The 115,343-nt window shown below is 49.1% G+C and carries 100 protein-coding genes and 1 tRNA gene (1 of these 101 only partly in view); 52 read left to right on the top strand and 49 right to left on the bottom strand.

Annotated features, from left to right (window positions below; genetic code table 11):
• Together P6574_RS17695 and pip are read right to left on the bottom strand one after the other, a co-directional pair.
• A protein-coding gene (locus tag P6574_RS17695; protein WP_310621565.1) for a hypothetical protein crosses the window boundary here: on the bottom strand, positions 1-591 show its 5' portion. The gene continues 201 nt to the left of window position 1, outside the view; only the first 591 of its 792 coding nucleotides appear in the window; the start codon lies at positions 589-591; its stop codon lies off the left edge, out of view.
• 249 nt (positions 592-840) lie between these two features.
• The gene (gene pip, locus P6574_RS17690; protein ID WP_310621564.1) at positions 841-1,809 is read right to left on the bottom strand and encodes a prolyl aminopeptidase; all 969 of its coding nucleotides are present in this window, start codon (positions 1,807-1,809) and stop codon (positions 841-843) included.
• A gap of 165 nt (positions 1,810-1,974) precedes the next feature.
• On the opposite strand from pip, the gene P6574_RS17685 reads away from it, so the two are divergent.
• Complete coding sequence (locus tag P6574_RS17685; protein WP_310621563.1) at positions 1,975-2,385, top strand: MAPEG family protein; 411 nt, start codon at positions 1,975-1,977, stop codon at positions 2,383-2,385.
• A 21-nt stretch (positions 2,386-2,406) separates the two neighbouring features.
• Here P6574_RS17685 and ubiV read toward each other — a convergent pair whose 3' ends face one another.
• From ubiV to ubiT, 3 genes are read right to left on the bottom strand one after another with little or no spacing between them, the layout of a single operon-like run.
• Positions 2,407-3,303, bottom strand: a complete 897-nt coding sequence (gene ubiV, locus P6574_RS17680) for a ubiquinone anaerobic biosynthesis protein UbiV (RefSeq protein ID WP_310621562.1) — start codon at positions 3,301-3,303, stop codon at positions 2,407-2,409.
• Positions 3,304-3,312: 9 nt separating this feature from the next.
• Positions 3,313-4,329: a ubiquinone anaerobic biosynthesis protein UbiU gene (ubiU, locus tag P6574_RS17675; protein ID WP_310621561.1), complete on the bottom strand. Its 1,017-nt coding sequence runs from the start codon at positions 4,327-4,329 to the stop codon at positions 3,313-3,315.
• Between the two features lie 36 nt (positions 4,330-4,365).
• Entirely contained in the window at positions 4,366-4,899 is a 534-nt protein-coding gene (gene ubiT / locus P6574_RS17670) for a ubiquinone anaerobic biosynthesis accessory factor UbiT (protein ID WP_310621560.1), read from the bottom strand.
• A gap of 164 nt (positions 4,900-5,063) precedes the next feature.
• Here ubiT and P6574_RS17665 point away from each other — a divergent pair, with 164 nt between their 5' ends.
• The 4 genes from P6574_RS17665 (at position 5,064) to ggt (ending at position 10,167) form a co-directional block, all read left to right on the top strand.
• A complete protein-coding gene (locus P6574_RS17665; protein ID WP_310621559.1) occupies positions 5,064-6,593 on the top strand; it encodes a UbiD family decarboxylase in 1,530 nt (509 codons plus the stop codon).
• A gap of 180 nt (positions 6,594-6,773) precedes the next feature.
• A complete protein-coding gene (locus tag P6574_RS17660; RefSeq protein ID WP_310621558.1) occupies positions 6,774-7,346 on the top strand; it encodes a UbiX family flavin prenyltransferase in 573 nt (190 codons plus the stop codon).
• Positions 7,347-7,481: 135 nt separating this feature from the next.
• The gene (locus tag P6574_RS17655; protein ID WP_310621557.1) at positions 7,482-7,820 is read left to right on the top strand and encodes a hypothetical protein; all 339 of its coding nucleotides are present in this window, start codon (positions 7,482-7,484) and stop codon (positions 7,818-7,820) included.
• A 598-nt stretch (positions 7,821-8,418) separates the two neighbouring features.
• On the top strand, positions 8,419-10,167 hold the full coding sequence (ggt, locus tag P6574_RS17650) for a gamma-glutamyltransferase (protein WP_310621556.1): 1,749 nt from the start codon (positions 8,419-8,421) through the stop codon (positions 10,165-10,167).
• A 67-nt stretch (positions 10,168-10,234) separates the two neighbouring features.
• Here the strand turns inward: ggt and paaI are convergent, their stop codons facing one another.
• Both paaI and P6574_RS17640 read right to left on the bottom strand, forming a co-directional pair.
• On the bottom strand, positions 10,235-10,687 hold the full coding sequence (paaI, locus tag P6574_RS17645; protein WP_310621555.1) for a hydroxyphenylacetyl-CoA thioesterase PaaI: 453 nt from the start codon (positions 10,685-10,687) through the stop codon (positions 10,235-10,237).
• Between the two features lie 58 nt (positions 10,688-10,745).
• On the bottom strand, positions 10,746-11,264 hold the full coding sequence (locus tag P6574_RS17640; RefSeq protein ID WP_310621554.1) for a glycine cleavage system protein R: 519 nt from the start codon (positions 11,262-11,264) through the stop codon (positions 10,746-10,748).
• A 410-nt stretch (positions 11,265-11,674) separates the two neighbouring features.
• Between P6574_RS17640 and P6574_RS17635 the strand changes: the two genes are divergently transcribed.
• From P6574_RS17635 to cobM, 7 genes are read left to right on the top strand one after another with little or no spacing between them, the layout of a single operon-like run.
• The gene (locus P6574_RS17635) at positions 11,675-11,929 is read left to right on the top strand and encodes a DUF6732 family protein (RefSeq protein ID WP_310621553.1); all 255 of its coding nucleotides are present in this window, start codon (positions 11,675-11,677) and stop codon (positions 11,927-11,929) included.
• Entirely contained in the window at positions 11,929-13,035 is a 1,107-nt protein-coding gene (locus P6574_RS17630) for a sirohydrochlorin chelatase (RefSeq protein WP_310621552.1), read from the top strand. Before P6574_RS17635 ends, P6574_RS17630 begins: the two co-directional genes overlap by 1 nt.
• Positions 13,036-13,044: 9 nt before the next feature.
• Positions 13,045-13,713 carry a precorrin-8X methylmutase gene (locus P6574_RS17625; RefSeq protein WP_310621551.1) on the top strand — a complete coding sequence of 223 codons (669 nt, stop codon included), beginning with the start codon at positions 13,045-13,047 and terminating at the stop codon, positions 13,711-13,713.
• On the top strand, positions 13,710-14,921 hold the full coding sequence (gene cbiE / locus P6574_RS17620; protein ID WP_310621550.1) for a precorrin-6y C5,15-methyltransferase (decarboxylating) subunit CbiE: 1,212 nt from the start codon (positions 13,710-13,712) through the stop codon (positions 14,919-14,921). The genes P6574_RS17625 and cbiE overlap by 4 nt, the downstream gene beginning before the upstream one ends.
• The gene (gene cobI / locus P6574_RS17615) at positions 14,918-15,643 is read left to right on the top strand and encodes a precorrin-2 C(20)-methyltransferase (RefSeq protein WP_310621549.1); all 726 of its coding nucleotides are present in this window, start codon (positions 14,918-14,920) and stop codon (positions 15,641-15,643) included. Before cbiE ends, cobI begins: the two co-directional genes overlap by 4 nt.
• Positions 15,613-17,466 (top strand): precorrin-3B C(17)-methyltransferase, encoded by a 1,854-nt coding sequence (gene cobJ, locus P6574_RS17610; RefSeq protein WP_310621548.1) that lies wholly within the window; start codon positions 15,613-15,615, stop codon positions 17,464-17,466. Before cobI ends, cobJ begins: the two co-directional genes overlap by 31 nt.
• Entirely contained in the window at positions 17,466-18,242 is a 777-nt protein-coding gene (cobM, locus tag P6574_RS17605) for a precorrin-4 C(11)-methyltransferase (RefSeq protein ID WP_310621547.1), read from the top strand. The genes cobJ and cobM overlap by 1 nt, the downstream gene beginning before the upstream one ends.
• Here cobM and P6574_RS17600 read toward each other — a convergent pair.
• Together P6574_RS17600 and cobA are read right to left on the bottom strand one after the other, a co-directional pair.
• The gene (locus P6574_RS17600; protein WP_310621546.1) at positions 18,239-19,588 is read right to left on the bottom strand and encodes a cobyrinate a,c-diamide synthase; all 1,350 of its coding nucleotides are present in this window, start codon (positions 19,586-19,588) and stop codon (positions 18,239-18,241) included. The genes cobM and P6574_RS17600 overlap by 4 nt on opposite strands.
• Positions 19,585-20,424 (bottom strand): uroporphyrinogen-III C-methyltransferase, encoded by an 840-nt coding sequence (gene cobA / locus P6574_RS17595; RefSeq protein ID WP_310622187.1) that lies wholly within the window; start codon positions 20,422-20,424, stop codon positions 19,585-19,587. The genes P6574_RS17600 and cobA overlap by 4 nt, the downstream gene beginning before the upstream one ends.
• Positions 20,425-20,576: 152 nt before the next feature.
• Here cobA and P6574_RS17590 point away from each other — a divergent pair, with 152 nt between their 5' ends.
• Together P6574_RS17590 and P6574_RS17585 are read left to right on the top strand one after the other, a co-directional pair.
• Positions 20,577-21,674, top strand: a complete 1,098-nt coding sequence (locus P6574_RS17590) for a cobalt-precorrin-5B (C(1))-methyltransferase (RefSeq protein WP_310621545.1) — start codon at positions 20,577-20,579, stop codon at positions 21,672-21,674.
• Positions 21,675-21,705: 31 nt separating this feature from the next.
• Positions 21,706-22,449 (top strand): cobalt-precorrin-6A reductase, encoded by a 744-nt coding sequence (locus tag P6574_RS17585; RefSeq protein WP_310621544.1) that lies wholly within the window; start codon positions 21,706-21,708, stop codon positions 22,447-22,449.
• Here P6574_RS17585 and P6574_RS17580 read toward each other — a convergent pair whose 3' ends face one another.
• Positions 22,450-23,034: a cytochrome b gene (locus tag P6574_RS17580; RefSeq protein ID WP_310621543.1), complete on the bottom strand. Its 585-nt coding sequence runs from the start codon at positions 23,032-23,034 to the stop codon at positions 22,450-22,452.
• 111 nt (positions 23,035-23,145) lie between these two features.
• On the opposite strand from P6574_RS17580, the gene P6574_RS17575 reads away from it, so the two are divergent.
• Positions 23,146-23,916 carry a RibD family protein gene (locus tag P6574_RS17575; RefSeq protein WP_310621542.1) on the top strand — a complete coding sequence of 257 codons (771 nt, stop codon included), beginning with the start codon at positions 23,146-23,148 and terminating at the stop codon, positions 23,914-23,916.
• 287 nt (positions 23,917-24,203) lie between these two features.
• Positions 24,204-25,772 (top strand): M10 family metallopeptidase, encoded by a 1,569-nt coding sequence (locus P6574_RS17570; protein WP_310621541.1) that lies wholly within the window; start codon positions 24,204-24,206, stop codon positions 25,770-25,772.
• Between the two features lie 63 nt (positions 25,773-25,835).
• On the opposite strand, the gene P6574_RS17565 is transcribed toward P6574_RS17570, so the two are convergent.
• Genes P6574_RS17565 through P6574_RS17550 form a run of 4 tightly spaced genes read right to left on the bottom strand, consistent with a single transcriptional unit; the run spans position 25,836 to position 29,157 of the window.
• Positions 25,836-26,669 carry a class I SAM-dependent methyltransferase gene (locus P6574_RS17565; RefSeq protein WP_310621540.1) on the bottom strand — a complete coding sequence of 278 codons (834 nt, stop codon included), beginning with the start codon at positions 26,667-26,669 and terminating at the stop codon, positions 25,836-25,838.
• A complete protein-coding gene (locus tag P6574_RS17560) occupies positions 26,662-27,729 on the bottom strand; it encodes a glycosyltransferase family 4 protein (protein WP_310621539.1) in 1,068 nt (355 codons plus the stop codon). The genes P6574_RS17565 and P6574_RS17560 overlap by 8 nt, the downstream gene beginning before the upstream one ends.
• Entirely contained in the window at positions 27,719-28,141 is a 423-nt protein-coding gene (locus tag P6574_RS17555; protein ID WP_310621538.1) for a 6-pyruvoyl trahydropterin synthase family protein, read from the bottom strand. Before P6574_RS17555 ends, P6574_RS17560 begins: the two co-directional genes overlap by 11 nt.
• On the bottom strand, positions 28,129-29,157 hold the full coding sequence (locus tag P6574_RS17550) for a zinc-dependent alcohol dehydrogenase (protein WP_310621537.1): 1,029 nt from the start codon (positions 29,155-29,157) through the stop codon (positions 28,129-28,131). The genes P6574_RS17555 and P6574_RS17550 overlap by 13 nt, the downstream gene beginning before the upstream one ends.
• Positions 29,158-29,253: 96 nt before the next feature.
• Between P6574_RS17550 and mdoH the strand changes: the two genes are divergently transcribed.
• Complete coding sequence (gene mdoH / locus P6574_RS17545) at positions 29,254-31,107, top strand: glucans biosynthesis glucosyltransferase MdoH (protein WP_310621536.1); 1,854 nt, start codon at positions 29,254-29,256, stop codon at positions 31,105-31,107.
• A 141-nt stretch (positions 31,108-31,248) separates the two neighbouring features.
• Positions 31,249-32,207 (top strand): IS630 family transposase gene (locus P6574_RS17540; protein WP_310619020.1). Its coding sequence is split into 2 segments (ribosomal slippage): positions 31,249-31,590 and positions 31,593-32,207, totalling 957 coding nucleotides; the frame shifts between segments, so codons are not numbered across the junction.
• A 56-nt stretch (positions 32,208-32,263) separates the two neighbouring features.
• Here P6574_RS17540 and P6574_RS17535 read toward each other — a convergent pair.
• Both P6574_RS17535 and P6574_RS17530 read right to left on the bottom strand, forming a co-directional pair.
• A complete protein-coding gene (locus P6574_RS17535) occupies positions 32,264-33,451 on the bottom strand; it encodes an OpgC family protein (RefSeq protein ID WP_310621535.1) in 1,188 nt (395 codons plus the stop codon).
• Positions 33,452-33,520: 69 nt separating this feature from the next.
• The gene (locus tag P6574_RS17530; protein ID WP_310621534.1) at positions 33,521-34,906 is read right to left on the bottom strand and encodes a tetratricopeptide repeat protein; all 1,386 of its coding nucleotides are present in this window, start codon (positions 34,904-34,906) and stop codon (positions 33,521-33,523) included.
• 357 nt (positions 34,907-35,263) lie between these two features.
• On the opposite strand from P6574_RS17530, the gene P6574_RS17525 reads away from it, so the two are divergent.
• On the top strand, positions 35,264-35,740 hold the full coding sequence (locus tag P6574_RS17525; protein WP_310621533.1) for a DUF302 domain-containing protein: 477 nt from the start codon (positions 35,264-35,266) through the stop codon (positions 35,738-35,740).
• 35 nt (positions 35,741-35,775) lie between these two features.
• On the opposite strand, the gene P6574_RS17520 is transcribed toward P6574_RS17525, so the two are convergent.
• The 4 genes from P6574_RS17520 to P6574_RS17505 all read right to left on the bottom strand — a co-directional run bounded on the left by P6574_RS17520 (position 35,776) and on the right by P6574_RS17505 (position 40,637).
• Positions 35,776-37,401: a thiamine pyrophosphate-binding protein gene (locus tag P6574_RS17520; RefSeq protein WP_310621532.1), complete on the bottom strand. Its 1,626-nt coding sequence runs from the start codon at positions 37,399-37,401 to the stop codon at positions 35,776-35,778.
• On the bottom strand, positions 37,401-38,681 hold the full coding sequence (locus P6574_RS17515; RefSeq protein WP_310621531.1) for a CaiB/BaiF CoA transferase family protein: 1,281 nt from the start codon (positions 38,679-38,681) through the stop codon (positions 37,401-37,403). The genes P6574_RS17520 and P6574_RS17515 overlap by 1 nt, the downstream gene beginning before the upstream one ends.
• A 150-nt stretch (positions 38,682-38,831) precedes the next feature.
• Positions 38,832-39,665, bottom strand: a complete 834-nt coding sequence (locus tag P6574_RS17510; RefSeq protein ID WP_310621530.1) for an alpha/beta hydrolase family esterase — start codon at positions 39,663-39,665, stop codon at positions 38,832-38,834.
• Between the two features lie 186 nt (positions 39,666-39,851).
• Positions 39,852-40,637, bottom strand: coding sequence for an ion transporter (locus P6574_RS17505; RefSeq protein WP_310621529.1), 786 nt, complete (start codon positions 40,635-40,637; stop codon positions 39,852-39,854).
• A 201-nt stretch (positions 40,638-40,838) separates the two neighbouring features.
• On the opposite strand from P6574_RS17505, the gene P6574_RS17500 reads away from it, so the two are divergent.
• The 3 genes from P6574_RS17500 (at position 40,839) to P6574_RS17490 (ending at position 46,400) form a co-directional block, all read left to right on the top strand.
• Entirely contained in the window at positions 40,839-41,972 is a 1,134-nt protein-coding gene (locus tag P6574_RS17500) for an efflux RND transporter periplasmic adaptor subunit (protein WP_310621528.1), read from the top strand.
• 3 nt (positions 41,973-41,975) lie between these two features.
• A complete protein-coding gene (locus P6574_RS17495) occupies positions 41,976-45,158 on the top strand; it encodes an efflux RND transporter permease subunit (RefSeq protein WP_310621527.1) in 3,183 nt (1,060 codons plus the stop codon).
• Between the two features lie 189 nt (positions 45,159-45,347).
• A complete protein-coding gene (locus P6574_RS17490) occupies positions 45,348-46,400 on the top strand; it encodes a hypothetical protein (protein WP_310621526.1) in 1,053 nt (350 codons plus the stop codon).
• Here P6574_RS17490 and P6574_RS17485 read toward each other — a convergent pair.
• The 5 genes from P6574_RS17485 to P6574_RS17465 all read right to left on the bottom strand — a co-directional run bounded on the left by P6574_RS17485 (position 46,397) and on the right by P6574_RS17465 (position 51,603).
• Complete coding sequence (locus P6574_RS17485; protein ID WP_310621525.1) at positions 46,397-47,176, bottom strand: ABC transporter ATP-binding protein; 780 nt, start codon at positions 47,174-47,176, stop codon at positions 46,397-46,399. The two genes, P6574_RS17490 and P6574_RS17485, sit on opposite strands and share 4 nt — an antisense overlap.
• The gene (locus tag P6574_RS17480; RefSeq protein WP_310621524.1) at positions 47,173-47,928 is read right to left on the bottom strand and encodes an ABC transporter ATP-binding protein; all 756 of its coding nucleotides are present in this window, start codon (positions 47,926-47,928) and stop codon (positions 47,173-47,175) included. The genes P6574_RS17485 and P6574_RS17480 overlap by 4 nt, the downstream gene beginning before the upstream one ends.
• Before the next feature lie 9 nt (positions 47,929-47,937).
• Positions 47,938-49,095, bottom strand: a complete 1,158-nt coding sequence (locus tag P6574_RS17475; RefSeq protein ID WP_310621523.1) for a branched-chain amino acid ABC transporter permease — start codon at positions 49,093-49,095, stop codon at positions 47,938-47,940.
• A gap of 3 nt (positions 49,096-49,098) precedes the next feature.
• Positions 49,099-50,127 carry a branched-chain amino acid ABC transporter permease gene (locus P6574_RS17470; protein ID WP_310621522.1) on the bottom strand — a complete coding sequence of 343 codons (1,029 nt, stop codon included), beginning with the start codon at positions 50,125-50,127 and terminating at the stop codon, positions 49,099-49,101.
• A 129-nt stretch (positions 50,128-50,256) separates the two neighbouring features.
• The gene (locus P6574_RS17465; RefSeq protein ID WP_310621521.1) at positions 50,257-51,603 is read right to left on the bottom strand and encodes a substrate-binding protein; all 1,347 of its coding nucleotides are present in this window, start codon (positions 51,601-51,603) and stop codon (positions 50,257-50,259) included.
• A gap of 452 nt (positions 51,604-52,055) precedes the next feature.
• On the opposite strand from P6574_RS17465, the gene P6574_RS17460 reads away from it, so the two are divergent.
• On the top strand, positions 52,056-54,944 hold the full coding sequence (locus P6574_RS17460) for a bifunctional diguanylate cyclase/phosphodiesterase (protein ID WP_310621520.1): 2,889 nt from the start codon (positions 52,056-52,058) through the stop codon (positions 54,942-54,944).
• A 29-nt stretch (positions 54,945-54,973) separates the two neighbouring features.
• Here the strand turns inward: P6574_RS17460 and P6574_RS17455 are convergent, their stop codons facing one another.
• Positions 54,974-55,786, bottom strand: coding sequence for a methyltransferase domain-containing protein (locus P6574_RS17455; protein ID WP_310621519.1), 813 nt, complete (start codon positions 55,784-55,786; stop codon positions 54,974-54,976).
• 155 nt (positions 55,787-55,941) lie between these two features.
• The gene (locus P6574_RS17450) at positions 55,942-56,727 is read right to left on the bottom strand and encodes an SH3 domain-containing protein (RefSeq protein ID WP_310621518.1); all 786 of its coding nucleotides are present in this window, start codon (positions 56,725-56,727) and stop codon (positions 55,942-55,944) included.
• 323 nt (positions 56,728-57,050) lie between these two features.
• Between P6574_RS17450 and gltS the strand changes: the two genes are divergently transcribed.
• The gene (gltS, locus tag P6574_RS17445) at positions 57,051-58,250 is read left to right on the top strand and encodes a sodium/glutamate symporter (RefSeq protein WP_310621517.1); all 1,200 of its coding nucleotides are present in this window, start codon (positions 57,051-57,053) and stop codon (positions 58,248-58,250) included.
• 148 nt (positions 58,251-58,398) lie between these two features.
• Here the strand turns inward: gltS and P6574_RS17440 are convergent, their stop codons facing one another.
• The 3 genes from P6574_RS17440 to P6574_RS17430 all read right to left on the bottom strand — a co-directional run bounded on the left by P6574_RS17440 (position 58,399) and on the right by P6574_RS17430 (position 61,024).
• The gene (locus tag P6574_RS17440; RefSeq protein WP_310621516.1) at positions 58,399-59,094 is read right to left on the bottom strand and encodes an orotate phosphoribosyltransferase; all 696 of its coding nucleotides are present in this window, start codon (positions 59,092-59,094) and stop codon (positions 58,399-58,401) included.
• 41 nt (positions 59,095-59,135) lie between these two features.
• Positions 59,136-60,116, bottom strand: a complete 981-nt coding sequence (gene pyrC / locus P6574_RS17435) for a dihydroorotase (protein WP_405048158.1) — start codon at positions 60,114-60,116, stop codon at positions 59,136-59,138.
• A 194-nt stretch (positions 60,117-60,310) separates the two neighbouring features.
• Entirely contained in the window at positions 60,311-61,024 is a 714-nt protein-coding gene (locus P6574_RS17430; RefSeq protein WP_310621514.1) for a 2-phosphosulfolactate phosphatase, read from the bottom strand.
• A gap of 120 nt (positions 61,025-61,144) precedes the next feature.
• Here P6574_RS17430 and P6574_RS17425 point away from each other — a divergent pair, with 120 nt between their 5' ends.
• Positions 61,145-61,810 carry a nucleotidyltransferase family protein gene (locus P6574_RS17425; RefSeq protein WP_310621513.1) on the top strand — a complete coding sequence of 222 codons (666 nt, stop codon included), beginning with the start codon at positions 61,145-61,147 and terminating at the stop codon, positions 61,808-61,810.
• On the opposite strand, the gene pabB is transcribed toward P6574_RS17425, so the two are convergent.
• The 3 genes from pabB to msrA all read right to left on the bottom strand — a co-directional run bounded on the left by pabB (position 61,788) and on the right by msrA (position 65,504).
• Positions 61,788-63,635 carry an aminodeoxychorismate synthase component I gene (gene pabB, locus P6574_RS17420; protein WP_310621512.1) on the bottom strand — a complete coding sequence of 616 codons (1,848 nt, stop codon included), beginning with the start codon at positions 63,633-63,635 and terminating at the stop codon, positions 61,788-61,790. The two genes, P6574_RS17425 and pabB, sit on opposite strands and share 23 nt — an antisense overlap.
• A gap of 176 nt (positions 63,636-63,811) precedes the next feature.
• Positions 63,812-64,282 carry a MarR family winged helix-turn-helix transcriptional regulator gene (locus P6574_RS17415; RefSeq protein WP_310621511.1) on the bottom strand — a complete coding sequence of 157 codons (471 nt, stop codon included), beginning with the start codon at positions 64,280-64,282 and terminating at the stop codon, positions 63,812-63,814.
• Positions 64,283-64,838: 556 nt separating this feature from the next.
• On the bottom strand, positions 64,839-65,504 hold the full coding sequence (msrA, locus tag P6574_RS17410) for a peptide-methionine (S)-S-oxide reductase MsrA (protein WP_310621510.1): 666 nt from the start codon (positions 65,502-65,504) through the stop codon (positions 64,839-64,841).
• A gap of 649 nt (positions 65,505-66,153) precedes the next feature.
• Here msrA and P6574_RS17405 point away from each other — a divergent pair.
• A tRNA-Ser gene (locus P6574_RS17405) sits at positions 66,154-66,243 on the top strand.
• Positions 66,244-66,351: 108 nt separating this feature from the next.
• Here the strand turns inward: P6574_RS17405 and P6574_RS17400 are convergent.
• Positions 66,352-66,855 carry a lactoylglutathione lyase family protein gene (locus P6574_RS17400; protein WP_310621509.1) on the bottom strand — a complete coding sequence of 168 codons (504 nt, stop codon included), beginning with the start codon at positions 66,853-66,855 and terminating at the stop codon, positions 66,352-66,354.
• 194 nt (positions 66,856-67,049) lie between these two features.
• A complete protein-coding gene (locus tag P6574_RS17395; RefSeq protein ID WP_310621508.1) occupies positions 67,050-69,038 on the bottom strand; it encodes a BCCT family transporter in 1,989 nt (662 codons plus the stop codon).
• A gap of 748 nt (positions 69,039-69,786) precedes the next feature.
• Between P6574_RS17395 and P6574_RS17390 the strand changes: the two genes are divergently transcribed.
• Both P6574_RS17390 and P6574_RS17385 read left to right on the top strand, forming a co-directional pair.
• Complete coding sequence (locus P6574_RS17390; protein ID WP_310621507.1) at positions 69,787-70,233, top strand: phage tail protein; 447 nt, start codon at positions 69,787-69,789, stop codon at positions 70,231-70,233.
• 11 nt (positions 70,234-70,244) lie between these two features.
• A complete protein-coding gene (locus P6574_RS17385; RefSeq protein WP_310621506.1) occupies positions 70,245-72,101 on the top strand; it encodes a hypothetical protein in 1,857 nt (618 codons plus the stop codon).
• Between the two features lie 37 nt (positions 72,102-72,138).
• Here the strand turns inward: P6574_RS17385 and P6574_RS17380 are convergent, their stop codons facing one another.
• From P6574_RS17380 to P6574_RS17360, 5 genes are all read right to left on the bottom strand, one after another.
• Positions 72,139-73,317, bottom strand: coding sequence for a BaiN/RdsA family NAD(P)/FAD-dependent oxidoreductase (locus P6574_RS17380; RefSeq protein ID WP_310621505.1), 1,179 nt, complete (start codon positions 73,315-73,317; stop codon positions 72,139-72,141).
• A 186-nt stretch (positions 73,318-73,503) separates the two neighbouring features.
• Positions 73,504-74,595 carry a TRAP transporter substrate-binding protein gene (locus P6574_RS17375; RefSeq protein ID WP_310621504.1) on the bottom strand — a complete coding sequence of 364 codons (1,092 nt, stop codon included), beginning with the start codon at positions 74,593-74,595 and terminating at the stop codon, positions 73,504-73,506.
• A gap of 182 nt (positions 74,596-74,777) precedes the next feature.
• Complete coding sequence (locus P6574_RS17370; protein ID WP_310621503.1) at positions 74,778-74,990, bottom strand: cold-shock protein; 213 nt, start codon at positions 74,988-74,990, stop codon at positions 74,778-74,780.
• 545 nt (positions 74,991-75,535) lie between these two features.
• Positions 75,536-76,435, bottom strand: coding sequence for a bile acid:sodium symporter family protein (locus P6574_RS17365; RefSeq protein ID WP_310621502.1), 900 nt, complete (start codon positions 76,433-76,435; stop codon positions 75,536-75,538).
• Between the two features lie 761 nt (positions 76,436-77,196).
• Positions 77,197-78,399, bottom strand: coding sequence for a TIGR03862 family flavoprotein (locus P6574_RS17360; protein ID WP_310621501.1), 1,203 nt, complete (start codon positions 78,397-78,399; stop codon positions 77,197-77,199).
• Between the two features lie 149 nt (positions 78,400-78,548).
• Here P6574_RS17360 and P6574_RS17355 point away from each other — a divergent pair, with 149 nt between their 5' ends.
• Positions 78,549-79,640: a glycosyltransferase family 4 protein gene (locus P6574_RS17355; protein WP_310621500.1), complete on the top strand. Its 1,092-nt coding sequence runs from the start codon at positions 78,549-78,551 to the stop codon at positions 79,638-79,640.
• On the opposite strand, the gene P6574_RS17350 is transcribed toward P6574_RS17355, so the two are convergent.
• Both P6574_RS17350 and P6574_RS17345 read right to left on the bottom strand, forming a co-directional pair.
• The gene (locus tag P6574_RS17350; protein WP_310621499.1) at positions 79,635-80,582 is read right to left on the bottom strand and encodes a glycosyltransferase family 2 protein; all 948 of its coding nucleotides are present in this window, start codon (positions 80,580-80,582) and stop codon (positions 79,635-79,637) included. The two genes, P6574_RS17355 and P6574_RS17350, sit on opposite strands and share 6 nt — an antisense overlap.
• Before the next feature lie 8 nt (positions 80,583-80,590).
• Positions 80,591-81,391: a glycosyltransferase family 2 protein gene (locus tag P6574_RS17345; RefSeq protein ID WP_310621498.1), complete on the bottom strand. Its 801-nt coding sequence runs from the start codon at positions 81,389-81,391 to the stop codon at positions 80,591-80,593.
• A gap of 325 nt (positions 81,392-81,716) precedes the next feature.
• Here P6574_RS17345 and P6574_RS17340 point away from each other — a divergent pair, with 325 nt between their 5' ends.
• The 12 genes from P6574_RS17340 to P6574_RS17285 all read left to right on the top strand — a co-directional run bounded on the left by P6574_RS17340 (position 81,717) and on the right by P6574_RS17285 (position 96,075).
• On the top strand, positions 81,717-82,880 hold the full coding sequence (locus tag P6574_RS17340) for an acetyl-CoA acetyltransferase (RefSeq protein ID WP_310621497.1): 1,164 nt from the start codon (positions 81,717-81,719) through the stop codon (positions 82,878-82,880).
• 394 nt (positions 82,881-83,274) lie between these two features.
• On the top strand, positions 83,275-84,741 hold the full coding sequence (gene cysG, locus P6574_RS17335) for a siroheme synthase CysG (RefSeq protein WP_310621496.1): 1,467 nt from the start codon (positions 83,275-83,277) through the stop codon (positions 84,739-84,741).
• Positions 84,742-84,752: 11 nt separating this feature from the next.
• Complete coding sequence (locus P6574_RS17330; protein ID WP_310621495.1) at positions 84,753-85,046, top strand: DUF2849 domain-containing protein; 294 nt, start codon at positions 84,753-84,755, stop codon at positions 85,044-85,046.
• 27 nt (positions 85,047-85,073) lie between these two features.
• Positions 85,074-86,732, top strand: coding sequence for a nitrite/sulfite reductase (locus tag P6574_RS17325; protein WP_310621494.1), 1,659 nt, complete (start codon positions 85,074-85,076; stop codon positions 86,730-86,732).
• Positions 86,719-87,480 (top strand): phosphoadenylyl-sulfate reductase, encoded by a 762-nt coding sequence (locus P6574_RS17320; RefSeq protein ID WP_310621493.1) that lies wholly within the window; start codon positions 86,719-86,721, stop codon positions 87,478-87,480. The genes P6574_RS17325 and P6574_RS17320 overlap by 14 nt, the downstream gene beginning before the upstream one ends.
• Positions 87,481-87,492: 12 nt before the next feature.
• Entirely contained in the window at positions 87,493-88,008 is a 516-nt protein-coding gene (locus P6574_RS17315; protein ID WP_310621492.1) for a DUF934 domain-containing protein, read from the top strand.
• Between the two features lie 113 nt (positions 88,009-88,121).
• Positions 88,122-88,508 carry a VOC family protein gene (locus tag P6574_RS17310; protein ID WP_310621491.1) on the top strand — a complete coding sequence of 129 codons (387 nt, stop codon included), beginning with the start codon at positions 88,122-88,124 and terminating at the stop codon, positions 88,506-88,508.
• A 199-nt stretch (positions 88,509-88,707) separates the two neighbouring features.
• Complete coding sequence (locus tag P6574_RS17305) at positions 88,708-90,243, top strand: YjjI family glycine radical enzyme (RefSeq protein WP_310621490.1); 1,536 nt, start codon at positions 88,708-88,710, stop codon at positions 90,241-90,243.
• On the top strand, positions 90,215-91,081 hold the full coding sequence (locus P6574_RS17300) for a YjjW family glycine radical enzyme activase (RefSeq protein ID WP_310621489.1): 867 nt from the start codon (positions 90,215-90,217) through the stop codon (positions 91,079-91,081). The genes P6574_RS17305 and P6574_RS17300 overlap by 29 nt, the downstream gene beginning before the upstream one ends.
• A gap of 181 nt (positions 91,082-91,262) precedes the next feature.
• Complete coding sequence (locus P6574_RS17295; RefSeq protein ID WP_310621488.1) at positions 91,263-93,722, top strand: tetratricopeptide repeat protein; 2,460 nt, start codon at positions 91,263-91,265, stop codon at positions 93,720-93,722.
• A gap of 118 nt (positions 93,723-93,840) precedes the next feature.
• Complete coding sequence (locus tag P6574_RS17290) at positions 93,841-95,307, top strand: aldehyde dehydrogenase family protein (protein WP_310621487.1); 1,467 nt, start codon at positions 93,841-93,843, stop codon at positions 95,305-95,307.
• Between the two features lie 21 nt (positions 95,308-95,328).
• Positions 95,329-96,075 (top strand): glucose 1-dehydrogenase, encoded by a 747-nt coding sequence (locus tag P6574_RS17285; RefSeq protein ID WP_310621486.1) that lies wholly within the window; start codon positions 95,329-95,331, stop codon positions 96,073-96,075.
• Here the strand turns inward: P6574_RS17285 and P6574_RS17280 are convergent.
• On the bottom strand, positions 96,032-97,348 hold the full coding sequence (locus P6574_RS17280; protein ID WP_310621485.1) for a diguanylate cyclase domain-containing protein: 1,317 nt from the start codon (positions 97,346-97,348) through the stop codon (positions 96,032-96,034). The two genes, P6574_RS17285 and P6574_RS17280, sit on opposite strands and share 44 nt — an antisense overlap.
• Before the next feature lie 261 nt (positions 97,349-97,609).
• Positions 97,610-98,116: an Lrp/AsnC family transcriptional regulator gene (locus P6574_RS17275; protein WP_310621484.1), complete on the bottom strand. Its 507-nt coding sequence runs from the start codon at positions 98,114-98,116 to the stop codon at positions 97,610-97,612.
• 13 nt (positions 98,117-98,129) lie between these two features.
• Here P6574_RS17275 and P6574_RS17270 point away from each other — a divergent pair, with 13 nt between their 5' ends.
• The 6 genes from P6574_RS17270 (at position 98,130) to P6574_RS17245 (ending at position 102,317) form a co-directional block, all read left to right on the top strand.
• A complete protein-coding gene (locus P6574_RS17270; RefSeq protein WP_310621483.1) occupies positions 98,130-98,441 on the top strand; it encodes a cupin domain-containing protein in 312 nt (103 codons plus the stop codon).
• Positions 98,442-98,688: 247 nt separating this feature from the next.
• Entirely contained in the window at positions 98,689-99,384 is a 696-nt protein-coding gene (locus P6574_RS17265; RefSeq protein ID WP_310621482.1) for a CoA transferase subunit A, read from the top strand.
• 15 nt (positions 99,385-99,399) lie between these two features.
• Positions 99,400-100,029 carry a CoA transferase subunit B gene (locus tag P6574_RS17260; protein WP_310621481.1) on the top strand — a complete coding sequence of 210 codons (630 nt, stop codon included), beginning with the start codon at positions 99,400-99,402 and terminating at the stop codon, positions 100,027-100,029.
• A gap of 102 nt (positions 100,030-100,131) precedes the next feature.
• Positions 100,132-100,767 (top strand): YrbL family protein, encoded by a 636-nt coding sequence (locus tag P6574_RS17255; protein WP_310621480.1) that lies wholly within the window; start codon positions 100,132-100,134, stop codon positions 100,765-100,767.
• 84 nt (positions 100,768-100,851) lie between these two features.
• Positions 100,852-101,571 carry a YrbL family protein gene (locus P6574_RS17250; RefSeq protein ID WP_310621479.1) on the top strand — a complete coding sequence of 240 codons (720 nt, stop codon included), beginning with the start codon at positions 100,852-100,854 and terminating at the stop codon, positions 101,569-101,571.
• A gap of 119 nt (positions 101,572-101,690) precedes the next feature.
• Positions 101,691-102,317, top strand: a complete 627-nt coding sequence (locus tag P6574_RS17245; RefSeq protein WP_310621478.1) for a LysE family translocator — start codon at positions 101,691-101,693, stop codon at positions 102,315-102,317.
• Between the two features lie 222 nt (positions 102,318-102,539).
• Here the strand turns inward: P6574_RS17245 and P6574_RS22160 are convergent, their stop codons facing one another.
• The 3 genes from P6574_RS22160 to P6574_RS17230 form a co-directional block, all read right to left on the bottom strand.
• Entirely contained in the window at positions 102,540-103,079 is a 540-nt protein-coding gene (locus P6574_RS22160; RefSeq protein WP_405048112.1) for a calcium-binding protein, read from the bottom strand.
• A gap of 553 nt (positions 103,080-103,632) precedes the next feature.
• On the bottom strand, positions 103,633-105,333 hold the full coding sequence (locus P6574_RS17235; protein ID WP_310621476.1) for an ABC transporter permease: 1,701 nt from the start codon (positions 105,331-105,333) through the stop codon (positions 103,633-103,635).
• The gene (locus P6574_RS17230; protein WP_405048111.1) at positions 105,334-106,386 is read right to left on the bottom strand and encodes a Fe(3+) ABC transporter substrate-binding protein; all 1,053 of its coding nucleotides are present in this window, start codon (positions 106,384-106,386) and stop codon (positions 105,334-105,336) included.
• A gap of 386 nt (positions 106,387-106,772) precedes the next feature.
• On the opposite strand from P6574_RS17230, the gene P6574_RS17225 reads away from it, so the two are divergent.
• A complete protein-coding gene (locus P6574_RS17225) occupies positions 106,773-107,414 on the top strand; it encodes a LysE family translocator (RefSeq protein WP_310621475.1) in 642 nt (213 codons plus the stop codon).
• Between the two features lie 106 nt (positions 107,415-107,520).
• Here P6574_RS17225 and P6574_RS17220 read toward each other — a convergent pair whose 3' ends face one another.
• Together P6574_RS17220 and P6574_RS17215 are read right to left on the bottom strand one after the other, a co-directional pair.
• Positions 107,521-108,114 carry a hypothetical protein gene (locus P6574_RS17220; protein ID WP_310621474.1) on the bottom strand — a complete coding sequence of 198 codons (594 nt, stop codon included), beginning with the start codon at positions 108,112-108,114 and terminating at the stop codon, positions 107,521-107,523.
• A gap of 103 nt (positions 108,115-108,217) precedes the next feature.
• Positions 108,218-108,829, bottom strand: coding sequence for a LysE family translocator (locus P6574_RS17215; RefSeq protein WP_310621473.1), 612 nt, complete (start codon positions 108,827-108,829; stop codon positions 108,218-108,220).
• Between the two features lie 85 nt (positions 108,830-108,914).
• Here P6574_RS17215 and P6574_RS17210 point away from each other — a divergent pair, with 85 nt between their 5' ends.
• The 4 genes from P6574_RS17210 to P6574_RS17195 all read left to right on the top strand — a co-directional run bounded on the left by P6574_RS17210 (position 108,915) and on the right by P6574_RS17195 (position 114,830).
• Entirely contained in the window at positions 108,915-110,327 is a 1,413-nt protein-coding gene (locus P6574_RS17210; RefSeq protein ID WP_310621472.1) for an aminotransferase-like domain-containing protein, read from the top strand.
• A 216-nt stretch (positions 110,328-110,543) separates the two neighbouring features.
• Positions 110,544-111,812: a carbohydrate porin gene (locus P6574_RS17205; RefSeq protein ID WP_310621471.1), complete on the top strand. Its 1,269-nt coding sequence runs from the start codon at positions 110,544-110,546 to the stop codon at positions 111,810-111,812.
• A gap of 123 nt (positions 111,813-111,935) precedes the next feature.
• Positions 111,936-113,240: a carbohydrate porin gene (locus P6574_RS17200; RefSeq protein ID WP_310621470.1), complete on the top strand. Its 1,305-nt coding sequence runs from the start codon at positions 111,936-111,938 to the stop codon at positions 113,238-113,240.
• A gap of 213 nt (positions 113,241-113,453) precedes the next feature.
• Entirely contained in the window at positions 113,454-114,830 is a 1,377-nt protein-coding gene (locus P6574_RS17195) for a sodium:solute symporter family protein (protein ID WP_310621469.1), read from the top strand.
• Positions 114,831-115,343: the final 513 nt, after the last annotated feature.

Raw genomic sequence — 115,343 nt, 5'->3', positions numbered from 1 at the left:
TTCCATAATAGCAAGGCGACCTACGCGTACTGGCTCAACGCTGATCTCACGCTCTTTACCATCGATAGTCAAAAGTTCACGTGACAAACTCATGTAGTTAAAGGAGGACGCAACAGTTCCGGTCCATTTACCCAAAAGACGCTCCCCTTTGTTTTCAACTGAAAGGCATGATTTCTTGAAGTTGGCAATAGAGAGACGCTTTGCAGGCATCTCGATCTGTTCCTTACCTTTTTCCTTGATGGTGTATTGCATTTCATTTGGCCCAGTGCGGTAAACCCGCAGGCTCAAAGGAGAAAACTTCTCTTCTCCCAGTGTACGGGTGAAGAAGTCAAACTGGTTGGCGTCGTTACCACCGGAGTGACGGTAGAGCCAACGCTTTGGCAAACCATTTTCGAAGATAAGCCAGTCACTGGCAACAAGACCCTGAGGTCCACTTTCAGTGTTAACCTGCCATACACCTGTATGGAAAGGAGATTCGGCTTGCGCAATTGCAGGCGCGGTAGCAGCGAGTGTCAGAGCACAGATTGCAGTTTTAACGGTGCGAGAAAAGAGGCCTTTGCCAAAGGCTTTATTCGAAAATGTTAAGCGCATGAATTCGGTATCCATCCTGTTACTTAAACGAGGGTGATGATTATGGTCTTGGCGACTCGGGCGCATGATAAACATGTTCCCTTCTGTCGTGCAACTTAGTGAATTAATTATCGAGAGTTGCGTAGGGCTGGAGCGAAATACTTTGTCTTAGTTTGCTCTAATCCAATACTACTCAGCGGAAGATATTCCGCCTTCCCCTGAGTAGCATTGGAAAAGTTTCTACAGTTCCTAATTCTCGCGAATCGTAAACTATCCGTTTATTGTATTGTCGCTTTGTGCAAACCGGTCAGTTGCCTCCACTAACTTTTCCAGTATTCCGGCTTCTGAGAAAGCATGCCCAGCACCTTCAATCAGATGGAAATGTGCATCAGGCCAAGCTTTGTGCAGCTCATATGCGTAATGGGCAGGGCAGGGCATATCATAACGGCCATGAACGATGGCGCCGGGGATGCCGCGAAGCTTATGAGCATCACGCAGGAGCTGTCCTTCTTCCAGCCATGCGTTGTTATAGAAAAAGTGGTTTTCTATGCGGGCAAAAGCCAGCGCATAGTGATGAGTACTGAACTCACTAATTAAGGTTTCATCCGGTAGCAGGGTGATAGTGGCAGCTTCCCAGCTGGACCATGCTGTTGCAGCGTTGAGTTTTGCTGTTTCATCCTCTCCGGTCAGAATTTTTCTGTATGCCGCAATCATATTGCCCCGCTCAGCCTTGGGTATGGGTGCAACGAACTTTTCCCATCTGTCTGGAAACATCTGTGAAACGCCAAATTGGTAGTACCAGTCAAGTTCTGCTTTTGTCAGAGTATAGACACCGCGCACAATCAGCTCACTTACATGCTCAGGGTATTTTTGCGAATAGGCAAGAGCTAGGGTAGAGCCCCATGACCCACCGAATACTTGCCACTTTTCCGCTCCGATTAGCTTGCGCAGGCGTTCCATATCTTCCACCAGATGCCAAGTGGTGTTGGCCTCCAAACAAGCATGAGGAGTGGACCGACCACAGCCACGTTGGTCAAACAGAACCACTTCGTAATGCTGTGGGTTAAAGAAACGGCGGTAAATTGGTGTTATGCCGCCACCGGGGCCACCGTGCAAGAATACCACTGGTTTCCCGCCTTTCCTACCGCAACGCTCATAGTAAACTTTATGCCCGTCTTCCACTTCAAGCAGGCCAGTCTCGAATGGCTCTATTTCAGGGTAAAGTTTTTCTGTGCTCATCGTGATTGGCCTTTTCGCCTGTGCCTCGTGATAGTTGCTTAGTTCAATAAATAAAGTCCAGTTATCAATGAATGAAAACCTCTACTTAAGAACTAACGTACTTACGTGAAATTACTATAGAATCACAAAACTTAAATCCAGTTTGCGAAAGAGGGGGAGGGAGTTATGGAGATTCAATATCCGTTGATTACGGCGCTCACTGCGGGGGTTCTTGTGACCTACCAGATGCTGTGGGCGCTGATCGTTGCAGGGGCAAGGGGGAGGTTTCGCCAGTCTTTGGGAGAGGCCGATAAAATGGGCTTGGTGAAATATGTCCGCTCTCACGGTAATCTTGCCGAAAACGCTCCAATCATGCTGATTTTGCTTGGTCTTTTAGAAATAGGCGGCACAAGCGCTAGTATTCTGTCCTGGGGGGCTGCGTTGTTCCTGATCGCCCGTGTCATGCACCCCATCGGTGTGTTTTCGCGAAAGCCGGTGAATGTTTACAGGTTTGTAGGTGCTGCCGTGACAATGGTATTGGGCCTGACCGGCGGGGTCATGCTGGTGATGCTGGCTGTAGAGCAGCTGCCCCTCTAGTGAAAAGGGCAGCTACGTGTTTTACTCGGCTGCCAGAAGGTGGCCGGGTTTACCGCCGATGTAACCATCCACCAGTTTGCCGGGGAGCGGCAGCTCTTCCAGTTTGGCGCGGGCGTCCTTACCGCTGATCTTGCCATCCACCAGATCGCGGTAGATGTGGTTGACCGCTAACATGTCGAAGGAATGGGGTGAGATGCGCAGGCGGCCAATACCGTTCTCTTTCAGCTCTTGACTTTCCATTGTGATGGCCTGTACGGAGTGAGACAGGGTCTGGATGCCATTGGCGGCCAGAAACTCCTGATCGTCCAGCGTGTTCACGTCCATTCCATCGGGGTCTTTGTCGCAGACAAACTGGCAGTTGTCTTTATGTAGCTTATGGGCGCGGGCATGATAGCAGCGACCGGAGACAGCTAGGGGAAGACGACCAAAAGAAAACAATTCAATTGTTAGCTCTGGCAGGGCCTCTGCAATAGTTTTTGTGGAAGTAAGTGGCAGTTCAACAGGTGGACACAGGGTTTCCATGCCCCGGTCCATGAGGGCTTTGGCCGCACCTTCATTATAGATATTGAGGAATGGGCCACCCACAAAGGGCGAACCTGCGCGGCGTGCCAGACCGTTGATGTCGTTAACTTCCATCAGCAGGTCCATTTCCGAAAGCGAAGCAATGGATTTGCGGTCACGCACGGTAACAGGTAGAGCCATGGTTGACAGAACGACGGTTTTATCAGCTGCCAGAAGGCGCTCGATTATCTGTGGCCAGACTTTATCGGAAAACGGCATACGCTTGCCACAAATCACTTCACCGATGTAGATACGGTCAAAATCGGTTTCATCGGCCATACGGGCGTAAAAATCCACCAGCTTTTCATTGGGCCAATTGAAAAAATTGGGGCCGAGGGAGAGTTCTATCTTTTTCATTGTCTGCCCTTATCGCCAGATTTTCTTATAGGCACCGGTGGTTTCGCGGCCCCCTTCGGTCATGGTGGCCAGCATAGCGGAAACCTCTTCCTCCGCATTGCCCCCGGCGTCGAGTGCGTCAACGGCAGTTCGGAAGGCCTTAACCACCTGTGATATATAGGCTTTACCACGTTGACGGCCTTCGATTTTGAGAGCTGTCACCCCAGCGGTTCGCAGGCGCGGCAGGAGAGCGGCAGCATTGAGGCTGACTGGGTCCTCAAAGAGGTAGGATGTTTCGCCATTGGCTTTAAACCGGCCCTTGCAAAGGGTTGGATAGCCTGCAGATTCTCCGCTTTCGAACTGGTCAATGGTGAAGCCGCCAAGGCGAGCGCTTAATGTGCCGCCGTTTTCGGCGTAGTCCACATCACCAGGGGGCGAGCACACGCCTGTGAGATTGGGAGACTTTCCAGTGGCATACGAGGAGAGGGCACAGCGCCCTTCTGTCATGACACACAAACCGCCGAAGACGAAAACTTCCGTCTCCACTTTGATTTCCTTATTGAGCTTTTCAATCTCCTCAACGGACATAACACGGGGTAGAACCACGCGGCGCACGTTGAATGTGTCCTGATAGAACTGGATCGCCTCAGGCGTTGCCGCGGCAGCCTGCACTGAAAGATGAAGGCGCAGATCAGGGTGATGCGTGGCGGCATAATCCAGCACGGCAAGGTCGGCAGCGATAATGGCATGGGCACCGGAGGCGGCAACCGCATCAACAGCTTTTGTCCAGATACGGGTATCTCCGGCTCTGGCAAAGGTGTTCACTGCCACTAAGACGTTGGTACCATGTTTTCTCGCAAGCTTTACGCCAGTGTTCAGCTCGCGTTCGGAAAAGTTCAGACCGGGGAAGTTACGGGCGTTGGTTTCATTGCGAAACCCGCAGTAAACGCTGTGTGCGCCGGCTTCCACAGCCGCCTTCAGGGCTGCTGGGGTACCAGCGGGGCAAACCAGCTCCAGTGAGGGTTTACTATTATGAATAGGGGGCATTGGGTTTCCTATGGCTGGAAGACGGGGGAACTCTTTTTAGGTTGCGTCGGGTGCATCCAACCGGCGGCGAAGACTGTCGAGGGTTCTGCTGGTTGCACTGTCCACCTTCTCGCGTAGTGAGCCTTTAAAGCCCAGAAGTTCGGCCGGTGTCAGGTCCGCTTCTTCCATGGTGTTACGTAGGGCAAGAACCGCATCCGTATCGCCTTCAATCACCAGATCTCGGGTAAAAAACACCGCATCGCCATCGTAAGTACCATCCACAAGACCTAGGAGCACAACAAGGGGACCGGAGATGCGGGCGGTGCCCTCCGGCATTTCCTTACGGGTAAACATTTCAACGGTTGCGTGTTCGCCATTGGGAATGAGGCGGAACACATGGGGCACGTCCAACGGATCAATGATGAAGTGGGCGTGACGGTAGGTATCCAGACGCTCAAAAAGGTCAGGCCTTTGGCGGGCGAGCTTGCGCACTGCGCGGGTTAAGATGAATCCCAGAGGAGGTGGGGGAACAAACCGCAGGGCACTTTGAACTAGAGGGGGAAACATGCCCCGATCAGGCTGAAACGACATTTACGCATCTCCTTTAAGAAAACAGGTAGGAGGTGCGGAGGGAGGCATCATTGATAAATATCAAGGCAAGGTAGGGCGAGACCTTCAAAAAGAGGGGATAGCTCCCCATAAGTGACGCTGGGCGAGATCCTTTTAAAACGCCTGTGGAGCGATTGGACGCGTACATGTATAAAAGAAGCCAGCCTGCTTTTGCCGATCTTTCTCAGTTTCTTCAGCATATGCGGGGAAAGGGGCAACTGGTTAATGTGGATGCGCCGGTCTCGCTTAATGTAGAGATGACAGAGGTGCACCGGCGGGTCCTAGCTCAAGGAGGGCCAACTTTACAGTTTAATCGGCCAATCTGGGAAAATGGATTAAGCGGGTCTCTTCCTGTGGTCACTAATATTTTCGGCACTCGAGAGCGTGTAGCCATGGGCCTTGGGTGCAGGGCGGATCAATTGAGCGAACTTGGCGAGTTTATGGCGTACTTGCGCTCCCCCACCCCGCCAAAGGGCCTGAAAGGTTTGTGGGAGGCTATGCCGGTGGCTCAGGCAGCCTATAACGCGCGGCCCAAACGGGTAAAGGCTCCTCGTGATTTTGAAGAGTTGCCGCTCGACCTTTCCCAGCTTCCGGTACAAACCTGCTGGCCGGAGGATGTAGCGCCACTTATCACTTGGGGGATCGTCATCACCCGCCCTCCGGGGGCAGATGATCCTTCCCAATATAATCTTGGCATCTATCGTATTCAGGTAACTGGTAAGACAACCGCCATTTTACGCTGGCTTTCCATGCGCGGCGGTGCGGCGCATCATCGTCTATGGGCGGCAAAAGGCGAGAAAATGCCCGTGGCAGTGGCGATTGGCGCGGATCCAGCAACTATATTATCTGCCGTAATCCCAACACCCTCGCAGGTGACAGAATTAACCCTTGCAGGACTTTTGTCCTCAAAGCGCCCTGAGTTAATGCCGTGCAAGGATATCCCGCTGCATGTACCGGCAAGCAGTGAGATTGTGCTTGAAGGCTACGCTGAACCGTTTGAAACTGCCGAAGAAGGTCCCTATGGGGACCACACCGGTTATTACAACGCGCCGGAGCAGTTTCCCATCTATAATATTTCCCGCATTTCAGCCAGAAAAGACCCTGTTTACATGAGCACCTTTACAGGCCGTGCGCCTGATGAACCTGCTGTACTTTCCGAGGCGATGAATGACGTATTCCTGCCAATTCTCAAGCAACAATTGCCGGAAGTGGAAGACTTGTGGCTGCCGCCGGAGGCTTGTTCCTACCGTATTGCTGTTCTGAAGATCAAAAAGTCTTATGCTGGACAGGCACGGCGGGTGATGATGGGCATGTGGTCGCTGCTTCCCCAGTTCACCATGACCAAGATGATCATCTGTGTGGATGATGATATTAATTGCCGCAGCTGGTCGGATGTTATGTGGGCGGTGGCAACACGTATGGATCCTGCGCGAGATCTCGTTGTGCTGGACCGTACTCCGACGGACAGTCTTGATTTCTCTTCTCCGCTGGAAGGGCTTGGCGGCAAACTTGGGGTTGATGCCACTACCAAGATAGGAAGTGAAACCAGCCGCGAATGGGCGAAGACTATTGTTATGCCGGAAGATATAAAGACCCGTGTGGAAGAACGCTGGGACGAGCTGTTTCCAGCTGGCTTGCAGGGTATGAAATCAGGTGAACGGGACGAAAATAAATAGAAGGTAAGTGGACCCCGTGGTGACGATTGTGATGAATTCCGCACCCTACTGACTTTGCCTAGGCAAAGTACCCAGGCTCTACGGTGTCACTTCGGCCCCCGAGCCGGTTTCCATTTTACAGTATTATAGGCACCCCTTAGGCGAAGAGCATTGCAAACAACCAGATTTGAAGGCAGAGAGATGACAGGAAAACGTATCATTGTTGGTGTTACTGGGGCTTCCGGATCCATTTTGGCCGTTCGTGCGCTGGAAATCCTGCGAGATCTGGGCGTGGAAAGTCATCTGGTGTTATCCTCAGGTGCGGCAGTGACCATTTCCCATGAGCTAGGAGAGAGTGGTGTGGAACAGCTGAACACGCTGGCACATACTGTTTATGATGGTGCAGACATGTCAAGCGCTATCGCCTCTGGTTCCTATCCAATTGACGGAATGCTGATTACACCTTGTTCCATGCGCACGCTTTCAGCGACGGCCTATAGTTTTTCTGATAGCTTGTTGACCCGCGCGGCGGATGTCACCTTAAAAGAACGGCGTAAGCTAGTAGTTGCGCCGCGTGAAGCTCCGCTCCATCAGGGGCATTTGGAAGCCATGCTTAAACTCACGCAAATGGGTGCTGTCATCTGCCCGCCTGTGCCCGCCTTCTATAATGGTGTTACAAAGTTTGAAGCTCAAACTAGGGAGATCGCCGCCCGCTCCATCGCTTGCCTTGGCATCGATCCTAAAGGGGCGTTGAGCCGCTGGAAAGTTGGTTAGCGTGTTCTTTCCAGACGTTTTGTAATTTTCGCTTTAAGAATAACGGGAGCGAAAAAACACTCGTATATGCTGTGGTCACGTCTCACGCTGGTAGTTCTTGGTGAACGCCAATGGCAAGAAAGGCCCAACTAAATGATGACTATTCTTAAAAGCGTTGGTGTAGCTGTTATTCTCATTTTTGGAACCCTATTCGCTGGAGCAACAGTTGCAACAGCGGAAGAGGCTCCGGGTACAATAACCGTGCGGGTCGCCGAATCAGGGAGTTGTGAAATTGAAGTCTCAATCGGCCCCAATGCTCCAAATAATGACATTGTTATGTTAGCTGACATGGACAGGGATGACGCTCGGACCTTTCGAACCTCAAAGCTATGTCATCGTCGTACGGCCACAGCTGATTCTTGTGCTGCCGGATTTACAGAGTGGACTTGTTGTGAAGGCGTTTCAGGTAAAGATACGGTTTGTTTAATACCTTGATGTTGTTGCCTGAGGTGAAACCATGAGTATTTCGAGGCTCTGGTTTGGCGCTGTTGAGGCGAGTGCAATCGTTTGCTTTGTGTTGACCTCTTCAGTATTTGCAAGTGACTATAGTATTGTTGTGCGACATATACAGGAAGGGACTTGCTTAATGGAGGTGAGCCCTGGCGTGGATGCTCCAAACCAAGTTAGAGTTTTTTTGGCCAACTTTTCACAATATTCTGGGAGGTCGTTTGAAGTTAAACGTCTGTGTGTTCGTCGCTCAGAGACCCAAGAGAGTTGTGCAGCAGGAATGACCGAATGGACGTGCTGCGAAACAGATAGTGAACATGAAAGCACCTGTCTTATTCCATGATGGAGGTTGCGGTTTTGAAGGTCATGAATGGGTTCAGTTCTCTACTTTCTGCGGGGAGAGCGTAGAGAACTTTAACACTGAACTTAAAAAAGATTATGATAGGCTTGGGTAATTTGAACGGTCATGATGTGTCCTCACTTGGATACTTCTGCCTTTGCCTGCTCTTTTGTTGTTGGTAATCGTTCAGAGCTGTTGAGCCGAAATCACACGGGAAACGTGGACGTGTGAGTCAAGGGGGTTTAGATGTTACGGGCGCTACTGGTTTATTTATTGTTTTTTTCATTCCTGCCTTATTCTGGTGCTCAACAGGCAAGTGACACATTTGCCCCAGAAGGGGAAAGTGGGACACAAGAAACAAACCTTGTGTCCGCTGAAAACTTCATGGTGGTGACGGCAAATCCATATGCTTCGCAAGCGGGCTTTCAAATGCTTCAGTTGGGCGGGAACTCAATTGATGCAATGGTTGCAGTACAGGCAACATTAGGGTTGGTTGAGCCTCAATCCTCCGGCTTAGGAGGTGGGGGCTTTCTTGTTTATTATGATGCTGTTCACGACAAGCTGACCACTTATGATGGGAGGGAAACAGCACCGCGTACCGCAACGCCAGAGCTATTTTTAAATCCTCAAGGAGAGCCTCTGGAATTCTTTGAGGCTGTTATCGGTGGGCGCTCCGTCGGAGCTCCAGGTCTTGTTCGATTGCTGTATGACACGCATGCCAAGTATGGCAGTCTGCCTTGGGCGAAAGTTTTGGAGCCAGCTATAGGTCTGGCCCGTCAAGGGTTTACAGTATCCCCAAGGCTCCACTCCTTAATAGCCGCAGATGTTGCCAACCTCTCTCGCTATCAGGAGACGCGCGAGTACTTCTTACCTAGTGACTTGCCTTTACAGGTTGGCTCTACACTGAAAAATACCGCTTATGCGAAGACTTTGGAAACTTTGGCAGCTGGTGGGGCAGCTGCATTTTACACGGGGCAGATAGCTGAGGATATTGTCGCTACGGTGCGCGATGCAGAGGTGAACCCCGGCCTTTTGGGCTTGGAGGATCTTGCATCATACCGGGTTATCCAGCGTGCGGCGGTCTGTACACCTTATAAATCCTATGAAATTTGTGGTATGGGGCCCCCCTCCTCAGGTGGTTTGAGTGTTGGCCAAATCATGGGGATTACATCCTCCTTTGATTTGAAAGAGAAGGGAGATAAAGCACCTCAGAGCTGGCGTTTGATTGGAGACGCATCTCGTCTCGCTTTTGCTGACCGGGCGCGCTACATGGCAGATAGTGATTTTGTGCCGATGCCAACAAAGGGATTAACGTCTCCTGGTTATATGGCGGAGCGCGCCAAGTTACTGGCGGGTGAAAAGGCATTGTCTCCGGAACAGGTAGTAGCAGGTACTCCTCCATGGGACCATGCCATGAGGCAGGCTGACGATGAGAGTCTTGAACTTCCATCTACGACCCATTTTGTGATCGTTGATGCTGACGGAAATGTTGTTTCTATGACTTCATCAATCGAAAATGGCTTCGGCTCCCGATTAATGACAAATGGATTTTTGCTCAATAACCAATCGACGGATTTTTCGTTTAGAACTCATCGAAACGGAGTTCCGATTGCCAATAGGGTTGAGCCGGGAAAGCGCGCGCGTTCATCCATGGCACCCACAATTGTCATGCAAGATGATAAGCCTGTGATAGCGATTGGATCTCCCGGAGGAAGCAGGATTATTGGTTATGTTGCCACATCATTGTTAGCAATGTTGGAGTGGGATATGAATATCCAGCAAGCCGTCGAGTTTCCTCATGCAATTAACCGCTTTGGAACCTATGATCTGGAAAAAGGAACCTGGATGGAAGAGCTGAAGGAACCTCTGGAAATGCTTGGCTATGACGTGGATATCAAAGACATGAACTCTGGGCTTCATGGGATTTATATCTCATCGGAAGGGTTGGAAGGAGGTGTTGATCCTCGCCGTGAAGGGGTTGCGCTGGGCCAGTGAGAAAAAGAGCAGCAAGCTGTTTTGAAAATTGGGCTGCGGACGGGTGAAGTACACCTATTGTGTTCTGTTATGATGGAAGCTGTTGGGCAGGTTTTGGTTCAACGAAGTGCTCTCCACCAATCAACCTTGAATGCCCGCGAAATTCCGCAATCTGTTCGCCTAGCTCGTTGGTGATTGACACGTCATAGATGCCTGACCTTTTGCCGAGTGACGTTTCTTTAGCCGATGCTGTCAAGGTGTCTCCAATATGGGCGGGGCTGATGTAGGTAATAGAACAATGTTGGGCTACTGCTTTTTTATTGTAACTATTGCAGGCTAGAGCGAGAGCGCATCCGGCAAAAGTAAAAAGCAGTCCTCCATGACATGTGCCATGGCCGTTTACATGATCTTTTGTAACTTGCATGGTCATTACAGCTTTTCCTGGTCCGATGCTTTGGGTTCGAATGCCCAACATTTTAGTTGCCTGATCATCCGCACCAAAAACCTCAGCTACGCGTTCGGCAATAACTTGTGGGGTCATAATGAAGTCCTAATTCTTGTAAGGCTGGATAAAGTGCTGTGATTATTCGCAATCTGCCTTATTGTAGATAGTCCAGCTCGATCATGATATCGCCTGCGATTTTCTCTAGGTCCGAGATAAGCTGTTCAGCAGAAAGCTTTATAGGCAATATAATAGTTGCAGTTGCTTTAAACATCAATTCCCCGCTCATTGAACCAGGTTCTACACATGAGGTAAGCTCATTGATGCTAACATGGTGGTAGGCTAAAATTCCGGAGATGCGGCTGAGCATGCCCGGTTGATCTTGTCCCAGAATGGAGATTTGAGCCTGAGCGCCCTCAGGGAGAGACTGCTGTTTACCCTCTTCATACAAACTGATTGTGAAACCTTTGTCTTCCAAGCGCAATAAAGCAAGGCGCAGTTGCTTAAGATCCTCCGCATCAATACTGATCCGTAACACGCCTGCAAAGTGACCTCCAAGGCGTACCATTGAACTGTCGATCCAGTTTGCTCCATGCTTTGCTATAATGGCAGAAAGTTCTCCCACTAAACCGGTTCTATCGGGTGCAACGACAGTTAGGATAAGGGACTTCTTCATCATAATACCTCGAAGTATAATCAGTTTCTAATGCATCTTTTCAGAAAGGCGGTGTATATGGAAGAGCGGTACCTCAAATTTCCCGAGTGTTGAAACGTAGCCATTTTTGCTGCATGCGTAAGATAAACAAAAGAATAGTCTTTTGCGAAGAAAACCTCCTTGCGCGGGATCTCTTGCTCGGATAGCTTGCATCTCGTTATTGGACGGCGTCCCGAGACGGACTGAAAGTTATTCTGGTGGTGGCTGACCCAATTCGGGGGCCTAGTCCAGAGCTGTCAGAGGAAATGTGAAAAAGCTACTCAGGATTTTCTGTTTAGTGTGATCATTTTTATCTTCTCTTCCAGACGTCTCCAGCATTGTTGGCTTGCACAAATGTGACTTGTGCGTAGCCTCAAAGTCAAGGAGATGACATGAAACGTATTATATTGACCTCCGCGACCGCAGCTTTGGTTGCGAGCGGCACAGGGGCCAGTGCTCATGGAGGGCATGTGGCTGAAGTTGCCGGCCATGCTCATTGGATTGGTATTGGGTTGGTTGTTGGCGCTGCTGCGCTTGCAGGTGCTGTTGTTTATGCCTCACGCAAGAAACGTAGTTGTGAAGACGAATCTCACCAAGAGATCAAGGGTGAAACTCAACACGGCGACGAGCAGCCAGAGGCAGTGTAATGTTGCAGGGAAACAAGGAAAAACTGGGTATCATGGTCTGCGGTCACGGCAGCCGCAACCGCGGGGCTGTTGGTGAGTTTGCCAGACTGGCGGAGGGGATGCGCGCGCGCTTCCCTCATTTACCGGTGGACTATGGGTATCTGGAGTTTGCCAATCCGGTCATACATTCTGGGCTGGATAACTTGCGCGAGCAGGGCTGTACCCGCATTCTTGCCGTTCCCGGTATGCTGTTTGCGGCTGGTCACGCCAAAAACGATATTCCATCTGTGCTGAACACCTATCAAGCAAAACACTCGGACGTGAAAATCGATTATGGCCGTGAACTGGCAGTGGATATGCGTATGGTACGCGCTGCCGGTGAACGCATTCAGGAAGCCATTGATGCTGCTGAGGGCGATGTAAAGCCTGAAGAAACCTTGCTTATGGTGGTCGGGCGCGGGGCATCTGACCCTGATGCCAACTCTAACGTTTCCAAGGTCACCCGTCTTCTTTGGGAAGGTATGGGCTTTGGCTGGGCGGAGACCTGCTATTCCGGCGTAACGTTCCCCTTGGTAGAACCGGGGCTGGAACATGCGGTCAAGCTTGGCTACAAACGCATTATCGTGTTCCCGTACTTCCTGTTTACGGGCGTTCTGGTCCAGCGCATCTACAACTTTGCAGATGAAGTTGCCGCACGTTATCCGGAAATCCAGTTTATCAAGGCTGGATACCTCAACGATCACCCACAGGTTCTGGACACCATGGAAGAGCGCGTGCGCGAAATTCTTGAAGGTGAAAACACCATGAACTGCCAGTTATGCAAATACCGCGAGCAGGTTCTGGGATTCGAGGCGGAAATCGGGTTGCCGCAGGAAAGTCACCATCACCATGTGGAAGGACTGGGCGATGAGGCCGAGTGCCACTTGTGCGAGACTACCTGTACAGGCGAGTGCGATTCAAAGGGGGCGGTGGATCACCATCACCACCATCACGGGCATAGCCATGATCACGGGCAATCCCACGATCATAGCCATGATCATGACCACCATCATCATCCTTATCCCTATGCGGACCACCCGTTGGGGCCGAAAAGCATGTTGAAGGAAACTGGTAAAAACCAAGGATAGGCACAGGCGATGACCCAATCGGGTTTTAGCTATGAGAAGGACCCGACGGCTATTTACCGCCAGTCCTTCAATACCGTTCGAAGCGAGGCGCGGCTGGATGAACTGCCACTGCCGCTTCACCCGCTGGCAATTCGCCTGATCCACGCATGCGGAATGACAGACATTCCGCAGGATATGGCGTTTTCCGATGATATTCAGCAAGCCGCTTTTTCCGCGCTGGCAAACGGCGCAAAAATTCTCACAGATGTTGAAATGACCGCTCATGGCATCATCCGCCGCTACCTGCCTTGTGAAAATGAGGTCATTTGCACTTTGAATGATCCAGCAGTTCCAGAATTGGCAAAGCGTATCGGCAATACCAGAAGTGCAGCTGCTGTGGAGTTGTGGGAGCCGCACCTTAAAGGGGCGGTGGCCGTCTTCGGCAATGCACCTACGGCTTTGTTTCACCTACTGGACCTGATCGCCCAGGGCTTTCCAAAGCCTGCGGCCATACTTGGTTTCCCAGTCGGTTTTGTGGGGGCGGCTGAATCCAAAGAGGCCTTAGTACAAAGCACGCTCGGTATTCCATTTGTCACGCTGTTGGGGCGGCGCGGGGGCTCAGCAATAGCAGCGGCTGCGGTCAACGCTATGGCCGCGGGCTTGCCGGAAGAAAATACGTATGGGGAGAAAAGTGCATGAGCGCACAAGAGCCGTGGCTGACGATAATTGGCATAGGAGAAGATGGCTGGGAGGGCTTGGCACAGCGCACGAAAGAAACTCTGGACGACGCTTCGGTGGTTTACGGCGGGGCGCGGCACCTCTCGCTTATCCCGGATTTGCGGTGTGAGAAAAAAAACTGGACTTCCCCTTTTGCCAAGGCGGTTGAAGAGTTGATTGCGCAGCGGGGCAAGAAAACCATTGTTCTGGCAACCGGTGATCCTATGTGGTTTGGTGTTGGTTCTACATTGGTGAAGCACTTTGATGCGAGCGAGTTTACCATTTTGCCTCACAGCTCGGCGTTCTCGCTGGCAGCCAGCAAAATGGGTTGGCGCTTACAGGATACGGAATGTATCTCCCTGCATGGCCGTCCGCTGGATAGTCTGCGCCGCTCGCTCTATCCCGGTGCGCGTATTCTGGCACTCACCTCCAATGGCAAAACACCGGAGATTATTGCGGACCTTTTAGTTGATGAGGGCTATGGTGAGAGCCAACTGACGGTTCTTGAGCATCTTGGTGGCCCTTCAGAAAAACTCACCGGCAGTATTGCCGAGACCTATGCCCACAAAGCCACCGATTTGAACACTGTTGCCATTCATGTAAGCGCTGTCTCCAACACGCCTTTGAGACCAAACCTTGCCGGACTGGAGGATGATACTTTCCGCCATGATGGCAAGCTGACCAAGCGCGAGGTGCGAGCGGTTACTCTGGCAAAACTCATGCCGGTTCCCCATCAGCTCCTTTGGGATGTGGGGGCAGGATGCGGTTCCATTGCTATTGAGTGGCTTCGCGCTGCAAAAGGAACTACTGCCATCGGGCTGGAGCCCAACGCCAAGCGGCTGGACATGGCTTGTGTGAACGCACAAAACCTTGGTGTTCCCCATCTTCAACTCGTGGATAAACAGGCCCCTGAAGCGCTGGAGGACCTGCCGGATCCTGATGCCATTTTCATTGGTGGCGGCCTCACAGCACCCAATCAGATTGAGGCTTGCTATGAGCGCTTGAAACCCGGTGGGCGGTTGGTTGCCAATGCGGTGACTTTGGAAGGTGAGCAGGTTCTCATGAGTGCTTGGCAGCGCCTTGGTGGGGAGCTAGGCCGTCTTAACGTCTCGCGCATTTCACCTGTAGGTAGCCTATCTGGATGGCGGCCGTTGATGCAGGTGACACAATGGAATATTAGGAAAAAATGACAGGCACACTTTACGGCATTGGACTTGGCCCCGGAGATCCGGAGTTGTTGACGCTTAAAGCCCACCGGCTCATTACAAATGCGAGCACGATCGCTTATCCATCGGCTATTGATACACCCAGCTTTGCCCGCTCCATTGCAAAGGACTACATTCGCGAGGGCCTGCGGGAAATTCCCATGCCCATGCCTATGAAAACGGACCGTTTTCCGGCCATTGAGGTTTATGAGCGGGCAGCAAAGGAAATTGCTGAAGTTTTACAAACGGGCGAGGACGTGCATGTGCTGTGCGAGGGCGACCCGTTTCTCTATGGCTCCTTTATGTATCTTTATGAACGCCTTGTGGATCGCTTTCCCTGCGAGATTGTACCAGGTGTTTCCTCCATTATGGCCTGCGGTGCCGCACTGGGGCGGCCCACTGCTTCGCGCAATGATGTCCTCACCGTTATTCCCGGCCCGCTTGAGAACGAGCGTATAAAGGATTTGCTTAATGCCAGTGAAGCGACGGTTATTATGAAAGTCGGCCGTCACTTGCCACGGCTCAAAGCGCTGCTGAAAGAGATAGGCCTGAGCGAAAGCGCCGGTTATGTGGAACGCGCTAGCCTGCCGGAAATGAAGGTTCTTCCGCTCTCTGCCGTTGAAGATGCCAAGGCACCATATTTTTCAATGATCTTAATTTATAGGGGGTCCGAAGCATGGTCGCTTCCCCAGCAATTCTTGTCGTAAACCCCGTTGCGCTGCCCGTTGCCCGCAGGATCCAGACAAATCTGGCGGGAAGTCTGGTACACGGGTTCACCAAAGACGGCGGTCAGCCCAACGTGGGCTATGACCAACATTTTTCCAGTGTGAGTGAACGTGTTCAGGAGTTGTTTGAGGCAGGAACTCCGATCATCGGTGTGTGTGCGGCGGGCATATTGATCCGCGCCGTCAGTCCCGTTCTGGATGACAAAATGCGTGAGCCGCCAATGCTGGCTGTTTCTGAAAATGGCGCGAGCGTGGTGCCGCTTCTGGGTGGGCATCACGGGGCCAATGATTTGGCTCGTGAGCTGGCTAATTTTCTGGAAGGACATGCAGCAATAACGACAGCAGGTGATACGGCCTTCGGTCTGGCACTGGATGAGCCACCTCTCGGCTGGAGCCTTGGAAACCCGGAGGATGCCAAAAGCTTCATGGCATCAAGCCTTGCGGGCAAAGCGATAAAGGTGAGTGGGGACATTCCTTGGGTTAAAGAAAGCGGTTTGACACTTTCTGAGCAGGGCGAGCTGGAAATTATTGCCAGTGAAAAAGCTCAAAATGGTAGCGGCTCAAAGCTGGTTTATCATCCGAAAACCCATGTGGTGGGTGTAGGCTGTGCCCGTGGCTGCGCTCTGCAGGAATTGGAAGAGCTGGTGATCGGTGCCCTTGAAAATGCGGGCATTGCTTTAGGCAGCGTTGCCGCCATCACCAGTATTGACCTAAAAGCCGATGAAAGAGCCATCAACCAGCTTGCACAAAAGCTGAGTCTGCCGTTTCGGGTATTTTCAGCAAGTGAACTGGAAGAGCAAACTCCGCGCCTTGCAAACCCGTCTGATGTGGTGTTTGCGGAAGTCAGTTGTCATGGGGTGAGTGAAGGCTCTGCCCTTGCTGCTGTTGGCGGCTCTGGCACGCTTGTTCTGGCAAAGCAAAAGACGAAAAATGCCACCGTTGCCATTGCTAGGGCACCATTACCCTTGAATGCAGAAGAGTTTGGCCGCGCTCGTGGAAGATTGCATGTGATTGGCATTGGACCGGGTAAAGAAAGCTGGCGTGCCCCTGAGGCATCCCGATGGATCAGTGAAGCCGATGAGGTTGTGGGCTATGGTCTTTATCTAGATCTGGTTTCCCACCTAATTGCTGGCAAGGAGCGCCATGCTTTCCCGCTTGGTGCGGAGGAGGATCGGGTCCGTTTTGCACTTGAACAGGCAGCAAAGGGACGCAAAGTGGCGCTGGTTTGCTCTGGCGATTCTGGTATCTATGCCATGGGCGCGCTGGTTTATGAACTGCTGGACCGCTCTGAAGACAACGGCGGTGTGAGTGATGGCGCACGCCGTGTGGAAGTAGCTTCTGCTCCCGGTATATCTGCAATGGTTGCCTTGAGTAATCTGATCGGCGCACCGCTGGGTCATGACTTCTGCGCTATCTCTCTCTCTGACCTTCTCACCCCTTGGGAGACTATTCAGCAACGCCTCAAGGGAGCTGCGGAAGGGGATTTTGTGATCGGGTTTTATAATCCAGTTTCCAAACGCCGCCGCACACAGCTTGCCTATGCGCGGGATCTGCTTCTCCAGCATCGCCCAAAGGATACGCCGGTGGTGCTTGGTTCCAATATTGGGCGGGAAACCCAGTCTATCCGCATCACGACACTTTCAGAACTCAAGGTGGATGATGTGGACATGCTGACAACTGTCATGGTGGGCTGTTCCCAGTCCAGACAGGGCGGCGATGGTGTCTCCTCCAATTTTGTTTATACCCCCCGTGGCTATGCCAAGCGCATTGATGCGCCGCGCGGTGAAAAGAAGGGCAACTGGTAATGACGGTTCATTTTATCGGAGCAGGTCCGGGAGATCCTGAGCTTATAACTGTTCGCGGTCTGAAGCTTATCGAAAAGTGCCCAGTTTGCCTTTATGCGGGCTCGCTTGTTCCCGAAGCAATTGTCAAAGCTGCACCGGATGGGGCGCATGTAGTGGACACTGCCCCGCTGCACCTTGATGAGATTATCGAGGAGATCAAAGCTGCCCACGAAAAGGGGCTGGACGTGGCACGGGTTCATTCGGGCGATCCTTCCATTTACGGGGCAACGGCTGAACAGATGCGCCGCCTTGATGCGTTGGGAATTGATTATGATGTGACCCCCGGTGTGCCTGCATTTGCTGCCGCCGCTGCGGCGCTTAAAACCGAGCTAACGATCCCTGAAATTGCCCAAAGCATCATCATCACTCGCACAGCAATGCAGTCTTCCAGCATGCCAGAGGGGGAGGACCTTGCAACGCTCGGGCAGTCTGGTGCTACACTGGCTATTCACTTGAGCGTGCGTAATCTCGGTGAAATCCACCGCCAGCTTGCCCCGCTCTACGGTGAGGATTGTCCGGTAATTGTGGCTTACCGTGTGGGCTGGCCTGATGAAGCGTTCATACATGGCACTTTGGAGGATATACGCGGCAAGGTCCGCTCGTCAAAGATTACCCGCACGGCCCTGATCTTTGTGGGACCTGCCCTTAAGGCAGGAAAAGAGTTCCGTGACAGCGCCCTTTATGATCCCAACTGCGTACATGTTCTGCGGCCTAAGGCAAAAGAGAAAAGCGTCTAAACCTCAGAAGGTCGTCTGGAAATGATGTGGGCGAAGGAACCCATAATGGTTCCCCGCCGCAGGCCCATGTCTGTGAGAGCGTTGTCTTCCGCATCGCTTGCTGTAAACAGGCGACTTGCTTCGCCCTCGCGGACGATGGAGGCATAATGGAATTCGTGGGCTGAAAGGTCACAGGCCCACGGTAAGGGACTGGCGTTACTAACAGGGTCCGAGATCTGTTTGAGCTTACGGTATCCAATGTGCAACCTGCGTGTTGCAAAGCTTGTTTCCAACGGTAAAAGACCCAGCATCTCGTGGGTTTCCCCGTTTTTATCGATAAGACTTTCACCAAGGGTCATGTAACCGCCGCACTCGCCAAAAATAAAGGTGCCATTATTTGCCGCGCTGTGCACTCCTTGTTTAAAGTTGCCTGCATGGGCCAGTTGCTGGCCGTGAAGCTCGGGGTATCCACCAGGCAGGTAGACGGCATCTACGCCGGTTTCCGGAGCTTCGTTGGCAAGAGGGGAGAAAAAGCTCAAGGTTGCTCCGTGGGCTTGCCAGGTATCTAGTAGGTGCGGGTAGCAAAAGGCGAAAGCAATATCTCTTGCAATTGCGATACGCTGTCCAAAGGGGGGCAGAATATGTGGATCTGGTAGGGATTTGTTCTCCAAAGCAGGAACTGCAACCGGACGGGCCAGTGCCGTTAAAGAACCAAGCTCAATTTGCTTTGCTGCAAGGGTCCCTGCTGTTTCAAGAAACTCTTCCAGATCTTCTCTTTCATTGGCTTGCACCAACCCCAAGTGGCGCTCCGGAACACAAAGCTCCTTTGATTTATAGAGGGCTCCTATAACAGGAATATTGAGTGGAGCCAGAGCACGTCTTAGTAAGTGTTCGTGGCGAGCAGACCCAACTCTGTTGAGGATGATGCCGACAGTTTTCGGTCTCCTGCGGAAACTGCTAAAGCCATGGACCAAGGCTGCTACTGATTGAGCTTGTTTTGAGCAGTCGACAACCAAAACAACAGGAAGACTTAGTTTGTTTGCCAGATCGGCGGCTGAGCCGGTGCCATCGGCAGCGCCGTCGAAAAGTCCCATTGCAGCCTCAATAATAAGCAGTTCTTTGTTGGAACTTTGTTGTGTTGCTAGAGAGGCCAGTAAGAGGTCCGGCATTGCCCAGACATCCAAATTTATGCATGGGCTCCCGCTTGCTTTTGAATGGAAAACCGGATCGATATAATCTGGACCTGACTTAGCGGAGGAGACGGAAACGCCCCGGTTTCGCAGTGCGCGCAACAGCGCGAGGGTCACTGTTGTTTTTCCAGCTCCGGAAGAGGGAGCCGCAATCATAAGGCCTCGCGCGATAGTCATTGTGCCAACTGCTCTATAGTGTCTCCAAGCGGGTTCGGGCTGAGTTCCCGCCCTTTTGAAAGGCCAAGCCAGTCAAGGCCAGCTCGAAGTCGAACAACATCCCCCAAAACCACGAGGGCTGGCGGAACTAATTTCAGTCTTTGAGCATCGAATGCACAGCTGCCAAGGGTTGTTTCACTCACGCTTTGAGTAGGCAAAGATGCATTACAAACGATGGCAACCGGTTCGTGGGCTTTGCGGCCACCAGCAATCAGCTTCTCGCTTATAGAGCCAAGATGTTTCATGGCCATATACATAACGATAACAGGTGAAGACTTCGCTAGGGCATCCCAATCGATTTGATCGGGAGCTACGCCGTTTTGATCATGTCCTGTCAGAAAGGTGACGGTTTGGTTGATACCCCTATGAGTGGCAGGGATTCCAGCATAGGCCAATCCGCCTATTCCTGCGGTTATACCGGGAATAATGCGAAATGGAACATTCGCCTCCACCAGCATGAGAGCTTCTTCTCCTCCCCGTCCGAATACGAACGGGTCTCCACCCTTTAGGCGTAAAACGCGCTTACCTGATTTTGCCAGCTCTATGAGCTTTAAAGAAATGTCTCGTTGTTTGGGGGAGGGCTTGCCGCCCCGCTTTCCTGCGTACTCAATTTGGGCCTCGGGCTTAGCGAATTCCAAAATGCGTTTATCCACGAGAGCGTCGTATACAATGACATCTGCTTGCTGTAATGCGCGTACTGCATGCAACGTGAGGAGTCCGGGGTCTCCAGGGCCAGCGCCCGTAAGCCAGACGCTGCCCTCTAGAAACTGAGGGAAATCATAGAATGAAAGCTGCATTTTTGACTGAACATCGTTTAACTGAGACATGTGGTAATCATACTCTTGCAAATAGACAGCGCCAAGTAAGCTCTTGGGTTAAGGGCTGAAAAAGTGATCATAACTATGTGTATGGGTTCGCACCATGAAATCATGTGGGCTATACTGCGCGGATGACGGGATCAGAGCGAAAAGAACTGCGCAGAGGTTGGACTACGGGCGCTTGCGCGGCGGCGGCGGCTAAATCTTCCTACCAGAAATTGCTATCGGGGGAGTTTGCTGACCCTGTACAAATTACGCTGCCTCGCGGTGAAACTCCTGCCTTTGCTCTGGCTGCCGAAGAGGTGGGGGAAGGATGGGCGAGTTCCTCCATTATCAAGGATGCAGGTGATGATCCTGATGTAACTCACGGGGCGCTGATTACCTCCCGCCTGAAGCTTTTACCCATTGGTTCCGGTTTGCTTTTTAAAGCAGGAAAAGGGGTTGGAACGGTTACAAAGCCGGGGCTGCCCATTCCTGTTGGAGAACCCGCTATAAACCCCAGACCAAGGGAAATCATAGCAAGAGAGTTAGAGGAAATCGCCAAGACCCATAACACGCCACTGGATGTTGAAGTCGAGATCTCCATCGCGGATGGTGAGAAATTGGCACAAAAAACTATGAATCCACGTCTTGGTATTTTGGGGGGACTATCAGTTCTTGGAACTACGGGAATTGTACGGCCTTTTTCTTGTGCTGCGTGGATTGCCTCCATCCACCGGGGTGTGGATGTTGCTCGGGCTACCGGTCAGCAGATGGTGGCAGCTGCCACAGGGGCAACATCGGAAGATGCATTGAAGGGGGTATACCCAGACTTACCTGAAAGCGCCTACTTGGATATGGGGGATTTTGCAGGTGGTTTGCTAAAATACTTGCGTGCTCACCCTGTTCCGAAGTTGGTGCTGGCTGGAGGGCCTGCAAAGCTTGTGAAGCTGGCTCAAGGCGCGATGGATCTGCACTCGGCCCGAAGTGGGGTTGATTTTCAACGGCTAGCCCAGATGCTTGACTGTTCGTCTGTATCTGAGGAATTCCATACTCAGGTGAGCTCCGCAAATACTGTAAAGCAGGTTCTGGAGCTTTGTCAGGACCATGAAGTTACCTTCGGTGAATATATTGCGCTGGCAGCACAGAAAGCTGCACTTGAAATTCTGCGCGGAGCTCCTGTGAATTTGGAGATTTTTGTCATTGATCGGCAAGGAAATCGTATTGGGCACGCCCCCTTTTTTCCTTAAAAGCACAATCATTGGGACTGGATTATAAAATATGAAGAAGAACCTCCTTTTGTTAGCTGGTACACAGGATGCTACTCAAATTGCAATGTCCCTTTCGAAGCATCGAAAGATAAATGTAATTGCATCTCTTGCTGGCATAACGCGTACCCCATCTCAATTAGCCGTGCCAACACGTTCGGGTGGTTTTGGGGGCGTTAATGGGCTTCGTACGTTTATTACACAAAACAAGATTGATGGGATTATCGATGCAACACATCCATTTGCCCGGCAAATGAGTGAGAACGCTGCAGAAGTAGCAGGGTTGGAGAACGTACCTCTGCTTCGATATGAGCGGCCCTCTTGGAAGCCGCAGGCAGGAGATAAGTGGCATGAAGTGGAAAGTCTGGAAGCCGCTCTCGCAATGCTCCCTTCTAATAGAAAGTTTTTTGCAGCTATTGGCCGTAAGGAGGTGGAGGTCCTTAACCAACGTAAAGACTTATGGTTCTTAATGCGAATGATTGAGCAACCGGATCCTGATGTGGTCCTGCCCGACGGTAAACTTTTGATATCCCGCCCAAGCCGCAATGTTGACGCAGAAATTGATATGCTGCGCTATTATCAGGTAGATGCAGTTCTTTGCAAAAATAGTGGAGGTAAAGGAGCTGCAGCTAAGTTAGAGGCAGCCCGTGTACTGAGCCTTCCAGTCTACATGATTCAGCGACCCAATCTGCCTCCAGCTGAGATTGCAATAAATACAAAAAGCGTTGAACGTTGGGTTCATAATCGGGTTCTATGATCACCGTTTGATGAAACTCATGCGTTCGAAAACACCATCTTTGGCAATGACCAAATGATAAATGGAACCCAAAATATGAAGAGCAACCAAGGCGCACAAAATTAAACCCAGTGCTTCATGATAATCGAACAAGGTACTTGCGATTTCCCGATTCTTGCTGGCAATTGAAGGGAGTGTGAATAGTCCGAAAATATTAATTTTCGCGCCATATGCAGACGTTGCATACCAACCCAGTAACGGGTTGGCGATTAATATGAAATACAGTGCGGACTGTGTAAGCTGTGCAAGAGCTTTTTGCCAAAATGGAATGGAAGCAGGAAGTGGTGGAGGCACATCAAACACTCTGTAAATCAGACGTATTGCTGTAAAAAAGAGCAGGAAAACCCCTACCGACCGGTGAAAATCGAATAGTGCATTTTGCGTGGGGCCACTTTCCATGTACGCCATGGCAATGCCGGCGGGTACCATTAAAAAAACAGCAATGACTGTAATCCAGTGAAACCATTTATGAGGGGAAGAATAGGGAGTTAGCTGTGCTGCGCGTTCTTCGGAGCGGTGCTGTACTTTCGACCTGTGATCACTCATTGAGTATCCCCCTTGAAACCTAGCCTCGACAGGCTCCTCTTGCTCGGCTACCACTAGATTAACCCACGGAATGGGTGCTTGGAAAACTATCTGATGTCAGGGGGTCTCCCTATGAACCTAGTAGAGTCTTCTCGTCGTCTCATTAGTGGCTCTATGCCTGTGGAAGTGTGGCGAGAGATTTTGAAGGCCCGAGCAGGTAACCGAAACTATGAAGTTGGCGGGTACCCTTCAATATTCAATAAGCTTTGTGGGTCGAAACAGCAAACGCTAGTGGGTCAACTGGGGCAATCTGTAGATGGTAGAATAGCAACTGAGGCGGGGCACTCCTTTTATATTAATTGCCCCGAGGCACTAGATCATCTGCACTGCTTGAGGGCATTATGTGATGGTGTTGTTATTGGTGTAAGCACCGCGATCTGTGACAATCCGCAGCTTACTGTCCGTCGGGTTGAGGGAAAAAGCCCTGCAAAAATCATCATTGACCCAAAGGGGCGCCTGCCGTTCGAGACAAAGTTACTTCATGATGCAACAGTGCGGCGTATTGTGGTGACGGGTCAGAATGTGGATATAAACCTACCTGATGGTGTTGAACATATTACGGTGGCAACCAATGGGGACGGGGTCATTAGCTGCGGTGATATTTGCCATGCTTTGGGCGAGTTTCGCAATATTCTTATAGAAGGGGGGGCTTGGACACTCTCTCGGTTTCTCAGTGAAGGATTATTGGACCACCTTCACCTGATGGTGGCTCCATTGATTATTGGTGCTGGACCTTCGGGCATTAAATTACCACCTATTGAAAAGCTGGATGATGCCATGCGCCCAAAGGCGAATTGGTTTCATTTGGGGTGTGATGTACTGTTGGACTTGGACCTAGACTAACTGTGATAAGGGATGGTCATTCCTCTTGGGTCCGTATTCCTTATATTGAGTAAAATAATCAAGTTTATTGTGCTAAATTGTAACTTTTCAATCGATACAATAGGCATAATATGCTCTAATAATAAAGAATATTGAAATATTATAATATACATTTAAAATATATAATCTAAAGTATAAGTGCGTTGGCGGATGTAGTTTGGCAAGGATATGAACTTCAAGCTCTACAATTAGTAATGCTTGGAAATTCTAGACGGATAAAAAGAAATTTAATTAAATAAGGGATTAAAATGATAAATCGGCACATTCGCCCCGACGGAACTCATAATGAAGCACAATTAATTCAAGAGGGCAGCGATGCCCCATATAGCACTTCTACCCCCTATAGCATCGAAGCTGGAGACACGTTTAGTGGCAGCTTAAGTAGTTCTGGGGATCGTGATGCCATTGCTATCGAGATGGAAGCTGGCAAAACTTATACGATCTCTATGGAAGGGTACGGCAGTGATGCTGTGAGTGATACCTATCTGTATCTTTACAGCCCGAGTGGGCAGCAGGTTGCTGAAGATGATGATGGTGGATCAGGCCGAAACTCTGTGATTGAATACACAGCGACGGAATCTGGCACTTTCTATATTGGCGCAAGTTCCTACAACACGTCTTACTCTGGAGATTATACTGTCTCCGTGACAGCCGAGGGGGACACGGATCCTGTAGATCCAACAGACCCAGTTGATCCTAATGCCTTTACAAATGATCAAATTGCGGATCAGTTGACGGATGGTTATTGGGAATCAAACGGCCGTTCAGGACGTTCTTTCGATGTGGAAGCTGGTGATACAATCACCGTAAATATCAATGCACTGAATAGCAGTGGTCAGTATCTGGCGACAGAGGCCCTGAATGCTTGGAGCATGGTTACAGGTATTAATTTTCAGGCTGTAAACGGGTCCGCCCAAATCACGTTTGATGACAGTGACAGTGGTGCCTACTCAACTTCAGAAGTTTCAGGAAGCACAATTACGTCTTCCTTTGTGAACGTTTCCACCAGCTGGCTAAATTCACAGGGTACAACTCTGGATAGTTATTCTTTCCAGACTTATGTACACGAAATCGGTCACGCCATGGGTCTTGGCCATGCGGGTAACTATAACGGTTCTGCCGACTATGGAGTAGATAACCACTATTCCAACGATTCGTGGCAGGGTTCGGTCATGTCTTACTTCTCGCAGAATGAAAACACTGCCGTTGATGCCAGCTACGCATATCTGGCAACTCCAATGATTGCTGATATTTTGGCAATGCAGGAACTCTACGGCACAGCAACAGATCTGCGAATCGGAAATACCGTTTATGGAGAGAACTCTACCGCAGGTGGGTATTATGACGATATTGTGGATCTGAACCCAGCTGCTTACACCATCATTGATAATGGCGGCGTAGATACTATTGATTACAGCTCTGTGCGGGCAGATCAGGTTATTTCCCTTGAAGAAGAGACCTATTCTAGTGTCAATGGCTTGACCGGTAACCTTGCTATCGCTCGTGATACCGTGATTGAGAACGCGATTGCCGGTAGTGGTGATGACATTCTCATCGGTAATGCTGCCGACAACATTCTTGAAGGTGGCAGTGGCTCAGATACTTTTGTGTTTAATGCCAACGCTGGTGATGATGAGATCGTTGACTTTACTGATGGTCTTGATTTCATCGAGTTTGAAAGCGGTGCATCTTCATTCGCTGATCTGACAATCACTGACGAAGGATCTGACGCTTTGATTTCCTTTGATAGCGGTTCTATCCTGCTAACAGATGTGGATGCTGCAGTGCTCGGCACTAATGACTTCATGTTTGCCTAAGGCTTTAAGTAATTGCAGGGCAGATTATCTGCCCTGCTTGTCTTTACGTCTTTTATATAAGCCTCAGCTTGGTTCGGGCGGAAACGCGGCAAAGTCAACATGACCGACTGATAGCTGGCTCTCTCCGCGATTAATCATGGTTATGCGCGCATCTTGCCAATGGTGAACTTTGTCTACAGGCAAGCCTGCCAGTTGTGCAGCTTGGGCCCATCCCAGTACTAGTTCTTTTTGAAGCTCTTTCTCTCCCTTTTGACAGAGCCAATCAGAGAAGCCTTCAATTATTCGAAACCCTGCGGCCTCGAGAGTATTCATTGCGTAGGAGTTAGCCTCTTTTCCCAGTGCCGGCCCGAAGCCCTTGTCCAGTTTCTGGCTTAAATGGAACGCTTTAATAATTTCATCATCTTTAGGGTGTGCAGGGGACAAGGCCACTCGCCCATCAAAACTCAAGGCTGCGTAAAAAGGCAGGGAGTTGTGCACCAGAGTGGCAGTAAGCTTATCTATCCATTTAGCACTCGTTAAATCCAGAAGAGCTGAGGTGGTAACGGCTGAATGTTGCTGGAACTTGTCAAAGGCCTCGTCCGTGTTCAGGTCCATCTCAAGTATGTGTAGGTGAAGCTGCCCTCCCTCTTTCACGAGTTCGGCTTGGTTGACCCGCAGCTCTTCGAGAAGAGCACGGTCATTGTCTAATAGGGTCCAGTCTTGTGCTTCTGAAATTTCAGGTGCCAGAGCTGCAACAGTCGCTCCGGTCCCCGCGCCCAAGTCTAAAAGCTTTAAAGGAGTGCCTGCGGGAGATACTTTTTCCATGTGGGTTAAAAAGGTTGCTTCTACCGTTTTGTTGCGGGCTCTCAAATCAATGTCGTGGCGTAATCTAAGCCATTCCCTAGAAAATTTATTCATTGACGTCCTCCAGTATGGCGGCCAGACTTTGTGCAGAGTTTTTCCAACTAGGCAGTAACTTGACAGAGTCCCTAGCCTTTTTTGCCATGGCTTGGCGTGCTTTGGGTTCCTGAATCAAAAAACGTAAAGAGCTGATAAGTTCACTGGAATTGTTTGGAGCTACATAGATATAGGACCCTAACGGTAGCGTATCTTTGACTGCTCCCTCTCCACTAGCAATAATCGGCAGCTCGTGCGCAAGAGCTTCCGTAAACGCCATCCCATATCCCTCATAAAAGCTGGGTAACACGAAGATGTCGGCATTTTGGTAAAAGCTGGTAAGTTCTTTGTGAGGAACAACACCATGTATAGTTATTTTGCGTTCCAATGAGAACTGATGAATGGCTTTGATGACCTTATCCGTATAGGACCTGTCAAAAGCTGTCTCTCCAACAAGATCCAGTCTCCAATTAAGGCTACTCAGTCCTTTTAGGGCCTCTAGGAGAAGTAATTGCCCCTTTCGCGGTATCAAGGAGGCCACACACAATAGGCGGATGCAACCGCGCTTTTTTAGAGGTTTTGTGTGCTGTGCTGGCCTATCCGTGCCGGGAAGTACAACATGGATTTTGCTTGAAGGAATGGAAAAGGCATCTACTAGTGTTTGTGCAGTTTGAGGGCTGGTTACAATAATATGGCGCACATTCCGGAGTGTTGCCTGTTCAAGTCCTCGCAGTGCCTCTGATACTGGGGGGGATAGGCCTGTCTCCATGAATAAAGGGTGGTGAACAAGAGCCAACATGCGAAGTCGCTCTTTGTTTTCCTTGGCAACTTTTGGCAATACGCCGAAAGCTAGGCCATCTACCAGCACAAGACTACCAGAGGCAAGAGAACTAAAAATAGTTTTGGCTTTGTTTCTGTCCTCCAGTTCACAAAAAGGGTAGTTACCTTGAAGAGGAAGGTGCTCAACTTTCCAGCCCAGCCCCTTCAAACCCGCAATCATACGGCGGTTGTAGTGGTACCCGCCACTGGCACTTTCGATATTACCGGGAATTGCAAAATAGAGATTTCGTTCATTTTGCATTGGGCGTTGAAAAGTTTATTGGAGCCTCGAAAGACGCCTTGGCGTTGCGAGATTCTTCAATGGTTACTCGTAGTCTGGAGAGTTCTTCTGGAGGGCGGCCAAGTTGATGAAGGTTAATGGCACCATTGATAGACTGGAAAATATACCCGCATAAAAACTCTGTAGTGGTATTTTTGCCGGAAAACTGCGGTAAGTCATCAAGGTTTTTATAGTTCAAGGGAGCTATGATGTTATGTAAAACTGTCTTCGCCCGATCAAAATCTGCAACAACACCATACTGGTCAAGCTCTTTTGCAATAACAGTCACATAGATTTCCAATGTTGCGCCGTGCAAAGCTTGAGCAGGACCAAAAAGCTCACCTTTGAAGCTATGAGCGATCATCATGTGGTCATGGACTTCTATTGAGTACATTCTGTGCCCTCTCTATTATAGGGAGTATAGGAGATTGGTTGAAAAACAATGTCCAGCTTTCCAGACAGAACTGAACTGATCTTTTGAGGGACCTCATCAAAGTATAGTGCAGGTGCCAGTAATATATCGAGAGCAGGATCTTTCAGCAGTGTCATCGCGTTCATGAGGCGCTGCCGTCTTGTTCGCCTAGACCGCATGGGAAGGGCGACGCTCCCAACTTGGGAAGAGAAAATTTTCAACCGCTTTGAGTGGAATGATTGACCAAGTGGAACTTCGGGTTTGAGCGCTCCAAACCAAGAGCATTCTACTATAAGAGCTTCCTGACCTGCTAGAATAAGTGCGTGCTCCAGCCCTGCGGCACTGGCACTGCAATGAAAGACCAGATCCTGATCTTTTAGGGGTGTTCGTTCATCCGCAAATGAACATCCAAGTGCTTTTGCGTATTTTTCCCGAGTAGGTTTTATGTCGATGAGTGTGACATTAGCCCCCACGTTGGATGCACAGAGGTAGGCAATCAAACATCCGATTGTACCGGCGCCAACAATTGCGATGTTTGTGGCGGGTAACGGCTGGGCATCCCAAACTGCGTTGAGTGCAGTTTCCATATTCGCTGCAAGTGTTGCCCGAAGTGGAGGGACTTGAGTGGGGACAGGGATGAATTGATCTGGTGTTAGAGCCACGTGCTCCTGATGGGGGTGGAGTGCAAATACATATGCGTGATCTGAGGCGCTAGGGTTGGTAAGGATTGGCTGTGCAACGAGGCTGTATCCATATTTTACAGGGAATGGAAAGTTTCCTGCCTGAAACGGTGCCCGCATCCGTTCATATTCGCTTTCTGGAATCATCCCGTTATAAACCAGAGCTTCGGTTCCAGTACTTATGCCACTTGCTACCGTTTTTAACTGAATACAGTTACCAGAATCTTCGCTAAGCTTTTCACTAAATATTTCAAGTGTTTGATTTCTTGTATACCAAAGTGATCGAGTCGTACGTGATGGGAATACTGTCTTTGTCACTGGAAAATACTTTCGTAGTCACTTTAGTGAAAGGTCACAGATTGAAGATAGGATGATTTTCACTAGGGCTTCAAACAGTCATATTTAAGGAAGATCATGACTAAAAAGGCGAGGTATCTCCCTGAATTTCTCTTAAAGCTTTCAAGCCTTTTGCAGTTTGGTGCTGGCTCCGATGAGGATGTAGTTTTGTCACGCAGGCGCTGGGTGTTTGGAAGCCTCGTAAGTTTGACTATAATTGTGTTGATTACTCTAATGTTTTCGACATTGGAGAGTGAAGGCTTCTCATTTATAAAACTTTTAATGATTGGCAGCTTTACGCTTACCCTTCCATGGATCGTGATTGGCTTTTGGCATGCTGTTTTGGGTTTATGGCTCATGCTTTTTCATCATCATCCCGAGCAAAGTGTGTGTCCGATCCAGATGGGAGATGAAACAACGATTCTAAAACCTTTAGGTACGGCTTTACTTTCGTGCGTGCGGAATGAAGAGTTTACTGAAGTTGCAAAAAAGCTTGAGGCAATGCTGATAGACCTGAGACAGGAAGGTTGTCTCTATGGCTATTCTCTTTATGTGCTAAGCGACAGCTCTGAGCCAGATATCTTGCTTCAAGAAAAAGAGCTTGTGAATGAGCTAAAAGAACGTTGGGCGGGGCAGGCGGTTATAACCTATCGTCACAGACCCGATAATACCGGCTTTAAGGCAGGAAATATTCAGGACTTTTGCCGGAGGTGGGGCCACAGGCACGAATTTGCCGTTACATTAGATGCGGATAGTTTTATGTCTGCAGCTACTTTGAGAAGTCTTACTCATAAGATGATGGCCAACCCTCGGTTGGGAATATTGCAAACTCTGGCGGTTGGCCTTTCAAGTAGAAGTCTGTTTACGCGTGCTTTTCAATGGGGAATGCGCCTTGGTATGCATTCCTATTCTCTTGGAACAGCATGGTGGCAAGGCCCATGTGGTCCATATTGGGGGCACAACGCCATATTGCGTTTAAAACCATTTATGGAACACTGCTTTCTACCGGAGATTGGAGGTAATGGACCGCTATCTGGTCCTGTCTTAAGCCATGATCAACTTGAAGCAACCCTTATGTCTCGCGGTGGGTATGATGTTCGCGTATGGACAGCTGAAGGGGGGAGTTACGAAGAAAATCCCACCAACCTGCTTGGATTTATAGATAGAGATTTACGGTGGTGCCACGGAAACCTACAGTACTTGAAGCTACTTGGCTTGCCTAGTCTTAAGCCTATTGGTCGACTGCAACTTGTTCTGGCAATTTTAATGTTCACTTGCTCGCCCGCATGGATTTTATTTTTGGCTTTGGGTGCTGTCTCGCCCTATGTTACGTCCCAGCCAATTCACTATAATCCTTTGTTTGGAACAATCGTGTTCATCAGTGTGATGACTATGGTTTTTTCTCCCATACTCAGCTCCTTGATTTTTGTGGCAAGCAAAAAGGAACAACGAAAAGCGTTTGGAGGTGGGGTTCGATTTATTTCGAGCGCATTTACGCAAATTCTCTTTTCCTCAATGCTTGCGCCGATTATGGCCGTGGCTCACACCGTTTTTATTACGACTTTGATTTTTGGTGGGAAGTGTGGGTGGAGGGGCCAAGTTAGATCAATCGTTTCACTTTCCTGGGGGAAGTCGATAGTCAAGTTCTGGCCGCAGTTTTTATTTGGTGTGCTTGGTAGCGGATGGGCTCTTTCAAATGGTCTTTGGCAGTTTTGGCCTCTTATTCCAATAATTGCTGGCCCCTTGCTTGTTGTGCCGTTTGCAGTTTTTACAAGCTCCCCAATGATTGGGAGCTGGGTTACGCGTTGGGCACTTTGGCGAATTCCGGAGGAAAGCGACCCACCAGTAGAAATAGAAGGTTTGAGCTCTATTGGGGATATGGGGATGTCGTTGGAGTTACCGGATGAGCCGCAAAGTCGGAAGGCGGTTTAGAGCACTTTGCGTTCATTTGCGTTCACGCTCTGCACTCTAACTTATTTAGTTTGAGCTAAAGCAATGAGGCGCAACGCTGAATCGATTGGGGATTCCCAATCAGGTTGATTTGTGATTCACTCCTTTTAGGGAGGAGATCACATGGGCCGGCCACTTTCACTTGATTTACGCCTTCGCTTTAAAAGGCTCATTTTATCCGGGATGAGCGGGCGTGAAGCAGCACGCCGCCTGCTGATCTCTCCAGCATCAGGATCTCGCTTGGCCCGTAAAGTTCGGGAGGGGCAGAGTTTAATCCCGGTCAGGACAGGGCGCCCAAAGGGAGGCGGAAAATTGGAGCCCTACCTCTCCTTCTTGCGCGAGCTGGTCAATCAAGACGGAGATATCACGTTGATGGAGTTATGTGATGCACTTTTCATGGCTGAGGGAGTGAGGGTTCACCATACTTCCGTCTCCAAGGCTTTGCGCCGTCTTGGCTACACCTATAAAAAAAATCGTTGGTGGCAACCGAGCGTGGCAAACTCCATGTACAAAATGCCAGAGATGAATGGCGCCACACCCGTCAGCCTATAATGCGTGATCTGCCTGAGAGACTGGTGTTTCTCGATGAAACCAGTGTTAAAACGAATTTAACCCGGCTGCGAGGCCGAGCCTTTAAAGGGGAACGAGCCCTTGACACAGCGCCGTTTGGACGCTGGCAGAACCAGACCTTTATCGCCGGTTTGACCCACGAGGGACTCATTGCGCCCTGGGTTCTGGACGGGGCCATGAATGGCAAGGCATTCACCACTTATATCACGACACAACTGGCTCCATGCTTGCACCCTAAAACGGTGGTCATTCTGGATAACCTGTCCACACACAAAGTTCCAGAAGCCGCAAGGGCCCTCAGACAAAGCGGGTGTTGGTTCCTTTTTCTGCCGCCCTATTCTCCTGATCTCAATCCTATCGAAATGGCGTTTTCCAAGCTCAAAGCACACCTACGCAGAATGAAAGCCAGAACCTTTGAGACCTTGATAAAGGCTCTGGGTGACATATGCGATCTGTTCACACCCCAAGAGTGTTGGAATTACTTCAAGGCAGCTGGATATGTTTCAGTATAAAGGCTCAAGACTATAATTCTTGCCGTTTGATTGAACTCAATCAAACGGAATGCGCTCTAAAGCTGCCTAGCTCTGCCACTGGTTTGCTTCCAAGGTAAAGATTTATAGAATTTTGCCAAGTATGCCACCCCAATCAAGCCGAGGAAACCGATGAGGTTTGCTGTAATTGTTGCCAGTATATTTGCAGGAAAGCCAAACAGCGTGTCACGCGCAATCGCAATCAACTGGGCCAGAAACAAACTGGCAAGAAAAACTGCGAGAGACTGCTGCCCAACTCTCTGAATAATCAGAACGACTTTGCCCCATAATCCACTGGATATCAGACGGTTTCCGGCAATCCCTACCGCCATCCAGCTAAGGTAGGCTAAGCATAGGAAGTGTATGTACCGAAAGATGCCAAATTCTGTTTTGGCCGTTAACGGACTAATGGTGCGAGCCATCTCCAGAAAATCTGGATAATGTCGGAAAATTCTAAAATATGAAAAAGGGACCGCTGCGAATACCAAAATAAGGCATAGCGCTAACAATCTAGGGGAGCGAACAGGGGGTGGAATCCAACCTCTCATCCAGGCAAATCCAGTAAAAAACAATAGCTGCCAGCCAAAGGGGTTAAAGAACCAGGGGCGGTCCGACCATGGCTCGGCAGGTAGATCAAGGAAGTGAAGGTTTGCCAGCATCCAAAGAGCAAGACAGAGGAATATAGCCCCCTTGTTTCCCGCTTTATCATGGGTGATGATAACGAGGGGCATGAGGAGCAGAATGACCATATACATGGGCAAAATGTCAAAATAGTTGGGTACATAGGAAAGGCTTAGAAGTCCGGGAAGGTTAAAAATAGGGTCTTGAAAAAAGTTCCATAGATTGAGGCGTCCAACATAATCAAACTCGACCCAGCCGTTGATCTGGATGAACGCTAAAAGACCAGCCAATGCGAGAAACAGGCAAATGTGCGACCAGTAAATTTGCCAGACCCGGTGAGAGACACGCATGCATCCTAAAGCGTACCCTCGCTTCTCAAAAACACCTCCAAACGCGATTGCAGAAGCCATGCCTGAGCAAAAAACGAATATTTCGGTTGCGTCGGAGAAGCCAAAGCGGGCGGGAATCCATAGTGTCCAGTCATTATTGGGAAGGTGTGCGATAAAGATGACAAACATCGCGATACCACGAAAGAAGTCCAATCGCGGGTCACGTTGGCGGGCGACAGAGGATACTGTGGGAGCGTGGGGAGAAAGCTGATTCACCGTTGGAGCAATTCCTTTCAAATAACCTAAACACCAACTGACGAAATTTATAGTAGAATTACCTGTCTGCTAACCTAGTTTCTCTCGAAGTGTTTCATCCTGCATTATGCTGGATGCATGAGACATGCGTTCTGCCAAAGTAAAGCGACTTTCGGCATATCGGTCTGAAGTGGAGCGCAGTTTTTTACGTTCATTCAATAGGGATTTTGCTTCCAAAGAGAGACCCGACCTCAACGCCGCTTCAATTGTGAGCCGTTCAAAAACGTCCCTTTGAGCGTGGCTTCCACCAATATCAATCAGTGTTGTGCGGGCGTGCATTAAATTATGGTAGGCAGAAAAGTAATTGCCATCCCGATACGCTGCCAAGCCTGTTGCAATTGGTAATCCAGTAGAAGCGGTAATTTGCGCCATATCCGTTTTGTCGTGCTTGGCGGTGTAAGCCATTCGAGCGGTTAGGCTACTGGCACTTTTGAGGTGATTAGCTCCTAGTAAACACATCATGTAATGCAAATCTGCAAAAACATTACAGGCATCATCGATACGGTTCTCAGAGAAAACCGCGAGTTCCTCCCAGCGGTTTCCTGTAGGTACACCCGCGATTTCAAGGCGTACCAAGAGAGAGGCCGCATTGGAAATATCACGATAGTCATCTGTCTTATCTATGCGAACTCGTTCGTCATAGAGGTCCAAGACTCTGTCATTATCGTTATTGTCTAGGTACATGAGGGCCTGATGCCACCAAACGTGGTATCCAAAGTTATTGCAGTGTATCCAGCTGTTTCGGTGGGTATCCAGCCATTTAATACCTTCAGAGGGCTTTCCAGTCATATCATAAACATGCGCAACGGCGTGCAGCCCCCAAGCGTCATCGGGTGCAACTTCAACGGCTTCGCGGCCCATATGCTCGGCGAGCAAATAGTCTCCTGTTTCTTCAAGGGTAAACGCATAACACCCTTTTACGTACCCCCATGCAGGATGGTTTTGGTCATAGGAAGGCAACGCTTGTTCAATGGATTGCCGCATTTTGCTTGGCTGACCTAGAACAAACCTGATGGCGTGCACCATTTTCAAAAGTAGGGCATCGCGGGGGAAATCTTTGAGGCATATGTCGAGCCTGTCAGCAGCCCCGCTGGGATGGCCTTGGAGCCAGTCTCTCAATGCCGCTATATAGCAAGTTTCGCGGTCTGTGAGGGCTTCTTCTTTTGCTGCCTTTTCCGCATTTTGCAATGACAGACTGGCGACTTCTATGAGTTCTTTACGGGCGAGGAGCAGGTTAAAGAAGCCAAGAGTAGCATGGCCCAAAGCGAAAGTAACAGGGGGCTGGAGTGTGGCTGTCATATGTTGAGGCGTTTTAGAGCTATGTGCCAGAAAGGCCAATATAGTTTTATTCCAAGAGCTTAAGCGGCTTTTGTCAGATATGGTAAGTTGATAACCAAACTGATCAGTGTAACGCATTTCTAACCCTTTCTTGGGTTGATGCCCTCATCGCTCTGGAAAATGCCAGTCGATGCCTAAAACTTGAACCATAAGTACAAAGAGTACCCTTTGCTTTTGGGGTATCCCTTTTCTTCTATTAATTTCTTTGGTTTTAATAAACGTCAAGTAAAGTAATATTGAATAGTTCTTTCAAAGTAATCTATTTAAAATTCAGTAAGTGGTAATATTGCAAATTATATAGGTAGATATTTTATATTATTTGCATAACCGGAATGATAATTTTAAAAAAGTTTCATTTTAGAGTTGCTATGGTGAAACTGGCTCTGAACTGGAGACTTGGATTTGAGGTACAAATATCACTTTTATCGCGTATTCTTGGCAGCTCTTATTGTTGTAATGTATTTGGGTGAGGGTGCTAAAGCACAAAATGATTTGGATCGTCAGCCCGGGTGGCGTGTTATAAAGTCGTCAATGCAGTTCAACGATCTTCTTCTTGAGTTGAGAAATGCCGTGGCCCAAGAAGATATGCATATTGTCACGCAGGCGAGCGCCTCTATGGGAGCTGAAAAACAAGGGGCTACGATACCAGGGAATTATGTAATAGGCGTTTTCCGCAATGACTTTGCTCTAAGGGTTCTCAAGACCTCATTAGCGGCTGGAATCGAGGCGCCCATTCGCTTTTATGTAACCGAAAATTTAAATGGTACAGGGACGTTAAGCTGGAAGCCCCCGAGCTATGTTTTCTCACCCTATATTAGAAATAGCGGGGGAGCGGAACTGGAAGCGGTTGCAGAAGAGTTGGACCAGATTTTTCAAAGTATTGCGGATAGAGCAACTCAAACTGGGAAATAGCTTACTGCGTGAATTCATTGGCTATCAGTGAAACTTTAGAGCCTGTTGTCATAGCTTTGCCTGTCGATTTTGCAGGCAAGGATTGTGAAAGAGTTTCTGGTTAACGCTTTTTGCGCTTCGGTTCGTAGTGTAGATGCATCTTGGATGCGGGCACCGTACCCGCCATAAACATCTGCTAGAGCGGCAAAGTCCGTTTCTTCAAAATCCACACCCAGATTATCAAGATGACATGCCCGTTGCTTTTTCTCAATTAATGCCAAGCTGGTGTCTACCAGAACGCAAATGATGACAGGTAGTTTCTGATCTCGCAATGTAGCAAGTTCTCCCAAACCCATCTCCAGACCCGCGTCGCCGACAAAGACAAGAACAGGTACTTCGGGTGCTGCCAGCTTATAACCGGCACCTATGGGCAGTGCACAAGCCATTGTGCATAAGGCCGAGCTTTGCAGGGCTGTTCGAGGGCGCTCACATGCCCAGATCTGGCTTACCAGTATGCGATGGGCACCGCTGTCAGCAGTGATTACCGTTTCTTTCGGCATAACGCGGCGCAGCTCATGAAATATTGTTGCAGGACCCCATCCCTTTTCTTCCGCTTTAAATGCAGTAGATAATTTTGTTTTAGCATTCCCAAGACTTTCGTCAGGCCATTGCGCGCAATAGAAAGTGTTTTGGGTTAGAAAGACCAGTGATGTGGCAATATCGCCTTTGAGTGAGTGGCTTACACTGTGCATTCCGTGCAGGCGATCAAAGGGGCTTATCTCAACAACCACCTTGCTTGCTGGCCATGGATCCCGCCAGTTGATGCGCATTTCAATTGGGTCGTACCCCACCAGAAGAACCAGATCAGCTTCCTCAATTAAAGGCAGCAAAGCTTCATCTGCTTTGGGAGATAAACCCGCTCCCCCCATAGACAATGGGTGATTTTCGTCCATCAGCCCCTTTCCCTTATATGTAGTAATGAGTGGTATTTGGTAAGTCTTGCAGACTTGGGAAATACAATCTCCCGCACCACTGTTTACTGCGTCAACACCCGCTATCATTAAAGGGCGTCTGGAGGCCTTTAACGCGTGGCGGGCTTTATCCAAGTCTGCTGCAAAGGGCAGGCCAAAGGTGGAAGGTACCGGAGTGGATGGCACAACTATTTCAGTTGTTTGTCCTTCGGCAATGGAGATAGGAACATCAATATGAACAGGTCCGGGTTCTCCCGAGGTTGCAAGGTGGATTGCCTTGTCCATCAAGGTGTTTAAGGAGCCTTGTTCTGCCCGATAACTGGCTTTCACGAGTGGAGATAGTAATTGGCGGTGATCAAATATCTGGTGGGTATAGGTCTGGGCCGTTGCGCCCTCTACACATCCACTAAGGAAAATTATTGGGACTTTATCTTGAAGTGCATTTGCTATGACATTGATTGCATTGGCTACTCCGGGGCCTAATGTTGCAAGAAGAATGGCGGGGGCATTTGCCCCGTTGTTTCGCATGGCATGCCAAACGCCTTCTCCCATAAAGCCACCGGAGTTTTCATGTTTGGTGAGAATGAACTTGATGCCTGATTTACCGAGTGCGTCCATTAAGGCTAAAACTTCGCCACCTGGAATGCCAAATGCATAGAGACAACCTGCTCCATGCAATTTTTGAGCAATTAAATCGGCACCTCGGATCATTAATCCCCACCCAAATCAAGAATTCCTTGTTTAGCCAGATTTTCAATTTCTTCTGGATTGAGCTTTGTATGTTGCAATAGGGTTTCGAGAGTGTCAGCCCCTAGTTTAGGAGGTGCCTTTCGATATTGGACCGGCGTTCCACTCAGCTTGATTGGATTGGAGATTAGGTTGACATGCCCTTCCTTGGCACTTGGGTATTCCATTTCCAGCTTCATGCCACGGTGTTGAATCTGCGGATTTTCGAAAACTTCATCCATAGTATTCACAGGTCCGCACGGAACTCCAACGTCTTCAAGCTTTGAGATCCACTCTTCAGATGTCATTTGCGGAGTGAGTTCTTTAAGTAAGGGGATTAACTCCTTGCGATTGCGAACCCTGTCAAAGTTGTGTTTAAAGCGGGCATCGGAAGCCAGCTCTGGAGCACCGGCAATTTGGCACAGACGTTCGAACTGCCCATCGTTTCCTACTGCGATAATAAAAGGCTTATCTGAGGCATTGAACGTCTGGTAAGGGACAATTGTTGGGTGGCTGTTTCCAATGCGGCCAGGGACGTCCCCGGAGGTTAAGTAGGATGTTCCTTGATTGATGAGCCAAGCCACCTGACTGTCCAAAAGGGATATGTCAATGTGTTGCCCGTTACCGGTGCTTTGTCTGGAATGAATGGCGGCCAGAATGGCCGTTGCCGCATACATACCGCACATCACATCTGTTACGCCTACGCCGATCTTTGTGGGCTGTCCCCCTTCTTCCTCAGGAAAACCTGTTAAGGCCATAATACCGCCCATGCCTTGCGCGAGAAAATCATAGCCCGCCCGTTTTGCGTAGGGACCGGTTTGGCCAAAACCAGTAATAGAACAGTATACGAGTTTGGGGTTGACCTGTTTTAGGTCCTGATAGCTCAGACCACGTTTTTCCAGATCACCAACTTTAAAATTCTCGACAAGAATATCTGCATTCTTGGCAAGGTTTTTGATAATTTGAACGCCTTCCTTGGTAGCAATGTCTACTGCAACAGAGCTTTTATTCCGGTTGGCACAAAGATAATAGGCACTTTCCTGCATATCGTTGCCGTGCTCATCTTGCAAAAACGGAGGTCCCCAAGCACGGGTGTCATCCCCCTTGACTGGGCGTTCGATCTTAATAACTTCAGCTCCAAGATCGCCAAGAAGTTGCGTGCACGTGGGGCCGGCAAGAATACGTGTAAGATCAAGTACAACAAGCCCATCAAGAGAGCCAGTATTTGAAGGCGGCGTTAAATCAGTTGCAACCAAAACATCCATCCATATGCAGAAATAGTTTATATTTTACTATAGGTTTTTATTCCTGTAGTTATTACCGATGCGAATTTAATCATAAGTTATTGGAAATAGCGAAATTTAAATTTTAAAAAAATAGCATTTGTGATGGAAACCCGACACGAGAACAAAAGTTTATTTCCAGTTTTTCTCCTTGGTCAATTTTACCCAAGCTTGTGAAACCCATTTAATTTCAATGGAGTGACTTCCACTATGTAAGCAAAGTTCCAACTCCTGAGTTTTATTTGACCACTCTTTACATGTCAGTCGTCCTTGCCGCGAACTATGAGGTATTACGTCTTCAAATCCCGCCTGCCGCTTCCAGACATCTAGACTTTCGTATAAGTTAGCTTGTGTCCAATGCTTTCCAATGGGCCGTCCGGCAATGGGAACGGTTTTGTCTGCAATGCCATGAATATGGGAAAGGAAGTTTAATCGGCTGGGGCACTGCTTTGGTATTGGTTTCCAAAAAGCGCCAGCAACTGGGGCAAAACCTGAATAGAGTTCTCCTTGGTAGCATGCCAAATACCAGGCCATTGAGGCTCCCATAGAAAAACCGGAGATCATAATTCTTTCCGAATCAATGGGAAACCTTCGCAGCAGGTCCTCTCTTAACTCCTTGAAAAACTGGAATTCGTCGCGATCTTGGCTTGGGGAGCCAGGGAAGGACCATGAACCGTTTTTGCCTTGCGGGGCGACCAATGCGACCTTATGTTTATCTGCAATGGAGCGCAGGGCCCTATTGGAAATGGTGCTGAGCGCCGTTCCATTCCAGCCATGAAGATAGTAGATTGCGCCAAGCTGAGTTTGGTGGTTCCAACTTTTAGGGAAATATATACGGTATTGACCGGTTGATATGGTGCAGGAAACTTTATCGCCGCAGATACTTTTTTGCTGCGACCCGCGCGCGGTTTCAATCATCAGTAGAGTGAAAATGGTACAGGCGACCACCCGCAAATGAATTCCCAAGGCTGCTCCTCTTCCCTGTACACCATAGGAAAGAACAGGCCTTTAAATATGCGTAGAGCATAATTGTGGGGCCTGCTCCTAGGGAAAATCTCAGAAGTCTTCTTGTTGGACCTTCGCAGTTTCTGGGTAGGACCATTCCTGCTCTGAGAACTGTTTCAAAGATACAATGGGTGAGTTGAAATTGAGTTACTTCCAATCGCCTTCTGTTGGAATTCGAATAGTCTCACCACAGTGTTTACAGTGTACGGCATCAGGATCGTGCCGTGAAAGTCCACATGTCTGGCAGCCGTATTTCACCTTTGCTGGGCGAAAAATGGCTTGAATAAGCCTCAAAAACAGCGCCACCCCGAAAATCATGATCGCGATTGTAACTGTACGTCCCGTGGTGTCAGAAAGAGTGATGTCTCCATATCCAGTTGTTGTGAGCGTGGTTACGGTGAAGTAAAGTGCATCCATGTAAGTGGTGATGTTGGGGTTTATGTCATTTTCCAACACGAACACGACGGCCGTAACAGTGAAAATAAACACTGCCAAATTCAGGGCAGACCCTATTATTTCCTCGTTTCGCCGGAACCAGCTGGAGGCCTCTCTGAGTTCTCGCAGGATGTGATGCGAGCGCAATAAGCGGAGCATGCGGATGACACGAAGGAAACCAAGGTTTTCGATAAATGCAGATGAAAACAAGGATAAAATGACAAGAAGGTCTGCAAGCATCGTCCACTTCAAAAAGAATGCCTTTGGGCGGGGCGCGATACTCAAACGGGCAACGTAGTCCAACAAAAGTACAAGACCTATTGCGTAATCTACCCAGTAGAAGTGGGTATCAAGTAACACGGTTGCACTCAGAATAAAGTACCCAATGGTGATCAGGTCGAAACATAAGAGGCTGAATCGCCAGATGCGAGATCTTGAACTACGTCCATTATATAATTCATTGGTGTATTTTCTAAGCGTTCTGAGGTGATTTCGCATGGTGCTCTAAATATTTCATCAATTTATCTTTAAAAGTAATAGAGGAATATTTGAGGCCATCAAGGCAGGGTGTAGAGATATGAAAATTATATCTTTTATCTTGTGAATAAAATAGTTTTGGTTACTTTAGTTGATCTATCAAGAAAACAGTTACTACCCTTAGGTAAGGTTGTCTCTCAGCAGCTAGTGTGAGAGAGAGAAATGACAGCAAAAATTTATATTTCCAATATTTCTCTAATTCGAACTCTTGTCTTCCAACTGCTGGTGATATCGCTTTTACTCTCAAGCTCCCCAATATCAGCACAAGGCCAACAACAGCCAACGCCTGCTGTCATAGTTGAGCAGGCTAAGATGGAAACCCTCAATAACGAAAGAATATATGCGGGCCGCACTGAATCCGTGGCCAAGGTGGATCTCATTGCGCGCGTTGGCGGGTTCCTTCAGCCTCTGGAGTTCAAAGATGGGCAACTGGTCAAAGCTGATGAGGTTTTGTTTGTCATTGAGCCGGGGCCCTACAAATATAAAGTAGACCAAGCTCAAGCAAACTTGAATAGCGCCAAAGCCAAGTATGACCTTGCAAACATTGAGTTTAAACGCAAGCAGCAACTGGTGGCCCGTAATGCGATTTCAGTTTCAGAGCTGGATGTGGCAAAGGCGAATTTGCAGGAAGCCCAAGCTGTTGTGGAACAACGCAACTCTGAACTGGAGCTTGCAAACCTTGATCTAAGCTACACTCAGATTAAAGCTCCTATGGCTGGAAAAGTAGGGGCGGCACGATACAAAGAAGGGGCCTATGTGACTGCTGACAGTGGTACATTGGCAACTGTCACAGCTCTAGACCCGATGCGCGTTGCTTTTGCGGTGCCTCAGGATGTTATTTTGTGGGCGCAAAGACATAAGGTGAATAAGGCAGATAAACTCCTCATTCGGCTCCGTTTGAGTGATGGCTCAACTTATGATCAGCCGGGTGAAATGGAGTACATTGATGCTCAGGCAAATCCGGGTACAGATACCGTCACTGTCCACGCGCTGTTTCCCAATAAGAACTTTTCCCTGTTTGATAGCCAACTAGTGGATGTCATTGTTTCCGTGAAAAATGCCGTTCCTGTTTTAACAGTCCCTCAAACAGCGCTGCTTGTTGATCAGGAAGGCCCCTTTGTTCTTCTGGTCAATAAAGAGAATACGGTCGAACAGCGGCGTATCATTATCTCCAATCAGCAAGACGGAAAAGTTGTTGTTGCCAGTGGCCTCAAAGAAGGAGACGCGGTGATTACGGCAGGTATTCAAAAAGTCAGGCCGGGTATCAAGGTCACTGCGAAAATAGCGGGTCAATAAACCATGATTTATGATGTATTCATCCGCCGCCCGAGACTGGCACTTGTCATTTCCATATTGATTGTCATTGTCGGGTTGATTTCGATCTATGCTATTCCCGTATCCCAGTATCCAACAATAGCCCCTCCCACTGTTCAGGTATCAGCAACGTATCTTGGCGCAGATGCGCTGACAGTTGAAGAAAGCGTAGGGCAACCAATTGAGGGGTCCGTGAACGGTGTTGATGGCATGCGCTACATGAAATCAACATCATCCAGTGATGGCTCTTATTCTCTCACAGTGTTTTTTGACTTGACCGTTGATCCGGATATTGCGGCGGTTAATGTTCAAAACAGAGTAAGCGCCGTGGAATCCAAACTTCCTCAGGAAGTGCGAGACCTTGGTGTGACGGTTCAAAAGCGGGCCGGCGATATGCTACAGGTGTTTTCGTTTTATTCTCCAGATCAAACACACAGTGGCCTGTTTGTTTCCAACTACGTAACCATAAATATAATCGACGAAATCAAACGCATTTCGGGTGTTGGAGATGCGGTTGTCTTCGGTGCCCGTGACTATTCCATGCGTATTTGGGTCAATCCCGAGAAGCTGCGTTCTTTAGGCCTTACTGCGGCGGATGTAATTTCAGCAATTGAGACACAAAATAAACAAGCAGCTGTGGGGCGGGTGGGGGCCGCACCTGTTTCGCAAGAGCAGCAACTTCAGTTCACAGTAACGGCGCGTGGCCGATTGGAAACGGTTGAAGATTTTGACAACATAATTTTGAAGGCGAATACGGACGGATCAGTTGTCCGGCTCAAGGATGTGGCACGCATAGAACTAAGTGCGGCTTCCTTTGATTATAATGCCGAGTATCAGGGGCGCCCTGCCGCTACAGTCGGCATTTACTTGAGCCCCGGTGCCAATGCCGTGTCTGTTGCAGAGCAAGTCAATCAGAAAATCAAACAGCTTTCCGAGCGCTTTCCTGAGGACTTCACATATACATCCATCTTTGACACCTCGTTCTTTGTTAACGAGATGATCTCCAAGGTGATCAGCACTCTGCTGGAAGCCTTTGTTCTTGTAACGATCGTTGTCTTCGTTTTTCTGGGGCGTATGCGGCCCACCCTTATTCCGCTCATCGCTGTGCCCGTGTCGATTATAGGTGCTTTGGCCGTGGCTTATATTCTGGGGTTTTCCGCGAATACAATCTCTCTGCTGGCGCTGGTTCTGGCCATCGGGATTGTGGTGGACGATGCGATTATTGTGGTGGAGAATGTGGAAAGAGTAATGCATGAGGAACCGGACCTCACGCCTGCTCAGGCAACCAGCAAAGCAGTTGCTGAAATTGCAGGCCCCGTTCTGGCAATCACATTTGTTTTGCTTTCAGTCTTTGTTCCGGTTGCTTTCCTTCCGGGGTCATCGGGTGTTTTGTTTCGTGAGTTTGCTGTAACAATTTCTGCCGCGATGGTACTGTCGGCTGTGAACGCTCTCACGTTGTCGCCTGCGCTCTGCGCCATTTTAATGCACAAAGAAGACAGTGGGCACAAAGGCTTTATGGCCAAAGTCACAGGCTTCATCGACAGCATTGGCGCGGGCTATGCAGGAACAATTAAGAAAATTGGCAGGCTCTCTATCCTCTCTGTTCCCGCTGTGCTTGTCTTTGGCTTAATGGCCTATTGGTTTGTGAGTATTACACCTGATGGTTTTGTCCCTGATGAGGACAAAGGCTACATCATGGTTTTAGCAAACTTACCTCCTGGGGCATCGCTCAATCGCACCGAAGCGGCAATGGAGAAAGCAAACGCAATTATTTTAAATGACCCTGGGGTTCATAGCTCGACAACAATTGCAGGCTTCAATCTTCTTGCAGGTGGCGGAACCTCTCCCAACTCTGGTGCAACATTTGTCAAGCTGAAGGATTATAGTGAACGCAAAAGCCGGGAGTTGTCTTCTGCGGCGGTTGTTGGCCGCCTTCTCAAGGCTCTTGCTGTCATCCCGGAGGGGAGCTTTTTTGCTGTAAACCCACCTGCAATCGATGGGCTAGGTACTGTTGGCGGCTTTGAGTTTATTATGGAAGCCCTTCAAGGACAGGACCCTGCCAAAATGGCAGCCGTTTCCCGCTCGCTTATGCTTGCGGCAAGTAAAGACCCAAGGATCGCGGGATTCTTTACCACCTTCGAAGCGAGTACGCCTCAGGTCCATGTGGAGCTGAACAGAGAAAAGGCCCAGATACTAGGGTTGGATGTCTCCAGCGTTTTCAACGCTCTTCAGGCCGTTCTTGGAGGTTATTATGTTAATGATTTCAACCTTTATGGGCGAACGTGGACAGTTCGCCTTCAAGCCGAACAAAAATACCGATCACAAATAGAGGACATCAATTCCATAAATGTGCGGAGCAACTCGGGGGAGATGGTCGAGCTTTCAACAGTGGTGACCACCCAGTTAACACGCGGGGCTAACAGTATAACGCGTTACAATAACTACCGTGCGGTGAGTTTCAATGGCAATGCTGCTCCAGGCTATGGATTGGGGCAGGCAATGGCTGATATGGAGAAGATTGCGGCGAAGGATTTACCGAAAGGCTATGCCTATGAATGGACGGGTATTGCGCTTGAACAAAAAGAGGCTGCGGGGCAGACTGGTATTGTTCTTGGACTGGCATTTCTTTTTGCCTATTTGTTTCTGGTTGCTCTTTATGAAAGCTGGAATACGCCGATCCCCGTACTACTTTCCGTTGCACCTGCCATTACCGGCGCAGTCGCAAGCCTCTGGATTTTCGATTTGAGTTTTGACCTTTATGCTCAGATCGGGCTGGTTATCCTGATTGCGTTGGCCGGAAAGAATGCAATTCTCATGAATGAGTTCTCGCTGGAGAAACGAATGGCTGGGTACAGCTTGTATGACTCAGCCGTCGAAGGGGCGCGGCTGCGCTTTCGTCCGGTAATGATGACCTCTCTTGCCTTCTCGGCTGGTCTTGTTCCTCTTTGTATTGCAGATGGCCCCGGCGCAGGGGCAATGGTTGCAGTTGGTGTTCCGGTTCTCTCGGGGATGGTTGTTTCTTTTTCTGTTGGTATTTTTTTGATTCCTACTCTTTATGCTGTTTTCCAGTGGATGCGGGAAAAAGCTGGCTGGAGGCCGGAGATGGAAATTGCTCGAAATACATCCACGTTGCAAAAAAATGAAGGGGACACAGATAAACCGGAATAAGGGTGGGAGAAAGTCAATAGTAAGAATAAAAGCAAGCCGTCCTTGAAACTGAGCCACGGGCAGAACACAGTTTGATGCAGTGAAAGGTTGGTTCACTTTGGACACCCCGCCCTGCAACTTTAAGAGCCGAATATATCAGGATAGGCAAGTGTCTCTAAAGACCTAGGATCGTTCCCAAAGGGGAGAAGAATGTCATTTCTACGTAGCCGTATCTATCGTTTTTGGTCAAGCAAACATAATGAAGCGCAATGCAGGTATGTGGGAAGCCGGGGTCTGCTCAAAAGTTGTGATTTTCATAATCGCAATCCAGTCTCGACCTCTGGGAATATTGATAGGAGCTTTCTCAAGAGTTTTCGGGAAGGGGAATCCATTTACGTCTGCACAAATGCTCTGGAGGCATTTGTTACGCAACACCTTCCCAACCTGAAAAAGCGCTTTACCCTAGTCACAGGGGATAGCATTTTGACTGTCAATCGGGAGATTTTGCCCAAACATCAACTCCGCAAGTTGATAGAAAGCCCTTTTCTGGAAAACTGGTTTGCACAAAATCTGGCAATGCGGCATGAGAAAATATATGCAATTCCTTTGGGCCTAGATTATCACACACTCACGTTAAGAGCGCGTCATCCTTGGGGGCGGTTTCAAACGCCGGTGGATCAAGAGCGCAGTCTGGTTTCCGTTCGGGGTAGCGCCCCGCGTCTGGAAGACAAGTCTGTACTGGCCTATTGTAACTGGCAGCACTCCATTAAGAACGGGAAACGTACCGAAGTCGTCAATTCGCTGGATAAAACTGCCGTTCATTTTGAAAAACATCGTCTTGCAAGATTTGAAAGCTGGACCAGAAACAGCAGGTACCTTTTTACCCTCAGCCCATTCGGAGCTGGAATGGACTGCCATCGAACATGGGAAGCCATTCTCTTGGGGTCCGTTCCCATAGTCCAGTCCTCCCCGCTTAATTCCCTTTTCAAGCGCTTACCGGTGTCTATCGTAGAAGACTGGCGTCAAGTCACTCCACGTTTTTTGGAAAAAGAAAAAGACAGGATCCTCACGGAAACCTATGATTTCAGCCCCCTTTATTTGGAGACATGGCAGAGACGGTTTCGGGGTATTCCAGACTACCCTCGAGAGCCTGTAAGTTATGAGGTGTTTTTGTCGGGGAATCGGGTAAGGGAGGATCTTGCATTCGGAGCGCAAGGGTCCCCCCTCAATACGTCATGGGCCCAAAAGGAAACTAGAAATTAAATTGCAAGATAGGTTTGACGAAGACCTTCATTGTCCAGAACTTCCTGAGCCGTTCCATCGAACACAACTTCACCCATGTCCAAAATGACGGCCCTGTCGGACAGGTGCAAAGCAGCAACGGCATTTTGCTCTACAATGATTGTTGTGATTCCGAGCTCTCTCACGTTGATCAAGATCTTCTCGATTTCTTGCACAATTATCGGAGCCAGCCCCTCATAGGGCTCGTCCAGAAGCAAGAGCTTTACGTCCCGAGCCAGTGCGCGGGCCAGTGCCAGCATTTGCTGTTCCCCACCAGACAGCGTAACAGCCTCCTGTTTTGCGCGTTCGGCGAGTCGCGGGAAGTGGTCATAAATACGTTCAATTGACCATCCAAGAGGTTCAGAAATCTGTGCAAGTTGCAAATTCTCCTCAACGGTAAGGCCTTGAATGATCCGTCTGTCTTCCTGCACCAACTGCACGCCGCTTCTAGCGGCTTGATAATTCTCCATATTGTGAAGGGGCTTGTGATCCAGCCAGATTTCCCCGTGTGTCAGCTGCGGATCGGACGCCCTTGCAATTGTGCGCAAAGTTGACGTTTTTCCAGCGCCGTTCCTGCCAAGAAGTGCAAGAATCTCGCCTTCACGAATGTCAAAGCTCACCCCTTGCACAATGTAGCTTTCTCCATAGTAGGCATGAAGATCCCAAGCAGAGAAAAACGCAGGAGCCCCGCCCTTGGCTTTCTTTGGAGCAACAGAAGGAGCGACGCCGTTTCCGAACTGGTTTTCTAGCATACTCATAGCTGGGTCCCTCCCAAATAGGCCTCTTGGACACGCGGATCTCCTTTAATGTCCTCCGGCTTACCCTCTGCAATGACTGTCCCTTGGGCCAGTACACTTATTTTCTTTGCAAGCGAGAACACCACGTGCATGTCGTGTTCAATAACAATCTTTGTGATCCCTCGTTCCCCAATACGTTGAAGAAGGTCAATTGTGTTGTTTGTGTCAGCGCGAGACATACCGGCTGTTGGTTCATCCAGCAGCAGAAGTTCAGGGTCTTGAACGAGGCACATGGCAAGCTCGAGCCTGCGTTTGTCACCGCGGGACAAAGAGCCAGCAATGCTGTCTTTCTTTTCCGCCAGCCCCACATCTTCCAGAAGGGAAAGGGCTCTGTCTCGAACTTCGGCCTGCCCGTCAACACGATGCCACAGGTTGAGAGTAAAGGCCCCATCTCGCTTGGAAAATGTTGGAATCATTACGTTTTCCAAAAGGTTGAGATCCTCGAAAATCTCGGGAGTTTGGAAAACACGGGAGACACCGGTCTGGTTGATTTCAAAGGGCTTCAGGCCGATGATGCTTTTTCCGTTAAACGTTACAGAACCTGTATCGGGCTTTAACCTCCCCACAAAGCAATTGAGTAAAGTTGATTTTCCTGCCCCGTTGGGCCCTATAATCGCGTGGACGTCCCCTTGCTGTATGGAGAGATTCACGTCATTGAGTGCTTTCAAGCCACCAAAGCTTTTGTTTACGCCTTTTACGTTCAAAATTTCCATGGAAGTCTCCTATTCCGCAGCTTTTGTTTGACGCGGGCGGGTGTCCTCATCATTAGGTTTTTTGGAAGCAGAGGAGAGTTTGAAAAGGCCTGCCATACGATTAATGCCTTCCATGATGCCGCCGGGTAAATAGACAACGATAATGAGGAACATCAAACCTAGTGTCAGGTGCCATCCTTCTCCTACAAAGAGGCTTGCAAGGCTGACCATCGTCCCCTCTAAAGAGTCGGGCAGGAACGCAAAAATGGAGTGTAGGGTTTGGTCGTTGTAGGCGGAAAAGATATTTTCAAAGTACTTGATGAGACCCGCCCCAAGGATTGGACCGATCAATGTTCCAGCTCCACCTAAAATTGTCATCAATACCACTTCGCCGGAGGCGGTCCATTGCATGCGCTCCGCACCGGCAAGGGGGTCGGTCACGGCGAGCAGGTAACCTGCAACACCTGCGTAGATGCCGGAGATGATGAAGGCGGCAAGTGTATAAGGGCGAGAGTTCAGGCCCGTATACAGCATCCGGTTTTGATTGGATTTAACCGCTTTTAAGAGCAAGCCGAAGGGGGAGCGGAATAAACGTTGGGAAATATAAAAGCCAATAACTAGCAAAGCTGCGCAGAAGTAGAAGCCTGCATACCCTGTCAGTTCAATCCCGAATAAATTGGAAATGAGAGGCCCTGTGTTGTCGCCATGTTGGTCGAACAGACGTGGATCACTTTTAAGCACACGCAATCCGGTTTCACCATTGGTGATCGGGGTTAGGACTGAATAGGCGAGGTTGTAGCACATCTGGGCGAAAGCCAACGTGAGGATCGAGAAGTAAATTCCAGAGCGGCGAAGGGATACGAAACCAATTGCTAAGGCAAACAAGCTGGAAAATACGATGGAGAATAGAAGTGCTGGCAGAGGATTCATGCCAAGAAGCTTAAAGCTCCAGACGGCAGCATAAGAGCCGACACCCAAGAACACGGCGTGACCAAAAGACAAGTACCCAGTGAGGCCGAACAAAATATTGAACCCCATTGCGAACAACCCGAATATTGCAAATTTTTGCAGAAGGTCAGGGTACCCTGCGCCCAAGGGTGCAAGCCACAAAGGCATACTGGCTACAGCAATGCAGAATCCGATGAAAACTATGAAATCGTTGGTTTTTGAGTTGGAAATGGTTTGCATAGCTTATTCCTCCATCACACCCTTGCGACCCATAAGGCCTCGGGGCCTGACAAGAAGAATAGTAACGGCAACAAGGTAGATGATGATCTGGTCAATGCCTGGGAGTATGGTTTTGATTTCGTTCATACTGGCAAAGCTTTGCAGTACTCCAAGCAAAAAACCTGCAGTAACAGCGCCGGGAAGTGAACCCATACCGCCCACCACTACAACAACAAAAGAAAGGACCAGAAAGTCCATTCCCATATGATAGTCGGGTGGAAGGATTGGTGTGTACATGACACCCGCCAGTCCAGCCACAATAGTTGCAATGGCAAAAACGAAGGTGAACCGGCGCTCAATATTGATACCTAGGAAACCAACGGTTTCCCGATCGGCCATACCAGCCCGAATGACCATGCCGTAGGTGGTAAACTTAAGGAACGAAAAGACTGCGCCAATAATACCGAGCGAAAAGAGGAAGTAGACAATACGCCACCGGGGGTAGACAACCGAACCGGCGTCAAATCCCAGCATGGTCCCGAGGTCAATCGCACCGCGCACCGCATCCGGGGCAGATTGAGGAATAGGATTGGCACCAAAGGAAGCCTTGATAATCTCCTGCAAAACAATTGCCAACCCGAAGGTGACCAGAATTTGGTCCGCGTGGGGGCGCTTGTAAAAGAAACGGATTAAACCCCGTTCCAGGGAAAAGCCAATCACAAGCATTACGGGAATGGCAAGAAGAATGGAGACCGGGACTGAATAGTTGACCAGCTGCACCCCAAACTCGCCAAGGTAGGCCTCTACATAGGGCTCCCTGATCTCTAACGGGGTTCCCCAAGCAGTGGTTTGGGTGGGGTCAATGGTCACTTTTTCTAGACTAAGAAACTGATTAAATGCAACGGCACAAAAGGCGCCAAGCATGAAGATAGCCCCGTGGGCGAAGTTTACAACGCCCAGTGTTCCGAAGATGAGGGTCAAACCAAGAGCAATGAGAGCATAGGCTCCGCCCTTATCCAGACCGTTCAGGATTTGAAGTACGATGGCGTCCATATTGAACCCGTCTCACAAAAGTTAGCAATTCCGACACGCGCACCACAGATGAGTTATGCGTTCGGCACACTTATCCCGCTCCCCGCGCCAGCTGGCGCGAGGTTTGGTATTCGATGTTCTGGAAAGGAGTTAAGCGTCGTAGGGACCTAGTTCGCCGCCAAAGATAGACGGATCATAGGTTACTTGTGATGCTGGTGTAACTTCCACGACCTCCAGTAAGTCAAACTGGGAGGTCGCATTTTCGTTACCTTTCACGACCAATACGTCTTTAAAGCATTGGTGGTCGGCGCCGCGATAAAGCGTTTGGCCATTACCCATTCCATCAAACTCAAAGTCTTCCAATGCCCGAATGACCTCAGGAGGGTAGAACGTTCCAGCGCGTTCGCAAGCATCTGCATAAAGCAGGGTTTGAACATAGCAGGTGTGAGCTGCCTGTGATGGCGGAAATCCGTATTCCTGTCCAAAGGACCTGACAAAGGCTTTCGAGCCTTCATCTTGCAACGACCAGTTCCAGTTTGTTGTGCCGTATATACCTTTTACGTTCTCGCCCGCTCCTTGGGCCATCAAGCGTGAGTACAACGGTACAATGATCTCGAAGTTCTTACCGTTGACCTGTTTGTCACGAAGGCCAAACTGAACGGCTTGCGTCAGCGAGTTGATCATGTCTTTACCGTAGTGGTTCAAGATCAGAACATCAGCGCCGGAATTGAGGACTGGAGCGATGTATTGGGAGAAGTCTCCGGCGCCCAGAGGCGTACGAACCTTATTGACTGTTTCCCAGCCCAAACCCTCCGTGGTGTTGGCAATGGATTCTTCCTGTGTCCACCCCCATGTATAATCTGCTGTGAGGTGGTAAGCTCTTCGCTCGCCGCCCATTGCCTTTTGCAGAACGGGACCAAGGGCCGCACCGGACATATACGCGTTAAAGAAATGGCGGAAGCCATAGCGGCGGCGATCTTTCCCAGTAGTGTCGTTGGAATGGGTCAGGCCGCACATGAACACAACCCCCATCTCTTGAGCAAGAGACTGTTGGGCAATGGCAACACCTGAAGAAGACCCTCCAGACCACATGATGACGCCGTCTTTTTCAATCATACGTTTGGCAGAGGCGCGAGCCGCATCAGATTTGGTTTGCGTATCGCCGGTCACGAAGTTGACTTTGTTACCAAGAACGCCATTTCCTTTTAGGACCTTGGAAGAGAATGTGGTGAGCATTCCCCCATCACCCTCACCATTCAAATGTTTGACTGCCAACTGAAAAGCGCGCAGTTCATCAGCCCCTTCATCTGCGTAGGGGCCGGTCTGCGGCACATTAAAACCGAAGACAACCTCACCTGATTTTGAAGGGTCATTTTGGAAGTTGGTGTCTGCCCAAGCGTGACGGGTGAGAATAGTGGGTGCAGCCAGAACCACGCCGGTTGCTGCGGTTGCTTTTAAGAATTTTCTTCTACCTAAAGTTCTTTCTAGTTTTACCATGCTTCCTCCCCATAGTATTACTGTTTTTTATAAATGGTAATCTGCTTCCCACGTCTCCCCAGAAATGGCTATAAGATTACGTAGAGTCTCAAGTATATTGTAGATGTTGATTAAGGCAATAATACTAAAGGATGCAGCTACTTTTGTTTTTCGTTTTTTATTTCAAACTTTGAAAGTTTAATTTTAATAGTACTTGTTGTTGGTTGGGTAATGATGCTGCGTTGCACAATGTATTTTTTGTTTATTTAATGGACGAAATTTTAAAAGCTTTAGGTCCGCTTCCTACTGAAAATTAATAGGATATTTTTGAAGCTTTTAGACTTAACCGAGCCAGCATAAAGGAAAAAAGAGGGAAACTTTCTAAAGTGGTCTGACCAAACAGCAACTGATAAAAAGGCCAAATTTATATGGTCTGCCTATCTGGTTGCTTTTATCATCAGGTGTGAGTGAGCATGGGCAGGACCGTGATAAGACCTTTCAGCTCTTTGTCGTTTAAGCTGGCTCTCATTAGCGTTTTGTCTATGACACTCGCATTCGTATTGACCATGGTCATCGTCGTATATCAATTGGATGCAAATCTGGAAAAGCAAACGCGTCAGATTGAGATAATCTCCAAAGAACAATTTACTTCGTTTTTGGAGCGGGATATCCGTCATGTGAACTCCCATATTCGCACTGCGATAGAGAATTACTCTGACCGTGTTCTGGAGATCGCCGCCCGAGGTGATATCCAAGCAGCGCTGTGGCAAAGTAATCCAACCAATATAAAAAGGCTGCTGAGAACTGCAGCCAGCTTCGCAGGGTTGGATAATCTAGTTATTGTCAATGAGAACGGCAAAGTTCTCGGGTACTCATCTTTTTCTGTCAGTGCTCAAGTTGCCCAGTCTGCTTTTGATCAGTCGCCTTTTACTCAGGAGGACTTGAAAAGTTTATTGGCAGCCAAAGTTTCAAAAGCACCGCCAGTGAAGACCATTTTCCTACCAGCCTCGCAGGCCAGAGGAATTTTGCCTCCCTCTCGCAGTTCCGGTCTTTCCGTTATTTCGGCAACTCCCATGGTCGGAAGTTCAGGATCCAAAAGGGCCGTGTTGATTGGGCAATCGTGGCTCCGACCGGGGAATACCAACCTCTATACGCTCTCAAACTCGGAAAAAGTTGGGGTGGCCATATTCGATAGTTCCTCTGAAGTTATGGAGACAAATTTCAAAGCCCAGATAAATGCCTCCAGCCCTATCTTGAATAATGGCCAGCTCTTCCACAGCAACGGTGTCTTCGCCTTATGTGGAGCTGGTCCGGACTTTCTGCGGGTTTGTACGTCCCGACCGGATAGTATCTTGCTTGAAGTGCAAAACCGTCTGGAGCAGGTGGCTGAAACATCAAAAAGAGATACACTCAATCAATTGCTCATTTTGGGGGGATTTGCCTCAAGTGTCATACTGTTAGGGTCACTCTTGCTCGCTCGCCATGTGGCAGGTCCCTTGCAACGGTTGACCGAAACTGTCTCAGAAATAGCGGGTGGCAACTATAGCCGGCAAGTGACAGGTATTCGACGGGGAGATGAGGTTGGAGATATTGCACGCTCCGTGCAAGTTCTGCAAAAAAGGTCTCAAGAACGTGCGTCCTTGAGACAGAAAGTCGGTGAGAAAACGTCGCAACTAGAAAAGCGCGAACAGGAGCTTTCCCGACAAAATCTCTATTTTGATGCTGCAATTAATAATATGTCTCATGGTCTGGTTATGGTCGACCAGAACAGAAATGTAATTGTTGCAAATGATGCGCTTTCAAAACTGTTTAACCTGCAAGAAGGTGTTGTGCGGCCGGGGATGCAATGGGCGGCTGTTCTCAAGGGAATAAAGGAGAAAGCCAGCAGTACCAGTGACTGTGAACAGTGGGATCAGGAGGAGTTTTGGTCATCCACTCGCCGGACAATGCAATCTTTTGACTTAAAAGGTGGCATTGTTGTGTTTGCAACTCGAGAGCCGTTGGGAGATGGGGGGTGGGTTACCATATTTGAGGATGTATCGGAGCGTAGCAGGGCCGCGGAGCGAATGGAGTATCTTGCAACGCATGATGCTATGACAGGCCTTTTGAACCGCTACTCCTATCAAAAGGCATTGATTGAGCGTGTACATTTTTCTGAGCAGTATGAGAAAAGTTTTGGCGTTCTTATTCTGGACCTTGATGAGTTTAAAACAATCAATGACACACTTGGTCATGGCGTAGGTGACGATGTTCTCAAGAGAGTTGCAAAGTTATTACAAGGACTTGTAACGGGCAATGAAACGGTTGCACGTTTGGGGGGGGATGAGTTCGCGATTTTAATCGAGCCACCTGTCAGTGTCAGAACACTGGAAGGCCTTGCGGTAAAGATTATAGACGCCATATCCACCCCTTTTAAGATACAGGGAAATGAGCTGCGTTTGAGTACAAGTATCGGCCTTGTTGCATGTGAAGGGGGAGGGCTCGAACCGGACAAAATTATGCGTGATGTAGACCTTGCTCTTTATGAAGCCAAGGGAATGGGGCGTGATACATTCCGTTTCTTCAAAGAGGATCTCAGGGAAAAGGTCGAGTACAGACATGCCCTGATTCTGGATTTGCAAAACGCGGTTACTTTTGAGGAATTTGAAGTTTACTTTCAGCCGCAAGTTTCCTTTTCAACGAATGAAATTGTGGGGTTTGAGGCTTTGATGCGCTGGCGTCATCCTTTGAGAGGGTTTGTGCCCCCTTCCGAATTTATTCCCATCGCCGAAGAAACAGGCATGATGTCCTACCTTGGTGAATGGGTATTAAGAGAGTCCTGCCTTTATGCCATCCGCTGGCCCAATCACGTTCAGCTGGCAGTCAATGTTTCCCCCAAGCAACTGGAAAGTGATAATTTCCTTCTGATTATGCACCAGGTCCTCAAGGAAACTGGGTTTCCGGCCTCGCGTCTGGAGTTGGAGATAACAGAAAGTGTTGTTCTGGATGAAGGCTATGAAACCAAAATGCGTCTGCATGCCCTCAAGAAAATGGGCATTAAAATCGCGTTGGATGATTTTGGAACAGGGTATTCATCTCTCAGCTCTCTTCGAAGTTTTCCGTTTGACCGGATCAAAATCGATCGCAGCTTTATAAAGTCAATGTTCGATAGTCAGGATTCTCAGTCTATTTTGAATACGATTTTCGAGCTGGGGAGGAATTTGAGAATAGCAACTTTGGCTGAGGGGATAGAAGATGCTCGAACTGTCGAGGCTCTGAGGGATTTGGGGTGTGATATTGGACAGGGCTATTTCTATGGAAAACCTGTCCCCCAAGCTTTAGCACTGGCGGCGCTCAATGCATACAAGCGAAAGAAAGCTTAAGCTTTGGAGCCACCAGAGGTTGTTGGTCTTTATGAATTTACGCAAAGAACTAAATGGCCTGGTACAGGGTTACCCTGTTCGTAGCGAACTATAATTGGTTCCATCTCTAAAAGTTCGAAACTGTTCTGTTTGAGTTCGCGTTTAATGTAGTCTTCAGAGTGGGCAAAGCGCTGGAAATCTCCGACCTTAAACGCTTCCGTTTCAGAGGTGCCGCTAGAAAGAGTTTCACTGGAAAATGCAAAGACACCATCTTTTTCCAAATTGTCACTCACACCGGTAAAAAACTCGGCAAGGTCGCCCATGTAAGGGATAACGTCCGTCGCTACAATAAGGTCCCAACGGGTCTCTTCCTTTTGCTGGAGAAAGGCGACTGCTTCACTCACATAAAGGTCTTCGTAGACTTCCTTGTCATAGGCAACTTCCACCATGCCCTCGGAAATATCTACACCGGTCTTGTGAGCGGCCATGCCATCGAGTGCTTCGGCTGAAAGCCCCGTGCCGCATCCAAGGTCCAGAAGTTTTTTGAAAGGCTTTTGGTAATGCTTGGATAATTTGTCCCGAACCATCATGGGTACTGCGTACCCTAGTTGCTCCACCAATATACTATCAAAGACTTCCGCATGCTGGTCGAACAAAGTGCTCACATAAGCGTCCGGTGCCTTTGCGGGAGTTGAGCCAAGTCCCATGCTGGCAAGGCGAATAGCTGCACCGCCGTGGTCTTCCGGGTCAAGCTCTAGTACTTGAGCGTAAGCTTGTGCCGCTTCTTCAAGCTTTCCTTGCTTTTCCAAGGATAGTGCACGGTTATAGGCCTCAGCCAGTACTTCGTCGTTTATATCAGCCATGCTTAAATCCGGATTGCTTTTCGTGTTTGTGCTTGAAGACCACTGGTCGGGCTATATTGGAATATGAGTGGAATTGCAAATAGGCCTAAAAAGGGAAGGGCCCCTGCAAAAAGCAGAAGCCCTAGAGTAATCAGATAGGAGTGAGAGGTGGAGAATTAACGGCGTCCTCCTCCATGTCCCCCGCCACCAAAGTGACCACCGCCACCGAAGTGCCCTCCGCCGCCGCCAAAGCCTCCACCGCCGAAGTGGCCGCCGCCGCCAAAGCCGCCGAAGTGCCCTCCGCCAAAGCCTTCAGGACGGAAACCTTCCATATGGGGGGGACGTCCCTCCCAATTACGGTGTCCGTTATGATAGAAGGGGTGATGGGGATGCAGAGGGTGGTTGTGGTCGTGACTATGGTGATTGTACCAATTGCGTGCCCGCGCACGATCATATGGGTGCCTATAGTCATTCCACGGATGGCGGCGATCATGACACCAATAGGGTGGCGGGAAATAAGGACTGCCCCTACCACAACGGCTGTAAATGGGGTGGTAAGGGTGATAGGGGTGGTAGTAATGATAGGGGTAATAGTTGCCGTAGTCTCCCCACCATAACCCAAGTCCCCAAGGGTAGAGTCCGTCATCTCCATAGTAGTAGTTGTTTGAGCCGGATCCGCCACTAAAAGACAGAGTTGATCCGGTAACCCAGCCGCGAGTGTTGTAATACTGGATTTCACACCAGCTGGAAGATTGTAGGCACTCATAGACGGAAACACGTCCCCCTGCGGGTACTTGACCAAGAATGGGGTACTTTGTTCCCGCACCTTCACGGATATTTACTGTCACATTGGCATAGGCGGTTTGCTCGGCTGAAGCGGTATGCTGGAAAACGCCAACCGTGAGAAATGCAGTGAAGATTGATAGAAGAATAAGGCGTTTCAAGGTTCTTACCCTTTTCATCTGTCCGCTGCTTGTCGCAGCGTTGTTATTTTCCAGCCTCAAAATCAAGTGAAGAGAAGCACTCCAGAATAGAGTTGGACCATAGGCCGGTTTTTGAGGCTCTATTATAAATTACCCTACGTAATTTTAGAAGCGATTTGCACAAAAATGGCAAGTGTTCTTAAAATTTACCTAATAGTATAAGGGGTGATCCGATGATTTTTACTTTGATTATTTTATGTATATTAACGGGCGTTGAAGTAACCGATAGTATATTGTGGCTGTAAGATGCAAATTTTCATCATAACTTGTGTCTCAAGTGGTGAAAACGAGGGAGAGTGGTAATGGAATATGCTGCAAATGATTTCATTACTTTCAACCTTGCTATTATGGTTTTATTTGTAGGACGCTATCTTAGCCAAAAGTCAGTTTTTCTTAGGAAATTCAGTATTCCGGATCCCTTGGCCGGGGGGCTGTTGTGTGCAATCATCATTGCTTTGCTGACAATATTTTTTAATTTTAAGATCACTTTTGCGAGTGAACCAAGGGACTTTCTGCTTGTCTACTTTTTCGCGGCAATTGGACTGAGGGCAAAGATTACTGATTTGGCAACTGGTGGGGTGCCACTCGTTATTCTAATCATCATTTCGACTGTGTTTATCTTCCTGCAAAATCTAGTGGGCATTGGAGCTGCAGTTGCGTATGGGCTGGACCCGGTCTTGGGTGTCGTGGCAGGCTCGGTTTCCCTTGTTGGGGGGGTGGGGACAACGGTAGCATGGGCTCCAATCTTTGAAAGCCAGTTAGGTATTGAAAATGCAACGGAAATAGGAATTGCGTGTAACACGGTCGGCATGATCTCGGCCTGCCTTATCGGAGGGCCAATTGCGCAGCGGCTGATCTACAAACATAAAATTCGCGGTACGGGAGACGCCAACCTTGAGGTCGGCGAGGTCTATGACGCGGACCAGAAAGGGGACTTTCATTACTACAATGTTTTGAGGGCCATTTTCCTAATCAATATTGCAGTTACACTGGGTTGGTTCCTCCATCAGGCGCTGACGTCCTCTGGTGTTGTTATTCCTTTGTTTGTTCCCGTTCTGGTGGCTGGCATCATTATTAATAATGTTGGTTTGCTGATCGCTCCCAAAGTTGACCGCAGAAAGCGCAATAAAGGTATTGCCTTGATTTCGGATATAAGTCTGGGCGGCTTTTTGAGTATGGCACTCATGAGCATGGACCTGTTGTCTGTGTGGCAGTCCATTGGATTTGTGGCCCTTGTTATGTCACTCCAAATCCTGCTGGCAGTACTTTATGCCCTGTTCATTGTATTTCGATTTATGGGCAAAGATTATGATGCCACGGTTGTGTCCGCAGGATTTGGGGGGATTGCGCTGGGCTCCACCGCGACTGCTGTTCTTAATATGACGTCGGTCGCCCAGAAATACGGAGCCTCTCATAAAGCCTTTTTAATTGTTCCACTGGTTTGCGGGTTCTTTATTGACCTCACCAACGCCGTAATCATCGGGCTGTTTACAGGTCTTTAAGTGACCTCCTAAAAGTGAACGACGATTTTCGGAAGAAAATATACGGAATAAAGCATAGTACTCAGGCTCACATCCTTCAGGTTAGAAAAAAGGCGCGAAGAAGAATGTTCGCGCCTTTCTTTTAAATGAATGTGTTCAACTACGATGATTAGATAGAGGTGGTTGAAATGCCACCGTTTTTGCTTGACCACTCGAGAGGGTTGTTGAGGAAACTCTCAACCTCTCCCAAGGTCTTCTCATCAAAGTAGTTGTTCTTTCTGCAAACTTTAAGCACATCGCGCCAAGTGCACAAGTAGTGCAGGTTCAAGCCGTGTTCCTTCAGCTTGTCTTTGGTTTCCGGGAAAATGTCGTAGTAAAAGACAACAAAGGTGTCAGTTACTTCCGCGCCTGCGGTACGAAGGGCTTCACAGAACTTTACTTTGGAGCCTCCATCCGTCGTGAGGTCTTCCACCAAAAGGACGCGGCTCCCTTCTTCCAGATGCCCCTCGATTTGAGCGTCACGGCCAAACCCTTTTGGCTTCTTACGCACATACTGCATGGGGGCGTGCATTTTATCTGCAATCCAAGCAGCAAACGGAATGCCGGCGGTTTCCCCTCCAGCAACAGCATCCACTTGCTCAAAGCCAATGTCTTCAAGAATTGTAGCTGTGGCGAAGTCCATAAGGGCGTTACGAATGCGCGGGTAAGAAATGAGCTTGCGGCAGTCGATATAGACAGGGCTGGCAAGGCCGGACGTCAGCTTGAACGGTTCTTCCGGCCGAAAGTGGATGGCATTAATTTCCATCAACATCTTTGCTGTCAGTTCCGCCATTACTTCTTTTTCAGGAAAAGAATTTGAGAACATTTTGGGGTTCCTTCGGTTTTTTGGAGATTGCGGAATGTGTCTTAGGGTTCGACTCGCCAGAAAAGATCAAATCCGGGGTCAAAGACTGTGACAGGACCGTCTTCAGTCCAGATTTGTTTGGAAAGTGTTATCGGGGCTGTCTCTTTAATTAGAGTTAGCATTTTCGTGTTTGGGGCTAAGCCATAAAATGCAGCGCCGTTAAGGGAAGTGAAAGCTTCCAGTTTGTCGAGTGCATTTTTGTTTTCAAAAACATGGGCCAGACAGGAAATACTATTGATACTGGTAAAGATCCCAGCACATCCACAACAGGAGTATTTGTTAGTCTGCGTATGGGGGGCGGAATCTGTTCCAAGGAACACGCGGGAATGGCCGGAAGTTGCAAGGCTGACAAGCGCTTGGCGGTGCTCTTCACGCTTGGCAACCGGCAGGCAGTAGTAATCTGGCTTAATACCGCCCACCAGAATGTCGTTCCGGTTGATAATCAGGTGATGCGTTGTAATTGTCGCTCCGAGCTTCTCGTTTCCGCTCTTTACGTAGTCAGCCCCTTCTTTCGTTGTGATATGCTCCATCACAATTTTCAAATCTGGAAGGCGTGTGCGCAGCGGTTCAAGAATACGTTCTATGAATACTGCCTCTCGATCAAAAATATCTACATCGAAGTCAGTGACTTCTCCGTGGACAAGCAGGGGAAGACCGATCTCTGCCATTCGCTCCAGAACACCTGAAACTTTGTCAAAGTCCCGCACACCATTATCTGAATTGGTTGTCGCACCTGCCGGATAAAGCTTTACAGCGCTTATCAAACCAGATTTTGCAGCTTGCTCGACGTCATCAGCTTCGGTTGTCTCCGTAAGGTACAACGTCATCAAAGGAGAGAAGTCATGGCCTTCGGGTACTGCTGAGAGGATCCGTTCTTTGTAGGCGGCAGCGTCACTTGCGCGAACCACGGGCGGAACGAGGTTCGGCATTATAATTGCGCGGGCGAAGTCATGGCTGGAATAGGGGAGAACTGAATTGAGCATTGCGCCGTCCCGAAGATGAAGGTGCCAGTCATCCGGTCGGCGAAGTGTCAATTTGTTAGCGGTCACCATAGGTGCCTCCAATAAGAATCCGAAAATACTTTCGGAGCCACCTTAGAACCCGAAAACCACTGCGCTTCAAGTATTATATTTAGCTCGTTCGTCTAATTTTTTGAATTAATGAGGGGTCGGGTGAATTACGCAGTAGGTACAGCAGTTTTAAACCACCCTTCTTTGAGTATTGGGATGTGTTCGGATTCGTTAAGTTCCAAGCTGATGCGTACATCCTCTTGGAAATCATGTTCAATCAACTCGCGGCCGCTGATAGATGTTGAGATAAGTGTTGAAAGATTTATCCGTGCGCTTCTGAAAGCGTGGCTGGCAAGTGTTGCTTCTGAGGAAAAGTCTCCTTCCAGCCTTGAAAGAATGGCCCCACACCCAAGCAAATCCTCTAGGGCTGGGCGGAGGGATCCATCTGGCCAGCGTTCTCCTGCTGCGATGAGCGTTACGGCCTTTCCCTGATAGTGCTCGCGCACGTAGTTACTAACGGCTCTGGCGTTTCGCAAACACCCCAGCAAGATTGTTGAAGTTTCATTTGCTCTAGCCGCTATATGGGACCCGTTGGGGGAGGGGAGAACCAGTTTGGCACCTTCTGGTAACTCAAGCAGACTATGGGGAGAGAGGCTGTATGTTCTCTCACTTCGTTTTCTGGCGAGAATGGCTCCGCGGGTTTTTGCTTCTTGCTCGGCTCGGTCTCTTTGGTTCAAAGCAAACGGAAGGACCAGAGCTCCGCGACTTAAAGCAACGGTCACTGAAGTCGAAAAGCAAAGAGTGTCCACGATGATAAGAAGATCGGACCTGTCTTGATAATAGTCGAAGCCACTAAGGCCCCATTCAAAGGAAATATTCATTGGACAACTTTCAAATAGATATGCCCCTGAGAACTAGGGGAAGGTGGGATGAATGAATTGAACAAAGCAAGAACAAAAGCCATAATGCAGGAGACATCAAAACAAGTGGCTTAGCGAATCATGATTCTAGAAAATACTCAGGTCAAAGCAAGAGAGATCTATCGTATACCACCCTATGGTTCCCGCTGCTATCTTGGTGCGCGGGATAGAGAGCTTGAGGCCTTTGTAAAAGCTGTTGTTCTAGCCAACGAGGATCTTTGGGAGGTTCTCAAGCTTGCGCGCTCAATGACCTTGCCAGATGCATGGCTTGTTTCAGGGGGAATCTATCAGAACCTATGGAATGCTCTTTGTGGCAAGCCGCAGAACTATGGTGTTAAGGATATTGACCTGATTTACTTTGATGATCGTGATGCGTCCTATGCGGCGGAAGATTTGGTCGTTAAGCATTTTGAACAAGAGACCTCCCGATTATCTATTCCAGTGGAAGTGAAAAATCAGGCCCGTGTACATTTATGGTATCCACAAAGGTTTGGGCAAAGTTACCCTAAGCTCTCTCATGCCACTCAATCTTTATTGTATTATGCATCAACCACACATTCAGTTGCGGTCAAATTGAATGAGCATGGTGAAGTTGTCGTACATGCACCTTTTGGCCTGCAAAATATTTTCCGTATGGTCTTGGTGCCCAATTACGCTCTTCAGAATAAGGCGACCTATGAGGAAAAGGGAAAACGCCTGCAAGCACTCTGGCCACTGCTGACACTTAATAAATGGGAGCAGGCATAGGTGTTAAACTGTTACCCCGCTCCTTAGTCTCATCCATCAGCGTCAACTGCGCACTCATCAGTCCACGAACGCTGTTACCAATAAACAGGCGATCTGCCTCTAGTAGGTCTTGAAGCGTCAGGTCAGCTTCAAAAGCAAGAGCTTTTTCGAGAAGGGCAGCACGAAATGTTCCAGCTAGAAGGCCATGGGTTAATCGAGGCGTCAGGAGTACTCCATCTCTCTCAATGAAAAGATTGGTGAAACTCCCTTCTGTTAGGAAACTTCGCTCATTTTGAAAGAGAACCTCAAAGCACTCTGTTTGCTTTTGGTAGCGCAGGCGGAGTTTATCATAGAACGAGCGGCGAGAGGTTTTGTGAAATAAGAAACGGTCACTCGAGTTTACCCGTTCGCTTGCCAAAATCACCTTGACCGGTTCTGCTTCGAAACGGGAAGGAAGCGGCGAGCATGAAACAGAGAGCTTGCCCAGATGGTCCAAATCTATTCGAACGCGCATAGGGCTTGAGAACGCTTCTAATTCTGTATTAAGCCTTTTAAAGGCCTCGTTCATATCAAAAGGAAACCCAAAGTACTCGGCGCTGTCTCTCAAGCGTTTCAAGTGACGTTGTTCCAAGAGGTACCCGTACTCTTTGGTCCAAGCCAGTGTTTCAAAAAGAGTAAAGGGGCCTTCTTTTTGCTGAAAAAAACCAAGCTTAAGCTTGCACTCTTCATATTCGGGCGCGGACCCGGAATCGTAGACGACGCCAGATCCAGCCCCTATTACACCAGCCCCGTCTCCATTAATTACAAGCGTACGAATAGCCACATTAAAGGTAAAGTCTCCGGACGGATCGATGTAACCAATCGAGCCGGTATAGATGCCTCTTTCAGAAGCCTCCAATTCCTTGATGATCTCCATTGCCCGAAGTTTTGGCGCACCGGTTATAGACCCGCACGGGAAGAGCTGCTCCATAATTTGAGGCAGCTCCGCCCCTTCACTTAGAAGTCCACTGGTGGTGGAGGTCATTTGTAAAATGCTTCTGTATGTCTCCACATGACACAGTTGTTCCACCTGAACGGATCCAGCTTTCGTAATGCGCGACAGATCATTTCGCATCAAATCCAAAATCATGGTGTTTTCCGCGCGGGACTTCTGATCCTTGCGCAGCCACTGTTTCGCAGCCATATCTTCAGTAGGGGTCCGCCCTCGTGGTGCGGTTCCTTTCATGGGCCGTGTTGTTAGCTTTTGGCCTCGCCTTTCCAGAAACAACTCTGGGGAGATGGAAAGAACGGTTTGGCGCTCTGTTTTAATATAGGCAGCATAGCTAACGGGTTGCTGAAACAGCAAGTGGTTGAAGAGGTTGACTGGATTACCGCTGAGGTGTGCGCCAGTGCGCATTGTCAGGTTAATCTGGTAGACATCACCTTGCTTCAAATGAGATTGCGTTTTGGAGAAAGCTTGCGCGTACTCCTCTTCGCTCAGATCGAATCCCTCAATTTCGACATGTGAGGGGGTGCCGGTTGAGCCGAAACTCTCCAACCACTGGTCCTGCTGTTGTCGCGAAAGGAGTTTGGGTGCCTCATAGACACCGAACCAGGCGAGGTCCTGCGAGTTTAACAGCTTGTAGGTTGAGCGGAGTTTCTCTTCAAACGCCATTCCAAATTCATAGGAAAAGTAGCCAGCAAGATGAGCGCCTTGCTTGCGTAAAGCCTCTAGGCGCGCCAAATAGGCAGGGACTTCCTCAAGAGATCGACAGGTGAGGATTTGTGATGGTTCTTGATAGAGGCGGGCAGCTGTATTTCCAATTCTGTCAACAAGAAGAACAGTGCCGCTTAGAGGTTCGGCCATGCAACATAATCTCTCAGGCGATTGTTTTGCTGTTCTTACCAAAGCTGAATCGGAATATCACTAGGCTGCCTATATGTCTTCACCAGCAAATATCGCTGAAGCACTAGGTGAGGAGATATGAGCAGAAGCTGTGATCGTAGTCTGGCCCGCAAGAGCACGAGTTATATATCTTCTAGCTAGGCAGGTTCTGGCTCTTTTTGCGCGACAATTGGGTTGTCCAGACAAAAACGGGCACAAGCAGGTTTATTGAGACCAGATAGAATAGTGCTGAAGAGCTTATGAAGATTTTCTAAATCGGTTTCAGCAATGCTGCCAAAGAGCTGGCAGGCTGCTTTTTGCCGAGCTTCTGCGAGTTCTGCAGCTTTCCGCTTTCCCCGAGCTGTTAATTCAACCATCACTTCCCGTCCACGCCGTCTTTGGCGGCGAACGAGCCAGTCTTTTTCCAGACGGTCAACAAGGCGGACTGTTGCAGAGTGGGACAGTTTGACTTCGAGCGCGATTGCACCAATAGAAATTGACGGAGCACGCCTCATTGCGAGCAATGCAGCAACAGCACTGGGAGAAAGATCTCCATAGGCTTCGATACTGGCATCTTCAAGCGCTGTACTAATAGCAGACAGTTGATTGGCGATTTGGTCAATTTGCATTGTGTTTTCTGGCTTCAATTGCTGAGAACTTCTGCATTAACGTAAAAGGAAAATAGGTTTCACACAACACCTCAAACTTTCATGAATACAAATTTATCAAACATTTTTTGGATAACGAAATTGGAGTGTTTATCAATTTTGGCTGTTTTCCGCCATTTCTTAAGATAGGTGTAATTACTTAATACCTGTGACTTGTTATAAAAAATAGTACAATGCAAGAATCTGTTGCACCATTTAAGACCGGTAAATTCCGGCCGCGTTTGCTCAAAAGTGGGTGAGGGGGCAGATATCAAGCTTGTCTGATGGGATGCACGCTTATACATAGCGGGATCGATTGGCAATTGCCCTGTAGATTTTATTGGGTTGTCGTTTGAGGTTGCAAGCCGCTTTGACCAGAAACAGTTGTAATCTGGCGTTTTTCTATGAAAATGGTCAGCGCTCAAACTGCATAATTTGAGCGATGTAGGATACAAAACCCATCTTAGATGTGTCGCCCCTCAAAAACATTTGCGATGATTTTAAGTTCTTGAGAGGCAATTTAGGGGCATGCTTAAGACTATGAAAAAGAGATCGGGCAGCTGACACCTGTCCCTTTTATACCGCAGTAACCATCTGGATTTTTGGCCAAATACTGTTGATGGTAGTCCTCCGCCCAGTAGAAATTTGAAGCCATTTTTATTTCTGTTGTAATCGGCGATGCTTGGCCGTGGTTTTTGGATGCGCTCAAAGCGTCTTTATAGGCCTGCGCACTTTTCCTGAAAAGTTCCAGATCTTCTTGGTTATGAGCGTATAGGGCTGAGCGGTATTGGGTGCCCACATCATTGCCCTGTCGCATACCTTGGGTCGGGTCATGATTTTCCCAAAAAACGCGAAGTAAAGCCTCCAAGGATATCGTTTGGGGATCATAAACGATGCGAACAACTTCAGTGTGTCCCGTTTGTCCGGTGCAAACTTCTTGATAGGTCGGGTTAGGGGTGGAGCCGCCCGCGTAACCTACGCCGGTGACATAAACTCCAGGGGTTTCCCAAAACAAGCGCTCTGCGCCCCAGAAGCAGCCCAGCCCAACATCTAGGAGCAAATAGCCCTTTGGATATGGCGGGCTTAACGGGGCACCGGTTACAAAATGGTTTCCAGGAGTTGTGATGGGATCGGAGCGGCCGGTTAAGGCTCTGTCTTTATTTTGTATGGTCATTTTGTCGCTCAGCATTTTCATAAATGACATGGTTATCTCCTCTTTATATGAATATAGGCCAGAGGAGGCCAAACGGGAAGAAATGCTGGATATAGATTATATCAAAGTAGATTGTACCCTGCGCTTGCGATCTCCAAACCATAAACACAAGAGTCCGAGAGGCCCGAGTATTGTCCAAGGGGGCATCAGCAAGATTGTCTGCGCCACCGGATCCCACAAAAAGGGTGATAGATTTCGTTGGATTCCAGCTTGCAGTCCATTCAGGCTACTTGGTGATATTTCAAACCAAATCTGCCCCAAAGGCGTTGTCGTCCAAGCGGAAGCAGCAATACTCTTGGTACAATCAATTATAAACGACACAAGCGCCGCGGCGACCATCCACAGTCCTAGACCGCGTAAGAAAAAGCTGAACATGGCTACAGTCCCCATACGGTTTCGGTTGCCCCTACTGAGGACCGATTCAAATTAGTAACCTGCATAGAACACCATAATGGTGAGTGTTGCACCTTTTGTGAAGAGTGGAGAATAAGAACCAAACCTTTTCTATTCCTGAATTGATGCATTTTATAAAACCGGAGTCTGGGGATTAGCTGAAATATTTTTATTTTATGCCTTGTGCTGAGCAAAAGTCTTTTATATACCGCCCCTCACACAACGTTGCTGTACAGTGATGTTGAGCGGAGAGGTGGCCGAGTGGTCGAAGGCGCACGCCTGGAAAGTGTGTAGGCGGGGAACCGTCTCCAGGGTTCGAATCCCTGTCTCTCCGCCATTTATTTTCCTTTAATTCCTTATATCCAATGCAAGTAAATAGCTTACAGCCTTTGACTTTAAAGTCCTATGGTTAACAAGCCTATGAATATCTCTTTGAGGCTGAGGTTTATTTGTATGCCCCCAAGGAATAGTGAAGTTCATAGCTATGGCTATAGATTTCTATGATATTTCCAAACGGGTCTTCCATGTAAATCATGCGGTAGGGTTTTTCTCCGGGGTAGTAGTAACGCGGTTGCTTCATGCGCTTTTTACCTCCAGCTGCAACAATTTTATCTGCAAGGCCTTCCACGTCCGGGTCTTGAACGCAGTAATGGAAAATTCCTGTTTTCCAGTACTCGAAGTTATTTTCCGGGTTTTTCTGATTTTTGAATTCAAACAGCTCGACACCAACGCGATCTCCCGTCGAAAGATGCGCAATGCGAAAGTACTCCCACCCTTTGCCAAAAACATCGCAACACATCTGCCCGATAGCGGTGTCATCCTCTAGGATCTGGGTGGGCTCCATAATGCGGTACCACCCCATTACATCTGTGTAGAAAGTCACAGCAGCTTCCAGGTCAGGAACTGATAGTCCTATGTGGGAAAAAACTCTGGGGTATGGTTTGGGCATGGTCAACACTCCTCTTTTTGTTTCGCACACTGTGCTTGCTGGCTGAGTGTTGCGGCGAAAATGAAATGAGCTCTGGTTAACCTGAGATGATCGACGAATTTCGTAAAAAAATAGCCAACCTACAAGGCGCCTGACTTGAAAAGGTCTGAGTCCCTATCTTTTGCTAGGGCAGATTTTGAGTTGGGTGCAGCCGCCTATGGCTGGAGTTCTGCGTGGGATAGGTGCAGATATTGTAGATAGCGTTCATACTGGGTGACAATGTCAGCTATCAGTTGTTCTTCGGTATATCCAAAGACGTCATAGTCCTGTCCTCCTTGGTTGAGGTAGACTTCCACGCGGTAATACTCGCTGACGCCATCGTTTTCCTCTTCAGGCTCTTCGATAAGGCTGCCGGGGCCTACTGTCATGGAGCTGGAAAAGTAGCGCCTTCTCAAGCCGTAGATGAAAGCGGTTTCGGACGCCTGATGGACTTCCAGCTCAAGCGAAGCGTTTTGTGTCAGCTCGACTTGGAAGCCTTGCTTGAGGAATTCGTCTCGAACTTTTTCGAAAGCGGGTTTGGCGACTTCCCCTATGAACTTTTCTGCATCTTTTTTATCGACTTGGAAGTTGAGGGAACGCACACGAGCCTGCCAGTCAATGGTAGACTTAGCGTATTGAACGGTTGTGTGGTGCATTTGAGCATTGCGCATTCTCAAGGCGTCATCTTGAAGGGCAATGTAAAGGCTCACACACATGGCAAGCATAATAATAAGAAAGGGAAGGGCGCTCACGATTGTTGCGGTTTGAAGCGCGTCCAGACCTCCAGCCCAAAGCAGAACCAGCGCAACGAGCCCTTGAAGAAGTGCCCAGAAAACCCTTTGCCAGACAGGAGAGCTTACCGCACCGCCAGAGGTTAGGCTGTCAATAACAAGGGAGCCTGAATCGGAGGAGGTGATAAAAAAGACAACAACCAGACATACTCCGATTGTCGATAGAATCTGGGTAAATGGTAGGTATTCAAAGAACTTGAAGAGCGCTAGGGACGTATCGGAGGAGACCGTTTCGGACAGAGCCGAGGCGCCTTGGTGGAGAATAAGTTCAATGCCGCTATTGCCAAAAATGGTGAACCAGAGAAGGCTAAGGCCCGTTGGAACGAACATTGTACCTATCAAAAATTCACGAATGGTTCGCCCTCTTGAAACGCGGGCAATAAAGGTTCCGACAAAAGGTGACCATGAAATCCACCAGCCCCAGTACAAAAGGGTCCAGCCTCCAAGCCAGTCATCATTGCGCTCATATGCATAAAGATTAAATGTTTTATGGACGAGATCCGACAGATACGAGCCGGTATTTTGTACCAAAGTCTGAAGAAGTAAGACTGTTGGACCGGCTATCAAGACCAATAGCATCAAGAAGAAGGCAAGCGTGAGGTTCACTTCACTCAGACGTTTGACGCCTCTGTCTAGGCCGGAAAACACAGAGAGCGTGGCCAGCGAGGCAATTACAACAATGATCCCCACTTGCACTGTGGTGGATACGGGGAGGCCTACAAGAAAGTTCAGGCCGGAATTAACTTGAATTGCGCCGTAACCCAAAGAGGTCGAGACACCAAAAAGAGTTCCCAAAGCTGCAAATGTATCAATGAAGTGCCCAATAGGCCCATAAATACGGTCTCCAAGCAAGGGGTAGAGCGCGGAGCGTGGTAATAGGGGAAGTTGATGCCGGTATGTGAAATAGGCAAGAGACAGGGCAACAACGCTGTAAATGGCCCATGCATGTAAGCCCCAGTGAAACATTGTAATTCTCATGGCTTCACGGGCGGCCATTACCGTTTCAGGGGACCCTTCTGGGGGAGATAAAAAATGCATGATTGGCTCTGCCACGCCAAAAAATACAAGCCCGATCCCCATGCCGGCGGAAAAGAGCATGGCAAACCAGCTCAAATAGCTGTAGTCGGGCTCGGAATGGTCGGGCCCAAGCTTGATATCCCCGAAGCGGCTGACCATGATGAAGAGAATGAAAATGAGAAAAATTGCGACGCTCAAAATGTAGAGCCATCCCACATTGATCTCGATCCAGGTCTGGATCGTTTTATAAAATGTGTCGGAGGCTTTGGGCCAGATAACGGCAGTTAGAACAAGAACGACGATGCTGCACAAGGTACTCCAGAAGACTTGAGGTTGAAATTTTCTAGGAATAGACACAATTTTTACCTTTCGAAGCCTTGTGGGTTCATCTGAAACTAAAGCAAGAAAGTTTCAATAAATGCGGCGAGTGAACAGGACTTCGAACAGATGGGTGAAAGCTATTGTCTGGAGAGAGCTTCTCGAATCCATAGTACTTCATAGGATGCCATTCTTTTTGTTATTATAGGTTTCCTAACCATACTTGGTTCCAAGTGGCTTATCAGTATTCGTGTACATGTGAAAGACAATTATTGATAATATTTCTCTCTCTTTTATTAGCAAAAAGATTTGGACTTGAAGGGAGTTAGATGTTGTCCCTCGTGAGGTATGTCGACAACCTGCGTTCATATTTTACGGCAACCTGCGATTTTATCTGTTAGCAATTTGCGCGTGCTCTACAAGAAAATTCAGCAATAAAATATCTATTTATATTTGACATAAATAGCAACTTTGAGATTAACTAGTTATATTATCTCAGCCGTCTCGGCAGTATTGGTAAATTTACTTCAAGTGTAAAAGAATTAATAGAATGCCTAAACAGTATCATAGACCATCACATTTTATATTAGTTTGCATTTCTCTAATTTCTATTATTGCTCTTATCATTGTTATCTATGATTATATGATTGGCACAGGGTCGCCAGCACCGATACGATACGCAAGTCATTTTCTTACAACGCCTGCTATAGCCGTTGTCTTCGGCATTTTGTTTTTAGCTGGTACTTTCTTAGTCTCCCGATCAAATTCTATGGTACTTGCTTGTGGAGTGCTTCCTTCACTAATTCTTGCTGTCTCGCCTGTTTTTTTCGGGTTTCGCTCCGACCTTCCGGTTCCTAAAGGCGCGATTGTCGCTTTTGCGAAGACTTTTGAGGTGGGTGGAAAGCCGCAGGTCTGCCCGCCGGGTTGGTCCCCTGTTGATGGGCTTGCTGGGCGTATGCCACTGGGAGCTGGCGCTGGAGCGGATCTCACGCCAAGGGCTGTTGGAGATATCCCAAGCGGCACAGAGACGCATAAACTTACTGTCAATGAGATGCCATCGCACACTCATAGATATGGGTATTCAAGCGGAATTAGATCCCCAAAGCACGACGACACCACCGCAAGTCAATTCGGGCAAAAAGATCAATCCCCCGAAACGAGCGCGACAGGTGGCAGTAAACCCCACAACAACATGCCCCCCTATTATGTTGTGCAGTTCTGCCGTCTTAACTAAGGGGAAGTGCTATGACCATCAGCCTCTTCGCGCCATTGGGAGCAGCTCTTGGATTTCTTATAGGCACGCAGGCCCGGCAGATCTTCGCTATAGCTGTCTTTTTAATTGCTTTGGCAGTAATGCTGCTGGTTGTTCGCCAGCCGGATCCATTGCCGGGTGTCTTAGTTCTGGGGCTTGGTCTGAGCACAATGTCTGGTTGGCTGTTTCGTGTCATTGTATCTGACGTTTATGCGGTATTCCGAAAACTGGGGGTGCTTCACGCCATCAAACTTGCTTTATGGGCATTCGTAATCACCCTTCCTCTTATTGTACTTGCTGCTATTGGTTTTGACTTTGGGGACACGAGGGAGCGGTTGGTGCTCTATGGCTGCGGTTCCGAGCAAGGAGGTATATACGCAATCGAAGCAGAGAAAGAGGATGTATTCTCTGTTCCTGCGCAAAACGGAAGACACTATGTCCTAAGCCGTTCTGCCCCTGAGAAAACACATGGGTCAGCACTCTCCTTGCCATTGATCTCTGGTCTGTTGTGCCCGGCTCCACCTTATGCGTACGACCTTGAGCTAAGTGCCTATGATAGTATTTCCGTTTATGTGCAGCGCTTAAAGGAAAAACTTCAGGCCAAAGTAGACAGTGCAATACAAGTGGTCGAGGAAACTGGTCTGGCAGGCAAAGAGGCTACAGCTAAAGCTCTTTTTGGCGATGGGAACAGTCAGTGCAGTCCAGCCCCTGAGGAGGTTTTTCCGGAAACTTTAAGGTGTCGATTTCAAGTTCCTGCTGCCTGTAAATTTTATAGATGGCCCTTTAATATAGGTGAATGTGCAAGCATTGAAGTGAAGCGCGCTGTCCAGATGCCCTTGCACGCAGCCTATGAAAATCAGCGCGACGAGTTTAAAAATAACTGGGAGCACAATGCGAACCATTTTCAGGCACAAGCGGAAAACCTCGGGAAAAGCACACGTCTAGGAACGAACGTTTTCCTTAATCGGCACCTCAACCCCATTGAGGCAAAAGCCAAACAGTCCGTCTACTGGACGTTCGTCTTCTGGACAGGTCTGCGTTGGACCGGGATAGTCCTTATTCTCTTCGCCCTGTTGAAGTTTTATCTTTATATCTTTGCTCGCCTTGTTTTTGCGCCTGGTGGTGGCGGGTTGTATCTTAATATGGAGCACATGGATGGAGCTGTCTCCCCGCCTGTTTGTGCACCCCTTTCCTCTGAAAAGCGTACCATCAAGATCGAATTAAAAGGCGAAACCTGGTATGCAGCCCGCCGGAGTGCCATTAACTGGGATGACCATCAACGCGTCTCCTGGATTTTCCGGCCAAGCCAATTGTTTTTTTCACGTTTACTGGCAAGAAAACTGAGTTGGTATGTCTACGAGGGTACCGATCCAGAAGAGGTGATTTTGGGGCGTCATGGGCATGATTTTGACGTCGCGAAAATCACATTGCCTGAAGGCGCAGGTTTCATCTTTCAGCCAAGTCGATTGGAAGCCTTTTCAGACGGGATACATTTTAGAAGGCTGTTCAGCGCCCGCCTGACCGCATTTTTGCAACGCCGCTTGGTTTACGCAGAAGCGTCAGGGCCAGGAACACTTATCCTCTCGGGGATGGGCGGGACTTTATGGGCCGTGGGAAACAGTGAGAGTGAAGCAACCGCAGTCCCCCCAGAGGATATAATTGGAATGGATGCCCAAGGCTCTTTCGGGTGCAATTCTCAAACCGACCCGCTCAGCCTTTTGCTAGAGCCTTTCACCATCAAACCGCAACGCCCCCTAAAAGACCTGATCGTCGCCCACAAACCTCCAGAAAATGCGGTCAGATCTATTGGTAAGTTCTTGCGTAAGTGCATGTTCTTTTTGTTTGGATGATCGGTCTTATCTACAAACTTTATTATACATGCACAATTTAAACAAACTGGCCTGCTGTGTATCCTGATGACCAGGCCCATTGGAAGTTAAAGCCGCCCAAATGTCCTGTGACGTCAACAACTTCTCCTATGAAGTATAACCCGCCAACGTCTTTACTCTCCATTGTTTTGGAAGAGAGGGCGTTTGTGTCGACGCCGCCGCGGGTGACTTCGGCGGTCCGGTATCCTTCTGTCCCGACCGGTTTGATCTGCCAGTTATGAACTCGCTCAGAAAGCTTTCGCAGGACTTTATCGGAGTGATCAGCAAGCCGCCCTTTAAGGCTTAGTTCATCGCAAATTAGGTTTACGAGGCGCTTGGGAAGGACGTCACACAGGGCTGTTTGAATTTCTCTACGCGGCTGCTGTGCTCTTTGTTCTTTGAGAAGCTCAAAAACATTGTCGGTTGGAAGGAGGTTAATTTTGATTTCGGTTCCTTCCCTCCAGTAGGAAGAAATTTGCAGAATTGACGGTCCGGAAAGTCCTCTATGGGTGAAAAGGAGACCTTCTCTGAATGAGATTTTTCCGTAGGAAACGAGAGCGTCGACGGAAACACCTGCCAAATGGCTGCATTTGTGTTTCATGTCATCGCCAAAGGTGAGCGGAACAAGGGCAGGCAGCGGGGAAACTACAGGTATGCCGAATTTTTTCGCCAGTTCATAGCCAAAGCCGGTAGCGCCCATTTTGGGAATGGATGGACCGCCTGTTGCAATGACGAGAGACTGGCATCTAACAGGCCCTTTGCTGGTGCTTATACGAAAACCGTGCTCTTCTTTGAGGGTGTGTTCCACTTTGGTTTCTAGCGCAATTTTAACATTGGCTTGCTCACACAAGCTCAGCAGCATCTCGATGATCTGTTTGGATTTATCATCACAAAACAGTTGCCCGAGTGTTTTCTCATGCCAGGATATGCCGAAGGAGTCCACCAGAGCCAAGAAGTCCTGCTGGGTAAAACGCTTCAGGGCAGAGATGCAGAAGCGGGGGTTCTGGCCAAGGAAACTTTTGGGAGAACTGTTCAAATTCGTAAAGTTGCAGCGCCCCCCACCTGAGATACGGATTTTTTCCGCGGGTTTGCTAGCGTGATCAATCACGAGAACCGTACGGCCTCTTTTGCCTGCTTCTATGGCACACATAAGCCCTGCGGCGCCTGCGCCAATAATAATTACATCCATGTCCTGCATGGGGGACCTTATGCTTGCCTTTAGAGCCAGCGTCAAACCCTATTACTGTTTATGGGTGCTTTGAGAGTGAACGGCACTGCTTACGTGGAAATTTTGGGAAAGTTCTTTTGCATGGGAGGCTCGGAGTTCGTAAGGGGTGATGACTCCGAGCCAGTACAGGCGAGTTATAATCGCCGCTTGCAGGCGCTAGCTATTGGCCCAAACGATTTCCCGATCCTTATAGAGTTGCCCCTCAAACTTAGGGGCGTAGGACGTGCATTCTTTCAGGAACTCCATGTAGGAAGCATGTATTTTCTGATTGAGGGCGGGTTCTCCCGGATACTCTTGGAGTACCTCCTTTGTTGCCTGACCAATGGCCTCCACCACGTCTTTGGGGAAGGCGGAAACTGTAATGCCCTTATCTCTCAAGGTCTTCATTGCGCGCGTGTTGTAATATCGGAATTCGCTTGTAATAGCTTCCGCCTCGGCTTGTGCTGCACTTTTGAGAACATTTTGAAGAAAGGGGGAGAGGGTCTCAAACCTGTTTTGGTTGACGATCATCTCCAAACCGCCACCGGGTTCGTGAAATGCTGGTGCATAATAGTTGGGGGCAGCACGATAAAGCCCGAGCGCAAGGTCATTCCACGGCCCGACAAATTCTGCAGCATCCACGGCACCGGACTGCAACGCAGGATAAATTTCAGCGGGCGGTGTCACCACGGTCGCGACACCCAGCTTACGCAAAATATCGCCGCCAAGTCCGGCAATCCGCATTTTCAGGCCAATGAGGTCATCAATGGATGTGATAGGTTTCTTGAACCAGCCTCCGGCTTGCGCTCCCGAATTTCCGGCATAAAACGGGAGCACCCCATGGGGTGCATAGGCTTCATTCCAGAGCTTTTGCCCGTCGCCATAATAAATCCATCCAGCTTGCTCAGTAGCGTCGAGACCGTATGGGATGGCGGTAAAATACATGGTAGAGCGGACCACGCCCACTTGATAGTAGGGGGCATTATGACCGATGTCGGCCACCCCTGAGGAAACAGCTGAAAAGACCTCGAAGGGCGGAACCAGCTCTCCTCCCCCATAGTAATTAATGGTGAGCTTGCCATCGGAAAGGGCCTCGATACGTTTTGCCAAGCGCTCGGCAGAAGTACCAACTCCTGGAAACCCACGGGGGAAGGCTCCAACGAGTTTTAGGTTTAAAGTTCCTGAAGCCAAAGCTGGAGAAGCAAGTGCTGAGGCTCCTGCGGCTGCGCCCAACTTTCCGGTTTTTGAAAGAAAATCTCTGCGTCTCATGAAACTCTTCTGTGTCTATGGGTGTTTATGTTTCCAATAGTACACAGGAATAGTGGCGCGTGAAGGAAGAAAACCAACCGGCCTGAATGATGACAAAACAGAAAGGTTGCGCTTGGGAAACGCAGGTATAAAAAAAGCAGACAAAGAAACTTTGTCTGCTTCTCAATTAAACAGGCAACAGATTAGTCCAGTTCAATCTGTGTAGCTTGTTTGCCGCGACCGCGGCTGTCGTCTTCTGCAACGAAAGAGAGCGAAGCGCCTTCTGCAGGAACAGCGATGCTTGAGCGCTCAAAAGCTGTAATGTGAACGAAAACGTCTTTGCCGCCATCTTTAGGTGTAATGAAACCAAAACCACGGTCATGGTTGAAGAACTTAAGTGTGCCATCTTGGCGCATGGGAAATGTCCTCTTCCCTATAGTCAAAAAAAATCCGCTTAGAGCGGAACGTTGCAAGCGAGCAATGTAATCAAAGCGGGAAAGGAGTACGTTTCCGTCACATTCTTAACCGGGAATCGAATAACAGCCCGTTGGAGCTTAGTGTTCCAAACTCTTTGATAGGTCATAACTGGAAAAAAAGAAATAGACTATCTTTAAATGTTTGGGGTGGTCTTCGTATATTTCTGCTGTATCCAAGAGTTTCATAGTGCTTCGGTATAATAATATATGTCTTTTTCCATCAAAATTTCTGGTGAAAGGTATTTTTATAAGAATAATTTCCCTAGAGCAGGCCTAGATGACTCTTGGAATATGGATACCTAAATGTATAAATCATTTTTCAAAAAATAAAGTCTCAGTTAAGAAAGTAATAATCCGGTAATCACCGATTATATTTCAGTAATCATATTTATCATGCTGGCACCATTTGCTGCAGTTTGTTTTTGAACATCTAGGCAAGATGAACTGGAACTTTCAAAAGAACCAGTTCATCCACTAATTCTTTCCTAGCTGTTTTGCCGCGCCTCTTTTAAAGAGCTCTGTTGTCTGGCTCCCCGGCGTATCCAGTAAATGAACGGAAGTGTACAAAAATACATCGTGATAACATAGATACCGGAGGCAAGACTGGTGGCAGGCAGTGCGCCAGATCCGGCCAGAACCATTGAGCCTACAGTGATGCCCAAAGTTCCGTTCTGGAGCCCTGTTTCAAGGGCGATGGCGGTGCTGTCTGGATGGTTTAACTTTGCAAGTCGTGCAAATGTGTAACCGATACCAAGCATTATGGCATTCAAGGCAATCAAGATTGGGCCAAGCAACAGGATGTTCTCGATGAGAAGATCCAAGTTTGTCACAATGGCCGCAGCCACTATGATGATTAAGAGAAGCGTGGCGATTTTTGAAATTGCCGGTGCAATTCTATACGCAAACCTTGCTGCGAAATGGTTCAAAAGCAGGCCGATTAAAACCGGTGCAGCGGTAAGCAATGCCATAGATACTGCTATGGAACGTACATCCACTTGCAATGCGTCTTGATTCAGGAAATGCTGAGCCGACAGCGCCACAAGAAATGGCACAGTAGCAACGCAAAGCACACTGCTGACTGCGGTCAGTGTTACAGAAAGAGCGACGGACCCACCCGCAATATAAGTGAGCATATTTGAGGTTACACCGCCCGGTGAAAATGCAAGAATCATCACGCCCAATGCCAACGCCGGGCCAAGTGGGAACAGTTGAAGAAGTCCGAATGCGATAAGGGGCAGTAAAAGCAATTGTCCAATTAATCCAATTGCAAGCGCTTTCGGCATAATCGCCACTCTGGCAAAATCCTGAAACTTCAAAGTAATCCCTAGCGAGAACATAATAAACGCTAAGGATAGCGGTAAAAATAATTTGACGATCATCTCCATTTGGACACCCTCCCCAGTGTGCATCTGGATTGTGAAGTTGTATGTCCCCCACCCAAGCGTATGGAGGCGCTCTGGTAACCTAAAGTATTGAACTTCTTCGTGAAAGGTATTTCTTTACGGAAAATTTCGGTGTGGAGAGGGTGGGAAGCAAATAGGGGAGGGGCACTAAAACAAAGATTAAATTAGATTTTTTGATGAAATTTATTAAACTGAGTTGCTGTAAAATTCGAATGCCATTCAGTGAGGTATTTTTCTTTTGTTACATGATCTTACTATAGGGTCAGGTGAAATATTTACTTTTATTATGTGGAGCTTTGCCTTTTTTTTGCCAATTTAGATTAATAGGGTTCACGTGTTCCATATCTGGAATATGCCCGATGATTTCCTTGCATACATTGGGCCAATAAAAACAATAAGCGCCTCAGATAATAAAAATAACACTGAGGTGCGCATCCTTTGGATGCTAAGAAAAAGATCTAGGTAATAGACATAGCTGCCGCAGTTGATTGGCAGATCTATTGGAGCGCGTTGTCTCCCCAACCTTTGGGAAGCAGTTCGTCTTTGCCCCTCTTCAGATGAGCGGAGCTTTCTCACCTTATCAGCGATATCTCAGCTGAAAGCGGGTACCGGTCCTTCCGGTGCCCGTTTTTTAATGGCTCTGTGTTTTCACTGATGGTAGACGCAAATGGATAAAAGTATAAGTTGGATTTTAAAGCGCGTTTCGTTCATTTTTATTCACACCTCGCGCTTTAAACTCAAGCCTACTTGAGGTGGGCATCAATGCCCAGTGCAGCAGCATGGGCCGTTGCAAAGACACCTTGTAGCAAATACCCCCCGGTGGGCGCTTCCCAGTCCAGCATTTCGCCAGCAATGAAAACTCCGGGTAAATTTTTGAGCATAAAGTTATGGTCAATTTCGCTGAACAGGATGCCGCCAGCAGATGAAATTGCCCGCTCGATTGGTTTTGGAGCGCTCAAGTGAACCGGAAGGGATTTAATTTTCTGTGCCAGTTCATGAGGTGATGTGGGAATCGGTCCAGTTTCTCGCAGCAGGCCAATCGCCTCGGGTTTCAAGCCAGCCGCTTTACGTAGGAACGTGGAAAGAGACTGCTTCCTCTTCGGGCGGTTCAGTTTGTCGTGCAGCTGCTCAAGGCTGAGGTCAGGTTTTAAATCAATCTTCAGCGTAGCTGTACCGCTTGTTTCAATGGCATCTCTCAGGGGCGTGGACAACGCATAAATGGCCCCACCTTCAAGACCGGTTTTATCAAGCATGAGCTCTCCCTCAACCCGTTGGCTTCCAAAAGTCACAGCAATGCGCTTTAGGGGGAGGCCTGCAAACCTCTCAGTGAAATGGGGAGAAAAGGAGACTTCAAAACCGCAGTTGCTTGGGCGAAGTTTCGACACTTTAATGCCTTTACTCTCTATTTCCCGAACCCAGTTCCCATCTGAACCCAATTTCCCCCAGGAGCCTCCACCAAATGCCAGAAGTACGGCATCAAACTTTTTCGCTAAACGGGCATCGCCAGCTGTTTCAAAGAGGGCGGTTCCATCTTCTTTCAAAGAAAGCCACCTATGACGGTAAAATGCCTGGATACCGAGATCATTGAGCCGCTTGATCCAGGCGCGAAGCAAAGGAGAGGCCTTGAAACTTTCAGGAAACACCCGCCCACTGGATCCTTCAAAAGTGGGCTGCTCCAACCCGTGGCACCAGTGTCGTAGTGCCTGAGGGGGAAAGCCTTTAATCGCATTCAGCAGGACGCTTTCTTGCGGGTGGTAGCGAGATAAAAACTGATCCAGTGGTTCGCTATGTGTCAAGTTCAGTCCCCCTCGACCAGCCATAAGAAACTTGCGGGCAGGGGAGGGCATGCGATCAAAAATGGATACTTCGTACCCAAGTTTAGCTAAAAGCTCTGCTGCAAAAAGACCTGCTGGGCCTGCTCCGATAATTCCGATGGTTTTGGTCATGGGTGCCTGATCATTGGTTGACTGCCGCTACATATCAAACTTTCCTGATTGGTCGAGCCTTAACTGCGCGGTTCACCCTTAAATTTTAGGGAAGATTCCTTTCACTGTTCAAATAAGGTTGAACAAACACAAAGAGTGCAGGTTTTTGCGTGAAGGTTGCAATTGTCTTACCTAGAAATATGGACTTCTCTCCCGAGAAGGCTTCCTCCATTGACTTATGTGTGAGGGATCTGGCGCTGCATAGCCGTTTCAAGGGCTCAACTGTGGTTCTAGGAAAGGCAACAGGCCTCTCTTTCCCCGAACTTGAGTTTTGCAGGGTTGGTCACATAAACGAGCGGACAAACTCTCTGCAGTTTATTAGGGAATTAAGGCGGGTGGCTGCGGATGTCATTGTGGTGCATCAGCATGTTCCAACCGCTAGAGCCGTCACCAAGGCGTTTCCGGAAACGCCAATCATCTTGCACCGGCATGGCGCTTCAAAAGTGGATGGAGTTTGGCGCCAGTTCCGCTATAGGCGAATCTTCAAAAGCTTTGCCGCTATTATTAGCGTGAGCAGTTTTGTTAGGGAGCAGCTGGAAAGAACTTATCCTGAATGTGGGGGAAAGTCGGTCATTGTCCCTAATGGCATAGATACGGCCCTCTGGAAGTCTGCGAAAAAGCAACGCAAGCTGACATATGTCGGGCGGGCTTTGGAGAGCAAGGGTCTTTTTGATCTTCTACATGCTTGCGCAAAGGCGAAGCTAGGGGACTGGAAGGTGGAACTGATCCTAGCGGTTACGAACGAAGAGGAACAAACGGCGCTCGCTCACACCAATACACTGCTAAAAACGACTGGTCTGGTTGCAAGTGTTGAGATGAACCTTTCATATTCTGACGTGCGTACCCGAATGTCCTGCGCTTCAATTGTGGTGGTACCTTCCAGAGAGCGGGAAGGGTTTGGCAGAGTGGTTATTGAGGGGATGTCATGTGCCGCCGCTGTCATCGCGACGCGGGCAGGCGGGCTTGCAGAGGCGGCGGGTCCTCATGCTTTGTATATTCCTTCGGGGGATGAGAATGCGCTGAAGGATGCGCTGGAGCTGCTGGTTAACAATGGCGAACTTCGAAAAGGACTGGGGAGTGCTGGACGGGTGTGGGCCTGCGAAACCTATGATATTCGAAAAGTGAGTGCCCACTACGACAAGGTGTTGGAGCGGGTGCATTCCAAGCTCAGTTTAGCTCAATCTCCAATAGAAGTACTATAGCAGAGCTGTTTTTAGAGCTTCTTTCAGCTCAAAACGCTTGAGAATTGTCTTGAGAGCCAACCGCTTAATGCCTGTAATTTCTAACCCTGCATTTTTCTGCCGTGTAATCATTCTACGGCTCGTCCAGGCAGAGAGCTCACAATGGTCACTGTGCAGGAGTTCTTTGCGCAGGACCTCCTGAACTTGGGCCGCCAGATTTTCATGGGTGAAATGTGGCTCTGGGCAGCCGCGCCGTCTTGCCAGAGCACATAAGAGAGCTGCATCTCCATACAGCTTGTAAGTCTTAGCGATATCGCCAGTAGCTTGAGTGGGGTGGATGCGGTAACGGGTCAAAACTTCGGGGATACACCCCATTTTTCGGGTTTCCATCAAGCGTAAGTAAAGGTCGTAATCTTGCGCTCGGCGATAAAAAATGCGGTATCCGCCTACGGCATCAATCAGACAGCGCCGGTAAATGATAGAAGGCTGGTAAAGGCAGTTTTTCTTCAAAAGGCTATGGCGAATGCTCTCCGGTTCCAACGGTGACTTTAAAATCTTACCTAGTGGGGCCCCGTGGGTATCAATCACAGAAACATAGGTGCTGCAAAGAGCCCAGTCAGGATGATCTTGCATGGCTTGAGCTTGCCGTTCTAAGCGAGTTGGTTCTGCAATATCATCGGCATCAAGCCTTGCAATCAAAGGGCTTGTAACAATCTTGGCCCCCACGTTTACAGCTCCTGACACCCCTATGCCGGGACCACTAATTAAATGCAGATTGGGATGGCGCTCTTGGAAACTGCGAACAATCTGGGATGTTCTGTCGGTAGACTGGTCGTCAACTATGAGAACCTGATAGGGCGCAAATGTTTGAGTAAGGGCACTTTGAAGGGCTTGTATGATTGTGCGCTCTGCATTCAATGCAGGAATGATGATGGTAATGGGGTCAGGAGGAAGCAGCCTCATTGGCACCTTTACCCTGAATAGGGTGTTCTTGGAGAACGGGTGCGCATATCCGCCTCAAACGATTTGGCGATGCGCAAATATCTGGAGAGGGCGTAGTTTACTGAGACGATCACCCCCCACCAGCCATAAAGGGCATATTTTCGCAAAATGTATGCCTTTAAAAACGCAAGAGGAAGCTCGGTTAGAAGGCGATAACGTGGCATAGGACGGCCGCGGGCTTGCAGGTCTTTCACCTGTACGCTGGAATAACGGTTCATCTTATCTACTTGAAACTCCAAAGAGCGGATACTTCTGTGTTCCATTGGAGCGTTCAGGTGCCGCAAGCGGGCGTTTTCTGGTGGGCGAACCGTATCATGAACGGGAGACTGGGAAAAACGTCCAATGCTTTTGCGATATAACCGAATCTGCTTGTAACCATAGGCATAGGGAGCCGGTTTGCGCTCATGTGCCCATACGTTGAGTATATTCACCGACCAGAAGTCGGCGGTGGTGATATCTGAGCTTTTGAAAAGAGAGAGAATTTCGTCTCGCAGCGCCGGGGTAATGGCTTCATCGGCATCAATGTTGAGAATCCAGTCGTTCCTGCAATGGTCTTCACCATAGCGCTTTTGTGGTCCGTATCCGACCCAAGGATGGTAATAGACGTTTGCCCCATGCTCTCCAGCTATCTTTGGTGTCTGGTCTTTGGAACCACTATCGACAACAATAATCTCGTCCACCCATTCATCTACGCTTTTGATTGCATGGGCAATCCTATCCTCTTCATTACAGGCAATAATAAAAACTGAAAGGGGAAGAATGTCTGTCACCGTATTACCTGAGTTTTTATGTGGAGCGCTGCCGCAAAATAATCCTGTAGTTTGGTTGTATAGAGAGGGCGGGAAAGGGAATAGACCTCTAAAGTTTCTAATAAAAACACCTCATTGGATATAAAGTGCTTAGTATTTTGGGAGTTTGCACCTGCTCGGAGCGTTCTGTTGAGTTGTGGGGCGACTTTTGTGGCGGATTTTGCTTGTGTAAGAACTCAAACTTCCGTTCAATTGCAACACTGGCAAAGCCGTGAAAGCATCATAGTTGAAATTGTAACTTCCTTTGGAGACTACTCAGTTTCCAGAAGGTCGATGGGAGGAAAGAATGACTGCAATTGTTGGATGGGCTCACACCCCCTTTGGAAAGCTTGAAGGAGAGACGATAGAAACTCTCGTAAAGACTGTGGCGATTGATGCCATTGCTGATGCTGGGCTGGAGCCAAAGGACATTGATGAAATTGTTCTGGGGCACTTTAATGCGGGGTTCTCAAGGCAAGAGTTCACGGCAAGCCTTGTATTGCAGGCCAGCGATGATTTGCGCTTCAAGCCCACCACTCGGGTGGAAAATGCTTGTGCCACAGGCTCCGCCGCCATTCATCAAGCTGCCAAGTCGATTGCGGCCAAGCAGGCCAAACGAATTCTTGTTGTTGGCGTTGAACAGATGACAACCACTCCTGGCCGTCAGATTGGTGAGAACCTTCTCAAAGCCTCCTATTTGCCGGAGGATGGCGACACGCCCGCCGGTTTTGCTGGTGTATTTGGCAAAATTGCCGCTGCATATTTTCAAAAGTACGGTGACCAATCAGAAGCGTTGGCCATGATTGCGGCCAAAAACCACAAAAACGGTGTGCAAAATCCCTATGCGCAGATGCGTAAGGATCTTGGTTTCGAATTCTGTCTCAAAGAAAGCGAGAAAAACCCCTTTGTCGCTGGGCCCTTGAAGCGGACTGACTGCTCTTTGGTGTCTGATGGTGCGGCGGCTGTTGTTTTAACCGACACAGATTCAGCGCTTGGCTATAAAAAAGCGGTTGCCTTCCGCGGTATGGCCCATGCGCAGGATTTTCTTCCCATGTCCAAGCGCGATATCTTGAAATTTGAAGGCTGCACCCATGCGTGGCAGCTAGCTTTGTCCCGTGCGGGGCTTAAACTGGACGATCTTTCTTTTGTTGAAACGCATGATTGTTTCACAATTGCCGAGCTTATTGAATATGAAGCCATGGGCCTTGTGCCGGAAGGGCAAGGGGCAACGGCAATACTGGAGGGCTGGACCCAAAAGGATGGCAAGCTTCCGGTGAACCCTTCTGGAGGTTTGAAGTCCAAAGGACACCCAATCGGCGCGACTGGCGTCTCCATGCATGTTCTGACAGCCATGCAGCTCACAGGAACAGCGGGCGGTATTCAGGTTCCTGATGCAGAGTTTGGCGGTATTTTCAATATGGGCGGAGCGGCGGTCGCCAACTATGTTTCGGTGATGCAGCGCCTTCGTTAGGCTCCGCAGGGTCGGGGTGAACCTACATAACCACCCTGCATGCCTTCAAAATCGGCTTACGCTCCGGCGCAGGAGAGTTTCTCTTTTCTGCGCCTTTTGCTTTTCACCCAAACCGTTTTGCACTGCCAGTGCCGATAATTCTTAGGTTTTCGTTCCATATTTTTACCTTCACACCTGTGTTCTTCGATTGGGGTTGTGCCAAAAGTGCTTGCGTTAGAATATTTTCTCCAATCTGCTTGCTATGACGGTAAAACATTTATCTCCTTAAACTTCCCCAGATAAACGAAATTCTTTTCTACGTTTCTTAGTGCCTTTGGAACTCTGTGCCCGCCATTTTTGTTGCTAAAAGCCTAAATTTTGGGGCAGGAGACAGGTGTGTGTAAGGAACAAACCAATGCAAGGCCCTTTCACCAAGGCGATCAAAGATAAGGACAGCAGAAAACTTGCTGTATTTCCCACCTTTAACAAGGTTGCGGGACGTATTGTCCTTGTTGTCGGCTGTGGTGATGAGGCGGCTGCAAAAGTTCGCCTGCTTTCTGAAACTCAAGCTCATATTCGTGTTGTTGCCCCAAATCCCGAAGATACTCTGGTGAATGCGGTTACCAGCAGCGGTGCTGAGTTGATCCGTGAACAGTTTACTGCAGCCCACTTAAACGGCGCGGTTCTTGTTTTTGCAGCCTCGGGTGAGCTGGATATTGACAGGGCCGTTGTAAAGGCGGGAAAAGCTGCTGGCATCCCTTCCAATGCGGTTGATAGTCCAGAGCTCTGTGATTTTTACGTGGGAGCACTCGTAAATCGTGCGCCAATAGCAGTGGCTGTCACATCAACAGGTGTTGGTCCGGTTTATGCGCGTCACATTCGTGCCAGTATCGAGGCGTTGCTGCCTTTGGAGGCTGGCAGGCTGGCAAGACTTGCAGAAGGGTTTCGCGCCACAGCCTCAAAGCTTCTTCAAAGCGGAGAGGAAAAGCGCCGGTTTTGGGCTCGTTTTTTCTCGGGCAGCATTGCGGCGAATGTGCTGGCAGGGCGAGAGGAAAAAGCACGTCTGGAAGCTCAACGTCTTTTAAACGGAGCAGATGACAGCTCCGGGTATGTTTGGATTGTTGGAGCGGGTCCGGGTGCAGAGGACCTCTTGACACTGCGTGCACAGCGGGTCTTGCAAGAGGCGGACATTATTTTTTATGATGCCCTGGTGCCTAAGGGCGTTGTTGCCATGGGCCGCAGAGATGCACAGCGTGTTTCCGTTGGAAAGCGGAAAGGAAGTCATTCGGTTTCGCAGGTTGAAATCAACGAGAGGCTTATCACTGCTGCAAAGGCAGGCCAACGTGTTGTGCGCCTCAAAGCTGGCGATCCTCTTGTCTTTGGCCGTGCAGGTGAAGAAATGGAGGCACTGCGTGCCGCGGGCGTGGATCATGAAATTGTGCCCGGTATTACAGCAGCGTTTGCAGCAGCCTCCAGTGCTCAAATACCCCTAACACTGCGAGGTGTGGCCTCCAGCCTTGTATTTGCAACAGGTCATAATCAAGTCGGAGAGACACTTCCAGACTGGGCCCAGCTCACTCTTACCGGCACAACCACCGCAGTTTATATGGGGCGCACTGTTGCTGCCCGTGTTGCCACGCAGCTCTTGAAAGCTGGATTGGAAAAAACAACCGGAGTTGTCGCAATAGAAAATGCGAGCCAGCCGGAAGAACGTATCTTTCTGGGGGATCTGGGAGATCTGCCACGTCTTGCTGAACGTGAAGAAGTGGAAGGTCCTGTCCTGATTATCATTGGAGACGTGGTCAGAGGAGCCGCGCTGGAAAAGGTTCTTCCGCTTGCTCCAAAAACTATGAATGAGAAAGAAGCGGTTGCCGCCGCTTGAGGAGTTTTTCGATGAAAGTCATTACTGCAAACCGTCTTTTGGACGGAGAAGTCGTTTGGCTGGGAGATGACAATGCTTGGGTTGAAGTGATTTCACAAGCAGTTCTCTTAAATGACCCAGAGCAATTGGAACAAGCGAAAAAAGCTGCCGAGAAGGCAGAGGTAGACCAACTTGTTGTTGGGGCCTACGAAATTGATGTGGTTCAGGGGCAAGGGACGGTATCTCCAAGCAAATTAAAAGAGGTAATTCGAGCAACTGGACCAACCACTCGAGTTGATTTGGGCAAACAGGCGCGAGCCCACTAGAGGCTTGATAGGAATACGAGATTTATTATGTACCGCTACGATGAATTTGACCAAGAGTTTGTAGACCAGCGTGTTGCCCAGTTTCGGGATCAGGTTCGCCGACGCCTGTCTGGAGACTTGAGCGAAGACCAGTTCAAGCCATTGCGCCTCATGAATGGCCTTTATCTCCAGCTGCATGCCTACATGCTGCGTGTGGCGATTCCTTATGGAACGCTGAACAGCGGGCAGCTGAACAAGCTGGCGCATGTGGCCCGGAAATACGACAGGGGATACGCACACTTTACGACACGTCAGAATGTTCAGTTCAACTGGCCGACATTGTCCCAGACACCAGACATTCTTGAGGAATTGGCAGAAGTGGAAATGCATGCCATTCAGACCTCAGGGAACTGCATTCGCAATGTAACTGCAGACCACTTTGCCGGAGCTGCAAAGGATGAGTTTGCCGACCCGCGTGTATATGCGGAGATTTTGCGTCAATGGTCCTCGCTGCATCCTGAGTTTACGTTCCTGCCTCGCAAGTTCAAAATCGCGATTACCGGTGCGCCTAATGATCGGGCAGCGGTTCAGGTGCACGATATTGGCTTGCAGCTTACTCAAAACGATGCGGGCGAGACAGGGTTCACTGTTTTTGTTGGTGGTGGCCTTGGACGTACGCCGATGGTTGGTCGCAAGGTGCGGGACTTCCTGCCAGAGGCTGAACTGCTTTCCTACTGTGAAGCAATTTTGCGGGTTTATAACCTCTTTGGACGGCGAGATAACAAGTATAAAGCACGCATCAAAATTCTGGTTCATGAAACCGGACTGGAAGAGCTGAAACAAAGTATTGAGACAGAGCATGAGCGTGTTAAGGACAGCATTCTCACATTGCCTCGTGACGAAGTTGAGCGCATCGATACCTATTTTGCTCCTCCCAAGTTTGAAAGCTTGGCGGAGCTGAGCGAAGCGTTTGAGGCTGAAAAGAAAAGTAATCGCGCTTTTGTAAGTTTTTGCGAGCGCAACCTGCATCCGCACAAAGCTGTGGGTTACACAAGCCTGACAATCTCCCTTAAGCCAATTGGCGGCGCACCGGGAGATGCCACAGCCGACCAAATGGATGTGATTGCAGACCTGACAAAACGGTTCGCCTATGATGAGCTGCGCGTCTCTCATGAGCAGAACCTTGTTCTACCTCATGTGAAGCTGGATGATGTGCCCCATATCTATAAGGTTCTTGCGGCCAACGGCCTTGCTGAGCCGAATGCGGGTCTTATCACGGATATGATAGCATGCCCCGGTCTGGACTACTGTGCTTTGGCAAATGCACGCTCCATACCCGTTGCCCAAGAGATCTCCCAGCGGTTTGCTGATCTGGACCGTCAGCACGATATCGGCGAACTGAAGCTGAAAATCTCTGGTTGCATTAATGCCTGTGGGCACCACCATGTCGGTCACATTGGTATTTTGGGTGTGGACCGTAAAGGGGAAGAACTCTACCAGATCACCCTTGGTGGATCGGCAGATCAAAATACATCAATCGGCAAAATTATCGGGCGCGGTTTTCCGGCAGATCAGATTGTTGATGCCGTGGAGAAGGTCGTCGAGACCTATATCGACCTTAGGGACGCCGATGATGAAGCTTTCATCGATGCCTATAGGAGACTCGGTGACAAACCGTTCAAGGAGGCCTTATATGGCGGTCGCTAGTATATCCGCCCTTGCATTGCCTGAAGGAGAACTGATTGCAGAGACAGCCGCCGAATTTGATCGCAGATACGGCGGCAGGCCTGCACAGGAAATTCTTCGTATCGCCATCAAAGAGTTGTTTGGCGGGCAGATTGCACTGGTCTCCAGTTTTGGAGCGGACTCCTCCGTTCTTTTGCACATGGTGTCCCAAATCGACAAAAATATCCCTGTTATCTTTATTGATACGGGGAAGCTGTTCGGGGAGACTAAGTACTACAGGAATATGTTGACCGAGAAACTTGGTCTGACCAATGTACGGTCCGTAACGCCTGAACCTAAGGATCTGGCGGAACATGATCCTAAAGGGGCTCTGTGGCTTCAAGATACAAACGCTTGCTGTCATATTCGAAAGGTTGTCCCTCTTGAAAGAGCTCTGGGCGGGTTCGATGCCTGGGTTTCAGGCCGCAAGCGTCACCAGTCAGACCTGCGCAGCATTCTACCTTGGTTCGAGGCTGAGGGGGGACGGGTTAAAGTCAACCCATTGGCTGATTGGTCGGCAGCGCAAATTCTGCAATATGCCCGTGAGCATAACTTGCCACCTCACCCGCTTGTCGCTGAAGGGTATCCATCCATTGGATGTATGCCCTGCACCGATAAAGTGGCTGAAGGGGAAGACCCGAGAGCAGGCCGCTGGCGCGGACAGGATAAAACAGAGTGTGGTATTCATTTATCAACACACGGCCTGCAGTTTGATGGTAGCGGCATATAAGAGTAAGATAAGATGACCCGTGAAATATATAAGAATGGCTCTATCCTCCCTGATGAGTGGGAGGTGTTGGAAGACGATGCCCAGCTTCCGGTAGATGGAAATGTGATTGTCTCTTTCCAGCGCTATTTTAAGGAAAAAGGGCAGCTGAAACAATATCACCTCTCATTGGGTGTAATTATATCTCCCGGTGATGATGTGAGCGAGCTGCAAGAGGAACTGGAGACACTTCAGCTTGTTGCTGTTGATTTTCCTGGTTTTGCAGATGGGCGCGGCTTTTCATCTGCCCGTATTTTGCGTGAAGAAATGGGCTTTACCGGAGAGATTCGTGCAAGTGGCCAGTTTATTCTGGACCAGATCTCCATGCTGACGCGTTGCGGCGTTAATAGTTTTGCTCTCGATAACCCGCACTTGCGAAAAGATCTTGAGGCGGGCAATCTGGCTGAAGTCACCGTTTATAGCCAACCTGTTGGAGCGGTCAAAGAAGTTCCCGTGGGAACGCGGCCGTGGGCAAGACGTAAGTCTGTCTGATAGCTTTGGTTGAGTTACCTCCAAGTTTCCCTTATGAGTTTATGAGAAGGTTGACGATCCGGTATGCGGAACGTACATATCATGAACATTGAGATCTGTAGTGGGGTGGAACAATGATTGGCTATGTGATGTTAGGCACCAATGATCTTGAGCGGGCAACAAGTTTCTTTGATGCCCTCTTGCAAGACATTGGCGGCAAAAAAGCTATGAGTGGCGAGAATGAAACTGCCTGGAGCTTTGGCGAGTCGGGCTTTGGCGGGAATGAAGCTTCGTTTTTCGTCACCAAACCATTCGATAAAAAGCAAGCCTGCGTGGGCAACGGCACGATGGTTGCGCTGCGAGTGCCATCCGCAGAAACCGTAGAGAAGTTGCATGGAAAAGCTCTGGAACTGGGAGCCGAGAATGAAGGCAACCCGGCTTGGCAGGGAGAGAATTTTTTTGGTGCCTATTTCAGAGACCTTGATGGCAACAAACTAAACTTCTTTTATATGAAGGGCTAAAAAAATCTGGTTGGCCGCTAGCTTTTAAGAGGTTTACGGGGCGTGTTATAGCGCCGTTTTTTGTACTCTTGAAATGATTGGGTGGATGCGACACTCTGGCGCATTCTTGCATCATGTGCCGTCATAGCGGAAAAATCGACTTCCTAGTCACTGAAATTTGGCATATCCTCCCCCTTCAAGGCCTAGGGTGGAGTAAGTAATGGCGGATATAAAAACAAAACTTCGTTCAATTGTTGAGGATGCGACACTCTCTTCTGCGCAAAAAGCACGTTATCTCTCGTTGGAAGCGGAGAATATGCTGGAGTATCCAGCTCTTGATGAGCAGACTGCCCGCGCACTGGAAGAGCGGGTCATCTGCGATATGTATGAGGGCCACGCCCCCTATAAGCCTCGCTATGTTCTACCCGATTACAGTGTAATTTTGAGAAACGGCAGTGCCTATCTTGAGCTGGACCCACCACAAGATCTGGATGAAGCAATTAATGCTTTGATGATTGCCTACCACCATGTTCCAAGTGTTACGGCGCTTCCCGTCTACATTGGCAAACTGGATGATCTTCTCACGCCATTTTGCCAAGGGGTGAGCGAAGAAAATCTCTACAGGAAAATCAAGCTCTTCTGGCAATACCTCGACCGCACCTTGCCTGATGCCTTTATGCACGCAAATATTGGGCCGCAGGATACTCCGGTTGGTCGCGCCATATTAAAGGTCGATGCTGAGCTGAAGCAGGTCGCTCCCAACCTGACATTCTTTTATGATCCTGAGATCAGCTCTGAGGAAATTATCGCCATGGCAACGGGCAATATTGTGGAATGCTCCAAGCCTCACATTGGCAACCATCCCATGCACGCATCAGAGTTTGACGAGCGTGGCTATGGAATTGTGAGCTGTTATAACTCCTTGCCGATTTGCGGCGGGGCCTCCACCTTAACCCGCATAAATCTGAAAGAGGTTGCCAAGCGGTCAGTGAGCGAGGCTGATTTTTTTGAAAACGTCCTGCCGCGCTATATTGACTTGAACTTCCGCTTGAGCGAAGTACGAATTGACTACCTGTTCAACCAATCCAATTTCTTCTCCAGTTTCCTTGTCGAGGAAGGGTGGATTGAGCGTGATCGCTTCACCGCCATGTTTGGTGTGTTTGCCATGGCCGAAGCGGTGAACCAGCTGCAACAGCTTGAGGGGCGTGCGGGGCAATACGGCCTTGATGAACAAGCCAACGAGCTGGGGTATAAAATCTCGAAGTTTCTGGCGGAGCAGGTCGCAAAGCGTCCTTTACAAGATGTATGGCGTGGCAAGGCAATGCTGCACTCTCAAGCTGGAATCAGCATTGACGAGCAAAGTACCCCGGGTATGCGCATTCCATATGGAACCGAGCCTGATCCGGTGACGCATATTAAAGCGCTGGCAGCTCATCACGCCTATTACCCCTCGGGTATCAGTGAAATTCTCACGGTGGACGAGACTGTGAAAAATAATCCTGAAGCCATGCTGCAGCTTTGCAAGGGCGCACTTGCCTCCGGTTTTAGAGAGTTCACTGCAAATGTTGCCAGTAATGATCTGGTACGGGTCACCGGCTATATGATCCGCCTGTCGGATGTGAAGAAATTCAACGAGGACAAGGGGTCGCGGGTCAATACCACCGCTTTGGGGGCAGAAGCCGCAGCGGGCACAGGCATTTTAGAACGCAAGCCAAGGGTCGTCGGGCATGAGCTCACCCCAAGCTATAGTCAGTAAGGTTCTAACCTTCTCTTGTGTAGACGGACCGGGAAACCGGCTCGTCCTGTTCCTGCAAGGGTGCAACTTTCGTTGTCCCACCTGCCACAATCCGCATACAATCGATTTTTGTAATGATTGCGGAGAGTGTATTCCTGCATGCCATGTGGAGGCGCTGTCTCTGGTTGCTGGAAAAATCAATTTTGATCCCACCCATTGCGACCAGTGTGATGCTTGCATTAAGGCCTGCCCCATTAGCGCCAACCCGATGGTACTGCATTACAGTGTTGAGGATGTTTTAGATACCGCCCGTCAGAACCTTCCGTTTTTGACCGGTATTACGGTTTCTGGCGGTGAGGCGACCGTGCAGCTGAAATTTGTGAAAGCGCTGTTTACAGCAGTAAAGCAAGATGAAAAGCTGCGCAATCTCACCTGTTTTATCGACAGCAACGGGCACCTTGGCGCCGCAGGCTGGAAAGAGCTTTTGCCGGTAACGGATGGCGTCATGCTGGATATCAAAGCGTTTTCAAAAGACCTGCATATGGAGTTGACGGGCAAAGGAAACGAGAGGGTTCTGGAAAGTGCCCGTATTTTAAAGGCTGCGGGAAAACTCCATGAAATTCGGTATCTGCTTATTCCAGATAGAAGCGATAAAGCGTGCGAGCTGGACCAACTGGGGTGCTTTATGCTGGAGTTGGGCCATGATACACGCCTGCGTCTCAACGCCTATCAGCACCATGGAGTGAGCGGAAGCGCATTGACAATAGCCAAAATGCAAGAAGCCCACGTCAGGCAAATCGCCACCACTCTTCGCGCTCAAGGATTTCCCAATATCACCACGCCAGCACTTTATTTATGAAAATTGCATCACGTTGATCAAACGCAATACGCTCAAAATGAAGAAGTTAGAGCATGAGGCGTGAATAAAAATGAATACAGCGTGCTTTAGGATCGTAAAAAATTTAACTTAAGTTGGATTTACCTTTCAGTTGAATGTTGAAAGGCTACAGATGTTATTTTATTAATTTTCAGGGGTTATCGTGCTCAGGCCTTTTGTTTTTTCTCTTATTTTATCAGTGTTTATTTTGTCAGCCGCACAGGCTGCCCCGCAACGGCCAGTAGTGGATTCTGGCGTAGGGCCGTGGGATACAAAAGGGCCTGTGGGAGGTCTCACATCCGCCCATGAAATAGAAGCTTGGAATGACATTCATGCCATTAAAGCTGCAGCCATGGGGGGAGACCCCAATGCGCAATTTGCATTGGCTGAATCCTACGAGTTTGGTGATGGGGTCACTCGGGATAGGGAACAGGCATTCCATTGGTTTAAAAAGGCGGCAGAGCATGGAAACCCTTATGCGATAGGAGCTTTGGGTGAGTTTTATGAATACGGAGATTTTGTAGAACAGGATCTGGAAAAGGCCGCAAAGAACTATTGGATCGCGGCGGAAGTCAACAGCCCGTGGTCGGCCTTTCGTCTTGCATTGCTCTATCTGGACGGACACGGGGTAAATCAAGATTATTCTCAGACTTATTTTTGGACAAAGAGTGCAGTGGATGCTGGATACGCCCCGGCCTTGACTACGCTTGCGTGGCTCTATGCACACGGGCACGGTATTCAAAAGGATTTCGATAAAGCCGTTGCACTCCATGAGGAGGCGGCTGAACGTGGGGTATCCAATGTCTATTCCTCACTTGGTGCACTTTATGAAAAGCATGAGGAATACCCCAAGCGATATGTCAAAGCCCGCGAGTTATATGAAAAAGGTATTGAGCAATTCAATGATGGAAAAGCCAAGGCGTATCTGGCGGAGCTGTACCTGAATGGAAAGGGGGGCGTGCAAAACGATGACAAGGCAAGGGAGCTGTTTGAAGCAGCTGCCGAAGATGGGATATCCTACGCCTTTAATCATCTGGCACGTGCTTATCAGTTCGGGACGCTTTACGAACTGGACCTCCCTCTCGCGCGCTTTTACTATCGCAAAGCTGCCTTGGCTAATAATGTAGACGCGCTTGAACGTTTAGGAACAATGTATCTGAATGGACGTGGTGGGCCTGTGGATCTGAAAGAGGCGCTGTGGCTTTACCGCCGGGCAGAATCTCTGGGCAGTGACTATGCCACGTTCTCAATTGGATATCTCCATGAAATTGGAGTGGATGGAGAACGAAACTGGGAAAAAGCATTGGAGCTTTATCACAGTATCAAAAACGAGATTCCAGAGGCCTATGGGTATATCGGCTTTGCATATGAACATGGTTACGGAACCGAGAAGAATCTGGAAACGGCAGAAAGTTATTATCGTAAGGGAGCCGAACTTGATGATGTCTATGCTCAGGTGCGGCTGGCATCACTTTATGTAGATCATGATCGAGGAATATCGCCCCAAACCTTAAAAGAAATAAAAGCCTATTTGACGCAAGCCATCGAAAGTGGTGATGCGGATGCTTTAACCTACTATGCCTATCTATTTGATCCCCGTTTCAACGGATTTAATGATGAAAAGCTGGCGTTGAAGTACTATGAAAAGGCGGCAAAGGCTGGCAGTGTTTTTTCAGCCTTAAGGCTCTTTGAGTTTTATAAGGAAGGAAGCGAAAGCGAGAAAAATAAAGCCTATGAGTTCTACGAGTTGGCAGGGCTTAATGGAGATGTAGAAGCGGCTCTGGCAGTGGGGAAGACAAAGGTACCCGGTTCGAGGCCAGTTAGCCAAGTAGACCTATATATGAAAGCTGCAGAACAGGGAGATGTTCGCGGGCAGGTGCTATTTGGAATAACTCAACTGGATGGACATGCAGGGCAGAAAACAGATGCGACTGGTCGTTATCTAGATGGAATACGTCACTTACAGGAAGCTTTTGAGAAGAATCCCCTTGTAGCAGCGGAGTCCTTGAAAAGCAGAGCGCCCGATGACGGGAGAATAGACTTAGGCTACCTACCTAAAACAATGGCTTGGGAGGGTGCCTTCTTGGCTTTGTTGGAGTTCCACTCCGTTTGGGATTCAGGATTAGGCGTTCAAAAAGAAGACCTGCTAAGAGTAGGAGTAGACAATCTCTACACTAGGGACAAAAACGCTTTTCAGTTTACGCTGGCCATGCTTCTAGTGGAAAAAGCGGAGAGTGATGAAGAAGTATTGGAAGAGGCGATTATGCACCTGAACATACTTGCAAATGCTGGCTACCGGAGCGCGCAATTTCTTTTGGCGGATCTTTACTTCCACGGAGAACTGGTAGAACAAAGGCTTGCAACTGTTAAACTCTGGGATGGCATTAATAAAGAGTATAGTTCAGATTCTCAGGCCCGTCTGGCTTATATTGCCTTGATGGAAGAGGAGATAAGCTTACCTGAAAGAAAGCAGGCTTTTAAAGAGCTTGTGCTGGCAGCTGAAACTGGATCGCCCGTTGCTTTAGAGCTGCTTTCAAAGCACCTTTCCAATAAGCCCTTGGATTATTATGAAAGAGACTGGTTACGGCGGCTTCAGGCTGCCGAGAGTGATCTGTCTGGATGAGGGCTACCATGCCTATTTTGTAGATGTAATCTCAGTAGTTATTCGCGGCGTTGCGCGCCCCTTTTCCATGAGGTAGCATTTCATTTGCGACTGGGAGGAACTGACGGGGGAGAGGTCAGTGGAAGAGGTGTGCACTCGAATAAAAGACTATCCGGCATTGATTGGTGGGCAAAGAACATCCGCAACCTCTGGGGAAACCTTGTGTATGCGCAGCCCATCCAATGGGGAGGTTTTTGCAAGAATTCCTCGCTGCAGTGCCTCTGATGTTGGGCGCGCGGTAGCTGCGGCAAAACATGCCTTCAAACAAGGGGCATGGCCGAGGCTTTCTGCCCCGCAAAGGGGACGCCTACTCTCCCATGTATCCCGTATGTTGGCAGAAAGGGAAGAGGAGTTTGTCGAACTTGAGGCGCTGGACACGGGCAAGCCCCTGTCTCAAGCACGCGCTGATGTGAAAGCCGCTATCCGCTATTTTGAATTTTATGGTGGTGCAGCCGATAAGATTTCCGGAGAAACCCTACCGACCTTGAGTGAAGGTTTTAGTGCCTTCACCCTGCGCCAGCCTCATGGAGTTATTGCAGCTGTTATCCCGTGGAACTATCCGTTGCAGATTATCTCGCGGATTGCCGGAGCCGCCTTGGCAATGGGGAATACGCTTGTCGTTAAACCCTCTGAAGATGCCTGCCTCTCGGTTATTCGTCTGGGGGAGATAATGAGCGAGCTGGGTTTTCCCGCAGGCGTCTTTAATGTGGTTACTGGATATGGGGATGAAGCGGGGGCAGCTTTGGCTCATAATCTGGATGTCAACTTTCTCACGTTTACCGGCTCTCCCGAGGTTGGGACCTTCATTCAATCTGCCGCTGCCCGCAACCACATTGGTTGCACCTTGGAACTGGGAGGAAAGTCCCCGCAGATTCTGTTTGAGGATGCCGATCTAGACGCAGCAGTACCTGCCATAAGCAAGGCTCTTACGCAAAACGGGGGGCAAACGTGCTCAGCTGGGAGCCGCGTTCTTGTTCAAGAAAATCTCTGGGACGAGGCTTGTAATCGCCTGCGTACAAAGTTCAGGGCCGTTGTTGCAGGCCCACATGAACAGGACTTGGACTTCGGCCCGCTGATCAATGCCTCGCAGGCGCGCCGTGTTGCCGCTTACTGTGCTCAAGCCGAGAAAGACGGGGTGCCGCTTTTAGCTGAAGGAACTCTGGTGCCGGATATCCCTCCGGAAGGATATTATAGAACCGCTCGCCTTTATGGCCCCGTTCCCGCTCACCACCCATTGGCACAGGAAGAGGTGTTCGGTCCCGTCCTTGCCATGATCCCGTTTAAAGATGAGCAGGAGGCCATTGAGATTGCCAATGCAACGGCGTTCGGGCTGGTGGCAGGTGTCTGGACGCGGGATCTGGCTCGGTCAATGCGGGTGGTTCGGGCCGTTGAGTGTGGGCAGGTCTTCGTGAATGCTTATGGCGCGGGGGGAGGCGTGGAACTTCCGTTTGGCGGGGTTAAAAAGTCCGGTCATGGCAGGGAGAAGGGGTTCGAGGCCCTCAAAGAGTTCTCCTCGATTAAAACGGTCGTAATTAATCATGGATGAGTTCGTTAAAGGGGGAACGTCATGCGTTTGGAAGGGAAAACAGCTATTGTTACCGGTGCGGCATCCGGATTCGGAAAAGCCATTGCTCAAAGGTTTGCCAGCGAAGGGGCCCTAGTGATTATTGCTGACCGTAACGGTCCGGCAGCAGAGCAAACCGCAAAGAGTATTGGTCCGCGGGCCCGGGCAATTCAGGCGGATGTTACGCAAAAACAGCAGGTAATAGAAATGGTCGCCATGGCACTGGCACACAGCGGGAAGCTGGACATCCTTGTCAACAATGCGGGCTTTTCCCATCGCAACGGCAGCTTGCTTGAAGTTGAAGAAGAAACTTTTGACCAGATCATGGCAGTGAATGCAAAGGCTCTGTATCTGGCGGCTTTGGTTGCAATTCCCGAAATGGAAAAAAATGGTGGCGGGGTTATTTTAAACACTGCATCAACGGCTGGCCTGCGTCCAAGGCCGGGGCTCACATGGTATAATGCTTCCAAAGGGTTTGCCATCACAGCCACAAAATCTATGGCGGCGGAGCTGGGGCCTAAAAATATAAGGGTAAATGCGCTCTGTCCCGTTGTCGGTGAAACGCCGATGCTTCCACTCTTTCTAGGGGAAGATACGCAGGAAAAACGTGCGGAATTCACTGCAGGAATTCCCTTGGGCCGTCTTTCGCAGCCCTCAGACATAGCAAGCGCCGCCCTTTGGCTAGCCTCGGATGAAGCGGCGTTTATTACAGGTGTGGCTCTAGAAGTCGATGGTGGCCGTTGTGTTTAGGAGCGGCCTGATTGGCTGCAACAATTCGGTTTCGGCCACTCTCTTTTGCTTCATATAGGCATTGGTCGGCAGTTCGCAGGGCTGCGGCCAGATTGTCTTCTTCACCGGAAGAAAGCCCAATACTAATTGTGACATTTGAAAACAGCGTCGGGTTTTCCGGTGGTGTGATGGGCATGGAGGCGAGCAGCTTTTTGAGGAAGTTCTTGGCATCTTGCTCAGTAGTTTCGGGCAGAGCCACGCAAAACTCATCACCGCCAATGCGTACAGCAAGCCCTCCATCGGGAATCAGCTTATTGATCCTGTGGGCGATGGCGGTGATCAGTTGATCTCCCGCCCCATGGCCATGGCGATCATTCACCTGTTTAAAGCGGTCAATGTCAATCATAGCGTAACGGAGTGACTTTCCGCTCTGGTGGAGAGATCTATGCAAACTCTTAATGGTTTCATGCAGGTAACGGTGATTGAACAACCCCGTCATCGGGTCGCGATTGGCCAGATCAGTGAGTTTTTGGATATGGTCAAGATTGTCAAGGTTCTGGGCAACTCGCAATGCCAGTTCTTCGGGAGTGCTGGATTTAGTCAGGAAATCATTGGCTCCGGACTTCAGGAACTGGGCTGTGAGTTCCGGGCACGGGCCTTCCGCAATTCCGATTATAACCAGCTCTCTCATACCATAGAGCTTCCGGATCTTGGTTAGGGTCTGATAGCCGTTAAGGTCCGGGAAGTTCTGACCGAGAAGGACCATACGAATTGAGGGGTCATCCTGCAATATTTCAAGGGTTTGAGCACTGGTTGCCGCAGTCTCCACCTGCAAACATGTCTTGGACAGCCTGTCTTTCAATATCTGCCGATGAGCGCTTGTCCCCGCCGCAACAAGAATGCGGGTTCGTGTATTGCGTTCAACACGCCTTACAAGGCCGCTAAGATAGCTCAAACTTGCCGGTGCATCTTTGAGTACGTAGTCCACTACGCCTTTGGCAAGAATGGTGTTGCGGATGTCTTCGTCAAACCGGCCGGAAAAGACTATTGTAGGTAGACCAGCGGATACGGTCAGGTCCACAACTTCTCCGTTAGGTGCATCTGGAAGTGTAAGATCTACAAGTGCAAGAAAAGGTTTGTAATCAGGTTTATTTACAAGTGACTGGGCCTGCGAAAATGTTTTGGCAACATCTACGTCGTGAAATCCGGCCTTGTTTAGTTCAGCCATAATAACCCTTGCGAAAAAACTTGTATCCTCGACGACGAGAATTTTTCGAGCTGTGGACTTTACCATAGGATTACTCAGCGCGTTGTACTTTAGTCTAAAACTATTGTGTCGATTAAAACCACTTAAGCAAATACTGAAATACCATGGTTTCTACTTAGTTAAAAATTTAATTAATTCATGCTGTTAATTTGTCAAAATGAAAAATACTATATTTTGCTAGTGTATTTTTTGTAGTCTATTGTTTTAAAAAGTCTTTTTATGAAGAGTGGGGTGAGCTACAGTTTAGCCTATGGCGATATTTTATTAGGGAGAGCACCTGGATAATCCTTAGTCGTGCCGACTTAAAATAATCTGGCTATGGGCTGAGGTGATGAGCGGGCTGGAGCCGATTCGATCATTCAGTCTGCTGAGCTCGTCCATAGAAGGTACAGCACAGATCGCGATTGCATCGAGATTTCCCGCCAAGGAATACACCGCTGAAACCCCTTCCAAAGACGAAAGCCACGTCAAAGCCGGCTCGCAGGGGCGCTCTGCAATATCTATGAATAGAACGGCTCTGATAAGGTCGGCCTGATGAGCATTCGTTGCTGTGTGGTATCCTTGTATGACCTTCGACTTCTCCAGTTTGCCAATCCGGTCCTGAACTGCAGTGCGGGAGAGGCCAATTTCCCGTCCTATGGCGGCAGCGCTCGCGCGGGCATTCTTTTCCAGTATGGCAAGGATGCGCTTGTCAGTCTTGTTAATGTCCACCAGTAAACCTCGAAACGTCAGGTAATTACGTCGGTTCGCAAGTTGGTTCAGCCGACAGCCGGAGGTATGTGTATTGCACAGCAAATGGAGGCTATCAATGCGAAAAATAATCGCGAAAGAGTTTACCGGAAATCGTGCATGGGCAGCTATGGATATTGAAGAGATGGAGTGTGCAAGCCTGCGCCTTCACTGGACCGATAAACCCTATATTTGGCATGTGAATGACGGGCCTGAGGTCTTTGTGGTTTTGGATGGCGAGGTCGATATGCATACCAGATCTGAAGAGGGCGAAGAGACCTTTCACCTTAAGGTGGGGGATATTTTTCATGTACAAGAAGGCGATGAGCATATGGCCCACCCAAGGGGGGCAGCCAGAATTCTGGTGGTTGAGAAAGCTGGCAGTATATGACTTGGCATGCGGCGAAACTCACCAATGAAAGGGAAACTAGGGCTTTGCTCAGTAAAGCCTACTAAATGTTTAGGCTGAGATAGAACTTATCTTCTTTAATATAGTCTTGGTTTCATCCTTGGATTAAGCTATCAAAATTACATAGGAGACTCAGAAAAATGCGCATGGGGGGCATTTTTCCAAGTTGTTCGCTCTTTTTTGCTCATGCCAACAGAGAGCATACTGTGAAAATTACTGGGAGATCGTAATGAATAAAGTTTTCCCGTCAGCGGCAGCGGCTCTTGAAGGCCTTCCCTTCGACGGCATGACCGTGATGGTTGGTGGCTTTGGCCTCTGTGGCATTCCCGAAAATCTTATCATAGCTTTGCGCGATTCAGGTGTATCGGGACTGACAGTCATTTCCAATAATTGTGGTGTCGATGATTTTGGCTCCGGCATCATGTTGCAAACACGGCAGATCGATAAGATGGTTTCCTCCTATGTGGGAGAAAACGCAATATTTGCCAAGCAGTATCTGAACGGAGAGCTGGAGCTGGAGTTTAACCCGCAAGGAACACTTGCCGAACGGATCCGGGCAGGGGGTGCGGGAATACCGGGCTTTTACACTAAAACCGGTGTTGGTACCTTGATTGCGGAAGGTAAAGAGCACAAGGATTTCAACGGTGAAACCCATATCATGGAAACCGGGCTGACCGCTGATATCTCCTTGGTAAAAGCGTGGAGGGGGGACCATGAAGGGAACCTCATATTCCGTAAGACAGCGCGCAATTTCAATCCCATGATGGCAACAGCTGGCAAGATTACTCTGGTTGAGGTTGAGGAGCTGGTGGAAACGGGAAAGCTTGATCCCGATCAGATCCATACTCCCGGAATTTTTGTTGACCGTATCAGTCAGGGAAATTTTGAAAAACGCATTGAGCAACGCACAATCCGTGAAGGATAAGGGAGGACTTAAGTCATGGCTTGGACCCGCGATGAAATGGCCGCCCTTGCGGCTGAGGAGTTAAAAGACGGTTTCTATGTGAACCTTGGGATCGGAATCCCCACATTGGTTTCCAACTATATCCCCGACGGCGTGAATGTTACTTTGCAATCGGAAAACGGAATGTTGGGCATGGGGCCGTTTCCTACCGCCGATGAAATTGATGCCGACCTGATCAATGCCGGTAAACAGACAATCACCGAGTTGAAACGGACCAGCTATTTTTCTTCGGCAGACAGCTTCGCCATGATCCGTGGTGGACATATTGACCTGTCTATTCTTGGGGCTATGGAAGTTGCCGAGAACGGGGATTTGGCCAACTGGATGATCCCCGGCAAGCTTGTTAAAGGAATGGGCGGCGCGATGGATCTGGTTGCCGGCGTCAAGCGCGTGGTGGTTGTTATGGACCATACAAGCAAATCAGGAGCCCCAAAACTTTTGAAAAAATGTAGCTTGCCCCTGACCGGCGTTCGCTGTGTTGACCGCATCATCACTGATCTCGGGGTCTTTGATGTGGTTGAAGGCGGCCTGCAAGTTATCCAGCTTGCTCCGGGAGTAACTCTGGAGGAAGTGAAGGGGAAAACAGAGGCAACGCTGATTTCCTAGGCTGAAGCGGTGCCCGCTTCCAATTATATCGGATAAATTCCCAATCTTGATCCTTAGGTTACGATTTGGTAACCATGCCCCCTAAGACATTAGGGGGCTTTTTTGATAATTTTGCAGGACGGGAATCGGCTGGCATCGGGAACTAAGCGCGATGTCTATATACATCCCCATGATAATTTAAAGTGCATAAAAGTCGATAGGGGTGTCTTGGCGCGGGCAGAAAGCGGGACAAATCATGAGGCTGCATTCTACTCTTATATGTATAGCAAACGTGGTAAAGTCGACTTTAAGGCACTGTCCTCATACTACGGTACCGTCCAAACCAATATGGGAGTTGGAACGGTATTTGCGCTTATCAGGGATGAAGATACGCAGGAGCCTTCCAAGACGCTTTACCATGAGATGCTTCGAGATCACAGTGAGGAAGAGAAGGCGAAACATTCTAGAGCCCTTAAAACCTTCAGAAGAAAGCTGTTAAGGGATGGAGTTCTTTGCCGGGACCTCGCCTACCTCAATGTTTGCGTGCAAAAGAAGACGAATGGCGATTATCAGTACTTTGTAATTGATGGCATGGGGCATCCCAGATACCGTGGCTATAGCCGACTGGCGACTTTTTTCACCATGCTGGGCAAAATTAGAAAGAAAAAGATGACTTCCTATCGGAAGCTCAAATCCGCCTGCCTTAATTATAAAGTCAGTCAAAATCGTTGGAAGGCATGGAGCCCTTCACAAGGGTAATTGCGCGTGTTGTTCACCGGTTACATTTCTCTTGCGAGCCTCGTTACCTATTGGTAATGGTCACCCTGGATATAGGGGGTGCAATTGCTGCAACTAAGAGAAGAAGATCATTTCGCCTCGGGCGGTATACGTGACATTTATTATCACCCGCACAATAAAGAGCTGTGTATCAAGGTCGATAAGAATACATCAGGCCCAAGGGAACGTCTCAATCACGGCCAATTCGGAACAAGCGCCGAGTTGGACTACTATTCGTTTCTGGAACAGAAGCGTGGTCATTTAAATTTTCACGCAATTGCGCAATTTTATGATTCCGTTGAAACTTCTCGGGGACGCGGGGCGGTTTTCCAGCTGGTTAAGGATGAAACGTCGCAGCACCCCTCCAAGACATTGTTCCATGAAATGTCAAAGGAGCATGACGTTTCCGAGCAAAAGAAGCATAGCGTCGCTCTACGGGAGTTTAAAAAGAGGCTTCTAAAAGACAGGGTGCTGTGCCGCGACCTGAAGCCGATTAATATTTGCGTGCAAAAATTGAAAGACGGGACCTATCGGTATGTTCTGGTCGATGGGATCGGGCACAAGAGCTACCGAAAGTACGGTAGTTTGCGTACCTATATTAAAATGTTGAGGCACCTTCACCGCAGGGAAATGAGATCCTATAGGGTTTTGAAAACGGCCTGTTCGACGAATGGTGTTTGGGCGGAACACATGAAGGGGCGTGCCGCAAGACAAACGGATGCGCCAAGAAACGGCAAAATGTCCGGGCTGAATCCCTTAAGGCTCTTTAAGAGCCTACGCACATAAGAAAAGTTGAGGCAAAGAACGAGAGCAGTTTTTGGGCAAAGATTGCCATTATTTTTGAAGAAAAAGTGTGGTAGGTGGCCCTAGTCGTTTTAGGTTCCACCTAAGCTGAGGAGCTTCTCTTGATTCCATTCGATGTTCTCGCCGGTTTTTTCTCCGTCACGATCTTGCTGGCATTGGCTCCGGGGCCTGATAATATTTTTGTGCTGACCCAGTCTGCCGTATCAGGCCGCTCAGCAGGGGTTGTTGTTACTCTAGGGTTATGTACGGGGCTCATTTTTCACACGCTGGCTGTTGCCTTGGGTGTGACGGCTATTTTTCAAGCCTCGGAACTGGCGTTCACATTGGTGAAGGCCTTGGGTGTGGGATACCTTTTGTATCTGGCTTGGGGTGCTTTTCGGGCGAAGCCACAGCCAATTGCACCCGGCGCAGCGGAAAAAGCCTCTCTTATGCCGCTTTACCGACGCGGTGTGATTATGAATATCACAAATCCGAAAGTGGGTATTTTCTTCCTGTCCTTCCTGCCCCAATTTATTGACCCTGCCAGAGGGGCACTTTTGCCGCAATTTGTTCAGTTGGGCGCGGTGTTTATTCTGTCCACGCTTCTTGTTTTCGGGGGCGTTGCGTTGGCGGCTGGAGTTATTGGCGAACGCTTGAACCAGTCTGTTATGGCTCAAACGGTCATGAATCGTATTGCTTCTGTTGTGTTTATTGGCATGGCGCTGAAACTGGCAGCAACAACGAGATAGCCCGTTTTATACCAAGCTGCATTATCGGGAACCTATAGGAAACCGCTTTCTTGCTCAGATGGAACCCAATAAGTTCCTCTTATTTCTGGCTGGCATTACTTGTATAGCCTTTATAAAGTTCGATGAGGCGGACTTTATAAAGGCTATACAGTCGGCCCAACACACGAAAAGAACTCCGCCAGTATTTCAGGGCGGAGTTCTTTTCGTGTGATACAGGCAAACCTAACCGAAGGAAAAATCGTCCGAACTGAGATCGGATTTACTCAGACCTTCCAGTGTGAGCTCGTCACCACTACCCATATTGATCACGACATTGCCATTCTGGTTGCTGGCATTATTCATGATTTCGTTGAAGCTATCGCGGTTGTTTCCAAAACCCTCAAAGAGGATAGTATCATTACCCGGATCGAAGTCCGTAATCACATCTTTATCGTCGTCTCGTTCGAAAATGAAGGTATCGCTGCCAGTGCCACCTGTCAGGGTGTCGTTTCCTTTACCGCCAGTAATGGTATCGTTGCCTGCACCTCCTTTGACCGTGTCGCTGCCCCGATTACCATCAAGGACATCATTGCCAGCTCCACCTTCTATACGGTCGGCTCCTTTTCCGCCGCTAAATGTATCGTTGTATTGACTACCCAATATCAGGTCATCACTATTGCCACCGTTGTAGCTTTTCCCTGAGTTAGCATTCGTATAGTCTGTAACTCTTCCATAGGAATCAGAGTCATGGCCTGGGTCTCTGCCTGGGTTTCTACTTGGCATGATAAGTGTCCTTTTGTTCTTACATCAGCTTATGTGGGCTGAATTTTGCATTCGCATTCCTGCAACGCTATGGATTACGTAGAGGAATAAATAGGTTTTCTTGGATGGTTTAAGATTTGATTTTTGCTTCGAACCTTGATGTCCTGTTTGTCTCCAGTTTCTACATTGCCTAACGTAGGGTAAGATATTTTTTTGGAGGAAAATGTCCAGATTAAAATTACATGAGTGTAATGTATTAGGACTGCATTTACTGTGGGGTGGTGCTGGTTGCAGAAAACTAGTAGGTTTTAAACTATTGAAAATTATAAGCTAATTTTCCATGTTTTATGAGTATTAATTATATTTAATGAGTAGGTAACTGAACTGTAACGTTTCGGTGAGCTTGAATAAAGAAGGTTAAACTGCCTGCATATTTGCCACGATTGCTTTTGAATATTGAGATCGTGACCGTCCGGTGGGGGGCGAAGTGCGGTTGGGGGAGCAGAAAATCAGTATCTATCGGGTTGGTTTGGAGGTGTGGCAGGCAACGCCAGAGTTGGTTGCCTGCCAGATTTTACTTTCGCCGGAATGTCGCGCTGCTTGATCTCGCTAAAAGCATAACCGGAATAACCCCCACCAGAACAATTGTCAGCGCAGGTAAAGAGGCGTCTTCAAAGGCTTCACGGGAAGCGGCGTTGAAAACCGTTGTGGCGAGGGTCTCAAAGTTGAAGGGGCGGAGCAACAGCGTTGTTGGCAATTCCTTCATGCATTCTACGAAGGCAAGAAGGGTCGCGGTTAACAAAACGGGCTTGAGCATGGGCAGGTTAATTCGCAGGAGCGTTTGCAACGAGGAGCGGCCCAGTGTACGCGAAACCATATCAAGGTGTGGGGACGTCTTGGCAAAGCCGCCATGTACTTGTCCGTAGGACACTGCAAGAAAGCGCACAACGTAGGCATACACAAGCGCGGCGCCCGAGCCCAGAAGAATAAGGCCGGTGGCAAAGCCAAGATATTTTTCTGCTCCGTCGGCTATAATGTTATCCAGCCAAGCAACGGGAAAGAGGATGCCTACGGCGAGAATTGTGCCCGGCAAGGCATAGCCCAGTGTCGTAAGCTTGCCGATTGTTCTGTTCATAGGGGAGTTGTTGGTACGTAGTGCATAAGCCAGAATAAGGCTGATGGCCACGGCCAGAAGAGATGCGATGGTTGAGAGCACAAGCGTATTCACCGCCGCTTGCCACAGCTCTGCTGTCAGCAAGGTATCCAGCCGCCGTAAAGCGCGGTGGGCCAGCAGCGAGGCGGGGATAAAAAAGCCGAGCAGCACAGGCAAAGCACAGGCAAGCAACGCCAGCGCGGAACGCCATCCAGACAGCTGGTAGGTTTGCAAGGAGCGGTAGGTTCCCGTTGATTGATGAAACCGCTGCTTTCTGCGCCCATAATTTTCAAGGTACATGAGAGCCAGAACGATCAAGATCATGGCACAGGAAATTTGTGCGGCACCTGCTAGGCTGGAGCGGTTTAACCACGTGTCATAGACCGAAAAGCTCAAAGTCTTGACGCCAAAGAAGGTGACAGCACCGATGTCGTTGAGGCATTCAATCAAGGCCAGTGTCATGCCAACCACAATGGCGGGGCGGGCGAGCGGCACAGCCACTTTCCAAAACAGCCGCAAAGGTCCGGCCCCAAGTGTACGGGAGACATCCAGCGTACAGGCAGATTGGATCAGGAAACTGGCCCGGGTGGTCAGATAAACATAGGGGTAGAGCACAAACCCCATAACGAAGATGGCACCGCCTAAAGAGCGGATCTCCGGAAACCAGTAGTCTCGTGCGCTTTGAAAGCCGAATAAGGAACGGATGGTGGATTGAACCGGACCGGAGTAGTCCAGCAGCTCCACATAGGAAAAGGCAATAATGTATGTGGGTACGGCAAAGGGAAGCAGCAGGGCCACATCAAAGAACTTGCGCCCGGGGAAATCGCACATGGTCACAAGCCATGCGCAGGTAATCCCCAAAATGAACACGAGCAGGCCAACCCCCAGCATAAGCCAGAGGGTTGTTGCGGTGGATTGGGGAAGCACATTGATAATCAAGTGCTTCCAGATATCACCAGAGGGTTGCAGGGCAAGATAGAACACCGCAAACACCGGCAGTAACAGCAAGCCGGCCAGAAGCAACAGAGCAAGAGCTGTAAATCGTTCTGGGCCGGTAGAAGCACTTATATGCTTAAAAAACTGCCCCCTAAGGCTTGCTGTTGGGTAATCTAGTGTTGCCATTTAGCTGGATGGTCCATTGTCAAAACCGGTAATGTCTACAAGCTCGCTGGCAGTTCTACGGTTCTTTGCAATTTCAAGAATGGAAATGGAATCCGGTTTGAATGAGCCCCAAGATGCTACACGATCCGATGGCTCGGCATCGGTGAGAACCGGATACTCAAAGTTCTTGGCCGCATAAATCTCCTGTGCTTCCTTTGAGGCAAGGAATTCCATCAGTTTGATTGCATTGTCCTTATGCGGGGCGTTTTTGGCCAAAATCATTCCCGAGACATTTACGTGTGAGCCGCGATCGAGTGTATTGGGAAATAAAATGCGTACGGATTCTGCCCATTCTTTCTGCTCGGGGTCAGTCTCATTGGTCTGCATTTTTCCCATATAATAGGTGTTGCCCAATGAAATATCGCATTCTCCGGCAAAGACGGATTTGACTTGTGCGCGGTCATTTCCTGTTGGTTTGCGGGCGAGGTTGTCACGCACACTTTCCAGCCATTTTTGCGTTTCTTCCTTACCATTGTTGGCAATCATGGAGGCAATCAGGCCGATGGTGTAAACATGCTGGCCGGAGCGTGTGCACAAGCGTCCCTTCCACTTCGGGTCCGCCAGCTCTTCATAGGTAATGGCGTCCTGTTTTACCCGATCTTTCGAGGCGTAAATAACGCGTGCGCGCGTTGTCAGGCCAAACCAGTGGCCTTCGGGGTCCCGCAAGTTTGCAGGGATGTTTGCATTGATAGCATCATTTTCAAGCGGTGCAGAAACGCCAAGTTCCTTGGCACCTTGCAAACGGCCCACATCAACAGAAAGAAGCACGTCAGCTGGGGAGTGCCGGCCTTCGGCTTTGATACGTTCAGCAAGACCCTTCTTGGCAAAGACAATATTGGCCTTGATACCGGTTTTTTCCGAGAACGCATCCAGTAGCGGCTTAATCAGCTCGGGCTGTCGGTAAGAGTAGATGTTTACTTCTTCTGAGGCGGTTGCAGAAGCTGCGGAGAGCATAAAACCCGCGGTCAAAAGTGATGCGGATATTTTGCGAATGCAAGTCATTGTCAGTTCCATGGGACCCGTATCCAAGAGGTGTCAGAGCAGCTGAATCTTTGTTCACTAAATTACTCAAGTTTGCCGCATAATCTGAGCTCGGACGATGGAAGTCAACTCTTAAAGCTGCCTGCGACAACTTGCTGATTTTTATAGTAATTCTAAAGTAGTTCTAGTGTGTTGATGCCTTGGCATATTTTGAGCACCCTCCGGTTGTCCTGGGCTGTGCACCTAGGGGAAAACTTTGCGACTAGCCTTAAAAAAGTGTCATCAGAGTAGGTGGTTTTAGTCCGGGTATCACCAAATGCCTTTGTTTTGTGCAATGCATGCATATTGTTTGCGCTTGCGGCCCATCCGTATTTGCTGTCAACATTTTGTGATGAAGGGTGAGTTTGGAAGCAGGTGCTATGGAATTTTCTAGCTGGGCAATTTTTGCAGGTGCCTATTTGGTTCTGACATTCTCACCGGGGCCGAATGTCTTTCTGGTTTTGACACATGCCTCAGCCTACGGTCTTCGCGGGGCCGTGATAACTATTTTGGGCAATTTGTTTTGCCAGCTTCTCATTGTGATTTTTGTTGCGCTGGGAGTTGGCGCTTTGCTCACCGCAGATACTTTGGCCTATCAAGTGATGAAGTATGCGGGCGCTATCTATCTTTGCTATTTGGGCGCTAAAGGTCTTCGTGATCTTTGGAGCAAGCGAGGGGTGGGCCAAAAAAACCTTCAGGGGCAGGAGAGGATGCAGGCAACTCCCCCTTGGTCTCGGCGGTTTGTTCAAGCATTCGCGGTTTCTGCAAGCAACCCCAAAACGGTTATCTTTCTCTCGGCTTTCCTGCCGCAGTTTGTGGTTCCAAACGAGAGCCTGCCCCTTCAGTTCAGCGTTATGTATTTGACACTGGCCGCTATTGTCTTAATGGTTCACATGGCTTACGCCGTGATTGTCATTGGAGTGAAAGCCAAAGCGCCAACAATGGAAAGCGGTGGCATTTTGCCACTCATATCCTCAATACTCTTCATTGGGCTTGGTGTGGGGCTCGGATTTTCCCGTTAAATCGATACGAAAACAACTCTCGTCGTTTGCGAGACCTAAGCTGCCGCATCTTATAGCTCCCTGTTTCAGGCAAAAGGGTAAGGCAGGCATTTTCATGCCCACCAAGTTAGTTCTGCTCTGACTTTGCAATCTCTATCTTGTCGAAAATAACACTGCTAATGGCTTTGCGATCTGTTGTTAGCTTGGTCGCCCTGAGTACTAAACCAAGTTTAGGCGAGTAAAATTTATCGAATAAAGTTGAATTGCTTCCCTTTATTTCCATTTGCTCTTCAACGCGCCATACGCCGTATGCGCAAGTCCCAATATAAAGTTTGCCTTGATCCATAAAGCGCAACTTCGTGTTGCCCCGACCGATTTCCTTGTCTCCTGCATACATAACAAGATCCGATTGCCAGTGTCCGGTTTTGTTTAATGAATTAAGGCTTGAACTTTCTTTCGCATACTTAAAGGAGAGCGTTCCATAGGAGTTGGTTATCTCCTCTGTAATAAGGGGGTGGGGGTATAAAGTAGATGTTACTTCCTGCTTGCCCTCTCGCATCATGATCCGCTGTTCGGCCAAGCCTTTTGGTGTTGGCTTGTATGTGGCGGCGAAAAGTGGGTTTTGCCTCGTCAGAGTAATCCCACTTTCCGGTAGTTTCTCTGGGCAGGCAGCAGCAAAGCTCACTCCACACAGAAATAACAGGACTGATAGTCTAATCATTGCGTTCCCCTTCCTGATTTCAGCAACTAATACTTGTAGTAGAGGAATATTCGCTCTTAATAAATAGCTGGGTTTTATTGTCTTGTTTTAGGAATGGAGGGGTTCATGCTGCCCCTGTATCCAGCAATAGAGACCAGACAGTTGCTGCAAGCATCGTTACAGCAAGGAAAACGGTTGTTGCACGCAGGGCAATGCCATCCCCCAAAACCTTGAGAATGGAAACGCCCGCCAAAGCCCAAAGACTATGGGAAATAAACCCGCCGAGAATAAAACCCAGTGTCAGATAGGCGGCATTTTCCATAACAGACAGGCCATTGCCCGCAAAGAAGGTGGAGAACGCGACAAGATTCATCGCCCATGTTTTCGGGCTCAGCGGATGGATCATGAAGCCGGACAAATAGCTTGGCTGTGTGGCTTGTCCCTTGGGCTGCACGCTCATAGAAGCGATTTTATAGGCAAGGTAGCTCATGTAAGCGATGCTGAGGCCCTTGAAGATGGAGACAATCAAGCCGCCCTCCGCCATAACCTGCCCTAGGCCAAAGGCCACACACATGCTCACAATTATGTTGCCCGCCATGCAGGCAAGAATAACAGGGAAGGTTTTGGTGTAGCCGGTTGCAGAGCCGAGCGCCATGAATGTCAGGTTCCCCGGCCCGGGTGTTCCGGTCATTGTTGCCACAAAAAGGGCAAAGGCTGTCACCACGGATTGTTCCACTTTGTAATCCTCGATATAGAAATTGTATTTATATTTTTCTTTCTAATGTTGCGATTGTATCTATTTCAATCTATTTATTGTTACCATGACAATATGGCGACCAAACCTCACAGGCCAAAGCGGGCCTAAATATCTGGCAATTGCCAATGAAATTGAAATGGCAATTGCAGAGGGAACCTTGCGAAATGGCGACAAGCTGCCGCCGCAAAGGGATCTTGCCTATGATATTGGCGTTACTCTTGGCACGGTCACACGCGCCTACGCAGAGGCCGAGCGGCGCAACTTGGTGAAAGGGGAAACAGGGCGCGGTACTTTTGTATCCCCACAGGAAAGAAGTAAGGGTTCTCCTTTGTCTCCCCCGTCTGAACGCGGGGAAGGTATGGATATGGCGCGAAACTTCGCTTTTCCGTTTTTGAATCCAGATTTGAAGGAGGCCCTGCTGCAACTGGCGGATTACGAAGACTTATCTGCTCTGTCGAATTATGTGCCGCCAGAAGGGCTCTATGCGCACCGGCAAGCGGGCGCAAAGTTGTTTCAATTGTTTAATGTTGAAACGTGTGCCGACTCCATTGTGATTACCTGTGGGGCACAGCATGCAATTAACGTCGCTCTGCAAGGGTGCTTTAATCGTGGTGATGTCATTGCTGTTGATGCTCTGACCTACCCCAGTCTGTTGTCTTCTGCTTCTCGCCTTGGCTTGAAACTTCTCCCCATTGAGGCGGGAAGAGCAGAGGGTGGCGGAATTGGAGCCATGCGGGCGGACTTGCTGGAAGAAGCGTGTAGGTTGGGTAAAGTGCAGGGTGTTTTTCTGATCCCGAACCATCAAAACCCGACGAGCCACACCATGAGTGTAGCAGAGCGCGAGGCACTTGCCGCAGTTTGTGCCCGTGTCGGATTGATTGTAATCGAAGACGATCCCTACACTCCTTTTTTGAGCGGTATCGGACCCTCCTTCGTTTCCCTGTTGCCTGACCAGACAGTTAGCATTGCAACACCCTCAAAAATTTTGTGTCCTAGTGTGCGCGCAGCTTTTATGCATGCTCCGCCACACCTCTTGCCAGATCTTCGCAATATCATAGGTGAGAGCACATGGATGGCCTCGCCCATTACCACGCAACTGGTTGCCAACTGGGTGAATGAAGGGGTGGCACAGGACGTTATCGCATCGAAGCGGCAAGAGCTTGCAAGGCGTTACTCTCTTTTGCAGGAGGCCCTCAAGGGCTATTCTTTACAAGGGGGAGCGGATAAGGTTCTGGCATGGCTACCCTTGCCCGAGCATCTCAATCCCGCGTCCATAGAGGCCGAGCTGGCAGCACATTCCGTTAGTGTGCTCGCTTCCCACCATTTTCAACTGTATAGCCGGGAGCCCAAAGCAGGCTTGCGGCTGAGCCTGGGAACTATTGAAAATTCTCGTTCCTACGCGGTTGCTCTGCAAATCCTGAAAAAGGTTCTGGACCGTACCTACTCGGGAGGGCTTGCGAATGTGCCCTTGGGCTAGGTGCGGGGCGTAACGGCAAATGAATGTGACGGACTTTAGCGGATCTATCTAAATAGGGGGTAAATCTGAACTCTGTCAGTCAAGGGGTGAAAAAATATTCCCTTAAAATCCTAGAGCTAAACAGTAAGAGAGTGTGGGGGTATTGTTGCGCAATAAGTGACGGGGTGATTGTTAATGCGGCTTCAATGCTTTTTCTCCAGCCAGAAAAGACAGGCGATGGGCAATGTAAGCTCTTTTTCAAAACATATTCCCCATATTGTTCTTTTTACTCTTTTTATTCTGCCGGTCTTTAAGGTCTCCAGCTTGGCCGCAGATGCAGAGAAGAATGAGGCTTCCGTACAAGAACAGAAGTATGGAACGGGCGATTGGGGGGGGGACCGCACCGAACTGGAAAACAAAGGTGTTACTTTAACACTCAACTATACAACCGACCCTCTTACCAACCCCATTGGCGGCATGAATCAAAGTGCTGCCTATGCGGCCGGGTTGAGTGGTGGTCTACACTTGGATCTGGAGCGTTTGGCGGACCTTAACGGTCTTAAATTTGTCATGACCAGTAAATGGGGGCAGGGCAGAAATCTCTCGGAAGAAGATATTGGAAACGTTTTTGCCGTGGCTGAAATTTTCGGTGACGATGTGCTGCGGTTGGCAGATTTGTATTTTGAACAATCGCTGTTCGATGATGCAATCAATATCGCAGTCGGACAGCTAACATCCGGTGTTGATTTTATCGCCTCTCCCTATTTCGACCTTTATGTAAGTGGAGCCGTTCACTTTAACCCGACCGGTCTTTTAATCAACGTTCCCTCTTTCACCACCACACCCCATAGCCAGTGGGGTGTCCGCACAAAAATCCAGCCAACGCCAGACTGGTACTTTCAAATAGGTGTATACAACGCAGATCCGGACGTGCAGGCACCCAGTAAACATGGGCTGGACTTTCGCTTTAACCCTGAAGACGGTGTGCTTATTCTTTCAGAGTTTGCCCTCCTTCGCAGTTCGGAAGGTTACATCACCGGTTTGCCCGGGCGCTATGCTCTGGGGGGCTACTATGACACCAGTGACTATGAGTATGTTGCCGAGAGCGAGCGTGAAAAAGCCGGAAACGGGGGTTTTTATTTATTGCTGGAGCAAACAGTCTACGAAGAGCAGCCGGATCAGGGGTTAACACTCTGGTCGTCTTTGGCTGTCGGCTTGGATAATGGAATAAACGCCGTCCCGTTTTCTGCATATGCCGGGGCGTCTTACGAAGGCCTGTTTCCGGGGCGTGACTATGATATCACAGCCGTGGCGGCTTATTTGGCGGACTTTAGCACAGATCTCGTCGATCAGGATTTCGAACTTGTCTGGGAAGCGCTGCATAGATTTCAAATAACACCGTGGTTCTATGCGGCACTGGATCTGCAATACGTCTCCAATCCGGGGGGGCGGACAGATATTCCTGATGCGGTGGTTGTCGGCGGGGAAATATCAATCGACTTCTAGAATATCCGTCTTGGTCAAGCGAATTTTACTTCCCTTAAATAGCGTAGCTAAACCTCAAAGGAGTATGGCGCTATTGAAGGGTATGCACCTATTGCTATGAAGGGATATCCAAGGTGACTTAAAATGCCGCTTTTAGGCTACTCTTTTCGTCAGCACCACCGCGCCTTATACAAAAGCGACATTCCGCTTGGCTTTCTCCAGCCTGCGACCTTCTTCATATTTAGTGCCTTATTTTTCCCAGAGCCCAGCATTGCTGTTGAAGATAGTGGCAAGGCGCCTTTGTACGCGCAAGACTACGGAACCGGGGATTGGGGGGGATATCGCAGTGAACTGAGAGAAAAAGGCTTCACTTTCAATCTCAATCTGACAACAGACCCCCTTGGTAATCCTGTTGGTGGGATGAAGCAAAGCGCAGCCAATGCGGCGGGACTGACGGGTGGGATCTATGTGGATCTGGAGCGTCTGGCCGGTTTCAATGGCCTATCTTTTGGTGTGAGCAGTAAATGGAGTGAGGGCCGCAACCTGTCACAGGAAGACATTGGGAACCTGTTTGCGGTCGCAGAGATTTTAAGCGATGACGGATGGCGATTGGCGGACGTTTATTTCGAGCAAAACCTGTTCAATGAAGCGGTGAATGTGGCGCTGGGTCAATTGACAACCGGCAACGACTTCGCAACCTCGCAATACTACACTCTTTACGTTAGCCGTGCTGTCCATATCAATCCAACCGGTCTTTGGACGAATATCCCCTCATTCACAGCGGTACCTTTGAGCCAGTGGGGTGTTAGAGTAAGCGTCGAGCCCACACCAGATTGGTACTGGCGCGTGGGGGCTTATAATGCTGATCCTCAGGTGCAGGATCCTGATAATTACGGGTTGGATTTTCGCTTTAATCCGGAAGACGGCGTACTTATTCTTTCAGAGGTTGCCCTTCTTCGAAGTTCAGACGGTTACATCACTGGTCTACCGGGTCGTTATGTGCTGGGAGGCTATTATGACACCAGTGACTATGAATATGTGACAAATCTCAATCGCCACAAGGAAGGAAACGGTGGTTTTTATATCACATTGGAACAAACGGTTTTCGAAGAACAGCAAGGTCAGGGCCTGTCATTGTGGTCCACGTTTATAGTTGGTTTGGACAACACCATAAACACTGTCCCGTTTTCAGCTTATGGCGGCGCATCCTATAAAGGACTGTTTCCAGGAAGAGATGATGATATCACGGCAGTTGCCGCATATCTGGCAAACTTCAGCACTGACCTCATAGATCAGGACTTCGAGCTTGTTTGGGAAGCCATGCATCGATTTCAGGTAACACCATGGTTTTATGCCTCCCTTGACCTTCAATACATCTCCAACCCAAGCGGGAGGGAGGACATTCCCGATGCCTTGGTTTTTGGTGCAGAATTCTCCATAGAGTTCTGACGCGCGTTCCGTTCGATTGGGGTCAGTCAAACAACAAGAATTCGCTCTCAATAAATCAATTAGAGAGCAAAGCGTGAATGCTAATGAACGCGATGTGCTCTCATGTGCCTGTTCCGGTCTGCAAGCGATGCTGCCTTACTTCACAGTAATGTCTCCATGCTATGAAAAAGGGAGGGTTGAGAAACAGCAGATGAACCGGAGAAGCGCCATTTCATGGTCGATATGATTATCGTTGCTGGGTACTTGCTTAGTATTTTGGTTCTTGGGCTGTGGGGCGGGCGTATTCACAAAGGACTGGCGGACTATGCCACTGCAGGGCGTGAGTTCGGGGCACTGGTTATCTTCGCCACCATGTCCGCCTCTTTTATCGGGGGAGGTTATTCTACCGGAAATGCCGAAAAAGTCTTTGTCTATGGCGTTGCCAATATTGTGGCGCTTTGGGGGTTCAGCTGCAAAGAATTGCTGGTCGCAACATTCATTGCGCCCAAAATGTCTAAATTCCCTAATGCTGTTTCCGTGGGCGATATTATGTCCACCACCTATGGAAAGGTAGCACGCCTTATTACCGGCATAAGTGGGTTGATGCTGTGTTGCGGAATTATTGGCGCGCAAGTCGGGGCCATCGGTGTGGTCTTCAATGTATTTTTCGGAATGGACCGCCTTTTGGGCATTGCTGTCGGTTGCAGCATTGTCATCGTCTATACCACATTGGGGGGAATGCGGGCCGTCATTTATACGGATGTTGCCCAGTTTATCATTCTGGCAATCGGCATGCCGTTGGCCCTGATCTTTGGTATCTATCAAATCGGCGGTGTGGAAGCGCTTTATAACGCGGTTCCCCCCGACAGGTGGACGCTGCCCGGTCCCGCTTTTGATTGGCTGGGGCTTGTCGCGCTGGTTTTGGTCTTCATGTTTGGCGAGACACTGGTTCCCCCTTATATGCAGCGCCTTCTCGCCGGTAAAACGGCCACTGCCGCAGCCCGTGGAACGCTCTACGCCGGCCTGTTTTCATTTGCCTTTTTCGCGGTAACGGGTGCAATAGGTTTGGTTGCGCTTGCTTTGGCGCCCGACCTCGACCCCAATAAAGCCATGCCCTATGTGATCATGACGGTGCTTCCCCCTGTTCTGAAAGGCTTTGTCTTCTCAGGGGTTATCGCAATTATCATGTCCACGGCAGATTCCTACCTGAATTCAGCCAGCATCACGTTTGTAAAGGATATCCTCCTTCCTCTGCGCTCCAAGCCTCTACAAGAGGAGACGCTTCTGTTTCTGGCAAAAATAGCGACACTGGTTGTAGGGGTACTCTCTATTCTATTTGCAATTTCCATAGAAAGCATTCTGGATATTTTAATATACGCCTACAACTATTGGGCACCGATCATATTGGTGCCATTGGTAAACGCAATCTATGGTCTGCGCAAAGGGACGCTTCCTTTTCTCGCGGGCGCTACAGCTGGCGGTCTGACAACACTGGTCTGGCAAAGTTTTTTGAGCAGCCCCGGAGACATCTCCGGTCTTGTGCTTGGAGTGTTAATGAACCTGTTGGTCTTTTGCCTCTTTCCCAAGAGCAAAATCTGGCTTGAAAGCTGAGGGGTGAGTGGACTGTCCATTTCACTCTTCTGTTGCGCTCTTATAGTTGCCTCCCATCCTCCCATCCTCCCATCCTCCCATCCTCCTTTTCGATTTCAGCAGTTCGTCCTAACGGTCTGAGCCCACTGGCTTGGCAAATACTTTTGAATAGTCCGTCCGCAATCTCCGATCTTGTGCTTGGTGTGTTAATGAACCTGCTGGTCTTTTGTCTCTTCCCCAAGAGCAAAATCTGGTTTGAAAGGTGAAGGGTGAGCGGACTGTCCATTTCACTCTTCTGTTGCGCTCTTATAGTTACCTCCCAACCTCCCAACCTCCCAGCCTCCCTGCCTTCTGATTTCGCACCACCTTGCTTTACCGCTGGTCTCTCGCCCTCTCTCCCTTCTCTTGGTGGTGCCATACCGGTCGACTGAGTGCCTTACTGCTCCCGTGGGTGTCATCCCGGACAAGCGAAGCGCTGATCCGGGATCCGGAGCGGTTTGGACGACGATTGCTGTATGAGCCTCGGTCTCCCAT

This window comes from Pseudovibrio sp. M1P-2-3, from assembly GCF_031501865.1.
In the GTDB taxonomy this organism is placed as follows: Bacteria; Pseudomonadota; Alphaproteobacteria; order Rhizobiales; family Stappiaceae; genus Pseudovibrio; species Pseudovibrio corallicola.
The sequence above is the reverse complement of the archived record's forward strand: the minus strand, read 5'-3'. Positions and strand labels throughout refer to the sequence as shown.

Bases quoted from the DNA above. Each gene is read 5' to 3' on its own strand.
- P6574_RS17310 (WP_310621491.1), top strand. From the start codon at position 88,122: ATGATTGGCTATGTGATGTTAGGCACCAATGATCTTGAGCGGGCAACA.
- gltS (WP_310621517.1), top strand. From the start codon at position 57,051: ATGGAATATGCTGCAAATGATTTCATTACTTTCAACCTTGCTATTATG.
- cysG (WP_310621496.1), top strand. From the start codon at position 83,275: ATGCAAGGCCCTTTCACCAAGGCGATCAAAGATAAGGACAGCAGAAAA.
- P6574_RS17515 (WP_310621531.1), bottom strand. From the start codon at position 38,681: ATGGATGTTTTGGTTGCAACTGATTTAACGCCGCCTTCAAATACTGGC.
- P6574_RS17315 (WP_310621492.1), top strand. From the start codon at position 87,493: ATGACCCGTGAAATATATAAGAATGGCTCTATCCTCCCTGATGAGTGG.
- P6574_RS17530 (WP_310621534.1), bottom strand. From the start codon at position 34,906: ATGCGTTACACTGATCAGTTTGGTTATCAACTTACCATATCTGACAAA.
- P6574_RS17470 (WP_310621522.1), bottom strand. From the start codon at position 50,127: ATGGACGCCATCGTACTTCAAATCCTGAACGGTCTGGATAAGGGCGGA.
- P6574_RS17520 (WP_310621532.1), bottom strand. From the start codon at position 37,401: ATGATCCGAGGTGCCGATTTAATTGCTCAAAAATTGCATGGAGCAGGT.
- P6574_RS17365 (WP_310621502.1), bottom strand. From the start codon at position 76,435: ATGGAGATGATCGTCAAATTATTTTTACCGCTATCCTTAGCGTTTATT.
- mdoH (WP_310621536.1), top strand. From the start codon at position 29,254: ATGACTAAAAAGGCGAGGTATCTCCCTGAATTTCTCTTAAAGCTTTCA.
- P6574_RS17465 (WP_310621521.1), bottom strand. From the start codon at position 51,603: ATGGTAAAACTAGAAAGAACTTTAGGTAGAAGAAAATTCTTAAAAGCA.
- P6574_RS17630 (WP_310621552.1), top strand. From the start codon at position 11,929: ATGTTGCAGGGAAACAAGGAAAAACTGGGTATCATGGTCTGCGGTCAC.
- P6574_RS17360 (WP_310621501.1), bottom strand. From the start codon at position 78,399: ATGACCAAAACCATCGGAATTATCGGAGCAGGCCCAGCAGGTCTTTTT.
- P6574_RS17450 (WP_310621518.1), bottom strand. From the start codon at position 56,727: ATGAAAAGGGTAAGAACCTTGAAACGCCTTATTCTTCTATCAATCTTC.
- P6574_RS17225 (WP_310621475.1), top strand. From the start codon at position 106,773: ATGGAATTTTCTAGCTGGGCAATTTTTGCAGGTGCCTATTTGGTTCTG.
- P6574_RS17320 (WP_310621493.1), top strand. From the start codon at position 86,719: ATGGCGGTCGCTAGTATATCCGCCCTTGCATTGCCTGAAGGAGAACTG.
- P6574_RS17380 (WP_310621505.1), bottom strand. From the start codon at position 73,317: ATGCAGGACATGGATGTAATTATTATTGGCGCAGGCGCCGCAGGGCTT.
- paaI (WP_310621555.1), bottom strand. From the start codon at position 10,687: ATGACCCCACAAGTTATTGCCGAACGCGTAGCTGAGGTTTTTGGTGCG.
- P6574_RS17230 (WP_405048111.1), bottom strand. From the start codon at position 106,386: ATGGAACTGACAATGACTTGCATTCGCAAAATATCCGCATCACTTTTG.
- P6574_RS17600 (WP_310621546.1), bottom strand. From the start codon at position 19,588: ATGACTATCGCGCGAGGCCTTATGATTGCGGCTCCCTCTTCCGGAGCT.
- P6574_RS17330 (WP_310621495.1), top strand. From the start codon at position 84,753: ATGAAAGTCATTACTGCAAACCGTCTTTTGGACGGAGAAGTCGTTTGG.
- P6574_RS17485 (WP_310621525.1), bottom strand. From the start codon at position 47,176: ATGAGTATGCTAGAAAACCAGTTCGGAAACGGCGTCGCTCCTTCTGTT.
- P6574_RS17575 (WP_310621542.1), top strand. From the start codon at position 23,146: ATGAACCTAGTAGAGTCTTCTCGTCGTCTCATTAGTGGCTCTATGCCT.
- P6574_RS17555 (WP_310621538.1), bottom strand. From the start codon at position 28,141: ATGTACTCAATAGAAGTCCATGACCACATGATGATCGCTCATAGCTTC.
- P6574_RS17585 (WP_310621544.1), top strand. From the start codon at position 21,706: ATGAAGAAGAACCTCCTTTTGTTAGCTGGTACACAGGATGCTACTCAA.
- P6574_RS17625 (WP_310621551.1), top strand. From the start codon at position 13,045: ATGACCCAATCGGGTTTTAGCTATGAGAAGGACCCGACGGCTATTTAC.
- P6574_RS17285 (WP_310621486.1), top strand. From the start codon at position 95,329: ATGCGTTTGGAAGGGAAAACAGCTATTGTTACCGGTGCGGCATCCGGA.
- P6574_RS17640 (WP_310621554.1), bottom strand. From the start codon at position 11,264: ATGAAGAAGTCCCTTATCCTAACTGTCGTTGCACCCGATAGAACCGGT.
- pip (WP_310621564.1), bottom strand. From the start codon at position 1,809: ATGAGCACAGAAAAACTTTACCCTGAAATAGAGCCATTCGAGACTGGC.
- P6574_RS17300 (WP_310621489.1), top strand. From the start codon at position 90,215: ATGAGCTCACCCCAAGCTATAGTCAGTAAGGTTCTAACCTTCTCTTGT.
- cobJ (WP_310621548.1), top strand. From the start codon at position 15,613: ATGGTCGCTTCCCCAGCAATTCTTGTCGTAAACCCCGTTGCGCTGCCC.
- P6574_RS17660 (WP_310621558.1), top strand. From the start codon at position 6,774: ATGACAGGAAAACGTATCATTGTTGGTGTTACTGGGGCTTCCGGATCC.
- P6574_RS17195 (WP_310621469.1), top strand. From the start codon at position 113,454: ATGGTCGATATGATTATCGTTGCTGGGTACTTGCTTAGTATTTTGGTT.
- P6574_RS17200 (WP_310621470.1), top strand. From the start codon at position 111,936: ATGCCGCTTTTAGGCTACTCTTTTCGTCAGCACCACCGCGCCTTATAC.
- cbiE (WP_310621550.1), top strand. From the start codon at position 13,710: ATGAGCGCACAAGAGCCGTGGCTGACGATAATTGGCATAGGAGAAGAT.
- P6574_RS17350 (WP_310621499.1), bottom strand. From the start codon at position 80,582: ATGAGGCTGCTTCCTCCTGACCCCATTACCATCATCATTCCTGCATTG.
- P6574_RS17490 (WP_310621526.1), top strand. From the start codon at position 45,348: ATGTCATTTCTACGTAGCCGTATCTATCGTTTTTGGTCAAGCAAACAT.
- P6574_RS17580 (WP_310621543.1), bottom strand. From the start codon at position 23,034: ATGAGTGATCACAGGTCGAAAGTACAGCACCGCTCCGAAGAACGCGCA.
- P6574_RS17505 (WP_310621529.1), bottom strand. From the start codon at position 40,637: ATGCGAAATCACCTCAGAACGCTTAGAAAATACACCAATGAATTATAT.
- P6574_RS17460 (WP_310621520.1), top strand. From the start codon at position 52,056: ATGGGCAGGACCGTGATAAGACCTTTCAGCTCTTTGTCGTTTAAGCTG.
- P6574_RS17375 (WP_310621504.1), bottom strand. From the start codon at position 74,595: ATGAGACGCAGAGATTTTCTTTCAAAAACCGGAAAGTTGGGCGCAGCC.
- ubiV (WP_310621562.1), bottom strand. From the start codon at position 3,303: ATGAAAAAGATAGAACTCTCCCTCGGCCCCAATTTTTTCAATTGGCCC.
- ubiU (WP_310621561.1), bottom strand. From the start codon at position 4,329: ATGCCCCCTATTCATAATAGTAAACCCTCACTGGAGCTGGTTTGCCCC.
- P6574_RS17685 (WP_310621563.1), top strand. From the start codon at position 1,975: ATGGAGATTCAATATCCGTTGATTACGGCGCTCACTGCGGGGGTTCTT.
- P6574_RS17210 (WP_310621472.1), top strand. From the start codon at position 108,915: ATGACAATATGGCGACCAAACCTCACAGGCCAAAGCGGGCCTAAATAT.
- P6574_RS17270 (WP_310621483.1), top strand. From the start codon at position 98,130: ATGCGAAAAATAATCGCGAAAGAGTTTACCGGAAATCGTGCATGGGCA.
- P6574_RS17480 (WP_310621524.1), bottom strand. From the start codon at position 47,928: ATGGAAATTTTGAACGTAAAAGGCGTAAACAAAAGCTTTGGTGGCTTG.
- cobA (WP_310622187.1), bottom strand. From the start codon at position 20,424: ATGCAGCTTTCATTCTATGATTTCCCTCAGTTTCTAGAGGGCAGCGTC.
- cobI (WP_310621549.1), top strand. From the start codon at position 14,918: ATGACAGGCACACTTTACGGCATTGGACTTGGCCCCGGAGATCCGGAG.
- P6574_RS17415 (WP_310621511.1), bottom strand. From the start codon at position 64,282: ATGCAAATTGACCAAATCGCCAATCAACTGTCTGCTATTAGTACAGCG.
- P6574_RS17425 (WP_310621513.1), top strand. From the start codon at position 61,145: ATGATTCTAGAAAATACTCAGGTCAAAGCAAGAGAGATCTATCGTATA.
- ggt (WP_310621556.1), top strand. From the start codon at position 8,419: ATGTTACGGGCGCTACTGGTTTATTTATTGTTTTTTTCATTCCTGCCT.
- P6574_RS17665 (WP_310621559.1), top strand. From the start codon at position 5,064: ATGTATAAAAGAAGCCAGCCTGCTTTTGCCGATCTTTCTCAGTTTCTT.
- cobM (WP_310621547.1), top strand. From the start codon at position 17,466: ATGACGGTTCATTTTATCGGAGCAGGTCCGGGAGATCCTGAGCTTATA.
- P6574_RS17220 (WP_310621474.1), bottom strand. From the start codon at position 108,114: ATGATTAGACTATCAGTCCTGTTATTTCTGTGTGGAGTGAGCTTTGCT.
- P6574_RS17305 (WP_310621490.1), top strand. From the start codon at position 88,708: ATGGCGGATATAAAAACAAAACTTCGTTCAATTGTTGAGGATGCGACA.
- P6574_RS17590 (WP_310621545.1), top strand. From the start codon at position 20,577: ATGACGGGATCAGAGCGAAAAGAACTGCGCAGAGGTTGGACTACGGGC.
- msrA (WP_310621510.1), bottom strand. From the start codon at position 65,504: ATGTCATTTATGAAAATGCTGAGCGACAAAATGACCATACAAAATAAA.
- P6574_RS17340 (WP_310621497.1), top strand. From the start codon at position 81,717: ATGACTGCAATTGTTGGATGGGCTCACACCCCCTTTGGAAAGCTTGAA.
- P6574_RS17265 (WP_310621482.1), top strand. From the start codon at position 98,689: ATGAATAAAGTTTTCCCGTCAGCGGCAGCGGCTCTTGAAGGCCTTCCC.
- pabB (WP_310621512.1), bottom strand. From the start codon at position 63,635: ATGGCCGAACCTCTAAGCGGCACTGTTCTTCTTGTTGACAGAATTGGA.
- P6574_RS17495 (WP_310621527.1), top strand. From the start codon at position 41,976: ATGATTTATGATGTATTCATCCGCCGCCCGAGACTGGCACTTGTCATT.
- P6574_RS17235 (WP_310621476.1), bottom strand. From the start codon at position 105,333: ATGGCAACACTAGATTACCCAACAGCAAGCCTTAGGGGGCAGTTTTTT.
- P6574_RS17565 (WP_310621540.1), bottom strand. From the start codon at position 26,669: ATGAATAAATTTTCTAGGGAATGGCTTAGATTACGCCACGACATTGAT.
- P6574_RS17260 (WP_310621481.1), top strand. From the start codon at position 99,400: ATGGCTTGGACCCGCGATGAAATGGCCGCCCTTGCGGCTGAGGAGTTA.
- P6574_RS17440 (WP_310621516.1), bottom strand. From the start codon at position 59,094: ATGTTCTCAAATTCTTTTCCTGAAAAAGAAGTAATGGCGGAACTGACA.
- P6574_RS17430 (WP_310621514.1), bottom strand. From the start codon at position 61,024: ATGAATATTTCCTTTGAATGGGGCCTTAGTGGCTTCGACTATTATCAA.
- P6574_RS22160 (WP_405048112.1), bottom strand. From the start codon at position 103,079: ATGCCAAGTAGAAACCCAGGCAGAGACCCAGGCCATGACTCTGATTCC.
- P6574_RS17325 (WP_310621494.1), top strand. From the start codon at position 85,074: ATGTACCGCTACGATGAATTTGACCAAGAGTTTGTAGACCAGCGTGTT.
- P6574_RS17400 (WP_310621509.1), bottom strand. From the start codon at position 66,855: ATGCCCAAACCATACCCCAGAGTTTTTTCCCACATAGGACTATCAGTT.
- P6574_RS17635 (WP_310621553.1), top strand. From the start codon at position 11,675: ATGAAACGTATTATATTGACCTCCGCGACCGCAGCTTTGGTTGCGAGC.
- P6574_RS17570 (WP_310621541.1), top strand. From the start codon at position 24,204: ATGATAAATCGGCACATTCGCCCCGACGGAACTCATAATGAAGCACAA.
- P6574_RS17655 (WP_310621557.1), top strand. From the start codon at position 7,482: ATGACTATTCTTAAAAGCGTTGGTGTAGCTGTTATTCTCATTTTTGGA.
- P6574_RS17560 (WP_310621539.1), bottom strand. From the start codon at position 27,729: ATGCAAAATGAACGAAATCTCTATTTTGCAATTCCCGGTAATATCGAA.
- ubiT (WP_310621560.1), bottom strand. From the start codon at position 4,899: ATGTCGTTTCAGCCTGATCGGGGCATGTTTCCCCCTCTAGTTCAAAGT.
- P6574_RS17370 (WP_310621503.1), bottom strand. From the start codon at position 74,990: ATGCGCCAAGATGGCACACTTAAGTTCTTCAACCATGACCGTGGTTTT.
- P6574_RS17500 (WP_310621528.1), top strand. From the start codon at position 40,839: ATGACAGCAAAAATTTATATTTCCAATATTTCTCTAATTCGAACTCTT.
- P6574_RS17280 (WP_310621485.1), bottom strand. From the start codon at position 97,348: ATGGTAAAGTCCACAGCTCGAAAAATTCTCGTCGTCGAGGATACAAGT.
- pyrC (WP_405048158.1), bottom strand. From the start codon at position 60,116: ATGCTCAATTCAGTTCTCCCCTATTCCAGCCATGACTTCGCCCGCGCA.
- P6574_RS17455 (WP_310621519.1), bottom strand. From the start codon at position 55,786: ATGGCTGATATAAACGACGAAGTACTGGCTGAGGCCTATAACCGTGCA.
- P6574_RS17385 (WP_310621506.1), top strand. From the start codon at position 70,245: ATGACCATCAGCCTCTTCGCGCCATTGGGAGCAGCTCTTGGATTTCTT.
- P6574_RS17475 (WP_310621523.1), bottom strand. From the start codon at position 49,095: ATGCAAACCATTTCCAACTCAAAAACCAACGATTTCATAGTTTTCATC.
- P6574_RS17205 (WP_310621471.1), top strand. From the start codon at position 110,544: ATGGGCAATGTAAGCTCTTTTTCAAAACATATTCCCCATATTGTTCTT.